General features: G+C 67.4%; 111 protein-coding genes and 2 tRNA genes (1 of these 113 running past the window's edge). 50 read left to right on the top strand and 63 right to left on the bottom strand.

Annotated features, from left to right (window positions below; all coding sequences use genetic code 11):
• Positions 1-378: 378 nt before the first annotated feature.
• Positions 379-1,392: an LLM class flavin-dependent oxidoreductase gene (locus KBY57_RS07495; protein WP_254995252.1), complete on the bottom strand. Its 1,014-nt coding sequence runs from the start codon at positions 1,390-1,392 to the stop codon at positions 379-381.
• A 457-nt stretch (positions 1,393-1,849) separates the two neighbouring features.
• Between KBY57_RS07495 and KBY57_RS07500 the strand changes: the two genes are divergently transcribed.
• Entirely contained in the window at positions 1,850-1,981 is a 132-nt protein-coding gene (locus KBY57_RS07500) for a hypothetical protein (RefSeq protein ID WP_254995253.1), read from the top strand.
• A 141-nt stretch (positions 1,982-2,122) separates the two neighbouring features.
• On the opposite strand, the gene KBY57_RS07505 is transcribed toward KBY57_RS07500, so the two are convergent.
• From KBY57_RS07505 to KBY57_RS07520, 4 genes are all read right to left on the bottom strand, one after another.
• Entirely contained in the window at positions 2,123-2,461 is a 339-nt protein-coding gene (locus KBY57_RS07505) for a transposase family protein (RefSeq protein WP_254995254.1), read from the bottom strand.
• A 217-nt stretch (positions 2,462-2,678) separates the two neighbouring features.
• On the bottom strand, positions 2,679-3,215 hold the full coding sequence (locus tag KBY57_RS07510) for a GNAT family N-acetyltransferase (RefSeq protein ID WP_254995256.1): 537 nt from the start codon (positions 3,213-3,215) through the stop codon (positions 2,679-2,681).
• Between the two features lie 298 nt (positions 3,216-3,513).
• The gene (locus tag KBY57_RS07515; RefSeq protein ID WP_254995258.1) at positions 3,514-4,467 is read right to left on the bottom strand and encodes a helix-turn-helix domain-containing protein; all 954 of its coding nucleotides are present in this window, start codon (positions 4,465-4,467) and stop codon (positions 3,514-3,516) included.
• Positions 4,440-5,165: a pseudouridine synthase gene (locus KBY57_RS07520; protein ID WP_254995259.1), complete on the bottom strand. Its 726-nt coding sequence runs from the start codon at positions 5,163-5,165 to the stop codon at positions 4,440-4,442. Before KBY57_RS07520 ends, KBY57_RS07515 begins: the two co-directional genes overlap by 28 nt.
• A gap of 72 nt (positions 5,166-5,237) precedes the next feature.
• On the opposite strand from KBY57_RS07520, the gene KBY57_RS07525 reads away from it, so the two are divergent.
• The gene (locus KBY57_RS07525) at positions 5,238-6,254 is read left to right on the top strand and encodes an RpoD/SigA family RNA polymerase sigma factor (RefSeq protein ID WP_254995261.1); all 1,017 of its coding nucleotides are present in this window, start codon (positions 5,238-5,240) and stop codon (positions 6,252-6,254) included.
• 12 nt (positions 6,255-6,266) lie between these two features.
• Here the strand turns inward: KBY57_RS07525 and KBY57_RS07530 are convergent, their stop codons facing one another.
• Both KBY57_RS07530 and KBY57_RS07535 read right to left on the bottom strand, forming a co-directional pair.
• The gene (locus KBY57_RS07530; protein ID WP_409996423.1) at positions 6,267-6,767 is read right to left on the bottom strand and encodes a hypothetical protein; all 501 of its coding nucleotides are present in this window, start codon (positions 6,765-6,767) and stop codon (positions 6,267-6,269) included.
• 74 nt (positions 6,768-6,841) lie between these two features.
• Positions 6,842-7,975 carry an ABC transporter substrate-binding protein gene (locus tag KBY57_RS07535; RefSeq protein WP_254995262.1) on the bottom strand — a complete coding sequence of 378 codons (1,134 nt, stop codon included), beginning with the start codon at positions 7,973-7,975 and terminating at the stop codon, positions 6,842-6,844.
• Between KBY57_RS07535 and KBY57_RS07540 the strand changes: the two genes are divergently transcribed.
• Positions 7,974-9,209 carry a hypothetical protein gene (locus tag KBY57_RS07540; RefSeq protein ID WP_254995264.1) on the top strand — a complete coding sequence of 412 codons (1,236 nt, stop codon included), beginning with the start codon at positions 7,974-7,976 and terminating at the stop codon, positions 9,207-9,209. The two genes, KBY57_RS07535 and KBY57_RS07540, sit on opposite strands and share 2 nt — an antisense overlap.
• 3 nt (positions 9,210-9,212) lie before the next feature.
• Here KBY57_RS07540 and KBY57_RS07545 read toward each other — a convergent pair whose 3' ends face one another.
• On the bottom strand, positions 9,213-10,934 hold the full coding sequence (locus KBY57_RS07545) for an ABC1 kinase family protein (RefSeq protein ID WP_409996424.1): 1,722 nt from the start codon (positions 10,932-10,934) through the stop codon (positions 9,213-9,215).
• Between KBY57_RS07545 and KBY57_RS07550 the strand changes: the two genes are divergently transcribed.
• From KBY57_RS07550 to KBY57_RS07560, 3 genes are read left to right on the top strand one after another with little or no spacing between them, the layout of a single operon-like run.
• Complete coding sequence (locus KBY57_RS07550) at positions 10,933-12,315, top strand: lysine decarboxylase (RefSeq protein WP_254995267.1); 1,383 nt, start codon at positions 10,933-10,935, stop codon at positions 12,313-12,315. The two genes, KBY57_RS07545 and KBY57_RS07550, sit on opposite strands and share 2 nt — an antisense overlap.
• The gene (cbiT, locus tag KBY57_RS07555; RefSeq protein WP_254995269.1) at positions 12,287-12,946 is read left to right on the top strand and encodes a precorrin-6Y C5,15-methyltransferase subunit CbiT; all 660 of its coding nucleotides are present in this window, start codon (positions 12,287-12,289) and stop codon (positions 12,944-12,946) included. Before KBY57_RS07550 ends, cbiT begins: the two co-directional genes overlap by 29 nt.
• 10 nt (positions 12,947-12,956) lie before the next feature.
• Positions 12,957-13,868: a phosphatidate cytidylyltransferase gene (locus KBY57_RS07560; protein ID WP_254995271.1), complete on the top strand. Its 912-nt coding sequence runs from the start codon at positions 12,957-12,959 to the stop codon at positions 13,866-13,868.
• 23 nt (positions 13,869-13,891) lie between these two features.
• Here the strand turns inward: KBY57_RS07560 and KBY57_RS07565 are convergent, their stop codons facing one another.
• The 5 genes from KBY57_RS07565 to rimI form a co-directional block, all read right to left on the bottom strand.
• Complete coding sequence (locus KBY57_RS07565; RefSeq protein ID WP_254995273.1) at positions 13,892-14,530, bottom strand: DUF2993 domain-containing protein; 639 nt, start codon at positions 14,528-14,530, stop codon at positions 13,892-13,894.
• A complete protein-coding gene (locus KBY57_RS07570; protein ID WP_254995395.1) occupies positions 14,527-15,399 on the bottom strand; it encodes an alpha/beta fold hydrolase in 873 nt (290 codons plus the stop codon). The genes KBY57_RS07565 and KBY57_RS07570 overlap by 4 nt, the downstream gene beginning before the upstream one ends.
• Positions 15,400-15,425: 26 nt before the next feature.
• A complete protein-coding gene (locus KBY57_RS07575; RefSeq protein ID WP_254995274.1) occupies positions 15,426-16,532 on the bottom strand; it encodes an iron-containing alcohol dehydrogenase family protein in 1,107 nt (368 codons plus the stop codon).
• A gap of 62 nt (positions 16,533-16,594) precedes the next feature.
• Entirely contained in the window at positions 16,595-19,153 is a 2,559-nt protein-coding gene (locus tag KBY57_RS07580; protein WP_254995275.1) for an ATP-dependent Clp protease ATP-binding subunit, read from the bottom strand.
• 164 nt (positions 19,154-19,317) lie between these two features.
• Entirely contained in the window at positions 19,318-19,809 is a 492-nt protein-coding gene (gene rimI / locus KBY57_RS07585) for a ribosomal protein S18-alanine N-acetyltransferase (RefSeq protein WP_254995276.1), read from the bottom strand.
• A gap of 30 nt (positions 19,810-19,839) precedes the next feature.
• Between rimI and lysA the strand changes: the two genes are divergently transcribed.
• From lysA to KBY57_RS07625, 8 genes are all read left to right on the top strand, one after another.
• Complete coding sequence (lysA, locus tag KBY57_RS07590; RefSeq protein WP_254995277.1) at positions 19,840-21,228, top strand: diaminopimelate decarboxylase; 1,389 nt, start codon at positions 19,840-19,842, stop codon at positions 21,226-21,228.
• A gap of 20 nt (positions 21,229-21,248) precedes the next feature.
• A complete protein-coding gene (gene cdaA, locus KBY57_RS07595; protein ID WP_254995278.1) occupies positions 21,249-22,079 on the top strand; it encodes a diadenylate cyclase CdaA in 831 nt (276 codons plus the stop codon).
• Positions 22,076-22,852, top strand: a complete 777-nt coding sequence (locus KBY57_RS07600) for an isoprenyl transferase (protein WP_254995279.1) — start codon at positions 22,076-22,078, stop codon at positions 22,850-22,852. Before cdaA ends, KBY57_RS07600 begins: the two co-directional genes overlap by 4 nt.
• A gap of 108 nt (positions 22,853-22,960) precedes the next feature.
• Positions 22,961-23,845 (top strand): biotin synthase BioB, encoded by an 885-nt coding sequence (gene bioB / locus KBY57_RS07605; protein ID WP_409996426.1) that lies wholly within the window; start codon positions 22,961-22,963, stop codon positions 23,843-23,845.
• Positions 23,842-24,792, top strand: coding sequence for a rhodanese-related sulfurtransferase (locus KBY57_RS07610; RefSeq protein ID WP_254995281.1), 951 nt, complete (start codon positions 23,842-23,844; stop codon positions 24,790-24,792). Before bioB ends, KBY57_RS07610 begins: the two co-directional genes overlap by 4 nt.
• Positions 24,752-25,813, top strand: a complete 1,062-nt coding sequence (locus tag KBY57_RS07615; RefSeq protein ID WP_409996427.1) for a DUF952 domain-containing protein — start codon at positions 24,752-24,754, stop codon at positions 25,811-25,813. Before KBY57_RS07610 ends, KBY57_RS07615 begins: the two co-directional genes overlap by 41 nt.
• Positions 25,810-26,355 carry a hypothetical protein gene (locus tag KBY57_RS07620; RefSeq protein WP_254995283.1) on the top strand — a complete coding sequence of 182 codons (546 nt, stop codon included), beginning with the start codon at positions 25,810-25,812 and terminating at the stop codon, positions 26,353-26,355. Before KBY57_RS07615 ends, KBY57_RS07620 begins: the two co-directional genes overlap by 4 nt.
• Complete coding sequence (locus KBY57_RS07625; protein ID WP_254995284.1) at positions 26,291-27,142, top strand: J domain-containing protein; 852 nt, start codon at positions 26,291-26,293, stop codon at positions 27,140-27,142. The genes KBY57_RS07620 and KBY57_RS07625 overlap by 65 nt, the downstream gene beginning before the upstream one ends.
• Before the next feature lies 1 nt (position 27,143).
• On the opposite strand, the gene KBY57_RS07630 is transcribed toward KBY57_RS07625, so the two are convergent.
• From KBY57_RS07630 to KBY57_RS07645, 4 genes are all read right to left on the bottom strand, one after another.
• Positions 27,144-28,184, bottom strand: coding sequence for a carbohydrate porin (locus KBY57_RS07630; RefSeq protein WP_254995285.1), 1,041 nt, complete (start codon positions 28,182-28,184; stop codon positions 27,144-27,146).
• A 220-nt stretch (positions 28,185-28,404) separates the two neighbouring features.
• Positions 28,405-29,313 carry a lipoyl synthase gene (lipA, locus tag KBY57_RS07635; RefSeq protein ID WP_254995286.1) on the bottom strand — a complete coding sequence of 303 codons (909 nt, stop codon included), beginning with the start codon at positions 29,311-29,313 and terminating at the stop codon, positions 28,405-28,407.
• A gap of 5 nt (positions 29,314-29,318) precedes the next feature.
• Positions 29,319-29,897 (bottom strand): recombination mediator RecR, encoded by a 579-nt coding sequence (gene recR / locus KBY57_RS07640; RefSeq protein ID WP_409995998.1) that lies wholly within the window; start codon positions 29,895-29,897, stop codon positions 29,319-29,321.
• 62 nt (positions 29,898-29,959) lie between these two features.
• The gene (locus KBY57_RS07645) at positions 29,960-30,682 is read right to left on the bottom strand and encodes a pentapeptide repeat-containing protein (protein WP_254995287.1); all 723 of its coding nucleotides are present in this window, start codon (positions 30,680-30,682) and stop codon (positions 29,960-29,962) included.
• A gap of 69 nt (positions 30,683-30,751) precedes the next feature.
• On the opposite strand from KBY57_RS07645, the gene psbP reads away from it, so the two are divergent.
• The 4 genes from psbP to KBY57_RS07665 are packed head-to-tail and all read left to right on the top strand — an operon-like array spanning position 30,752 to position 34,023.
• On the top strand, positions 30,752-31,339 hold the full coding sequence (gene psbP, locus KBY57_RS07650; RefSeq protein ID WP_254995288.1) for a photosystem II reaction center PsbP: 588 nt from the start codon (positions 30,752-30,754) through the stop codon (positions 31,337-31,339).
• On the top strand, positions 31,336-32,460 hold the full coding sequence (locus KBY57_RS14190; RefSeq protein ID WP_315859783.1) for an FAD-dependent oxidoreductase: 1,125 nt from the start codon (positions 31,336-31,338) through the stop codon (positions 32,458-32,460). The genes psbP and KBY57_RS14190 overlap by 4 nt, the downstream gene beginning before the upstream one ends.
• A 19-nt stretch (positions 32,461-32,479) precedes the next feature.
• The gene (locus KBY57_RS07660) at positions 32,480-33,820 is read left to right on the top strand and encodes an NHLP bacteriocin system secretion protein (RefSeq protein WP_254995289.1); all 1,341 of its coding nucleotides are present in this window, start codon (positions 32,480-32,482) and stop codon (positions 33,818-33,820) included.
• A gap of 8 nt (positions 33,821-33,828) precedes the next feature.
• A complete protein-coding gene (locus KBY57_RS07665) occupies positions 33,829-34,023 on the top strand; it encodes a hypothetical protein (RefSeq protein WP_254995290.1) in 195 nt (64 codons plus the stop codon).
• Positions 34,024-34,049: 26 nt separating this feature from the next.
• On the opposite strand, the gene KBY57_RS07670 is transcribed toward KBY57_RS07665, so the two are convergent.
• The 6 genes from KBY57_RS07670 to KBY57_RS07695 are packed head-to-tail and all read right to left on the bottom strand — an operon-like array spanning position 34,050 to position 40,964.
• Positions 34,050-35,120 (bottom strand): FUSC family protein, encoded by a 1,071-nt coding sequence (locus KBY57_RS07670; RefSeq protein ID WP_254995291.1) that lies wholly within the window; start codon positions 35,118-35,120, stop codon positions 34,050-34,052.
• Positions 35,117-36,172, bottom strand: coding sequence for a hypothetical protein (locus KBY57_RS07675; protein ID WP_254995292.1), 1,056 nt, complete (start codon positions 36,170-36,172; stop codon positions 35,117-35,119). Before KBY57_RS07675 ends, KBY57_RS07670 begins: the two co-directional genes overlap by 4 nt.
• Before the next feature lie 14 nt (positions 36,173-36,186).
• The gene (locus KBY57_RS07680) at positions 36,187-37,998 is read right to left on the bottom strand and encodes a TolC family protein (RefSeq protein WP_254995396.1); all 1,812 of its coding nucleotides are present in this window, start codon (positions 37,996-37,998) and stop codon (positions 36,187-36,189) included.
• A 17-nt stretch (positions 37,999-38,015) separates the two neighbouring features.
• Entirely contained in the window at positions 38,016-38,888 is an 873-nt protein-coding gene (locus KBY57_RS07685) for a hypothetical protein (protein WP_254995293.1), read from the bottom strand.
• 43 nt (positions 38,889-38,931) lie between these two features.
• A complete protein-coding gene (locus KBY57_RS07690; RefSeq protein WP_254995294.1) occupies positions 38,932-39,999 on the bottom strand; it encodes an FUSC family protein in 1,068 nt (355 codons plus the stop codon).
• The gene (locus tag KBY57_RS07695) at positions 39,996-40,964 is read right to left on the bottom strand and encodes an FUSC family protein (RefSeq protein WP_254995295.1); all 969 of its coding nucleotides are present in this window, start codon (positions 40,962-40,964) and stop codon (positions 39,996-39,998) included. Before KBY57_RS07695 ends, KBY57_RS07690 begins: the two co-directional genes overlap by 4 nt.
• Positions 40,965-41,029: 65 nt before the next feature.
• Here KBY57_RS07695 and KBY57_RS07700 point away from each other — a divergent pair, with 65 nt between their 5' ends.
• Entirely contained in the window at positions 41,030-41,512 is a 483-nt protein-coding gene (locus tag KBY57_RS07700) for an MgtC/SapB family protein (protein WP_254995296.1), read from the top strand.
• Here the strand turns inward: KBY57_RS07700 and KBY57_RS07705 are convergent.
• From KBY57_RS07705 to KBY57_RS07715, 3 genes are all read right to left on the bottom strand, one after another.
• The gene (locus tag KBY57_RS07705; protein ID WP_254995297.1) at positions 41,494-42,417 is read right to left on the bottom strand and encodes an LCP family protein; all 924 of its coding nucleotides are present in this window, start codon (positions 42,415-42,417) and stop codon (positions 41,494-41,496) included. The genes KBY57_RS07700 and KBY57_RS07705 overlap by 19 nt on opposite strands.
• Before the next feature lie 28 nt (positions 42,418-42,445).
• On the bottom strand, positions 42,446-44,248 hold the full coding sequence (locus KBY57_RS07710; RefSeq protein WP_254995298.1) for an ABC transporter ATP-binding protein: 1,803 nt from the start codon (positions 44,246-44,248) through the stop codon (positions 42,446-42,448).
• A gap of 132 nt (positions 44,249-44,380) precedes the next feature.
• Complete coding sequence (locus KBY57_RS07715) at positions 44,381-44,779, bottom strand: RNA recognition motif domain-containing protein (RefSeq protein ID WP_254995299.1); 399 nt, start codon at positions 44,777-44,779, stop codon at positions 44,381-44,383.
• Positions 44,780-45,034: 255 nt separating this feature from the next.
• Here KBY57_RS07715 and KBY57_RS07720 point away from each other — a divergent pair, with 255 nt between their 5' ends.
• On the top strand, positions 45,035-45,235 hold the full coding sequence (locus KBY57_RS07720; RefSeq protein ID WP_094559376.1) for a hypothetical protein: 201 nt from the start codon (positions 45,035-45,037) through the stop codon (positions 45,233-45,235).
• A gap of 296 nt (positions 45,236-45,531) precedes the next feature.
• Here KBY57_RS07720 and KBY57_RS07725 read toward each other — a convergent pair whose 3' ends face one another.
• From KBY57_RS07725 to KBY57_RS07750, 6 genes are all read right to left on the bottom strand, one after another.
• Complete coding sequence (locus tag KBY57_RS07725; protein WP_254995300.1) at positions 45,532-47,388, bottom strand: DEAD/DEAH box helicase; 1,857 nt, start codon at positions 47,386-47,388, stop codon at positions 45,532-45,534.
• Positions 47,389-47,628: 240 nt separating this feature from the next.
• A complete protein-coding gene (locus KBY57_RS07730; protein ID WP_254995301.1) occupies positions 47,629-47,994 on the bottom strand; it encodes a phosphomannose isomerase type II C-terminal cupin domain in 366 nt (121 codons plus the stop codon).
• The gene (locus KBY57_RS07735; RefSeq protein WP_254995302.1) at positions 47,991-49,592 is read right to left on the bottom strand and encodes an ATP-dependent RecD-like DNA helicase; all 1,602 of its coding nucleotides are present in this window, start codon (positions 49,590-49,592) and stop codon (positions 47,991-47,993) included. The genes KBY57_RS07730 and KBY57_RS07735 overlap by 4 nt, the downstream gene beginning before the upstream one ends.
• On the bottom strand, positions 49,589-53,338 hold the full coding sequence (locus tag KBY57_RS07740) for a UvrD-helicase domain-containing protein (protein ID WP_254995303.1): 3,750 nt from the start codon (positions 53,336-53,338) through the stop codon (positions 49,589-49,591). The genes KBY57_RS07735 and KBY57_RS07740 overlap by 4 nt, the downstream gene beginning before the upstream one ends.
• Positions 53,335-56,619 carry an exodeoxyribonuclease V subunit gamma gene (locus KBY57_RS07745; protein ID WP_254995304.1) on the bottom strand — a complete coding sequence of 1,095 codons (3,285 nt, stop codon included), beginning with the start codon at positions 56,617-56,619 and terminating at the stop codon, positions 53,335-53,337. The genes KBY57_RS07740 and KBY57_RS07745 overlap by 4 nt, the downstream gene beginning before the upstream one ends.
• A 23-nt stretch (positions 56,620-56,642) precedes the next feature.
• Positions 56,643-57,302 carry a metallophosphoesterase gene (locus KBY57_RS07750; protein WP_254995305.1) on the bottom strand — a complete coding sequence of 220 codons (660 nt, stop codon included), beginning with the start codon at positions 57,300-57,302 and terminating at the stop codon, positions 56,643-56,645.
• A 124-nt stretch (positions 57,303-57,426) separates the two neighbouring features.
• Between KBY57_RS07750 and KBY57_RS07755 the strand changes: the two genes are divergently transcribed.
• Positions 57,427-57,750, top strand: coding sequence for a hypothetical protein (locus KBY57_RS07755; RefSeq protein WP_254986992.1), 324 nt, complete (start codon positions 57,427-57,429; stop codon positions 57,748-57,750).
• Here KBY57_RS07755 and KBY57_RS07760 read toward each other — a convergent pair.
• On the bottom strand, positions 57,747-58,067 hold the full coding sequence (locus KBY57_RS07760; protein ID WP_254986993.1) for an MgPME-cyclase complex family protein: 321 nt from the start codon (positions 58,065-58,067) through the stop codon (positions 57,747-57,749). The genes KBY57_RS07755 and KBY57_RS07760 overlap by 4 nt on opposite strands.
• The gene (locus KBY57_RS07765) at positions 58,064-58,813 is read right to left on the bottom strand and encodes a pyridoxine 5'-phosphate synthase (RefSeq protein ID WP_254995306.1); all 750 of its coding nucleotides are present in this window, start codon (positions 58,811-58,813) and stop codon (positions 58,064-58,066) included. Before KBY57_RS07765 ends, KBY57_RS07760 begins: the two co-directional genes overlap by 4 nt.
• A 139-nt stretch (positions 58,814-58,952) precedes the next feature.
• On the opposite strand from KBY57_RS07765, the gene KBY57_RS07770 reads away from it, so the two are divergent.
• The 4 genes from KBY57_RS07770 (at position 58,953) to grxD (ending at position 60,846) form a co-directional block, all read left to right on the top strand.
• Positions 58,953-59,675 (top strand): lysophospholipid acyltransferase family protein, encoded by a 723-nt coding sequence (locus KBY57_RS07770; protein ID WP_254995307.1) that lies wholly within the window; start codon positions 58,953-58,955, stop codon positions 59,673-59,675.
• Positions 59,676-59,746: 71 nt separating this feature from the next.
• On the top strand, positions 59,747-60,244 hold the full coding sequence (locus tag KBY57_RS07775) for a tetratricopeptide repeat protein (protein ID WP_254995308.1): 498 nt from the start codon (positions 59,747-59,749) through the stop codon (positions 60,242-60,244).
• Positions 60,245-60,284: 40 nt separating this feature from the next.
• A complete protein-coding gene (locus KBY57_RS07780; protein ID WP_254995309.1) occupies positions 60,285-60,518 on the top strand; it encodes a BolA family protein in 234 nt (77 codons plus the stop codon).
• Positions 60,519-60,522: 4 nt separating this feature from the next.
• Positions 60,523-60,846, top strand: a complete 324-nt coding sequence (grxD, locus tag KBY57_RS07785) for a Grx4 family monothiol glutaredoxin (RefSeq protein WP_254986998.1) — start codon at positions 60,523-60,525, stop codon at positions 60,844-60,846.
• 31 nt (positions 60,847-60,877) lie between these two features.
• Here grxD and KBY57_RS07790 read toward each other — a convergent pair whose 3' ends face one another.
• Complete coding sequence (locus tag KBY57_RS07790; RefSeq protein WP_254995310.1) at positions 60,878-61,144, bottom strand: DUF6761 family protein; 267 nt, start codon at positions 61,142-61,144, stop codon at positions 60,878-60,880.
• A gap of 165 nt (positions 61,145-61,309) precedes the next feature.
• Here KBY57_RS07790 and KBY57_RS07795 point away from each other — a divergent pair, with 165 nt between their 5' ends.
• Positions 61,310-62,083 (top strand): response regulator transcription factor, encoded by a 774-nt coding sequence (locus tag KBY57_RS07795; protein WP_254995397.1) that lies wholly within the window; start codon positions 61,310-61,312, stop codon positions 62,081-62,083.
• Between the two features lie 37 nt (positions 62,084-62,120).
• Here KBY57_RS07795 and KBY57_RS07800 read toward each other — a convergent pair whose 3' ends face one another.
• From KBY57_RS07800 to KBY57_RS07825, 6 genes are all read right to left on the bottom strand, one after another.
• Entirely contained in the window at positions 62,121-62,657 is a 537-nt protein-coding gene (locus KBY57_RS07800; RefSeq protein WP_254995311.1) for a hypothetical protein, read from the bottom strand.
• Positions 62,654-62,938 (bottom strand): hypothetical protein, encoded by a 285-nt coding sequence (locus tag KBY57_RS07805; RefSeq protein WP_254987000.1) that lies wholly within the window; start codon positions 62,936-62,938, stop codon positions 62,654-62,656. The genes KBY57_RS07800 and KBY57_RS07805 overlap by 4 nt, the downstream gene beginning before the upstream one ends.
• 73 nt (positions 62,939-63,011) lie before the next feature.
• Positions 63,012-64,574: a carotenoid isomerase gene (gene crtH, locus KBY57_RS07810; RefSeq protein ID WP_254995312.1), complete on the bottom strand. Its 1,563-nt coding sequence runs from the start codon at positions 64,572-64,574 to the stop codon at positions 63,012-63,014.
• Complete coding sequence (gene trmFO / locus KBY57_RS07815) at positions 64,571-65,947, bottom strand: FADH(2)-oxidizing methylenetetrahydrofolate--tRNA-(uracil(54)-C(5))-methyltransferase TrmFO (protein ID WP_254995313.1); 1,377 nt, start codon at positions 65,945-65,947, stop codon at positions 64,571-64,573. Before trmFO ends, crtH begins: the two co-directional genes overlap by 4 nt.
• Before the next feature lie 31 nt (positions 65,948-65,978).
• Positions 65,979-66,101 carry a photosystem II protein Y gene (locus KBY57_RS07820; protein ID WP_094559359.1) on the bottom strand — a complete coding sequence of 41 codons (123 nt, stop codon included), beginning with the start codon at positions 66,099-66,101 and terminating at the stop codon, positions 65,979-65,981.
• Between the two features lie 75 nt (positions 66,102-66,176).
• Positions 66,177-66,701: a gamma carbonic anhydrase family protein gene (locus KBY57_RS07825; protein WP_254995314.1), complete on the bottom strand. Its 525-nt coding sequence runs from the start codon at positions 66,699-66,701 to the stop codon at positions 66,177-66,179.
• A 98-nt stretch (positions 66,702-66,799) separates the two neighbouring features.
• On the opposite strand from KBY57_RS07825, the gene KBY57_RS07830 reads away from it, so the two are divergent.
• Both KBY57_RS07830 and KBY57_RS07835 read left to right on the top strand, forming a co-directional pair.
• Positions 66,800-66,871 (top strand) — tRNA-Lys (locus tag KBY57_RS07830).
• A 634-nt stretch (positions 66,872-67,505) separates the two neighbouring features.
• On the top strand, positions 67,506-69,674 hold the full coding sequence (locus KBY57_RS07835; RefSeq protein ID WP_254995315.1) for a beta-glucosidase family protein: 2,169 nt from the start codon (positions 67,506-67,508) through the stop codon (positions 69,672-69,674).
• A gap of 26 nt (positions 69,675-69,700) precedes the next feature.
• Here the strand turns inward: KBY57_RS07835 and KBY57_RS07840 are convergent, their stop codons facing one another.
• The 4 genes from KBY57_RS07840 to KBY57_RS07850 form a co-directional block, all read right to left on the bottom strand.
• Positions 69,701-70,171 carry a hypothetical protein gene (locus KBY57_RS07840; RefSeq protein WP_254995316.1) on the bottom strand — a complete coding sequence of 157 codons (471 nt, stop codon included), beginning with the start codon at positions 70,169-70,171 and terminating at the stop codon, positions 69,701-69,703.
• A complete protein-coding gene (locus tag KBY57_RS14275) occupies positions 70,171-70,377 on the bottom strand; it encodes a hypothetical protein (RefSeq protein WP_315859785.1) in 207 nt (68 codons plus the stop codon). The genes KBY57_RS07840 and KBY57_RS14275 overlap by 1 nt, the downstream gene beginning before the upstream one ends.
• A gap of 17 nt (positions 70,378-70,394) precedes the next feature.
• A complete protein-coding gene (locus KBY57_RS14280) occupies positions 70,395-70,730 on the bottom strand; it encodes a hypothetical protein (RefSeq protein ID WP_315859786.1) in 336 nt (111 codons plus the stop codon).
• Between the two features lie 94 nt (positions 70,731-70,824).
• Complete coding sequence (locus KBY57_RS07850; protein ID WP_254995317.1) at positions 70,825-71,223, bottom strand: molecular chaperone DnaJ; 399 nt, start codon at positions 71,221-71,223, stop codon at positions 70,825-70,827.
• 350 nt (positions 71,224-71,573) lie between these two features.
• Here KBY57_RS07850 and KBY57_RS07855 point away from each other — a divergent pair, with 350 nt between their 5' ends.
• Complete coding sequence (locus tag KBY57_RS07855) at positions 71,574-71,780, top strand: hypothetical protein (RefSeq protein ID WP_254995318.1); 207 nt, start codon at positions 71,574-71,576, stop codon at positions 71,778-71,780.
• An 18-nt stretch (positions 71,781-71,798) separates the two neighbouring features.
• On the opposite strand, the gene KBY57_RS07860 is transcribed toward KBY57_RS07855, so the two are convergent.
• On the bottom strand, positions 71,799-72,026 hold the full coding sequence (locus KBY57_RS07860) for a hypothetical protein (RefSeq protein WP_254995319.1): 228 nt from the start codon (positions 72,024-72,026) through the stop codon (positions 71,799-71,801).
• A 250-nt stretch (positions 72,027-72,276) separates the two neighbouring features.
• On the opposite strand from KBY57_RS07860, the gene KBY57_RS07865 reads away from it, so the two are divergent.
• The gene (locus tag KBY57_RS07865; protein ID WP_254995320.1) at positions 72,277-73,011 is read left to right on the top strand and encodes a hypothetical protein; all 735 of its coding nucleotides are present in this window, start codon (positions 72,277-72,279) and stop codon (positions 73,009-73,011) included.
• 15 nt (positions 73,012-73,026) lie between these two features.
• Here KBY57_RS07865 and KBY57_RS07870 read toward each other — a convergent pair whose 3' ends face one another.
• Positions 73,027-75,195 carry a glutamine synthetase III gene (locus KBY57_RS07870; protein WP_254995398.1) on the bottom strand — a complete coding sequence of 723 codons (2,169 nt, stop codon included), beginning with the start codon at positions 75,193-75,195 and terminating at the stop codon, positions 73,027-73,029.
• Between the two features lie 189 nt (positions 75,196-75,384).
• On the opposite strand from KBY57_RS07870, the gene KBY57_RS07875 reads away from it, so the two are divergent.
• Positions 75,385-77,784 carry a glycogen/starch/alpha-glucan phosphorylase gene (locus tag KBY57_RS07875; protein ID WP_254995321.1) on the top strand — a complete coding sequence of 800 codons (2,400 nt, stop codon included), beginning with the start codon at positions 75,385-75,387 and terminating at the stop codon, positions 77,782-77,784.
• Here KBY57_RS07875 and KBY57_RS07880 read toward each other — a convergent pair.
• The 4 genes from KBY57_RS07880 to KBY57_RS07895 form a co-directional block, all read right to left on the bottom strand.
• Entirely contained in the window at positions 77,781-78,446 is a 666-nt protein-coding gene (locus KBY57_RS07880) for a hypothetical protein (protein ID WP_254995322.1), read from the bottom strand. The two genes, KBY57_RS07875 and KBY57_RS07880, sit on opposite strands and share 4 nt — an antisense overlap.
• A gap of 62 nt (positions 78,447-78,508) precedes the next feature.
• Positions 78,509-78,955 (bottom strand): universal stress protein, encoded by a 447-nt coding sequence (locus KBY57_RS07885; RefSeq protein ID WP_254995323.1) that lies wholly within the window; start codon positions 78,953-78,955, stop codon positions 78,509-78,511.
• Positions 78,955-81,018 (bottom strand): cation:proton antiporter, encoded by a 2,064-nt coding sequence (locus KBY57_RS07890; protein WP_315859787.1) that lies wholly within the window; start codon positions 81,016-81,018, stop codon positions 78,955-78,957. The genes KBY57_RS07885 and KBY57_RS07890 overlap by 1 nt, the downstream gene beginning before the upstream one ends.
• Before the next feature lie 12 nt (positions 81,019-81,030).
• Entirely contained in the window at positions 81,031-81,687 is a 657-nt protein-coding gene (locus tag KBY57_RS07895; protein ID WP_254995324.1) for a ParB-like protein, read from the bottom strand.
• 89 nt (positions 81,688-81,776) lie between these two features.
• Here KBY57_RS07895 and KBY57_RS07900 point away from each other — a divergent pair, with 89 nt between their 5' ends.
• Together KBY57_RS07900 and KBY57_RS07905 are read left to right on the top strand one after the other, a co-directional pair.
• The gene (locus KBY57_RS07900) at positions 81,777-82,874 is read left to right on the top strand and encodes a sirohydrochlorin chelatase (RefSeq protein WP_254995325.1); all 1,098 of its coding nucleotides are present in this window, start codon (positions 81,777-81,779) and stop codon (positions 82,872-82,874) included.
• 428 nt (positions 82,875-83,302) lie between these two features.
• Entirely contained in the window at positions 83,303-83,563 is a 261-nt protein-coding gene (locus tag KBY57_RS07905) for a DUF2811 domain-containing protein (protein WP_409996425.1), read from the top strand.
• A gap of 177 nt (positions 83,564-83,740) precedes the next feature.
• On the opposite strand, the gene KBY57_RS07910 is transcribed toward KBY57_RS07905, so the two are convergent.
• The 6 genes from KBY57_RS07910 to KBY57_RS07935 all read right to left on the bottom strand — a co-directional run bounded on the left by KBY57_RS07910 (position 83,741) and on the right by KBY57_RS07935 (position 88,114).
• A complete protein-coding gene (locus KBY57_RS07910) occupies positions 83,741-85,384 on the bottom strand; it encodes a GMC oxidoreductase (RefSeq protein WP_254995326.1) in 1,644 nt (547 codons plus the stop codon).
• Between the two features lie 96 nt (positions 85,385-85,480).
• A tRNA-Met gene (locus KBY57_RS07915) sits at positions 85,481-85,557 on the bottom strand.
• A gap of 57 nt (positions 85,558-85,614) precedes the next feature.
• Positions 85,615-86,586, bottom strand: coding sequence for an asparaginase (locus tag KBY57_RS07920; RefSeq protein ID WP_254995327.1), 972 nt, complete (start codon positions 86,584-86,586; stop codon positions 85,615-85,617).
• A 19-nt stretch (positions 86,587-86,605) separates the two neighbouring features.
• Positions 86,606-87,088, bottom strand: coding sequence for a CGLD27 family protein (locus tag KBY57_RS07925; protein ID WP_254995328.1), 483 nt, complete (start codon positions 87,086-87,088; stop codon positions 86,606-86,608).
• Between the two features lie 5 nt (positions 87,089-87,093).
• Complete coding sequence (gene rsfS, locus KBY57_RS07930) at positions 87,094-87,486, bottom strand: ribosome silencing factor (protein ID WP_254995329.1); 393 nt, start codon at positions 87,484-87,486, stop codon at positions 87,094-87,096.
• Positions 87,479-88,114: a DUF3318 domain-containing protein gene (locus KBY57_RS07935; protein WP_254995330.1), complete on the bottom strand. Its 636-nt coding sequence runs from the start codon at positions 88,112-88,114 to the stop codon at positions 87,479-87,481. The genes rsfS and KBY57_RS07935 overlap by 8 nt, the downstream gene beginning before the upstream one ends.
• A gap of 133 nt (positions 88,115-88,247) precedes the next feature.
• Between KBY57_RS07935 and carB the strand changes: the two genes are divergently transcribed.
• From carB to KBY57_RS07950, 3 genes are read left to right on the top strand one after another with little or no spacing between them, the layout of a single operon-like run.
• Positions 88,248-91,568: a carbamoyl-phosphate synthase large subunit gene (gene carB / locus KBY57_RS07940; RefSeq protein ID WP_254995331.1), complete on the top strand. Its 3,321-nt coding sequence runs from the start codon at positions 88,248-88,250 to the stop codon at positions 91,566-91,568.
• A 28-nt stretch (positions 91,569-91,596) separates the two neighbouring features.
• Positions 91,597-92,304 carry a DUF3386 domain-containing protein gene (locus KBY57_RS07945; RefSeq protein ID WP_254995332.1) on the top strand — a complete coding sequence of 236 codons (708 nt, stop codon included), beginning with the start codon at positions 91,597-91,599 and terminating at the stop codon, positions 92,302-92,304.
• 45 nt (positions 92,305-92,349) lie between these two features.
• The gene (locus KBY57_RS07950; RefSeq protein ID WP_254995333.1) at positions 92,350-93,672 is read left to right on the top strand and encodes an alanine/glycine:cation symporter family protein; all 1,323 of its coding nucleotides are present in this window, start codon (positions 92,350-92,352) and stop codon (positions 93,670-93,672) included.
• On the opposite strand, the gene KBY57_RS07955 is transcribed toward KBY57_RS07950, so the two are convergent.
• From KBY57_RS07955 to KBY57_RS07965, 3 genes are read right to left on the bottom strand one after another with little or no spacing between them, the layout of a single operon-like run.
• Positions 93,669-93,902: a DUF6447 family protein gene (locus KBY57_RS07955; RefSeq protein WP_254995334.1), complete on the bottom strand. Its 234-nt coding sequence runs from the start codon at positions 93,900-93,902 to the stop codon at positions 93,669-93,671. The two genes, KBY57_RS07950 and KBY57_RS07955, sit on opposite strands and share 4 nt — an antisense overlap.
• A 22-nt stretch (positions 93,903-93,924) precedes the next feature.
• A complete protein-coding gene (locus tag KBY57_RS07960; RefSeq protein ID WP_094559336.1) occupies positions 93,925-94,224 on the bottom strand; it encodes a hypothetical protein in 300 nt (99 codons plus the stop codon).
• Positions 94,224-95,963: an ABC transporter ATP-binding protein gene (locus tag KBY57_RS07965; RefSeq protein WP_254995335.1), complete on the bottom strand. Its 1,740-nt coding sequence runs from the start codon at positions 95,961-95,963 to the stop codon at positions 94,224-94,226. Before KBY57_RS07965 ends, KBY57_RS07960 begins: the two co-directional genes overlap by 1 nt.
• A gap of 35 nt (positions 95,964-95,998) precedes the next feature.
• Between KBY57_RS07965 and KBY57_RS07970 the strand changes: the two genes are divergently transcribed.
• From KBY57_RS07970 to folP, 3 genes are all read left to right on the top strand, one after another.
• On the top strand, positions 95,999-96,205 hold the full coding sequence (locus KBY57_RS07970; RefSeq protein WP_094559334.1) for an RNA-binding S4 domain-containing protein: 207 nt from the start codon (positions 95,999-96,001) through the stop codon (positions 96,203-96,205).
• A 62-nt stretch (positions 96,206-96,267) separates the two neighbouring features.
• Positions 96,268-96,996 carry a triose-phosphate isomerase gene (gene tpiA, locus KBY57_RS07975; protein WP_254995336.1) on the top strand — a complete coding sequence of 243 codons (729 nt, stop codon included), beginning with the start codon at positions 96,268-96,270 and terminating at the stop codon, positions 96,994-96,996.
• Positions 96,997-97,009: 13 nt separating this feature from the next.
• The gene (folP, locus tag KBY57_RS07980; RefSeq protein ID WP_254995337.1) at positions 97,010-97,834 is read left to right on the top strand and encodes a dihydropteroate synthase; all 825 of its coding nucleotides are present in this window, start codon (positions 97,010-97,012) and stop codon (positions 97,832-97,834) included.
• A 20-nt stretch (positions 97,835-97,854) separates the two neighbouring features.
• Here the strand turns inward: folP and KBY57_RS07985 are convergent, their stop codons facing one another.
• Entirely contained in the window at positions 97,855-101,859 is a 4,005-nt protein-coding gene (locus KBY57_RS07985) for a magnesium chelatase subunit H (protein ID WP_254995338.1), read from the bottom strand.
• Positions 101,860-101,967: 108 nt separating this feature from the next.
• On the opposite strand from KBY57_RS07985, the gene dapB reads away from it, so the two are divergent.
• The 5 genes from dapB (at position 101,968) to KBY57_RS08010 (ending at position 105,550) form a co-directional block, all read left to right on the top strand.
• Positions 101,968-102,819, top strand: a complete 852-nt coding sequence (dapB, locus tag KBY57_RS07990) for a 4-hydroxy-tetrahydrodipicolinate reductase (protein WP_254995339.1) — start codon at positions 101,968-101,970, stop codon at positions 102,817-102,819.
• A gap of 26 nt (positions 102,820-102,845) precedes the next feature.
• Entirely contained in the window at positions 102,846-103,493 is a 648-nt protein-coding gene (locus KBY57_RS07995) for a hypothetical protein (RefSeq protein WP_254995340.1), read from the top strand.
• Between the two features lie 234 nt (positions 103,494-103,727).
• Positions 103,728-103,985: a chlorophyll a/b-binding protein gene (locus KBY57_RS08000; protein ID WP_254995341.1), complete on the top strand. Its 258-nt coding sequence runs from the start codon at positions 103,728-103,730 to the stop codon at positions 103,983-103,985.
• A 79-nt stretch (positions 103,986-104,064) separates the two neighbouring features.
• The gene (locus tag KBY57_RS08005; RefSeq protein WP_254995342.1) at positions 104,065-105,291 is read left to right on the top strand and encodes an FAD-dependent monooxygenase; all 1,227 of its coding nucleotides are present in this window, start codon (positions 104,065-104,067) and stop codon (positions 105,289-105,291) included.
• 46 nt (positions 105,292-105,337) lie between these two features.
• Positions 105,338-105,550 carry a DUF2949 domain-containing protein gene (locus KBY57_RS08010; protein ID WP_254995343.1) on the top strand — a complete coding sequence of 71 codons (213 nt, stop codon included), beginning with the start codon at positions 105,338-105,340 and terminating at the stop codon, positions 105,548-105,550.
• Between the two features lie 40 nt (positions 105,551-105,590).
• On the opposite strand, the gene KBY57_RS08015 is transcribed toward KBY57_RS08010, so the two are convergent.
• Entirely contained in the window at positions 105,591-106,115 is a 525-nt protein-coding gene (locus KBY57_RS08015) for an adenine phosphoribosyltransferase (RefSeq protein WP_254995344.1), read from the bottom strand.
• Positions 106,116-106,156: 41 nt separating this feature from the next.
• Here KBY57_RS08015 and KBY57_RS08020 point away from each other — a divergent pair, with 41 nt between their 5' ends.
• From KBY57_RS08020 to KBY57_RS08040, 5 genes are all read left to right on the top strand, one after another.
• Positions 106,157-106,699 (top strand): DUF3038 domain-containing protein, encoded by a 543-nt coding sequence (locus KBY57_RS08020; protein WP_254995345.1) that lies wholly within the window; start codon positions 106,157-106,159, stop codon positions 106,697-106,699.
• A gap of 13 nt (positions 106,700-106,712) precedes the next feature.
• Entirely contained in the window at positions 106,713-107,327 is a 615-nt protein-coding gene (locus KBY57_RS08025; RefSeq protein WP_254995346.1) for a DUF4335 domain-containing protein, read from the top strand.
• A 40-nt stretch (positions 107,328-107,367) separates the two neighbouring features.
• Positions 107,368-107,616: a hypothetical protein gene (locus KBY57_RS08030; RefSeq protein ID WP_254995347.1), complete on the top strand. Its 249-nt coding sequence runs from the start codon at positions 107,368-107,370 to the stop codon at positions 107,614-107,616.
• Positions 107,613-107,978 carry a hypothetical protein gene (locus tag KBY57_RS08035; RefSeq protein WP_254995348.1) on the top strand — a complete coding sequence of 122 codons (366 nt, stop codon included), beginning with the start codon at positions 107,613-107,615 and terminating at the stop codon, positions 107,976-107,978. Before KBY57_RS08030 ends, KBY57_RS08035 begins: the two co-directional genes overlap by 4 nt.
• Positions 107,979-108,394: 416 nt before the next feature.
• Positions 108,395-108,724 (top strand): hypothetical protein, encoded by a 330-nt coding sequence (locus tag KBY57_RS08040; RefSeq protein WP_254995349.1) that lies wholly within the window; start codon positions 108,395-108,397, stop codon positions 108,722-108,724.
• An 11-nt stretch (positions 108,725-108,735) separates the two neighbouring features.
• On the opposite strand, the gene KBY57_RS08045 is transcribed toward KBY57_RS08040, so the two are convergent.
• Positions 108,736-108,855 carry a ribbon-helix-helix domain-containing protein gene (locus KBY57_RS08045; RefSeq protein ID WP_254995350.1) on the bottom strand — a complete coding sequence of 40 codons (120 nt, stop codon included), beginning with the start codon at positions 108,853-108,855 and terminating at the stop codon, positions 108,736-108,738.
• 165 nt (positions 108,856-109,020) lie between these two features.
• Between KBY57_RS08045 and KBY57_RS08050 the strand changes: the two genes are divergently transcribed.
• Positions 109,021-109,676: the 5' portion of an RAD52 family DNA repair protein gene (locus KBY57_RS08050; RefSeq protein ID WP_254995401.1), read on the top strand. 73 nt of this gene lie beyond the right edge of the window; only the first 656 of its 729 coding nucleotides appear in the window; the start codon lies at positions 109,021-109,023; its stop codon lies off the right edge, out of view.

A 109,676-nucleotide genomic window follows, 5' to 3' on the forward strand; every position in this document is an offset into this window, starting at 1 on the left:
ACTTCATAAGATCTGAACGGGAACCTGGTTGACGATCTGAAGGCTAATATTGTGATTAAGCCGCCTTTGGCGGCATTTTTATGTGAGCTACTGCCGACTGCGGACGCGAATTTTTCGAGGTGCCCTTGAGGGTATTGTAATTTACAATTCAATATACACACGTGAGAATTAATTGAGCTGGCTCTAGTGCGCATGATGTTTAACAACTAATCATTGGAGTTTTTTGGTCGCGCCCTAGAGTGCCAGCTGTAGCGTAGTAATCTAACGAATCTATCCCCCCTCGAAATGGTGTGCTAAATCTAATAGACGCGACTCCCAATGAATGCCCATCAAGGATTATTTTATCTGGAGGCTGGGAAAGTACTATTAATGTCTTCGTTAGACTGACTGTCCTAGCTTTTCTTTGGCTGCTGAGAAAGCCGAAGCGATGTGAGCGTATTCGGCTTCATTTGGCGTGATATCCAGTATAAATGTATGTATACCTGCTTTTATTAGGTCCGATATGATGGTCGCAACGCGATCATATGAACCAACAAGATAAGGACCGTCAGATTGGAAATTAGTAAAAGGGCTCATCCAGTAGCCAATTGACTTGTGTTCGGCATACTTGGAAGCCAATTGCATACGCTTTTTCCACACCGAATCTGTATTTTCCATCGAATATTCTAAGATGATCTGACTGTCAGGATCCTCGGGAAACATCTGGTAAGCGTCTTCCCAGGCTTCTGAGTCTGTAGGTCGACATAATATGCCAAAATTAATTGCTTTCGCGCTTTTTAGCCCTCTCGCCATCTCAGGGGTTAACATCTGTGTGCCAACAGAGTTGGTTTTCTTTGCAACATCACAAGCTGCGTCAGATTGACCTGAGAGGAGAAAAGATGGCATAAACTCAGTATTAATCCCAGGAAGCAGTTGTAATTCGCTCACGTTATAATAGTCCCCTGAGTAACTGACTGGAGCCGTGGATGACAGCAGTCGTTTCATGATCTCGATATATTCTTCAATCCTTCTATACCGATCGTCATGCGACATCTTGTCGTCCATGGAGTGCAAATAGTTAAGAGCTGTTCCCGTAATCATGTTTAGGTAGATTCGTCTCTTATAGATTTGCGCATATGAGGAAACCAGCTTTGCAGCACTAAAGGGGTGCATGTAAATTGGGTTAACTGCTATGAGGGGTGAAACTCTTTTTGTCCGAGCTAGCGCCTCCTGAGCCGCAACCCACGGGCTGATGAAAGTGTCATTGCCTTCAAAGAGAAGCACTCCGGTATATCCATATTTCTCAGTCCAATCGACCACGTTCTTGATATTCTTCCAGTAAAGATCCCTATCCGTAGTGCGGTGACTAAGGATAAAGATGTTTATTTCGGTGGATTTGAAGAAAATCGACATTTTAGGTTTTCCACCATCATACCCCTTAAACCCTTTGGCGGCTAGATGTTGTGTCTCACCACGCTGATCAGCAGAGCAGCTCGCTGAGCCGCTGCTGAGTGGAGCGGCCGCCGAGGCCTGAGTCCTTCCTGAGCCGGTTATAACGAGAGGTAACGCGTTAGCCAGTTGTTGAGTTCCCGGGAGTTCTTGAAGGCCATCGCAAAAGCTCTTTCCTTACAGAGGCTCTGGATAAAAAGCTTGCCTTTTCGTTGCCGCGCAGCGTTCAGGTGATGTCGCGGCCGTGGCCAACCTCGTGATCCTCTAATACGAAAAAGATCTTGCACTTGCCCTGGAACTGAGATCGGATCTGACGATGCAAGGTCTTCTGGTTGGCCTACTCCTTATGATGCCTGCGGCTACACCATCAAGAGGAAGTCGCCCCCCTGCTCCTAGATCTGCCGAAAAACGTGCGCTGGGTATGCAGCGCGTCCGGCTGGATGAATACACCCTCGAGATCCAGCTCGCCGAGCAGCTGCCGCCGCACTGCCTGCTCGTTGTTGCTGGTGGTGGCGTTGCAGGCCTGGCTGATTGCCACGCCCGCCGCGGCTGAGTTAAGCACCACCTAGGCAATGAAAGCCGAGCCGCCACCAGCGATGGGGGCGATCCAGCCACTAAGGTTCTCGCCAACTGCTTCGCGAAAGCCAGGGGCTACACACACCAGCTGATCGTGATCCGTTGCGCCACCTGCGATTTAGGCGATCGTCCAGTTACGCACAGCCGCGCATAGGGCTGCCACACCCACCTGTTGGAAGAAGTAGCGGCACGAGGAATCCGATGGCGGCCGACGCAGCTCCAGGCCGAGTGCCTCGGTCAGGATGCTGTGGTGGCGGATGGCAGAAGCCACTCCTTCTCCGAAGGAGTGACGCTCTAGATTCCGCAAGCTCTGGCGTCCACTCGGGATTCCGAGCACGGCCACCACCAGCAGATACCAGGCTTGAAACCGAACGTCGCGCCGCATCCGTGAATCCGGGATCGACCTCAGATAGCTGATCAGCTCAAGATCGGTTGCAGCGGAGGCGCTTTCCAGCACAAGGAGGGAGCAATTCCGCCGACCTCAAGCGATGCTGAGAACACCGGCGAGGCCGCCTGTTACTGACTTTGAATCAGCTCTGTCTAGAGCACGGAATAATCCTATTACCAACAGATACAGATTGCTTGGAATTTCCAGGAATCTCTAGACGCTGTGGCGCGGAGCCTGTAGTCATGTTGTGTCGCATGCCATGAACCGCAGAAATCCACCATTTGCATTAATTTGATTTTGGCGATTTGTCTGGTGTTAGCGAATGCCACCCCACGTGCTTCTTTTGAAATGGGTGAAAGATATCTCCTTCGTACTTGAAACCTAGTTTTTTCAGAACTGTCAGAGAGGCGGTATTATGGGTTTCTACGAAAGCTCCTATTGAATCAGCCTGCATGTTTTTGATTACGCAACTAGCTGCCTCTAAACACAGATTAATTCTGCGCAGTTCGGGTAAAATAAAGTAAATAATTTCCTTGTCGGGTGCGCCATTCGTATGAATTATGCCGCAAAAGCCAGCTACTTTTCCTGTTTGCTTGTAGGTCAAGGCTCTTGGGCCTAGTCCGGAGGTTTTTACTTCTCTTTCAAATCTGCTAAGGCGTTGTTTTAGTTCCTCGCATGTAGGCTCATGATTGCTTGTTTCCGGCTGCATGAATCTCCTAAAGTCTTTGTCCTGTCTGATTTTTATGAAGCTGGCTAGGTCTTCTTCGTGAAAAGGTCTGATCAGAAGTCTCTGGGTTTCTAGGTGGCTTGGAAGAATTGTCAAAATAATTTGTGTTCAGCGGCTTTGTTGCGCTCTCTGCACTTTTGGGGAGTGCTTGCTTTTTGTGGATCTCTTTTCATTATGTCCGACTTGTCCCAATTTGCTCGGCTTGTTTGCTGGTTCTTCAAAAATTGTTAGGTCTTTTCCGAGTTTAAGCTTAGGCGAGGCATTGACTTTGGGATGGTTGTGCACATTGCAAGTGTTATCTGTTGTCGGCGCGGCTGTTGTTGCCTGCGTTTCGCTTAAGGGCTTCGCGGTATTCAGTTATGTCATGTATCTTTTTAGGTGTCCGTCTCTTTTTTTAATTTCTATTTTTAGCTCTTATCGAGTTCGTTTGAATGAATTTTCCGGGATTGCCCTGCTGGGCTGGCAATGGTTCGCCGTTCCAGTTGATCCGCTCGCCGGAGCCGGGGGGCGGCGTGATTGCCAGGCTGAAACCGCCGCTCAGCGGCATGGTGATCGATCCGCTGGCATTGCGCAGGCTGGTGCGCACCCCACTGTCGCTGGTGAGGCTGAGTTGGCTTGGCTTGTTCAACTGCAGCTCAAGCAGCCCGGTGGCGGAGGCCGGTGTGGCTCGGTTGCGGCGCAGTTGTCCGATTCCCTGTCCGCGGGCCGCCAGCTCCAGCGGTCGCAGATCGGGGTAGACGTTAAGCAGGGTCTGCTCGGGCTTGGCCGGTTTGGCCTGTTGCTGGCGGGGCAGTGGCGGAATCGGCCGCAGTGCCAGCAGCCCTCGGGCCGCCAGGTGCTGCTGCTGCAGGTTCACGCCGTAAATCAACCCCATGGTGAGCACGCCGTAGAGGAGCGTGCCCTGCCAGGTGGTGAACACGTCGATGGAGCCCGGCGTGAAGCGCCGCAGCAGCGGTTGCCGCCGCTGGTCTTGGGGCAGCCGTTCGCTGTCGGGCAGCACCGTCTCCAGGCTGCCGGCGGGCAGGTCGAGGTGCCGCTCGATCAGCGGCACCATGGTGCGCAGGTAGGTGGCCTCCGGCAGCCGGTCGCGCCAGCCCCGCTCGAGGGCCTCCAGCACCGCCGTGCTGATGCGGGTGTCCAGGGCCAATTGCCGCAGGGTCAGGCCGCGCTCCTCCCGCCGCTGCCGCAGCGTCTGCCCAACCGCCAGCAGAGGATCGGCCGGTGGTTCTGCCGCAGCGTTGCTGGCCGGCAGGGGATCCCGCCGCCACCAGCGGCCGAGGCGGCCCAGCGGGCGCTTGGGTGGCAGCTGGGGGGTGCGGGTCAGGGCTGGGTTGTCAGTGCCGCCCATTCTTGGCGATCGAGGCGCCGCCAGCGACCCTCGGGCAGATCGCCGAGCTGCAGCGGCCCGATCGATCGCCGTTGCAGATCCCGCACCGGATGGCCGAGCAGCGCGGCGGTGCGCCGGATCTGGCGGTTGCGCCCCTCCCCCATGCGCAGCTCCAGTTCGGTGGTTTGGGGTGTGCGCCTGAGCACCTGCAGTCCCACCGGTTGGCTGGCCTGGCTGTCGAGGGGCACGCCGGCGGCCCAGCGTTGCAGGGTTGGGGCGTCGGGCCGGCCCTGCACCCACACCCGGTAGGTCTTGCGGTGGCCGTAGCGGGGGTGGGTGAGGCGCAGGGTGAGGTCGCCCTGGTTGCTGAGCAGCAGGGCGCCGCGGCTTTCGGCGTCGAGACGCCCCACCGGGTGCAGCCCGCAGCCCTGGCGCAGGTCAGCCGGCAGCAGGTCGAGCACCGTGGGGCGCCCCTCGGGGTCGTGGCAGCTGCAAACCACCCCCGCTGGCTTGTTGAGCAGCAGCAGCAGCGGCTCCGGCCGGGCCGCCAGGGGCTCGTCCCGCACCGTGATCCGGTCGCGCTCGGGGTCGGCCCGGTCCCCCAGCTGGGCCACGGCGCCGTTCACCTGCACCAGCCCCTGACGCAGCAGGGATTCGGCCTGCCGGCGCGAGCAGAGGCCGGCGGCGGCCATCAGTTTTTGCAGGCGTTCGTGGGCCATGGCTCCCATGCTGCCGCCCGGTAAAGGATGGTAGGTTTACGAAACAAAAGAGTTTCGTAAACTCGGCTCCCCATGCCCGCTCTGCCCGTTCTTGGCTCCAGTTCAGGGTCGGAAAGCTCCTCAGCCCAGGGCGGCGGTGACCTGGTGCGCAGCTACCTGCGTGACATCGGCCGTGTGCCGCTGCTGAGTCACGAGCAGGAGATCACGCTGGGGCGTCAGGTGCAGGAGCTGGTGGCGCTGGAGGAGTTGGAGCAGGAGCTGGAGAGCCGGCTGGGCACCAAGCCGAGCCAGGCGGAACTGGCCCAGGCGGCGGGGCTGAGTGCACCGCTGTTGAAAAAGCGGTTGCAGGCGGGTCGCCGGGCCAAGGAGCGGATGGTGGCGGCCAACCTGCGGCTGGTGGTGAGCGTGGCCAAGAAGTACACGCGGCGGAACATGGAGCTGCTGGACCTGATCCAGGAGGGCACGATCGGGCTGGTGCGGGGCGTGGAGAAGTTCGACCCGACGCGGGGCTACAAGTTTTCGACCTATGCGTATTGGTGGATCCGCCAGGGGATCACGCGGGCGATCGCCGAGAAGAGCCGCACGATCCGGCTGCCGATCCACATCACCGAAACCCTCAACAAGCTGAAGAAGGGTCAGCGGGAACTGAGCCAGCTGCTGGGCCGCACCCCCACGGTGACGGAGCTGGCGGAAGCGGTGGAGCTGCCGGAGGAGGAGGTGAAGGACCTGCTGTGCCGTGCCCGCCAGCCGGTGAGCCTGGAAACGAAGGTGGGCGACGGCGACGACACCGAGCTGCTGGATTTATTGGCGGGTGACGCGGAACTGCCGGAGGACCGTGTGGATGGGGAGTGCCTGAAGGGCGACCTGCGGGCACTGCTGGAGCAGCTGCCGGAGCTGCAGGGTCGGGTGCTGAAGATGCGCTACGGCATCCCTTGCGATCAGGTGCCGGGCCGATCCGAACCGATGAGCCTCAGTGCCATCGCCAAGCACCTGGGCATGAGCCGGGACAAAACCCGCAATCTGGAGCGCAAGGCCCTCGAAGGCGTGCGCGCCCAGTCGCGGATGCTGGAGGGCTATCTGGTTGCTTAAAGGGCCAGCGCCCTAGAAAAACTGGTCGAAATTGTCGAAGTCGACGGCGCTGAAGGTGCCGTCCTGCACCTGGCCCATCAGCCGCTCCAGCTGCACCCACAGGGCGCCGGCGGTGCCGACCGACAGCACGAAGGACACCAGAAGGGCTACCCCTGAGGAGAAGCCGAACACCTGCAGGCTGCCGCCAATGAACAGGGTGACGCCGATGACCACGCCGATGTAGGGCAGGGTGATGGCGATGTTGCCGAGGGGAAGCAGGGCCAGCCGATCCTGTTTCCAACCCTCGAGCCGGTTCTGCACCAGCTTGGCGAAGGTGAGCCCGCAGAGCACCCCCATCGCCAGGCCGATCCCCGCCACCACGTAGGGAGGCTGCAGGATCGGCGCGTACTCCAGCAGGATGTCGCTGCCGTCGAGGTCACCGAACATCCAGCTCCCTGCCAGTGCGCCGGCCTCCGCCGCATCCCCGGCCTCCGCGGCATCCATGGCCAGGGACAGATCGGGCAAGCTGGCCATCGGCAGGAGCTGGGCAAGATGGCCGAGACCCTAGGCCCTCAGGGCTCCCAGCGCTGGGAGCCCAGGAAGGTGAGCTACACAAAGGTGCTGCCGTTGTGGTCCTGGGGTCCGAGTTGCACCCGGTAGCCGCCGAGATCGACGTCCCGCATCGACTCCAGGGCCGTCACGAAGCGCTGGCGGGTGGGGCTCGCTCCGGCCCGGCGCAGCCCCTCCACCGTCATTTTGGCGGCCAGAAAACCCTCCAGGCTGGTGAAGCCGAACAGCGCTCTGCTCTGCTGGCGGCGCATCAGCTGCTGATACTCCTTCACCACCGGCACCCGCTCATTCCAGGGGAAGGGCACCACCTGGGCGATGCCGATGCCTCTGGCCTGGTTGCTGGGCAGGGCGGCCTGCAGGGCGCTGGTGCCCACAAACGACACGTTCATCAGCTGGGCCGTGCTGCCGTGCTGGCGCAACTCGCGGGTGAAGGCGGCCGAGCTGGGATAGGCGGCCATGATCATCACCCCATTGGCATTGGCAGCCTGCACGGCGCGGGCCGCTTCGACGGCCTGGCCGGAGTTGCGCTCCACGCTGGCGGTGGCCACCGGTTTGAGGCCATGGCGCTTGAGGGCTTGGTGCGCGGCCCGTTGGCCGTCCTGGCCGAAGGCATCGTTTTGGGCCACCACCGCGATCCGATGCCGGCCGCTGCGCACTAGGTAGTTGATCATGCGATCGATCTCCACCTGGTAGCTGGTGCGCAGGTTGAACACCAGCGGCCGGTGGGGCTGGCGCAACAGCTGGGCGCCGGTGAGCGGGGCGATCAGCGGGATCTTGTTGCTCTCCACCAGGGGTAGCACCTCCTTGACGGTTGGGGTCCCCACGTAGCCGAACAGGGCAAACACCCTGTCGCGTTCGATCAGTTGCCTGGTGTTGCGCAGGGTGAGGGAAGGCTCGTAGCGGTCGTCGAGGCTGATGAGCCGCAGGCGACGGCCATGCACGCCGCCGCGTCGGTTTACTTCAGTGAAGTAAGCGAGAGCCCCATCGCGGTACTCGCGCCCGAGCATGCCGGAAGGGCCGCTGAGGGCGGCCGACTGACCCAGCAGCAACTCCACGGCCGCCCGGGCCGGCACCCCCGCTGTGGCGAGCACCGGCAAGCCTGCGGCCAGGATGATCCGCAGCCCGATCCTCCCCAGCAGACCTAACTTCGGCAGACAGCGGCTGAGGGGCATGGTGCTGCGCAAGCAACGCGGATGGAACTTGTTGGCGATCGTTGCCATTGTTCTGGCCGCCATCCTCGCCATTCTCGGGATCGGGCGGATCGATGTCAGCCCGGTTCAGAACCGCGACTCCCTGCGCCTGTCGTCCTCATCCCGTGCCCTCACCACCCTGCCCCTGGGTGAGAAACAAACGCTCGGGGTTTGGAGTTCTTTGCGAGGCGATCAGCTCAGCGATGGGGAGGCGCGGGTGGATCGCTCCGAGCTGGAACAGGCCCGCTACAAGGTGGAGGTGGGGGTGTATTCCACCAGCAATTATGAGCTGGATCTGAGGGGGCCTAGCTATTCCGGAAATGGTTACGTGTGGCTGCGTTGGGAGGAGCCCATGCAGCGCTATGTGGAAAGCCATGGCGGTGATATTTCCCGCTTGTTTATCGTGTTGAATACTTTGCTTTCGGATAAGGATTCAGCGCTTGATCCCGTGAGCAAAGAACCCATAAGGCTGGCTGACGGTAGTTATTATCAGCTGTTTAATTACGTGGGGCGCTACTACGTTGATCGCGCAAATTTTCGTCGCTACCCCTTTATGACTATCAGCCTGCCGTTGGCGCTAGAGGCCAACGATGTGGACGGCGAGTTGGGATATCGCGACCTACGGCTGATCCCGGAAATACAGAACAGTGGAATGGGACTCTATTCCCATATTATTGGATGGTTGAATACCGGGTGGTCAATTGCTGAATACCGGCATCATTACGCCACGAATTTCGGCCTGGGCGGCGATGAAAATGATTACAGTCAGATTCTCTTTGAGATCTCCTACGGCACCTCCTCTTGGGCATCGTTCTGGCGCCTGCTGCTGCCTCTGACAGTGCTGATGGCGATGGTGTTGTTGGTGTTCAAGGTGCGCCCCGATGAGCAGGACGCTCGGGCCAGCATTCCCGTCACGGTGTTGTTGACGCTGGTGTTCCTGCAGCAGACCTACCGCGCCGAATTGCCAGAGCTGCCCTTCCTCACCTTTCTAGACCAGGTGTATGTGGTGGCCTATGGGGTGACCCTCGCCGCTTTTGTGTTGGTGCTTTGGATCGGGCGTCGTTACGCCGCCATGGAAGCGATGGAGGATTCTGCCGACAAAGCATCCCTGCTGCGTCATCTGCACCGCCTGGATGATGTCTGGCCCTTGCTTGTGGTGCTGGTCGGGGGAGCGGCGATCAGCATCTGCTGGATCACCATTCCTTCGGTGGTGTAAGCCTCAGGCCGCTTGGGGGGCTAGGCGGGCCAGCATGCCGCCCATCAGTTTTTGGGGCGAGAAGGTGCGTCCCATCAGGCTGAACAGGGCGCGTAGGTCGTCGGTGTGCAGGCGGTCGTTTCGCACCAGGGTGAGCAGCAGGCGTTGCCGCAGGCTGGCGCCTTCTGGGCTGAGCAGCAGCTTCATGCCGGCGCCGGCCACCGGCAACAGGTTGGGGCTGCTGGTGTCGTTTTCCACCACCGCCAGCAGGTTCTCAAGCCGTTCGAGGCGGAGCCGGCCATCCCGGTCGAACAGCACCTCCAGCAGCTTCTCGCGCATGTCACTGGTGTCGCCGGCCAGCAGGCGCCGGGCCACGTAGGGGTAGGCCACATTGATGATCTTGAAGCCTGGATCCAGGCGAAGGGCCAGACCTTCCTGGCTGACCACGGCCCGGATGATCAGGGCAAAGCGGGCTGGTACCCGGAAGGGATAGGCATACATCAACTCCGAGAAGCGGTCGGTGATCGCCTTGAAGTTGAAGGAGCCGACGTTGTCGCCCAGGGCGCCACCCAGCACTTCTTCCAGGGCCGGGATGATCGGTTCCAGGTCGGCTTTGGGGTTGAGGAAGCCGAGGCTGACGAAGTCCTGGGCCAGGGCGCGGAAATCCCGGTTGATCAGGTGCACCACCGCACCGGTGAGGGTGAGGCGATCGCTGTCGCTGATCGAATCCATCATGCCGAAATCCACGTAGGCCACGTGGCCCAGGGCACCGGTTTTGCCGGAGAGGGCAAACAGGTTGCCGGGGTGGGGATCGGCGTGGAAATAGCCAAACTCCAGCAGTTGTTGCAGCCCGGCGATCACGCCGGTGCGGATCAAGGCGGCTGGATCGAGGTTGCGGGCCTCCAGGGCCTGGCGCTCCTGCAGCTTGGTGCCGTTGATCCACTGGGTGGTGAGCACGTGCTCGCTGGAGAGCAGCCGCTCCACCCGCGGCACCATCACCTCGGGTTGGCGAGCAAACAGGTCGGCAAACCGCTCGGCGTTGTTGGCCTCGAGCCGGTAGTCGATCTCTTCAAACAGGGTGGCGCCGAATTCATCGATGATGTCGCCGAGTCCGAAGCCCAGGTTGAGGGGCAGGAAGGGAGCTGTCAGCACCCCCAGCAAGCGGATGATCACCAGATCGCGCCGCAGAATCGTGGGCAGATTCGGGCGCTGCACCTTGACGGCCACCCAGTGCCCATCGACCAGCTGGGCCTTGTACACCTGCCCCAGGCTGGCGGCGGCCACCGGGTAGTCGGGGAACTGCTCGAACAGTTCGTCGGCCGGTGCCCCCAGCTCTCGCTCGATGGTGGCCAGGGCGATGGCGTGGGGGAAGGCGGGCAGGTTGTCCTGCAGCTGGGTGAGCTGCTCGAGCCAGTCGCGCCGCACCAGGTCGGGGCGGGTGGAGAGGGCCTGGCCCACCTTGATGAAGCAGGGGCCGAGCTCGGTGAGGGTGGTGAGGATGCGCCGGCCCAGCTGCTCCTGCACCCGGGCGTTGTTGCTGCTGCCCTGCACCACCAGCACCAGGGCCAGGCTGCCCAGCTGCCAGAGCACCACCGTCAGCCGGCTCACCAACACCCAGGGGCGCAGCAGCAGCCAGCGCAGATCACGGCCCGGGTCGTAGCGCGGCCCGCTGGCGGCTTCGGCGATGGTCACAGGCAGGGCAGCCAGTTGATAGGCAGACTCTAGAAACGCGATCCGCTCCCCCATGGGCCTGCCGCTGCATCTGCCGGCCCACGGCCGCGGGAGGGGTCTGTCGCCGGCCCTGCAACGGCTGCTGCGCCAGCGCCCCGGCAGCTGGGATCTGCCGGAACTGCCGGAGCTCGGCGGGCCCCTGATCGACAGCGGCGCTGTGGCGGAGGCCCAGCGGCGTTGCGCCCGCCAGCTGGGGGCCGAGGCGGTGTGGTTTGGCGTCAATGGCGCCAGTGGCCTGCTGCAGGCAGCCCTGCTGGCCCTGGCTCCGCCCGGCAGCCGGGTGCTGCTGCCCCGCAACCTGCACCGCTCGCTGCTGCACGGCTGCGTGCTGGGCCAGCTGCGCCCCCTGCTCTACGACCTGCCCTTTGATCCGGCTACGGGCCTGTGGCTGCCCCCCAGCCCGGCCCATCTGGACGCGGTGCTGGATGCGGCCGGGGCGGGGCTGCTCACGCCGGCAGATCCAGTGGCCGCGCTGGTGCTGGTGTCGCCGAGCTACCAGGGCCAGCGGGCGGATCTGCCGGCCCTGGTGGCCTTGGCCCATCGGCGCGGCCTGCCGGTGCTGGTGGATCAGGCCCATGGCCGCGGCGAGGCGTTGGCTGCAGGGTCTGATCTGGTGGTGCTCTCCGCCCAGAAGGCTGGCGGCGGCCTGGCCCAGAGCGCGGCCCTGCTGCTCCAGGGCCAGCGGGTGGGGCAGGACGCTGTGGCCCGGGCCCTGTTGTGGCTGCAAACCTCCAGCCCCAGCGCCCTGCTGCTGGCCTCCGCCGAAGCCGCCCTCGAGGAGCTCACCAGCCCGGCCGGGCTGCGCCGCTGGCAGTGTGCGAGGTGGGTTGGTGAGCGGCTGCAGCGCCGTTGCCAGGTGCTGGGGCTGCCCCTGATCGCCAGCGACGACCCCCTGCGGCTGGTGCTCCACACCGCCGCCCTGGGCATCAACGGCCTCGAGGCCGATGCCTGGTTGCTGGAGCGGGGGGTGATCGCCGAGTTGCCCGAGCCGGGGGCGCTCACCTTCTGCCTGGGGCTGGGGCCGCCGGCGGGGGTGGTGTGGCGGCTGCCCCGTCAGCTCCAGCGGTTGCGGCGGGCCCTGGGGGACGATCCCCTGCCGCCGTTCAGTGCCCCACCGCTGCCCCTGGTGGCGGAGCCGGAGCTGCCCCTGGGGGTGGCCTGGCGTTCTGCCGCCGAGGCCGTGCCCCTGGCGGCTGCCGCCGGACGGATCGCCGCCGAACCCCTCTGCCCCTACCCCCCTGGCATTCCCCTGCTGGTGCCAGGCGAGCGGATCGATTCGGCCCGGGCGGCCTGGCTGCAGCAGCAGGCCCGGCTTTGGCCCGGCCAGATCGCTGATACCGTGAGGGTTGTGGCCGGATCGGAGGCCGATGGATTCGCACGCATCGGTGGCTCCTGATCAGCCTTCCCACCAGGCTCCCTACCAGTGGGATTTCGTCACCCCGGGGCTGCCGGACAGCGCTTTTGAGGACGCTCCGGGCTTCAGCCCCACGCCGATGGAGCTGCGGGTGATGCTGCTGGCCCATCTGCGTCCCCGGCCCGATTCCCTGGTGTGGGACGTGGGCGGTGGCACCGGGGCCCTGGCCCTGGAAATCGCCCGCTTGATGCCCAAGGGCGCCGTGCACACCCTCGAACGGGATCCGGACGCCATCGAGCTGCTGGAGCAGAACCGCCGGCGGTTCGGCATCACCAACCTGCACATCCATGCCGGCGCCGCCCCGGCCGACCTGGCCCAACTCCCCGCCCACCCCGACCGGGTGTTGCTGGAGGTGGGGCGTCCTCTCGGGGATGTGCTGCTGGCGGTGTGGGAGGCCCTGGTGCCCCAGGGGCGACTGGTGATCAGCACCGCCAGCCTGGAGGGGCTGGTGGATGCCACCGACACCCTGGGCCAGCTGGCGGCCCGGGATGTGCAGGTGGTGCAGGCCACCGTGCACCGGATGCAGCGGCGCGGTAGCCAGGCCAAGCTGGCGGCGGCGGAGCCCCTGTTTCTGATTGCCGCCGAGCGCTCTGCCCACGTCGAGCCGTCCTGAGCACCGCGTCTTGATCCTTCGCTCCCGCACCCGCACCGCCACCTCCCTGCCCCGGCTGCTCAGCGGCTGGGCGGCGGGTGCCTTCGGCTTCGTGGTGGTGATGCTGGGCGGCTGGTGGTTTACGGCGGCCGTGGGGGTGATCGTGCACCTGGGCCTGCTGGAGTTTTTCCGGATGGCCCAGTTCAAGGGGATCCGGCCCGCCACCAAAACCACCCTGGTGGCGGTGCAGTTGCTGCTGGTCAGCACCCAGCTGGCCAGTGGCAGTGGCTTGATGGGTGGTGGCTGGTTTGCCGGCGACGTGGCGGCTGCAGTGCTGCCCGCCTCCGGGGCGGTGATCTGCGGCTGGCTGCTGCTGCAGCCGGTGACCGGCACGATCGCCGACATTGCCGCCTCGATCTTTGGGCTCTTCTATCTCGGCTTTCTGCCCAGCTACTGGATTCGCCTGCGCGAGTTGGCTGGCGATGCCCTCGCTCCCCATCTGGCCGGCCAGCCCTGGCCCGCCAGTGCCGGCCTCGCCCTCACCCTGCTGGCCTGCTTCCTGATCGTCGCCACCGACATCGGCTCCTATGTGATTGGCCGCCGCCTCGGGCGCCACCCGCTGTCGCCGATCTCCCCCGGCAAGACGGTGGAGGGGGCCCTGGGCGGGGTGGCCTCTGCGGTGGCGGTGGGTGCTTTCGGCGGCACCTTGATCGGCTGGAGCTGGGGCTGGTTAATCGGTGCGGTGCTGGGGGCGGTGGTGGCCCTGTTCGCCTTGGTGGGTGACCTCACCGAGTCGATGATGAAGCGCGATGCCGGTGTGAAGGATTCCGGCGATGCGATCCCCGGCCACGGCGGCATCCTCGATCGCATCGACAGCTACCTGTTCGTGCCGGCAGTGGTGTATTCGCTGGTCACATTGGTGTTGCCGCTGTTGCAGCGCTAAGGAGCCCCGTCAGCCCGCCGCGCTCACACGCTCACCCGGGCGATGCCCAGCAGCTGCAGCATGCCCCCTTCCAGGCGGGCGTCCTCGATGGTGATGCCGGGATCCATGGGCAGCCGGCTGCTGACGTTGCCCGCCCGGGAGCGGATCTCCACGCTGCCCTCCACCGCAGCCACGCTGGTTTCCAGCTCAACCAGGTCGCGGGCTCCCAGGCCTCGGGCGGTGAACACCAGGCTGTCGCGGTGCATGCGCAGCTCCACCAGCGGGGCGATGCCGAGCAGCTCTTCGCTGAGGTTGTCCCCCAGGCTCCGCCAGATCGGAGCGCTGAGGGAGCGGGTCAGGCCGTCGGGGGTGAAGCTCACCTGCCCCTGGATCTGGAAGGCATGCTCAAGCTGCAGCGGGTGGCCCTTGAGCAGGTTGCCGATGTGCACTTGGATCGGGCCACTGCGCAGCTCCACCAGCTCGAGGTGCAGGTCGCGATACACGACCCGGCGCGCCAGCAGTTGCACCCCCGTCAGCCGGCCCCGCAGCAGCTGCAGGGCCGATCCCTCCAGTTGGATGTCGAGGCTGCCAATCGCTTGGCACTGCTGACGGATCCAGAGCTGCAGGCCGCTGGCCAGCAGCTGCATCACCGGTCCGTTGCCGCGGGCGTCGGGGCTGCTCATGGGTGGCGGGGGCTGGCCAGCCAGGTGGCGGCCACAGTGGCGGGTTGGTCGAGGTGCGGCAGGTGGCCGCAGGCGTCCAGTTCGCGCACCCGCTCCCCGAGCAGAGCCAGGGCGGCGCGTTTCTGGGGCGCCCGCAGGATGCGGTCGTTGGCGCCCCACAGCACCGCGATGGGCTGGTGGGGCAGCGGGGCGCCGCTGCCGGCAAAGCCGCCGGAGCGGGCAAAGCGCTGCAGGGCTTCGGCCCAGCCGGGGCTTTGAAGATGCAGGGAGGCGATTTCCAGCTCTGCGGCGCCCACGGAGGCTTCTGGATCAGCGAAGGCGGTGCGACACAGGCCCCGGCGCACGCCCGGTAGGGCTAGGAATCGCACCCCCAGCCCATCGAGCAGGGGCGGCAGGGGCATCGGTCGGCCGGTGAGGCCGGCGGGCGCCAGCAACAGCAGGCGCTCCACCTGATCCGGCAGGCGCCGGGCCAGCTCCACCGCCACCGAGCCCCCCATCGAGGCGCCAATCAATCCGAGGAGGGCCGGGTTGCGCTGGCCAATGGCCTGCACCAGGGCCTCCAGGTGGCGCAGCACGCCCTTGGGGCTGTAGTCGCCGCCGGCGGGCCTGGGGCTGAAGCCGAAGCCGAACAGGTCGGGGATGAACAGCTGGGCGCCGCCAGCCAGCAATGGGGCGAGCCGCCGGAATTCGAGAAAGGAGCTGTCGAAGCCATGCAGCAGCAGCACCGGTGGGCCTTCTCCCAGCACCGCCACGGGCCAGGGCTCGGAGCCGTCCCCGGCATCGAGATCGGGCAGCTGCCACCACTGCACCAGGGCCGCCAACTCCCGGCCCTGGGGATCCAGCAGGCTGCGGGCGGCCTCGCTCACCAGGTCTTGGCCAGACTCACGGACAGAATTCACGCGGGCTGGCGCTCGCTGCTGCAGGTGCTCACCAGGGCGGCCAGCAGATCGTTGGGACCCACGGCGAAGGGCAGGTGGTGCAGGTCGGAGCCGTCGCGGCAGGCGAAGGTACAGGCGTGCTGGAGCTCATGCAGGCCGGCCTTGCCTAGGCCCAGGTCTTCGAGGCTCACCGGCAGCCCCAGCTGCCGGAACAGCGGCAACAGCTGGCGGCGCGCCTGGCCGGCGAGCTGGCTGCCGCCGATCACCTCTTCGAGCCGGAGCTGCGCCAGGATCCCGAAACCCACCTTCTCGCCATGCAGGTGGCCGTGGCTGGCCTCCAGCTGGGTGAGGCCGTTGTGCACGGCGTGGGCCGCCACCGTGCGGCAGCGGGCTCCGCCGATGCCGCCGATCAGCCCGGCGCTGAGGCCGCAGGCCTCCGCCACCCGCTCCCAGGCGGAGCTGTGGGGATCCCGCAGGGCTTCCTCCGCTTCAAGCAGCAGCTGATCGCGTAGCACCCGGGCCATCTGCACGGCCTGCTGCACCAGGCCATCGCCGCTGGCGCCACTGCTCACGGAGGCTTCGTACCACTTGGCCATGGCGTCGGCGATGCCGCTGGCCAGGGTGCGGGCCGGGGCCTGGCGCACCAGGGTGTGGTCAAAGATCAGGAGGTCGGGGCAACGGGCAAGTGCCACATCCCCCTGGAAGGCCCCTTGGGGTGTGTACACGTTGGCCAGGGCCGTCCAGCCGGCGCAGGTGGCGGCACTGGTGGGCACCGTGATGCAGGGCAGAGCCTGCCGGTGGGCCAACAGCTTGCCGGCATCGAGCACCTTTCCGCCGCCGATGGCGATCACCGCATCACAGCCCTGCTCGCGGCAAACGGCGCCGATCCGGCTGAGGTCCTCCTCGCAGCAATCGTGCTGAAGCTCGGCGCTTTGGGGTTCCAGCCCTGTTTTCAACAGCTCGGTGAGGAGCTGCTGCCGCAAAGCTGCGGTGGCAGCACTGCGACCCAGCACCAGGGGCCGGCGGCAGAGGCCTTGAATGCGCTCGAGCCCCTCGGCCCAGGCCCCCGGGCCCCGCAGCACCTCGGCTGGGGCGATGGCGTGTTGGCTCAGGGGGGTACTCATCCCGGTGTGGCTGTCATCCCCAATCGATGGTAGGGGCCGGTGTCCGGCCCCCGATCCTTCCTTCAGACGCCGGCGGCGGCCAGCTCGGGCTCGGCGGGCAGGGCAGCCTGCTTGCGGATCACCACCTGCTTGTCGTCGTTGACATCGACCAACGCGGCATCGCCGTCGCTGATCCGGCCGCTGAGGAACTCCTCGGCGAGGGAGTCTTCCAGCAGGCGCATCACGGCACGGCGCAGCGGACGGGCGCCGTAGGAGGGGTTGTAGCCCTCTTCCACCAGTCGCTCCTTGAAGGCCTCGGTGACCGACAGGGCAATGCCCTTGTCGAGCATGCGGCCGAACACCTCCTTGAGCATGATCTCGGCGATCTCCTTGACCTCGTCGCGGGTGAGCTGACGGAAGACGATGATTTCGTCGAGACGGTTGAGGAATTCGGGGCGGAAGTACTGCTTCAGCTCCTCATTCACCAACGAGCGGATGCGGTTGTAGTTGGTTTCATCCGCATCGCCGCCGCCGAATTCGAAGCCGAGGCCGCCGCCGCCCTTCTCGATCACCTTCGAACCGATGTTCGAGGTCATGATGATCAAGGTGTTCTTGAAGTCGACCGTACGGCCCTTGGAGTCGGTCAGGCGACCGTCTTCGAGCAGCTGCAGCAGCAGGTTGAACACGTCGGGGTGGGCTTTCTCGATTTCGTCGAACAGCACCACGGTGTAGGGACGGCGCCGCACCGCTTCGGTGAGCTGGCCGCCCTCGTTGAAGCCCACGTAGCCCGGAGGCGAACCGATCAGCTTGCTGACCGTGTGGCGCTCCATGAACTCCGACATGTCGAGGCGGATCATGGCCTCTTCGCTGCCGAAGAAGTAGGCCGCAAGCGACTTGGTGAGCTCTGTTTTACCCACGCCGGTGGGGCCGGAGAAGATGAAGCTGGCGATCGGCCGGTTGGGGTTCTTGAGACCCACGCGGGCGCGACGAATGGCGCGGGACACGGCCTTGACCGCTTCGTCCTGACCAATCAGGCGCTGGTGGAGGGTTTCCTCCATGTTGAGCAGCTTGGCCGACTCGCTCTCGGTGAGCTTCTGCACCGGCACGCCGGTCCAGGAGGCCACGATGTGGGCGATGTCCTCTTCGGTCACCATCGGGGTGCGTTCGGCGTCTGCAGGCGCATCCGCGATCGCAACGCTGACCTCGCTGCCGGCTTCGGTATCGCCAGCCGTGGCTTCGGCCGCGGGCTCCTCGTCCTTGCGGGATTGCAGGATCGAGCGGATCTGCTCGCGCAGCTCAACTTCCTTATCGCGCAGCTCGCCGGCCTTGGTGAAGTCCTGCTCGCGCACGGCCTCCTCCTTGTCCTTTTGTACGGCCCTCAGCTGCTTGTCGACTTCCTTGGCCGCCGGCGGCAGCTTGGAGTTCATCAGCCGCACCCGGCTGCCGGCCTCGTCGACCAGGTCAATCGCCTTGTCGGGAAGGAAGCGGTCGGAGATGTAGCGGTCGCCCAGGGTGGCGGCGGCAATCAGGGCCTCGTCGGCGATCTTGAGGCGGTGGTGGGATTCATAGCGCTCCTTCAGGCCGCGCAGGATCTCGATCGTGTCGTCGACGGAGGGTTCGCCCACCATCACCGGTTGGAACCGGCGCTCCAGGGCGGCATCCCGCTCAATGTGCTTGCGGTATTCGTCCAGGGTGGTGGCGCCGATGCACTGGAGCTCACCGCGGGCCAGGGCCGGTTTGAGGATGTTGGCAGCGTCAATGGCGCCTTCGGCGGCACCGGCGCCAATCAAGGTGTGCACCTCGTCGATCACGAGGATCACGTTTCCGGCGCTGCGGATCTCCTCCATGATTTTTTTGAGGCGCTCCTCAAATTCGCCTCGATACTTCGTACCGGCCACCAGCAGGCCGATGTCGAGGGTGAGAACGCGTTTCTCCTCGAGGATGTCCGGAATGTCGCCGGAGTTGATCCGCTGGGCCAGGCCCTCGGCGATGGCCGTCTTGCCGACGCCAGGTTCGCCGATCAGCACGGGGTTGTTCTTGGTGCGGCGACCCAGGATCTGGATCACCCGTTCGATTTCGTTTTGCCGGCCGACCACCGGATCGAGCTTGCCGTCGGCGGCCTGTTGGGTGAGGTTGCTGCCGAATTCATCCAGGGTGGGAGTTTTGGTTGAGCCCTTGCCGCCGCCACCGCCAGCGGCCACCTCAGCGGTCTCGCCAAGCATGCGAATCACCTGGGTGCGCACCTTGGCCAGGTCGACGCCGAGGTTTTCCAGCACCCGGGCCGCCACGCCCTCGCCTTCACGGATCAGGCCGAGCAGCAGATGCTCCGTGCCGATGTAGTTGTGCCCAAGCTGGCGGGCTTCCTCCAGGGACAGCTCCAACACGCGCTTGGCTCGGGGCGTGAAGGGGATCTCCACCGCCACGAAACCGGAGCCCCGGCCGATGATCTTCTCCACCTCAACGCGGGCGTCCTTGAGGTTGACGCCCATCGACTTGAGCACCTTGGCGGCCACGCCCGTGCCCTCGCCGATCAAGCCCAGCAGGATCTGTTCGGTGCCAACAAAGTTGTGCCCCAGGCGACGAGCCTCTTCCTGGGCCAGCATGATCACCTTGATGGCCTTCTCGGTAAACCGCTCGAACATGGGGTGGGACCTTGTGCAAGTTGAACCAAGCTACCAGGGTTGACCGGTGAGGTGTGGTTTACGCCTGATCAAAGGCAGATCCACTGCAGCAGCAGGGGCTCGGCCGGTTTTAGGCAACATCTCAATCCAAGCAATTGCTGGTTTTCAGCAATAAGAAAAGCCGGTTATCCACACCCTGGCTTCGCATCATTGACCGGGGCTAACCGCAGCCATTGGATCAGGGCATCGTCTCCGTTGCGGTAGTAACCGCGACGCAGGCCCGCATCCTGGAAGCCCAGGCCGCGGTAGAGGGCGACGGCGGCGGCGTTGCCGGGTGCTACTTCCAAGGTGGCGTGCGCGGCCCCCTGCTGCTGAGCATGGTCCAGCAGGGCCTGTAGCACCTGGCGGCCCAGCCCCTGGCGCCGCCGCTCGGGCGCCACCGCCACCAGGGTGATGTGCAGCTCATCCACCACCAGCCAGCCACTGGCCATGGCCACCAGGGTGTTCCCGTGCCACAGCCCCACCCCGGGGCGTCGCGGTTCGGCCAGCTCGCTCTGCCATTGGCTGCGGCTCCAGAGGCCCTGCAGACTGGCCTGATCGAGGGCGAGGCAGTGCTCCAGGTGTGAGGGGGTGAGATTGCTGCGGCGCAGCGGCATGGGGGCGTTCCGTACATTCATGTTCTCTTCTCCCCCAGTGCGGCTCCAGCCATGGTGATCTCCCGTGAGCCCGTCGCGTTGGCCCAACCCTTTGAAACGGATCGGGATGCGCTCAGTCCCAACCGCAACCTCACGCCGCTCACCACAGCCCTCGACAGCGACGGTCGGCTGACAGTGGCGGGGTGTGCCCTGAGCGACCTGGCCCGCACCTACGGCACACCGCTTTATGTGCTGGATGAGGCCACCCTGCGGGGCACCTGCAGCGCCTACCGCGAGGCCCTGGCCAAGCACTACCCCGGCGAAGCCCTGGCCCTCTATGCCTCGAAGGCCAACAGCTCCCTGGCGATTACCGCCTTGGTGGCTGCCGAGGGCCTGGGGCTGGATGCGGTGTCGGCCGGTGAACTGCTCACGGCTCTCCAGGGCGGCATGCCTGCGGAGCGGATCGTGTTGCACGGCAACAACAAGAGCCGCGAAGAGCTGGCCCTGGCGGCAGAGCGGGGCGTCACCGTCGTGGCCGACAACTGGCGCGATCTGGAGTTGCTGGCCGAGCTGGCGCCTGGATTGGCGGAGCCCGTGCGGCTGATGCTGCGCTTCACGCCGGGCATCGAGTGCCACACCCATGAGTACATCCGCACCGGCCACCTCGACAGCAAGTTCGGCTTCGATCCCGACCAGCTGGAGGGCGTATTGCAGCACCTGTCGGGCTGCCCTTGGGCCCGCCTCACGGGCCTGCACGCCCACATCGGCTCCCAGATCTTTGAGCTGCAGCCCCACCACGACCTGGCCGGCGTGATGGCTGATGCCCTGGCCCTGGCCCGTTCGATGGGCCACCCGGTGGTGGATCTCAACGTGGGTGGCGGCCTGGGCATCCGCTACGTCGCCAGCGACGATCCGCCGAGCATTGATGGTTGGGTGAGCACCGTGGCCGGTGCGGTGGTGGCGGCTTGCCAGGAGCGGGGGCTGGCGTTGCCCCGGCTGCTGTGTGAGCCCGGCCGCTCCCTGGTGGCCACCGCCGGCGTCACCGTCTACGCGATCGGCAGTCGCAAGGACATCCCCGGCCTGCGCACCTACCTGTCGGTGGATGGCGGCATGAGTGACAACCCCCGGCCGATCACCTATCAATCGCGGTACACGGCGGTGCTGGCCGATCGCCCCACCGCCGAGGCCAGCGAAACCGTCACCGTGGCGGGCAAGCACTGCGAATCCGGCGATGTGCTGCTCAAGGACGTCGCCCTGCCGCCGGCCACCAGCGGCGATGTGTTGGCGGTGTTTGCCACCGGTGCCTACAACGCCTCGATGAGCTCCAACTACAACCGCATCCCACGGCCCGCCGCGGTGCTGGTGCACGACGGGGTGGCCGACCTGGTGCAGCGCCGGGAGCAGCCGGAGGACTTACTGCGCTACGACGTGCTGCCGGCTCGCCTGCGCTCGGTAGGCTGAGTCCATCGATTGGGTGAGTTGTGATCGGGCCGCAACTGGGTGAGTTGCTACGGCTGATCGATCCGCGCCTGGTCCTGGATTTGCTGTTTGCAACCGGCCTGGGCGTTTTGGTGCTCGGTCGGGTCACCGAAGCGCGCACCCTGTGGTTGCTGCGCGGCTACCTGCTGCTGGTGGCCCTGGCCTGGGTGGTGCAGCGCTACGCCAACCTGCCGCTCACCAGCAAACTGGTGGACGCCCTGGTGCTGGCCTGCAGCCTGGCCCTGGCGATCCTGTGGCAGGGGGAGCTGCGCCGGCTGATGGAGCTGCTCGGCACCGGTCGCCTCGGCGTGCTGTTCGGCAACCGCAGCCGTGATCAGCTGGGCTCCGGCTCGGTGGCGGTGCTCAGTGAGGCTGCTGGGCGCCTCTCCCAGTCCCGTCGCGGGGCGCTGATCGTGGTGGATCTGGGCAGCGACCTGCGCCCCGAGGACTTCCTCAATCCCGGCATCGGCCTCGACGCCAAGCTCACGGTGGACCTGCTGCTCAACCTGTTTGCGGCCGACACCCCTCTGCACGACGGGGCTGTGCTGGTGAAGGCCAACCGGATTGTCGCCGCCGGCGTGATCCTGCCCCTCTCGCGCCAGGGCATCAACCGTTACGGCACCAGGCATCTGGCGGCCCTGGGCCTCACCGAACGCTTCGACCAGTGCCTGGCGATTGTGGTGTCGGAGGAAACCGGCACCCTGTCGCTGGCGAGTCAGGGGCGGCTGGAGCGCCCGATCACCAGCAGCCGTTTGCACGATCTGCTCAGCCAGGCCCTGGCCTTGCCCACAGGGCGTAGCGTGGCAAAAGACACGCCGGATTCCCGCGGATGAGTCGCGCCCTGGCGACCACCACTGCGACTGCCCCCCAGGCCCTGCCGCCCCGCCTCGATCCGGAGCGCCTGCCCGGCCATGTGGCCGTGATCATGGACGGCAATGGCCGCTGGGCCAAGCAGCGCAACCTGCCGCGGGTGATGGGCCATCGCGAGGGGGTCGAGGCGCTCAAGCGCACCCTGCGGTTGTGCAGCGACTGGGGCATCGGGGCCCTCACCGCCTACGCCTTCTCCACCGAAAACTGGAGCCGTCCTGGCGAAGAGGTCAGCTTCTTGATGACCCTGTTTGAGCGGGTGCTGGCCCGCGAGCTGCACGCCCTGGAGCAGGAGCAGGTGCGGATCCGTTTTCTGGGGGATCTCGAGCCGCTGCCCGAAGGCCTGAAACGGCTGATTGCCGACGCCACCGAACGCACCGCGGCCAACACCGGCATCCACTTCAACGTGTGCACCAACTACGGCGGCCGGGCCGAGTTGGTGCGGGCCGCCCAGCGGCTGGCCGAGCGCTGCGTGGCCGGTGCGCTCGATCCCCGCGCCATCGACGAGCAGAGTTTCAGTGCCGAGCTCCATACCGCAGGCGAGCCCGATCCCGACCTGCTGATCCGCACCAGCGGTGAGCACCGCATCAGCAACTTCCTGCTCTGGCAGCTGGCTTACGCCGAAATCCACATCACCGATGTGCTCTGGCCCGATTTCGATGAGGCGGCTCTGAGGGGTGCCCTGCTCGACTACCAGGGCCGCCAGCGCCGTTTCGGCGGGGTCGAGCCCCTGGCCTGACCGGTTCTGTCTCCACGCCTCCCTGCCACCCTGTCTCCGTTGCTGCCAGTGATCACGCGTCACGATTGGTCCCGTTCTGAAATCCAGGCGCTGCTGGAGCTGCCCTTGATGGAGTTGCTCTGGCAGGCCCAGCAGGTGCACCGCGACGCCAACCCCGGCTACCACGTGCAGCTGGCCTCCCTGCTCAGCGTCAAGACCGGCGGCTGCGAAGAAGACTGCGCTTACTGCCCCCAGTCGCTGCACAACAGCAGCGACGTGACGGGCCGGCCGGAGCTCGAGGTGGAGCCGGTGCTGGCGCGGGCGCGGGCGGCCAAGCAGGCCGGTGCCCACCGCTTCTGCATGGGCTGGGCCTGGCGTGAAATCCGGGATGGGGCGCCGTTCGAAGCGATGCTGGCCATGGTGCGCGGCGTGCGGGAGCTGGGTCTGGAGGCCTGCGTCACCGCCGGCATGCTCAGCGACTCCCAGGCCGAGCGCCTGGCGGAGGCGGGGCTCACCGCCTACAACCACAACCTCGACACCAGCCCCGAGCACTACGACCGGATCATCACCACCCGCACCTACCAGGAGCGGCTCGAAACCCTGCAGCGGGTGCGCAGCGCTGGGATTTCGATGTGCTGCGGCGGCATCATCGGCATGGGCGAAAGCCCCAGCGATCGCGCCGGGCTGCTTGAGGTGCTGGCCAACCTCGATCCCCATCCCGAAAGCGTGCCAATCAATGCCCTGGTGGCGGTGGAGGGCACCCCCTTAGAAGCGCTGCCTCCGGTGGACCCGCTTGAGCTGGTGCGCATGGTGGCTGTCGCCCGCATCCTGATGCCCCAGGCGCGGGTGCGGCTCAGCGCTGGCCGCGAGCAGCTCAACCGGGAGGCCCAGATCCTGTGCCTGCTGGCCGGGGCCGATTCGATCTTCTACGGCGACACCTTGCTCACCACCGGCAATCCGGCGGTTGAGGCCGACCGGGAGCTGCTGGCGGCTGCGGGTGTGCAGGTGAGATGAGCGTGCTGGTGGCGGCGTTCTACCGCTTTGCTGCCCTGGAGGCGTTGCCGGCCCTGCGCCGCGAGCTGCTGCAGCTGGCCGACGCCGCTGGCGTGCGCGGCACGATCCTGCTGGCTGGCGAGGGGGTGAACGGCACCATCTCGGGCCCCGATGCCGGCGTGCAGGCAGTGCTGCAGCGGCTGCGGCAGGTGGCGGGGCTGGAGCAGCTGCAGGCCAAGTTCAGCCGGGCCGAGGAGCAGGCGTTTCACCGCCTCAAGGTGCGGCTCAAACGCGAGATCGTGTCCCTTGGCCAGCCCGAGGTGCAGCCCTATCTGGCCTCAGCGGTGGGCACCCACGTGCCACCCGAGCAGTGGGATGGCCTGATCGCCGACCCCGACACCCTGGTGATCGACACCCGCAACGCCTACGAGGTGGCGATCGGCACCTTTGCTGGGGCGATCGACCCGGGCACTGAGAGCTTTCGCGAGTTTCCCCAGTGGGTGGAGCGCGAGCTCAGGCCGTTGGTGGCAGAGCGCCAGCCCAAGGCGATCGCGATGTTCTGCACCGGCGGCATCCGCTGCGAGAAGGCCACGGCCTACCTGCAGCAGCAGGGTTTTGCCGGGGTTCATCATCTGCAGGGCGGCATCCTCCGCTACCTCGAGGAGATCCCCGAGCAGGGCAGCAGCTGGCGCGGTGAGTGCTTCGTGTTTGATCAGCGGGTGGCCGTGAACCACCGGCTCGAGCCCGGTGAACACAGCCTCTGCCACGCCTGCGGTCTGCCGCTCTCACCGGCCGACCGCCAGCTCCCCAGCTACGTGGCGGGCGTGAGCTGCCGCCACTGCCGCGATCGCTTCAGTGATGCCGATCGGGCGCGCTTCGCGGAGCGCCAACGCCAGATGGAGCGGGCTCGAGGGCGGGGTGAGCGCCATCTCGGTGAACGCCATCTCGGTGAGCGCAGCGGTGGCTGACGCGCGGCCGGTTCTCTACAGCTTCCGCCGCTGCCCCTATGCCATCCGGGCGCGCCTTGCCCTGGCGGCGGCGGGGTTTCGGCCGGGGGAGACGTTGGAGCTGCGGGAGGTGAGCCTCAAGGCCAAGCCGCCTGAGCTGTTGGCGGCCTCGGCCAAGGGCACGGTGCCGGTGCTGGTGGGTGCGGCTGCTGGGCCCGAGGGGGAGCCGGTGCTGGAGGAAAGCCTGGCGATCATGAACTGGGCCCTGCAGCGCTGCGATCCCCACGGCTGGCTGTCGGGTTGGAGTGGGGCGCAGGTGGCGGAGATGGAGGGTCTGATCACCGAAAATGACGGCCCCTTCAAGCATCACCTCGACCGCTTCAAATATCCCGATCGCTATCTGAGCGAGCCGTGGGAGGTGCATCGTCTCGCCGGGCTCGCGATTCTGCGCCGCTGGAACGACCGCCTGGAGGCGGGGGGCTGGCTGCTGGGTGAGCGGCCATCCCTGGCCGACTGGGCCTTGCTGCCCTTCGTGCGCCAGTTCCGCCTGGCTGATCCGCTGGGATTCGATGCAGCGCCGCAGCTGGTGGCCCTGCAGGCCTGGCTGGGCCGATGTCTTGGCGGCCCGGAGCTGGCGGTGGCGCTCGCACCGCCCTGGGCGACGCGCATGCCGTGGCGTTCCCCACGCTGGCTTTATCACCTGGCCCTGCGGCACGAATGGCTGGCGGCTCGTGCCGAGGGCATCTACCGCCGTTCCAGCCGTGGCCTGGCGCTCGAGGAGGTGGGTTTCATCCACCTCAGCGCTGCCGATCAGGTGCCGGCCACCGCCGCCCGTTTCTATGGCGATTTGCCTGCCGGCGAGGTGCTGCTGCTCAGCATCGATCCCCAGCACTTGGCCTCCGCGGGCCTGGCGGTGCGCCACGAACCGGCGGTGCTTCCTGATGGTTCTCCTGGCGGCACCCCTGGCGCGGAGTTGTTCCCGCACCTGTATGGCCCCCTGCCGCTGGAGGCGGTGCGCCTGGCGGAGCCATGGCGGCCATGACCAACCCAACGCCAGTGCCGACCCTCGCCGATCTGGAGGCCGAGGCCAGCCGTCGGGGCCTGCTGCTGCGCCTGCAGGTGCGCCGGCCGGCTGGGGTGGCCTGGACCCTGCGGGTGGGGGTGGCGCGACGCCCGCAACCGGAGGAGGCTTGCGGCGGGCTGCTGTTGCTCGGCGAGCTCAAGGGTTGGGCCCTGGCCACGGCCGATGGCCTGCGGCTCGACACCATGCGGGTGCAGGGTGAGCAGACCGCTGCGGTGGCTCCGTTGATCTGCGCTGCCACCTTCGCCTGGGCCCTGGAGGCCACCCCCTGCCGCCGCGCCACGATCCTGGCGATCCGAGACAGTGAGAAGCAACATCGCCGCTTGGTGCGCTACTTCCGCCAGCTGGGCTTCACGCCCCTGCGCGAGCTCGGTGCCGGCCCGGCCGATCTCGCTCCGCGGCTGCTCTGGGGCGGCGCCGGCCTGCTGATGCGGGCCGATGCCGGCGAGGTTCTGCGGCGGAGTGCGCGGCGGTTGGACCTCGGGGGGCTGGATGGGCTTTGATCCCCGTCGCTGGCGTCCAGCTCCCGGCAGCCCTGCCGTCACCAGCAACGTGGACGCCCTCCTGGCTGAGAACGATGCCCTGCGTCGGGAGGTGCGGGCGCTGAGGCGCCGACTGGAGCAACTGCAGCTGGAGCAACGGCAACACCCCAAGGGGGAGGACACGCGGGTTGCCTTCGGCCTGAGTCCCGATTTGGTGGAGCTCTGGGGCCAGGCCATGGCTCGCCATCCCCGCTGGCCGTCGCTGCGGATCGGACCACCGGCCGGCTTGCGCGGGGTGATCGACGAGCTGCGCAGTGGCTGGTGGAACCCCGAGCTCAGCCTGGAGCAGGAGCTCGATCGCCGCTCCCCCGGCCTGGGCTCCGAACTGGCTGAGGCGCTTCGGGGGCCCCACAGTCGGGCCCGTTGGGCTGTGCGGGCGGCCTTTGCCCTTTATGGCCAACGGGCGCCGGAGTGGTTGAGCGAGGCGCCCTTGCAGGTGGTGGAGGAGCTCCTGCGCCGCGAGGAGCGCCTCGGCCAGCGCCACCACCAGCGCCACCACCAGCGCCGCAGTGGCACCCGCACTGAGAATCACTCCCACACCAACCATCAATCCCACGCCAAACGCGAGGCATCGCCGCCGGACCCCCACGGCGACGCCCTGGGGCTGCTGGGGTTGGAGCCCGGTGCCAGTCAGCTGATGATCAAGCGCGCCTATCGCCGCTTGGCCAAGGCCCACCACCCCGATCTGGGCGGTGACGCCAAGGCGTTTCATCGGCTGGAGGCGGCCTACCGGCTGCTGATGGGCTGAGTCAGAACTGCAGCTGCAGTTGCAGGCCGGCGGCCAGGATCGGCTCGGCGTTGCTGCCGCTGGGATTGAGGATCAGCTGCAGCACCGGCTGGAGGCTGAGGTTGCTGTTCACCAGCCAGCTGTAGTTGAGCTCCAGCACGGTTTCGCTGCCCTGGCCGGGCGAGAGGGTGGGGCTGAAGCGGCTGCTGCCAACGCCGAGGGCCAGCACATCCAGCGGGCGGCCTGGTACCACCCCCTGCGTCAGCCAGCCGCCGCCCAGAAACAGGGGTACGGGATTGGTGTCCCAGTTGAAGCCGGCGTTCAACCCCAGCCACACCCGGTTGTCGAGCCCCAGCGGGAGCGGTGCCGCCAGGGTGAGGGTGGCGGCCGCGGCGCCATCCAGATTGCCCGTGCTGCGGTTGTCGAGGTAGCCGGTGGCGATCTGCAGTAGGGGCGGCGGCAGCTGGCGGCTCACCAGCTGATCGCCGCGGCGAATCGGTTGTTGAAGGGCGTCGCTCCCCGGCAGCCGCTCGAAACTCCACTGCAGCAGTTGGGTGTGCCCATTGAGCCTGGCTTGGTCGGGGTTGACCCCGAACAGCGAGGCCAGGTTGAACTCGGGGTCGAGCAGGAAGGCGCCGTATCGCCATTCGCCCCAGCGCCCTGCTGGCTCAGGTCGCCAACGCAGCTGCAGCCCCGGAGCGCTGTAGGGGTTGATCGGCAGACCGCTCACATTGAGGTTGAGCGTGTCGTTGAGCGCGGAGTGCACGTAGGCATCCAGCACTGGTGCGCTGACGAAGCCCGGATCCAGCGAAAACACACCCGCCTTAATGCCAACGCCGTTGGGGCCTGGGTGCCGCTCCACGCTGGCTTCCGTCAGCCATAGACCGGTGGGATGGGATGTGCTCTGCAGGGGGAAGGCGGCCCCGATCGTTTCGTTGTAGTTGGCGTCGCCGCTGAACAGCATCAGCTGCAGGTTGGTGCGCCAGTGGTCGGCTTCTCGCCAGTGCTGCGGCGGTGTGGCCAGGCCTGGCCCGGCCACCACCTCCAGGCTCAACTGCTGCATCCAGCTGGCGCTGCGGCGGTTCCCCCCGACGGGATTGGCCAGCGGCTGGGCCTGCAGTTGCAGCTGCAGCTGCAGCCAGTCGGGTACCCGCAGCCACTCATTCAGGCTGGGCCCCTCGGCCTGGATCAGATGGGGTTCTGGCGGAACATCGCATCGGCCTGGGAGTGCGTGCTCGGTGAGAAGCAGCAGCAGGGCGATCCACCAGCGCCGATGGTTGGCCCTACCCCATGCCCTCGGCAGCGTGATAACTGCTGCGCACCAGCGGCCCACTGCGCACCTGCTGAAACCCAAGCTGCCTGGCCATGGCGCCCAGCTGCTCGAATTCCGCCGGACTCCAGTAGCGGGCAACCGGGATGTGGGCGAGGGATGGGCGCAAGTATTGCCCCAGGGTGAGGCGCTGACAATCAACACCGCGCAGGTCACGCAGTGTCTGCACCACCTCCGCTTCCGTTTCGCCCAGCCCCAGCATCAGGCCACTCTTGGTGGGGATCTGCGGCGCCAGGTTGCGGGAGGCCGCCAGCAGCCCCAGGGAGTGGCGGTAGGTGGCACCGCGGCGCACCTCGCCCTGCAGGCGCTCCACGGTTTCCAGGTTGTGGTTGAAGCAGGCCGGTTGGGCGGCGAGCACCGCGGTGAGCCGTTGGCGTTGGGCGGCCAACCCCTCCTGTTCGTTGCGATGGCCGCCCCAGAAGTCGGGGGTGAGCACTTCGATGCCAACTCCGGGCGTGCGGCGCCGGATGGCGGCCATGGTGGTGGTGAACAGGCTGGCGCCGTGGTCGGCCCGGTCGTCGCGGGCGACGGCCGTCAGCACCACATAGGAGAGCCCCAGGGCGGCCACCGCTTCGGCCACCCGCTCCGCTTCGCCGGCATCCACGGGGTGGGGAGCCTGACCCTTCTCCACCTGGCAGAAGGCACAGCTGCGGGTGCAGATCGGGCCCCCCAGCAGGAAGGTGGCGGTGCCGGAGGCGTAGCACTCGGCCCGGTTGGGGCAGCGGCCCTCCTCGCAGATGGTGTGCAGCCGCTGCTGCTTCACCAAGCCCTGCACCGTCTCCAACGCGGAGGCGTTGCCAACGGGACGCCGCAGCCACTCAGGTAGCCGTTCAGCAGGGGGGATGGCGCTGTAGCGGGTCATGGGAGCTACTCGACCCGGCGCCGTCCCTCGAAGGCCCGGGCCAGGGTGACTTCGTCGGCGTATTCGAGCTCGCTACCCACGGGCAGGCCGTAGGCGATCCGGCTCACCGCAGTGAAGGGCTTGAGCAGGCGGGCCAGGTAGAGGCTGGTGGTGTCGCCCTCGACGCTTGGGGTGAGGGCCAGGATCACTTCGCTGATGCCCTCCGCATCCACCCGGTGCACCAGCGGTTGGATCTGGAGCAGCTCCGGCCCGATGCCATCCATCGGCGAGATCAGGCCGCCAAGCACGTGGTAGTGCCCTTTGAACTCCCGGGTGCGCTCCATGGCGAGCAGGTCGCGGGAATCGGCCACCACGCAGAGCTGGCCGTTGCCGCGCTCGCTGTTTCGGCAGATCTCGCAGACGGGTTCGGCCGATAGATGGAAGCAGCGCTGACACTGGCCCACCTGGCTGCGGGCGTCCAGCAGGGCGTCGGCGAAGCTGCGGATCTGCTCTTCGGGCTGACGCAGCAGGTGCAGGGCCAGGCGCTGGGCCGTGCGGGGACCGATGCCGGGCAGCCGCTCGAATTGGTCGATCAGCCGGGCCAACGGGCGCGTGAAGCCGCTCAGCGTTCCGCTCCAAGTAGATCGAATTGTGGCAGGCCTGCCCGTCAGGCGGGCTGGGTGCTGGCGGCCTCCAGGTGGGTGCCGCTGAGGTCAGCACCCTCCAGCTGGGCTCCTGTCAGGTGTGCCCCTTCCAAGTTGGCGTCGCGCAGATTGGCCCCCCGCAGATTGGCGTCCTGCAGATCGCAGCCGCGCAGGTTGGCGCCGCGCAGATCGGTGCCGGCCAGGTTGGCGTGGCGCAGCACGCTGTTTTCCAGATTCACCTCCTGCCAGTCGCCATGGGGGGCCTGCAGGTTGTGCAGATCGAAGCCGGCGAGCTGCTGGCCGGCGAGCGACAGGCCGGCGCTGTTGAGACTCTCGAGGGCGTGGATGCGACCCATCAACCATCGTGCTCCGGAGGCGTTGCAGGTTTGCAACAGCTCATAAGCCTCCATGTTTTCGCGCTGGCGGCGCTTGTGGCCTTCCAGTAGGTAGAGGAACGCTGCGGTCACGATGCTCAGCGACTCCACATTGCCGACGCTGATCAGGGCCTCGGCATCCCGAAACAGGCAGCCCTCGCTCCAGTTTTGGTTGCGGCAGGTGGCGTAGCTGTTCACCACCAGAAGCAGGGCCAGGGCACTGCCGGCCGACAGCGCGAGGCGAAAGGCAAAGGAGCCGTCGAGCAGCCGGAACAAACGGGAGTCGTGGCGCCGTTGCTGCCGTTGGGCCCAGTTTTGTGGCCGTGGGCCATCGGGCTGCGACCGACGGGCCGAACGTTGCTGGCGGGGCATCGCTGCGATGGGTGGATCGGGCCCATGCTGATGGCCCAGCAGAATGGCGCCACGCAAATGATCCGAGCCATGGCTGTTTCCTGCAATCTGGCTGTTCTCCGCAACCTGGCTGTTGTTCGCAACCTCTTGCCGCGCCTGGTAGCCGTGCTGTTGGCTGGGGTGCTGGTGTCCTGCAGCGCCGCCGCGGCTGGGCTCAATAGCTTCCAGAGCCCGGATGGGCGCTATGCCTTCCTCTATCCCACCGGCTGGACCCGGGTGCAGGTGAGTGGCGGCCCCCAGGTGGTGTTTCACGACCTGATCAACAGCGATGAAACCCTCAGCCTGGTGATCTCGGAGGTCAATCCCACCAATGATCTCGAGAAGCTGGGCAGCGCCGTGGCCGTGGGTGAGCAGTTGCGCCGCACGGTGATTGCCCCCGAGGGCAGCGGCCGGGCCGCCGAGTTGGTGGAAGCGTCGGAGCGGCAGGAGGGCCCCCGCACCTTCTACGACCTGGAATACGCCGTGCACCTCGACGACCGCGACCGCCACGAGCTGGCCACCGTGGTGCTCGACCGGGGCCGCCTCTACACCTTTGCCGCCAGCACCAACGAGAGCCGCTGGGGCAAGGTGCAGGAGATGTTCCACCAGGTGGTCACCTCGTTCACCCTGTTGGTGTGACGGCCGCTCCCCTCGCCGCCGATGTGGTGATCGTCGGCGGTGGGGTGGCTGGGGGCCTGCTGGCCCTGGAATTGCGGGAGCTCGGGGCATCGGTGACCGTGGTCGATGCCACCTCTTCACCCTCAGCCCAAGGTGGCCTGTGCTCGGCGTCGGCGATCAGCTATGGCGCCCTGCCCGGCTGGCCCCTGGCCCCCACACCCCTGGCGCGCTTGGCGGCGGGAGCATCCCGGCGCTGGTGCCGGCTGCAGCGGCGCCATGGTGCGTTGGGCTGGCGGCCCTGCCGCTTGCGGCTGCACGTTGGGGGCGCCGGGTTGCGGGCGCTGAGTGCCTGGTGGCCGCTGCCGTTTGCCCAGGTGGATTCGGCGGTGTTGGTCGCGCGCCTGCCGCTGGTGCTGGCTGCGGCGGGTGTGATGTGCCGAGCGGCCCGTGTGGAGCGCCTGGATCCCCAGCCAACGGCTGGCTGGGAGCTGCACCTCAGCGATGGCACCAGCCTGCAGACCTCAAAGCTGGTGTTGGCGGCGGGCGCCCACTGCCGCCAGCTCTGGTCAGCCCTGCCTTCGCGCCTGCGCAGCAGCTGGGCCGCGGTGTTGGAGCTTGCCCCCTATCCGGCGCACCTGGGCCGAGCCACTGCCTGGCTGCCGGTCAGCTTTGGGCGGGCCGGCCTGGAGCGCCGCGCCGCCGGCTTGAGCCAGCCGGAGTGGCTGGTGGATAGCGGCCTGGTGCCCTGGGTCGATGGGGCCCTGCTGGGCCAGCACACCCTGGTGCGGCCGGGCCTGGAGTTGGGAGCACCGCCATCGTCTGTGGAGGTGGAGCAGCAATTGCGCCAGGGGCTGGCGGGCCAGTCCTGGGGGGCGCCCCTCGCGTGGCTGCCGGGCCAGCTGCGCCAGGCGGCCGTGGCCTTCTGCAGCGAGGGGGTGCCGCTGGTGGGTCCGCTGGCGGCGGCGCCTGGCTTGTGGGTGTTCACCGGCTTCAGTGCGGGGTTCAGTCAAGTGCCGGTGTTGGCGCCACTGCTGGCCCAGGCCCTGGTGTCGGGGGGAGCACAGGCGGAAGCGGCGACGCGGCGCCTGCACCAACTGGGCCTGGGGCGGCCCGATCAGGTGGGGGCTGACAGGTGTCGCTGAATCCTGCAAGCTGGGCGCCATGATTCAAGCCACTCCCACCACTGCCCAGCCGTGGCCACGCCGGCAATGGCAGCAGATGCAGACGCGCTGGCAGGGGCTGAGCGATCACAACCAGGTGGGTGTGAGCCTAGCGGGGGTGGGCGGTGTGCTGGTGCTGTGGGCCCTGTTCTGGCCCGTGCCCACAGAGGTGGAAGGCATGGGCGTGATGATCTACCCCAACAACGCCGGCATCCTCAACGCCCGTGCTGGCGGCCAGGTGCGGGAGGTGTTCGTCAAGGAGGGTGAGTCGGTGGCGCGCGGCCAGGTGCTGATGCAGCTGTATCTGCCCGTGCTGGAGCGTCAGCTCGACCAGCAGCGCGGCAACCTGCGCCAACTGCAGCGGCACAACGCCATGCTCGATGAGCGGGATGCCCTGCGGCTGCTCACCGAGAAGCGGGCCCTGGACACGTCTCTGGCCAAGTTCTCCGACGATCGCCGTCGCTACGGCGCGTTGCAGTCGACGTACTCCAGCAAACTGCGCAACCTGGATTGGCTGGCCCAGCGCGAGGTTGTGGCCCCGCTCTCGACCGAGGTGGTGTCGGCGGAGCAGGGGCTCACCAGCACCAGCGTGAATCTCGATGACGTGAAGATCAACGAGAAGAACGTGGTGACCAACTACCAGCAGGTGAAGCTCAACATCGAAACCCAGGCTCTGCAGCGCCGCTATCAGATCGACGATCTCAAGCGTCAGATCCAGGTGACCGAAGCCAAGATCGGCTACGACGGCAAGGTGCATGCCGACCGGGATGGCACGGTGTTGGATCTGCAGGTGATCGCCGGCCAGACCGTCGGCACTGGCCAGCGGCTGGGCACGATCGGCCGGCCTGAGCAACCCAGCGCCAAAGACCGCCCGCTGCGGGTGGTGTCCTACTTCGCACCCGCCGATGCCCGCCGCCTGCCGTTGGGGCTGCCCGTGGAGGTGGTGCCGCAGTGGAATCAGCGCGGCCGCTTCGGCGGCATCGTGGGCAAGGTGACGCAGGTGCTCACCCTGCCCGCCACCCAGGACGACATCTCCACCACCACCGGCAACGCGCAGCTGGCCCAGGCGCTGACCAAGAACGGTCCGGTGATGCGCAGTGAAATCGAGTTGGAGCGGGATCCCTCCAGCGTGGATGGCTACCGCTGGACCCTCTCGGGGGGCAGCGGCGTGTTCCCGATCCGCGACGGCCTCACGGTGTCGACCCATGCCTACGTGGAGTGGCGCTCGCCGATCAGTTATGTGATTCCGGGCCTGCGCTCCCTCACCGGCGGCTTCCGCACCCCTTGGATCGATCTGCGTTGGAACCTGCCCTTCCTGCGCCAGCCCAACACTGTTTCGTAACCCGCCCCGTGGACGCCAAGCCCCGTTTCCAGATCCGCAACCCCCTGCTGCGTCAGGAATTTCCCTGGCTGGTCAGCGAGGTGGTGTTGCTGCTGATCCTGTTCAACGCCAACCCGCCGGAGCTGTGGTTCTGGCTGGTTGTGCTGCTGGTGGTGCTGCTGTATCGCGTCGAGCGCTGGTGGTCGTCACGGCCCAACGCCTGAGCCCTCAGCTCGCAGTGCTATTGCGCTCACAGGGCTGTTGAGCTCACGATCGCGCGCCATTGGCGTTCGGTGCTCTTCAGGGTGTGGTCGATCCGGTTGAGCACCATCCATTGCGACGCCACCCGTTGCAGTTGCTCGGGGGTGAGCCGCCTATGGGCAGCCTTGGATTCGGGCGACTGCAGGGCCTCTAGAGGCAGCGCCGGTCGGGGTTGGCTCGGCGGTGGGTGCAGCTGGGAAGAACCACTCAGTTGCTGTTGCCAGCTCAGCAATCGCTCAACCACAACCTGCACAAAGTTCAGGCCGGCGGCGTAGTCGCCCTGCAGCCCCCAGCCCTGCCAGTCGGCATTGGGCAGACGCCGCAGCTCATCGAGATCGAGGATCAGGGCTTCGCTGGCCTGGTCGAGCAGCGCCCATATTCTTGCAATCGGATGCTGGCTGGCCAGGGTGCCCAGTCCCAGCAGGGCGCCCTGGCGTTGACCTCGCAAGCTCAAGAGCGTGGTGCGCAGGTTGCGGATCTGTTGCCCCAGCTCGCGGCGGCGTTGCGCCTGGGACTGGATCGCTGCAGGCGGGCGCTGCACCACTTGCTGCAGGGTATGGCCCAGATCCACGAGGAGTTGCAGCAGGCCCTCCCGCTGTTGGATCCGGGCGCTGGAGGGCCAGAACAGGCGCAGGCTGAGCAGGGCCATCAGGATGCCGAAGGCGGTCCAGAACAGGCGCAGGGGGATCCAGCTGTCGAGCTGTTGCCCATGGGTCAGCCAGCCCATCACCACCACGAAGCAGCAGACGCTGTAGCCCACGGTGAGCCGCAGGGAGCCGGCAATCAGCCGGGCCAGCAGCAGAGCCAGCGGCAGGGCCACCATCAGCGGCAGATGGCCCCAGGCTCGGTAGCCGAAGAACGCCACGATGGCGCCAACGGTGGTGCCGATCAGCCGTTGACGGCCCAATTCAAGGGTGTTGCCGTAGGTGCCCACGGTCACGCTTAACACCGCCAGGGAGGCATAAAACCCGAAGGGAAGGCCCGTGAGGTTGGTGAAGCCATTCACCAATGTCACGGTGGCGGCGAGGCGGAGGGTGTCCCTCAGGGCCGGGCTGATCATCGTTGCGCTGCCGAGAGCTGGGCCAGTGCGGCGTTGAGCAAGGCCCGGCTGTGGAGAAGTTGTTGCAGCGCCTGGCATTGCTGGCCGATGGCCAGCAGCAGGGGCAGGGGGGCGCCCAGGCTGCTGGCTTGCTCCAGCCAGAGCTGAGCTGTTTGTGCGTCGCTCAGCTCAACGTTGTTGGGCTCCGTGTTGCTCAGATCCGCAGCCAGGCTGGTCTGCACTTGCAAGCGCTCGGCCAGATCGCCGAGCGCGCTGCGGAGCAGCGGCTGGGGGGTGTTGTCTGGCAGGGGGGTGGCCAATTGGCGCAGCAGCGGCTCCAGCAGCAACCATTGGCGCAACACTTGCCTCCACAGGCTGCCGGCCTGGGCCCAGCGGGACAGCAGGCGTTTGGTGTGGCAGGGCATGGCGATGCCTTGATCCTGGTCGCGCAGCTGTTGCAACTGCTGGATGCCCGGCAGCAGATCCTGAGATCGCAGGACCGGTGGGGGCGCACCACCGCTGCCCAACCACTGCTGCATCGCCCGGATCTGGGTCTCAAGCTGGCTGGCGATCCGGGCTTCCAGAGCGGGCAGCTGCTGTAGGGGCCGGCGTGGCCAGAGGGCCCAGGTGGCCATCTGCGCCATCAGGATCCCCAGCACCGCTGCGAAGGCCAGATTGAAGATCAGCGACCAGTTCACCTCGTTGCCCCGGTGCATTAAGTCGAGGGCCCAGCACCCCATGTAGCCCGTGCCCAGGCCCTTGAGTAGCCCCAGGATGCGCACCAGGGTGCCGGTGAGCAGCAGGGCGATCCCGAGCACCACCCAGTTGGTGGAGAGCTCATGCAACACGGTGGCCGTGACGATGCCAATCAGGACGCCGGCGACCAGCTGGCTGATGCTGCGGGCGGGGGTGAAGTCGTTTTCATTCACGAACAACACCACCATCACCAGGGCCAACGGCAGCGCCTGAATGCGCCCCGACCAGAGCACAATCCCGATTGTGAGGGTGGCGGCCAGCCAGATCCGCAAACTGTTGCGCCACAGGGGGCTCAGGACTGGCAGGGCGAAGGCCATGGTGGTGTTTCGGCTCAGGGTTGGCCTGTGGCGCTGCTGCTGAGCTGCGGCTGGGTGAGTTGCAATTGCGGCTGGATCGGCGCGTTGGGATCCCGGGGCATCGGCAGAAGCTCCTTCAACAACTTTGCGTAAGTGATGTTGACGGCCACCGTGGCGTTGAGCCGCTGCACCAAGGAGTTGATCAGACGGTCCTGGGTATTGGAAAGATTGAGTTCGCTGTCGAGGCCGGTGAGATAGCGCAGCCGCACATCGCGGAAGGCTTCCAGGGCCGCGGCCACGCCGCGGCGGGCTGAGCTGAGCTTGGCGAGGCTGGCCTCGTGGTTGAAGAAGGCCTGCTCGATCCGCAGGCGGATGTCATTGCGCGTGGCGGCGAACTGCTGGGCAGCGGCCGCCTCCCGTTTGGCGAGGGCTCGCGCCTGGCCTGCGGTGGTGCCGGCATCAAACAGCAGCCAGGTGAGGGTGAGTCCCGCCGACCAGTCCCAGCCGTTGGTGGTGCTCAAGGGCAGGGCCGTGGAGCCGCAGCAGCCCCCTCCCCCAATGTCGAAGTTGGTCAGGCTGCTTTGGGAGCTGCTGCCTCCGCCGCTGGCAAACAGGGAGAGTTTCGGCAGCAGCCCGGCAGCAGTGGCCTGGCTCTGCTGGGCCAGGGCCGTGCGGGTGGCCAGGATCGCTTCCAGTTCGGGATTGCCCCGGTAGGCCGCCAGCAGGCTGGCTTCCAGATCGAGGGGCCAGCGGGGCTGCACCACGATCGGGTCGCTCGGGGTGGGCGTCACGCTGGCGGGCAGGTTGAGCAGCACCGCCAGCTGCCGGCGCGCCACCGCCCGGTCGGCCAGGGCCTGGATCAGGGTTTCTTCGTCGGAGGCCTGGATTGCCCGGCGCCGCAGCACATCGAGCCTGGGTACCAGACCCGCCTGCTTGAGGTCGAGGCTGTCCTGCAGGATCACCAGATCGTTGCGCAGGTTGGCGTCGTAGACGCGCACCAGCTGCTCGTCCTGCTGGAGCTGGTAGTAGGCCTCACTCACCTGCAGTTGCAGGGAGCGCAGTTGGTTGGCGTAGGTGTTGCGCTGCTGCTCCAGGCTGGCGCGGGCTGCGCGCACTGTGGGTGTGCGGGCGAAGTCGAGCAGGGCGTAGTTGAGCTGCAGGCCTGCCGCAACGCCCCATTCCCCGGAGGTGGCCGCCGCGGATCCGCCGTTGGGCACATAGAAGGGTCCGGCGGTGGGTTTTCCGGCGGAGTCGAGCAGCCCTGCAGGGTCAAACAGCGGGCCAAAGCCCAAGTTGTCGTTGGGCTTGTTGGAGGTGGTGGTGCTGCGAGCGCCCTCGTAGCCGCCGTTGGCAAAGGCGCTGATGGTGGGCCAGTAGCTGCCCATGGCGGCCTGGAGGCTGGCCAGGGCGGCGGCCACCTGCTCGCGCTGGGCCTGCAGGGTGGCGCTGTTGGCAAAGGCGATGGCCAGGGCCTGCTCCAGGCTGAGGCTGGCGACGCCGCTGGCCTGAAGCTGCTGGGGGGTGGGCAGATCCAGGGGCGGACCGGCCACCGTGTCGGCGGGTTGGATCGGCCCGCTGGCAGGCTGGTTGGCCCGGATCAGGTTGGCGGGCAGCTCCGGTGTGCTGAGCACGTCGCCCACCGGGGGCTCGGGCTCGCTGGGGAGCAGCTGATCGAGCGCCCGCAGTTGCGCATCCAGCTTTTGCCAGCTGCGCTCCAGCAGCTCGGTGCTTTGGGTTGGCCGCGGTTGGCCTGGAAGCGATGCAGGCCGTGGGGCAGACAGCGCAGCCGGGGCCAGCTGGGCGGGGATCAGCCCCAGCCACAACAGGGCCAGAACGTGGTTGCGCATTGCCACGGTGATGCAGATCAGCGCCTGGGTCGGCGCAGTCTGATTCGCGCAGCAGCTCTTTGCCCCCTGGGGTGTTCAGCTTCCGGTGCGGCAGCGGGTTGACTCGGCGTGTCCGCCGCCTTCTGATTGCCCAGCACCCTGGGTTTTCCCAGCACCCCGGCAATCAGGATGGCCACATAGAGCTGGCCCACGATCGTGATCCCCACGCTGGCGGTGAGGCTGGTGAGGCTGCCGCTATTCAGCACCGGGCTGCCCATGGTGGTGAGACTGGAGAAGGCGGCACCCAGCAAGGCCGGTGCATGGCCGATGCCATCGGGGAGGGCGTGGCCATGGGCCGGCAGGTTGAAGGCCGCCGGGTCGAGCACCAGCAGCGAATTGAGCACGATGCCGCCGGTGAAGCCCACCAGCAGATACCCGGCTGCGGCCCCCATCAGCAGGTCGCCGTTGAACACCGGTTCTTCGGCCAGGGCGTTCACCAGGCCCCAGAGCACCACCAACATCAGGCTGAGCCACACCACCAGATGGAGCACGCTCAACTGCACGGCCAGGCTGGGGTTGATCTCCAGTGCGGCCTGCCAGAGCAGTTCCACGGCCAGGGCCGCGATCCAGAAGTTCACCAGGCGCTGCCGGCGCAGCAGCACCCGCTGCACCCGGCGTCCGAGGGCGCTGGGCAGCGCTTGGGTGGCCGAGGGATCCAGGCGGTTCTGGCGAAGCAGGGGAGAGTCCCTCAGCACGGCAACAGCGGAGATCACCAGATACACCACGCTCACCAGCCGTGGTGCCTGCTGGAGGCCGCGCAGGCCCACCAAGGCCATCACTTCCATCGCCAGCATTGTGCGGTAGAGGGCATGCCGTTGTTGCAGCAGGCTGCTGACAAGGCCCATCGTCATTGGGGTGATGCGGTCATCTGCGTGATGCGGTGATTGGCGTGATTCAGGCCCGGACCAGAATTGCCGCCCAGTTAGCTTCGGCCGAGCGGATGGCCTGCTCGGCCTGGCTGCAGAGCATCAGCCGGCTGGCGATCCGCTCCAGCCTCTCCAGGGAAGCTGAGTTGGCGGTGGGGTTGTTGAGCGCCTGGCCCAGCTCGTGCCAGCTGCGCGGCAGCTGAAGTTCGGTTTCGGGTGGTTTGGGCAGCCCCCGGCGCCCACGGATCTGCTGTTCCCACTGGCCCAGATGGCCAGCCATGGCTTGCAGCAACTCCGCTTCGGCCCGGTGCAGCTGCACCACCAGCTGCGGATCCTGGAGGGTGGGGGCCTCGCGCACCAGGCCACCCACCAGGGTGATCAGTCGGGAGGCAGTGGCATCAAAGTTGGCCATCAGCAGCGTCGCCGGATGGCGCTCCGGCAGCGAACCCAGCTCCTGCAGCAGTGCTGGCCGTTGTCGCCGGATAGCGACGAGCTGGTTGCGCAGGGCTCGGTAGCGGCCGATCCCCACCGGATTGGCCACCTTGCCCGCCACCTGGCCAGTGATGGCTGGATCCACCCGCGCCGCCAGGTCGCGGAAGCAGCTCTGCAGCTGCACGAGCAGATCGGCGACCTGGGTCAGGTTGCTGTCGACTCCGCGGGCCGGCCAGAACAGCCGTAGGCCCAGCAGCGTGATCAGCACTCCGAAGCTGGTCCAGAAGAAGCGGATCGGGATCCAGCTGGCCAGGCCGCCCTCGTGCACGAGCCACCCCATCACGATGATCATGCCGCCCACCTTGTAGCCCACCTGCAGCTTCAGCAGGCCGCCCAACAGGCGCAGGGCGCCGAGGGTGATGGCGATCCCCAACGGCATCGGCAGGAGGCGCAACCCCTCGTAGCCGATCAGCAGCAGCACCGAGCCGAGCACGGTGCCCAGCAGCCTCTGCCGCCCCAGGGAAAGGGCGCCGCCGTAGGTGCCGCTGGATACCGCCAACACCGACAGGGCCACGTACTGGCTGTCGGCCAACCCCGACAGGCTGGCGAAGGCGTTGCCGAGCCCGGCGGTGAAGGCGGTGCGCAGGGCGTTGCGGTTGCTCACGGCGGGGCCATCCGGTTGAGCCCGCCCAGGCAGGCATGCAGCGGACGCCCTTCCTCCGCCAGGGCCAGCAGCGGCAGCAGTGGCAGCTGAAGCTGCTGGGCCAGCTGCTGCCAGCGCTGGGGTTGCCGCCCCGGGGTAGGTGCGGGTTGCCCGTTCAGCTGCCGCTGAAGCTCCCCAACGGCATGCCTCAGCGGATCGGCCTTCAGGCTCTGCTGCTCCGGCAGCCCGGCCAGCAGTCGCTCCCAGGCAACCCAGTGAAAGTGGGCCAGCTGCCAGAGCCGCAGCCGTTGCTCCCAGCCGCTGCTTTTGAGGGCCTGATGGCGGGGGCCGCCGCGCTCCTGATCCACCAGTTGCTCCATGCGCTGCAGGGCGTTGGTGAGCGGTGCCGGATCGAGGGGCATGGGCCGAGATCGCCGTTGGCCCAGCCAGTCGCTGTAGGCCTGCAGCTGGCTCTGCAGCGACCGGCGTAGGAGGCGATCGGCGGCTGTGAGTTCGCTGCCGCTGTTCTGCGGCCAGAACAGCAGGCCCACCAGGATCGCCACGATGCAGCCCACCACCGTGTCGAGGCCGCGGTTGAACACGTAATCCCAATTGAGGGAGGCGTGGCTTGGAATCATCAGAAACATGACGGCGGTGAGCCCGGCGGTGCCCAGGACGCTCTGCCAGCCCAGCCTTTGCAGCACCGGGATCATCACCAGCAACGACACCAGCACGCCGATCCAGCCGCTCAGCACCGTGTGCACCAGAAAGGTGATCAGGCCGCCCATCACCGTGCCAAGGATGCGGCTGGTGGCGGCCTGAACGGTGTGATCGTCGTTGTCATCCAAAACGATCACCACTGCCATCAGCGGATACCAGAGAAACTGGATGCGCTCGGTCCAGGAAGCGATTGCCGCGGTGATGAACACGGCCACGAACAACTTCAGGCTGTTGCGCAGCAGCAGGTTCTGCACGGGCCGCGGCAACGCTCAGTTGCCAGGAGCTTATGGGGATCAGCCATGCTGCGCTTGGCTGTTGTGAGGGGGCGGCCATGAGCTGGCTGCCGGCGCTCACCCCCGACTTGCAGATCCTGCTGCGCCTGGGTCTGGCGGTGCTGTGCGGTTTGGCGGTGGGCATCAACCGCGCCCACCACGGCACCACCACCCATCCCAACCGCCTGCGGGTGCACGTGTTGGTGGGGCTGAGTGCTTGTCTGATGGTGCTGGCGGCCGGCCCTGATCCGGAGGCCCGCAGCCGGGTGATTCAGGGGGTGGCCACGGGTGTGGGCTTCCTTGGCGCCGGCGAGATCCTGGTGCCCCCTGGTGGCCTCAAGAAAGGCCGCCCCGAGGTGCACGGACTCACCAGTGCCGCTTCGATCTGGTTTACGGCTGCCCTCGGGGTGACTGTGGCCGCCTCCACCCCCTTGCTTGCCGGGGTGGCCCTGGCGCTGGCCTTGATCACCCTGTCCCAGAGCAGCAACGGCGCCCCTCCCCCGGCCGTTGATCCTGAGCTGGATCAGAAGAGGAAGCGGTAGCGGCCGTCTTCCCCGGAGCCATCGCTGGCCGAGCTGTCCAGCACCGGCTGGGGCCACTCGGCGTCCCAGTAGCTGATGTCGTTGCGGTAGAAGGGCCGACCGCCCAGCCTCTTGGTCTCGAGTTGGGTCGTGCCCATGGCGGTGATCAGACCGCCCAGTTCCATGGGGCCCAGATCGGTTTTGAGGTCTTTGCCGGCAGCTGCCAGGAGCACCGGTAGTCGCACCAGATGCTCAGGCCGGGTGAGCTTGCGGAACAGGGCCTGCAGGGCCAGCTGCTGGCGCTCCAGCCTGCCGATGTCGCCCATTTCATCGTGGCGGAACCGCAGGAATCCCTCCAGGTCACGGCCCTTCAAGTTCTGAAGCCCCGGCTGAAGATCGATGTACAGCCCCTGGCTGTGGTCGGTGTAGGCCATCCGTTTGGGCACATCCACCTCGATGCCGCCTAGGGCATCAGCCATCCGCCGGATCGCCGCCAGGTTCACCACCACGTGGTGGGTGATCGGCCGGCCCAGTTTGCGGGCCAGTTCCCGTTTCAGCAGGTCGGTGCCCCCCAGGCTGTAGAGGGCATTGATTTTGTGGGGGCCGTAGCCCTCGGCCTCGATGTAGGTGTCGCGGGGCACCTGGGTGATCCGGGTGATGCCGCCATCCACCCGCAGGCTGGCGATCACATCGGTGTTGCCCCCTCCCACGTCGGTGCCCAGCAGCAGGATGTCCTGGTTGGTGATGCCGCTCCAGGCGGCAAAGGGATTGGTGATGGCGTTGTTGGTGGCCGCGCCGTTCTCGTTGAGCAGCTCCCAGAGCGGCCCCGCCAGCAGCAGTCCCCCGCCCAGGCCCACGCCGATCGCCACCAGCACGGAGCCACGTCGGCTGCGCTTGCGGGGGCCTTTGGCCTGAGGGGTTCTCATCCCCCAAAACCTATTGCACGATCAGGGCTCAGAGTCGCAGGGGTTCGCCGCTGCGCAGACCGGCCTGCACCCTCCAGAGGTTGGCATAGGCCCCATCGGCAGAGATCAGCTGTTCGTGGCGGCCGCTTTCCACGATCTGGCCCTGCTCCAGCACCACGATCCGATCGGCGTGGCGCACGGTGGAGAGCCGGTGGGCGATCACCAGGGTGGTGCGCTCGGCGGTGATCAGATCGAGGGAGCGCTGGATGGCGGCTTCTGTGTCGTTGTCGACCGCCGCCGTGGCCTCATCGAGGATCAGCACCGGAGGGTTCTTGAGGATGGCGCGGGCCAGGGCGATGCGCTGGCGCTGGCCGCCGCTAAGCCGTTGGCCCCGCTCGCCCACCACCGTGTCGTAGCCCTCGGGCAGGGCCTCGATGAAGCCCGATGCCTCGGCCAGTTGGGCCGCCCGTTCGATCGCGGCCCGGGGTGCCTCGAAGCTGCCATAGGCGATGTTCTCGGCCACGGTGCCGTGAAACAGAAACACCTCCTGGCTCACCAGGCCGATGGCGCGGCGCAGGTCGTCGAGCTGCAGGCTGTGGATGGGAATGCCGTCGAGCAGGATGCGGCCCTCCTGGATGGCGTAGAGCCGCAGCAGCAGTTTCACCAGGGTGCTCTTGCCTGAGCCCGTGGCACCCACGATGCCGAGGGTGCTGCCGGCGGGGATGGTCAGGTCGAACCGGCGCAGCAGGGGTTCGCGTCCGGCGTAGCCAAAACTGACGCCCTCAAAGCGGAGCTCTCCCTTCACCTGGCCCAAAGGCAATCTCTGTTGGCCGCTGGCGATGGCGATCGGGGTGTCGAGCAGGTTGAGCACGCGGTTGGTGGAGGCCATCGCCCGCTGGTAGTCGTCGAGGGTGCGGCCCAGGGTGGTGAGGGGCCACAGCAGCCGCTGGGTGATGAACACCAGGAAGCTGTAGGTGCCCACCGCGATGGCCCCGCGCCAGGCCTGCAAGCCCCCGATCACCAGGATCGCCAGGAAGGCGAACAGGATCGCGAAGCGAATCAGGGGAATGAAGGCTGCCGAGAGCCGGATGGCCCGGGCATTGCTGCTGCGGTAGGCCTGGCTCTGCTCGCTCAGCCGTGCGGTTTCCCAGGCCTCTGCCGTGTAGCTCTTGATCGTGAGCATGCCGCCGAGGTTGTTGGCCAGGCGACTGGCCAGATCCCCCGCCCGCTCGCGCACCTCGGCGTAACGGGGGGCCAGCCGCTTCTGGAAGCGCAGCGACCCCCAGAGGATGACGGGGATCGGCAGGAACGACACCCCCGCCACCAGCGGCGAGAGCCACAGCATCGCGGCGCCCACGGCCAGCACCGTGGTGATCAGCTGCAGGATTTCGTTGGCGCCGTGGTCGAGAAAGCGCTCCAGCTGGTTGATGTCGTCGTTGAGGATCGTGAGCAGCCTGCCGCTGCTGCTGGCTTCGAAGAAGCCCATCTCCAGCTGCTGCAGATGGTCGTAGGCCTCCAGCCGCAGCTCGTGCTGCACCGTTTGGGCCAGGTTGCGCCAGAGCAGGGCGTAGAGGTATTCGAACAGGGATTCGGCGCTCCAGATCACAAACGAAAGCCCCGCCAGCACACCCAGCTGGCCTGGCACGGAGGTCACGCCCAGGGCCGCCAGCCAGGAGGTGTCCTGCTGCACCACCACATCCACCGCCAGGCCGATCAGCACCGGTGGGGCCAGGTCGAAGAGTTTGTTGAGCACCGAGCAGCTGGCGGCCAGCCACACCCGGCGTCGGTGCGGCCGGAGGGTGCGCAACAGCCGCTCCAGGGTGGTGGGGCTGGTGGCGGTCTGGGGCGACATGGCCGGCTGGGGAACAACGTGCTGACGATGTTGCCCCCCGATGCTGATCCGTGCGATCTCGGCCCAGCAAAAAACCCCTGGCCGTGGGGTGATCCACGGCCAGGGGTCCAGGTTCAGGTTTGGTTGAAAGGCTTACCAGCGGTTGCCGCCACCACCACCGTAACCACCGCCACCGCCACCGCCGTAGCCGCCGCCGCCGCCATAGCCACCGCCGCCGCCACGGTTTCCACCGCCGCCGCCGCCGCCGCCGTAGCCGCCGCGGCCGCCACCACCACCACCGCCGCCGCCTTCACGGGGGGTGGCTTTGTTGACGCGAATCATGCGGCCCATCCACTCGACGTCCTGGAGGTCGTCGATGGCTTTCTGTTCAGCTGCGTCGTCGGCCAGTTCGACAAAGGCGAAGCCGCGCTTGCGACCGGTTTCCCGGTCAAGGGGCAGGCTGCACTGGCGCACCTCTCCGTATTGGCCGAAGAGATCAAGCAGGTCCTCGCGTTCGGCTTGGAACGAGAGGTTGCCAACGTAAATGGTCATTAATGGAGCAAATCCTGGAACTGATTCGGTTGGTGCTGCGCTTCCTCGGGAATGCCAGTGGGAACTGAGCGCGCCGATGGGAGCCTGAACGCCTTGGAATCACACTCAACCCTACAGGTTTGCTGGGCCTGACCACGGCGTAAGCGCGGGAATCATGGAGAACCGTGAAGCCCTTCTGAAGAGACTCTGGAGTTCCCAAGGCGATCCCCAGTAACGTTCCATTGTCAGCAAATCCTGATCAACTGCGCCCCCGTGATGACGGCCCCTGTCCCTTGGAGCCTCGCCTGGCGCGAGGATGGAGAGCTGGCTCCCCAGGATCGTTTCGACCTGCTGCAGACCCTGGTGACCAGCGAAAGCTTGGACGTTCAGGTCTCGCTGATCGCCGCTGTCGAAAGGCTCTCGGTGCCCGGGTTAACCAGTGTGAGTGTGGGAGACGTGACCAGTCTCTGCGCCTGAGGGCGCCCACACACCACGTGGGCATCCTCCACGTCGCTGCCTTGGGCGACTCGCTCCCCAACGCAACCACAGGTGCGATCCAGCTGCGCCAGCGCGACACTTTTGCCCTGCTTTTGCAGATCAGCCTGATAGGCCGATAGGCAGAAGGCTTTCACCACTTCCGAGACGCTGATGCCCCGGCTGGATGGACCCAGCCCGGCCAGCCCCAGCCACAGCAGGCCGATGGGGATGATTCGCACGGGACTGGGCGACATGGAGCAGGGTCGGGCGGTTGGCATGCCTGGCGCCCGAGACGGTTAACCCTGCAGCCGGGAGAGCTGGAGTGGTTTGTTCATCACCCGCAGCTGCCTCAGGCCCTGGAAGACCTCATCGGGCATGCCCTTGGGCAGGTCCACGGTGCTGTGGGTGTCGAAGATCTGGATGCGGCCGATCGAGCGACCGTTCAGACCCGCCTCATTGGCAATGGCACCCACGATGTTGCCGGGCTTGATTCGGTCGCGCCAGCCCACTTCAACACGGAAGCGCTCCATGTGATCTTCGGGCGGACCCATAGGCCGCTCCCCCCGGGGACCCCGATCCCCATCGCGTCCCATCTCGCGCCCCCGACCCCGATCACGCCCGAAGTCCCGTCCTCCATCACGTCCGCCATCCCGTCCGGGACCACTCGGACGCACCTGGTGGAAATTCTCTTCGCCTTGCAGCAGCAGCGGTTTGCCCGCCAGGCTCAGCTCGAGAGCGGCCAGGGCCAGCTGCTCGGGGCTCGAGCCCTGCTCCTGGGCCACCCGTTGCAGGATTTCGCTGAGCAGGGCCCGTTCCTGATCGCTGCTGGAGGGTGTCTGCAGGCAGCTGGTCAGTTTGGTGCGCATCCGGTCCAGCCGGTTCTGGTTGATGGTGGCGTTGCTGGGCACCTCCATCTCTTCGATCGGTTTGCCCACGGCCCGCTCGAGGCTGCCCAGGAAGCGGCGCTCGCGGGGGGTGAGGAACAGGATGGCGTCGCCGCTGCGGCCCGCCCGCCCCGTGCGACCAATCCGGTGCACGTAGGCCTCGGAATCGAAGGGAATGTCGTAGTTGATCACTAGGCCGATGCGGTCCACATCGAGGCCACGGGCGGCCACGTCGGTGGCCACCAGCACATCCACCTGGCCGCTCTTGAGGCGTTCGATGGTGCGCTCCCGCTGGGCCTGGGGCACGTCGCCGTTGAGCACTGCCACGTCGTAGCCGTGTTGCTCCAGCGATTCGGCCACGGTGATCGTGATCGCCTTGGTGCGGGCAAAGATGATCACCCCTTCACTGGTCTCGGCCTCGAGCACGCGCTCCAGCGCAGCCAGTTTGTGGGGCGCATGCACCATCAGGAAGCGCTGACGGATGCGGCTGGCATCGGCGGCCTTCTGCTTAATCGTGATCTCGGCGGGCGCGTTGAGATATTTCTGCGAGATCCGCCGGATTTCGGCCGGCATGGTGGCGGAAAACAGCACCACCTGACGCTTTTCGGGTAGCTGCTCGAGCACCCATTCGACGTCGTCGATGAAGCCCATGCGCAGCATTTCATCGGCCTCGTCGAGCACCAGAGCTCGCAGATTGGAGAGGTCGAGGGTCCCCTGGCGCATGTGGTCCATCACCCGACCGGGGGTGCCCACCACGATCTGAACGCCACGCTTGAGCTGGTGAATCTGGTCGCGGAAGTCGGCGCCGCCGTAGATCGCCAGGGTGCGCACACCGCTCAGGTGGGTGGCATAGCTGTTGAAGGCGTCGGCCACCTGCAGGGCCAGCTCGCGGGTGGGGGCGAGCACCAGCACCTGGGGCTTGCGTTCGGCGGGATCGAGGGCGGCCAGCATCGGCAACGCGAAGGCGGCGGTTTTGCCGGTGCCCGTTTGGGCTTGGCCCACCAGGTCGCGACCGAGCAGCAGCTCGGGGATGGCGGCCTTCTGGATCGGTGAGGGCTCCTGATAGCCGATGGCCTCTAGGGCCTTCAGCAGCTCGGGGCCGAAGCCAAAGCGGGCAAAGCCCTCGCTGGATTTCACCTCCTCTTGGGCCGAGGCAGCAGGGGTGGGCGTCTCGATCGGGGTGTCAATCGACGCGTCAATCGACGTCTCAACAGACGCATTGATTTCGACGGAGCAGCTGAAACTGCCGTCGTTGGAAAGTTCGGTCACTGGATTCAATTCGGCCTGGTGAAGCAGAACTTGGTGAAGTCCTGGCTGGTGAGGTCCTTCAACGCAGGCCGGCAGAAACCCAATGGAGGCAAGAAAGACTGAAACGAAGGGCAGTGGCGGAGCAACAGAACGCTGCACTGCCGAACCCGGTATTCAGTTGCTCTGGCCTGCACCTAACAAAACTGCCCTGCCCTTGAAAAAGGCTGAATGAAAACTTTATCACTACGCATGGCTCGCCATTCACATCCGCCCAAAATCGTCGGCCAGCCTTTCGATGTCGGTTTCGCTAAGCCAGGCGCCGCGTTGCACCTCGACGATCTCCAGATTTTCGCTGCCGCCCCGGGCCCGGTGAAGCGCTCCCTGGGGGATGAACACGCTGATTCCTGGCACCGCCGCGATCACAGCGTCGGCCACCTGCAGCTCGCCCGTGCCCGCCACCACAACCCAGTGCTCGCAACGGTGCTGGTGGCGTTGCAGGCTCAGACGCTGGCCGCTGTGGATCAGCAGCCGTTTCACCCGATACTGCTCACCGCTGGCCAAGGTTTCGAACCAACCCCAGGGGCGCTCCACCCGGCCTTCCGGGTTGTGGGGGTTGGGGTGGATCACGCCATCAGGCTGGCGCTGTCGGACGGGGCCCGCAAGGGGGTGATCAGCTGGGCCTGCCGCCGGGCCCGGGTGATGGCGGTGTAAAGCAGGCGCCGTTGGGGGCGGCCGGTGTCGGGCATCAGCACCCACACCTCATCGGCCTCGCTGCCCTGGGCTTTGTGCACGGTGAGGGCCAGGGCCGGTTCTGCATCGGGCAACTGGGCGGGGTGAATCCAGAGCGACTGGGGGCTGCCGGGCGTGTTGAACAGCAGCCGGCGCTCCCCACGGGTGACTCCTGGGCCCTCCACCACCAGGCCCACGTCGCCGTTGGCGAGGCCCAGTTCCGTCAGGTTGTGGCGGCACAGCACCGGTGTGCCCAGCGGCCAGTGCTGGGGCGAGCGCCCGGCGGCCTCCCCCAGCAGGGCCTGGTGGATCGCCTCCACCCCCCAGCGGCCGCGGCGCAGCGGGGTGAGCACCAGGCAGGCGTCGAGGGCGGCCAACAGGCCGGCCGCCGTGGCGGGATCGTTGGGGTCGTTCTGGCGACAGAGCTGCTCGAGCTGTTGCTGGTGCCGCCGCAGCCGCTCGAGCAGCGTGGCTGGCAGCGTTCGCGGCCCCGCCTGGATCCAGGCCAGGTTGGCGTCTGGATCCAGGGGCTCGAGCAGGCCTGTTAGCAGGGGTTCGAGGGGCTGGTCGCCCTCGCGTAGGGCGGCGGCCACGGCGGCGATGGTGCCGTTGTTGCGGTAGGTGGTGCGCAGGGTGATGGCCGCAGGCCCCAGGGCCCCGCGGCGCTCGGGGGCCTGCAGGTCGAGCAGCACGCTGCCGGGGCCCACCGGCGGCAGCTGGGCGGCGTCGCCCACCAGCACCAGCCGGCAGCTGGCCGGCAGGGCGTCGAGCAGGGCCTCCATCAAGGGCAGGTCGACCATCGACACCTCATCCACCACCAGCAGGTCGAGGGCCAGGGGGTGGTGGCGATTGCGGCCAAACCGCTCGCCGCGGCTCTCCAGCAGCCGGTGCAGGGTGCTGCAGGGCAGCTGCAGCCCGGCGTTGGCCAGGGCGGCCCGCAGCCGGGCGGCGGCCTTGCCGGTGGGAGCGGCCAGGTGGATGCGGCTGCCGAGTTGCTGGGCCTGCACCGCCGCCAGCATGCGCGCCACCGTGCTGGTTTTGCCGGTGCCGGGGCCGCCCTCGAGCAGCACCAGCCCATGCCGCAGCACCGCCGCAACGGCCCGTTGTTGGTCGGCATCGAGCCCGCTGCTGTCTTCGATCTCGACGGCGGGCGCTGGTGTGGCTGAATCGAGCGGCCGTTGGGCCCGGTTGATCAGGGCCTGCAGCACGCCTTCGCGCTGGCGCTGCCAGCGCCGCCACAGCAGCCGATCGCCCTCCAGCGCCAGGGGGCCATGGGGCTCTGCGCTGAGCGGTGAGGCCTCCAGGGCCCGGCGATGCTCCGGGCTGGGCACGGCGATCTCCAGCTGGCCCTCCGCCAGGGCTGTGGCCAGGGCCTCGATCAGCTCGCCCACCAGGGGGTCGGGGCTGGTGGCGTGCAGCCGCGGCAAGGCTTCGCTCAGGGCTGCGGCCAGGGCCTGCAGCCACGCGGGTTGATCGGCAACGGGGCTGGTGCTCATGGGGTGCCCCCCAGGGCCCGGTCGAGCTGCAGCAGCCGTACCAGCGGCGGTTGCTCCACAAACATGCCGGGGATGTCGCTGCCCGTTGCGGTTGGCGGCAGTGGGCCGGGCACTCCCCGCAGGAACACATAGACGTAGCCGCCAAGGTGTTGGTCGGGGCGGTAGCCGGGCAGGCGCCAGCGCAGGTAGCGGTGCAGGGCCACCAGATACAGGTGGGCCTGCAGCGGGTAGTGGTTGGCGGCCATCAGTGCGGCCATGGCGCCGGGGCTGTAGTGCCGCGGACCGCAGTGCAGCGGTTGGCCCTGGGCGTCGCGCTCGCCCAGCCAGTTGCTCTTCCAGTCGGCCACCCACCAGCGCTCACCGTGGCGGAACACCAGGTCGATCGAGCCGGTGAGGAAGCCCTGGCTGGCCACGTCCAGCTGGGCCAGCTGCTCGGCGTAGGCCATCCCAAACCAGCCTTCGGGGTGGTCGGCGAATGGACGCGCCAGGGCCCGGGCCCGCACCAGGCTGAGCGGCAGATCGAAATTCATCTCGTTGAGGCGATCGCCTTGCGCCAGCTGGGCCAGCTGAAAGTTCCCCAGGGCACCCCCCAGGGGGGCCTGCCGCAGTTGCTCCAACCCCTGCACCGCCGCCGCGCCGTGCTGCTCGGCGATCCCGGCCCGCTGCAGTTCTCGGGCACAGAGCTCCGCCTGGGCCGCCACGGGTTGGCGGTAGTCGAGCTGCTCGAGGATGCGGTGCAGGCAATCGCCCGCTTGGGCCCCCCGGGGAAACGCCGCCAATGGGCCGTCGTCCGGCCAGGGCTGCGGCGCCTCGCCGCCGGGCTCGGCTGAGGCGTCGAGTTCGGCCACCAGGGCATCGGTTTCGCGGCCCTCCTCCAGCGCCGCGGGAGCAGCGCTGTGGCTGCCCTGGGTCCAGCTGGTGTAGCTGCTGCGGCCCCAGGTGGTGTCGAAGGGGGCGCGGGGCACGGGGCCCCGCGCCAAGGGCGCGTTGCTGCTGTCGTGGCTGGCCCGCAGCCGGATGCGTTCGCCGGGGTTGGGGGGATCCAGAAGGGTGAGGGGCAGGTGTCGGCGGCCCAGGGCCTGTTCCAACCGCTCGCGCCAGTCGGCATCGCTGCGGCCCGCATAGGGGTCGTGATCGGCGGCGGGGGGTTCGTCTTGGTCAAACAGCCAGGGGTGGAGGGGGTTGCCCTGCTGCCCCTGGGCCGGCCCCCAGGCCAGCACCAGCAGCAGCCGCGCCCGGGTGGCGGCCACGTAGGCGAGGCGTTCCCGCTCCTGCAGCTCAGCCTGCAACTGGTGCTGCCGGGCGGCAAACCCAGCCCCCCAGTGGCCATTCAGATGCAGATCGAGCAAGGGATCGCTGCCGCCGGGCTGCCAGCGCACGCCGATCCGCTGGGTCCCGCGGCCGTCTCCGGGGGCTTGCCAGAGGTAGGGGCAGATCACCACCGGGTATTCCAGGCCCTTGCTGCGGTGCACCGTCACCACCGACACCGCCGCGTCGACCACGTCGCTGTGGGGCTGGTGGGCTTCGGGCACATCCCGGTCGGGCTCGAGCCGCCGGCGCCGCAGCCAGTCGGCCGCTGCCGCCGGCCCCAGCTTGTCGGCGTGGAGACGCTCCGCCACCAACGCGGCGCACTGCTGCAGATCGGCCAGCAACCGCCCTCCGAGCGAGAGCCGGGCCAAACCCCGCTGCTCCAGCAGGCTGGCCAGCACCCCGAGCAGTCCGCGGCGGGGCAGCTGCTGGGCCAGCTGGGCCAGGCGCGCCGCCAAGGAGCTCCAGTCCTCCGGGCTGGCGCCGGCGATCTGCGCGGCGCTCCAACCCAGTAGGGGGGAGGCGGCCAGCAGCCGCAGCCGGTTGGCCCGGCCAGGCTCGGCCAGGGCATCCAGCAGCCGCTGCAGCGCCGTGGCCCCGGCGCTGTCCAGCACATCCCCCTGGCTCACCAGGCGGCTGGCGATGCCGCAGGCCTCCAGGTCGCCGCGCAGGGCTTCGGCCTGGCGGTGGGTGCTGACCAGCAGGCAGATGTCGTTGGGACCCAGGGGGCGGCTGCCATTGGGACGCTGCTCGACCAGCCCCCGGTTGAGCAGAGAGGCCGTGAAGCTGGCGATCTGGCCGTGGAGTTGCCGCTCCAGGGCGCTGCGGCTCGGCGGTTTCTGGCCGGCCTGGCGCTCCCCGCCCAGCCAGAGCAACTGCAGGGGGTGCTGGCCCGCGGGCAGCACCAGGCCGGCGTCCCCCATCCGGGGATGCACCTGCGGCACCGCCAGGCCGCTGCGGCGCAGGCCAGGGTGCATCAGGGCATTCAGCCCGCTGATCAGGGCTTCGCTGGAGCGGTAGTTGTCGGTGAGGTTGCTGATTCCGCCCGCCTGGCTTGCCGTGGCCCGGGCGCGCAGGTAAGTGGCCAGCTCGCCGCCCCGGAAGCGGTAGATCGCCTGCTTGGGATCACCCACCATCACCAGCCGGTGCCGTTCGGGCTGAAACGCCCGCGACAGGATCCGCCACTGGATCGGGTCGGTGTCCTGAAATTCATCGATCAGGGCCACCGCATAGCGTTCTCCCACCGCCTGCAGCAGTGGTGTGCTGGCCAGCTCCCCCGGGTCGAGCCCCTCCAGCAGCTGGGCAAAGCCGAGGCGTCCGCTCTGGCGGCGGCGACGGTTGAGTTCGCCCCGGCCCCAGTGGCAGGCGTGCAGCAGCAGGGCCTCCGCCGGACCATCCAGCAGCTGGGCGATCGCCTCCAGCAGGGCCCGCTCCGGCAGCGACGGCTCCGGGCTCTCGGAGCTGCCGTCCAGGCCCCGGGCCAGCTTGAGGAAGGTGCCGGGGTGGAAGTAGTCGCGCAGCAATCCCCCGGCCCCGCCCTGGCGCCCTGCCGTGGCGCCGTAGTCGCCGCCGGGGGGCTGGGCGGCAATCCAGGTCTCCACCAGAGCGCAGCGGTCCTTGGTGGGTTTGGGGCTGTAGGGGGTGGTGGTTTTGACGCCCTGCCCGCGCCACTGGGCGGCCGCCGCGCAAAACGCCGCCTCCAGGGCCCGACCGCGTTCGGCCCAGAGCTGTTGAAACCCGCTCCAGGCTTCCGCCCAGAGGGCCGTCAGCTGGGGGGCCAGGGGCGCATCGGCCTGCAGCTGGGGCGGCAGGGGGTCGAGTTGCAGGGCCGGATCGCCATCGAGCTGGCGCAGCAGTTGCTCCAGCAGCTCGGGGCCTTGGACCCGCTGCTGCAATCCCGCCAGCAGGTGGCTGTCCAGGGGCAGCACCTGCCGCTGCCAGTAGTCGTGGGCCACCTGCCGCACCAGGGTGTTCTGGTCGTCTTCGAGTTGCAGCTCCGGGGGTAGCCCGGCCTCCAGGGCCTGGCGCTGGAGGGTGCGGCGGCAGAAGCCGTGGATGGTGGTGATATCGGCGGCGTCGAGCTCCTCGAGGGCCAGCAGCAGCCGGGCCCGCAGGCTGTCGGCCCGGGGCCGCTGCCGCTCCAGCCAGGCCGCGAGGGTGGGATCGGGTGCTTCCCAGGCCGGATCCTCCAGGCCAGAGAGGGCCAGCTGCAGCCGCTGGCCGATGCGATCGCGCAACTCGGCGGCGGCGGCTTCGGTGAAGGTCACCACCAGCAGCTGGCGCAGGCCCAGCTCTGCTTCGCCCACGTAGCGCAGCACCAGCTGGGCCAGAGCAAAGGTTTTGCCGGTGCCGGCGCTGGCTTCCAGCAGCCGGATGCCCGGCTCCAGGGGAAACCCATTGGCCTCAAAGGGCTGCTCGCGCTTGGGGGTGTGCGTCATGCCAGCCGCTCCCGCAGCGGGCCCAGCAACACCGCCGCCTGCTCGGCCACCAGGCCGCTGGCCAGCAGGGCGCTGCCGCTGAGGTCGGCGCCGAAGCAGAGTGTCTGCTCGGGCTCCTGGCGTTCGCCGGGCACCAGCGCATTGCCCTCCCAGGTGTCGATTGCCCGCCCTTCCCCCTTCTCCAGCAGCATCCAGCCCGTTTCGGGGGGCACCGGCCAGCAGCTCTGGCGCCACTGCTCGCGCAGCTCCGCCAGGCGCTCCAGCTCCGCTCGGGCGGTGTCGCGATCCGGGGCCGTCAGGCGCAGGGCCACGCTGAACTCCTGGTCACTGCGGGCCACCAGAACCCCGTCAGCCGGGGCCTGGTCGGCGGCTGAGGCCAGCAGCAGGGCCAGCCACAGCTCCAGCCGCTGGCGGTAGCGGGCCCGGGCCGTGTGCAGCAGCAGCAGCGAGGAGCCCCGCCACAGCAACTCCTGCTGCCAGGTCTGCCAGGTGGCCAGCAGGCGGCGCTCAGGCCCCAGGGCCGCGAGGCTCTCCTGCAGGCTCTGCCAGCGCTGGCTGAGGCCGCGGGCTTCCAGCTCCCCGGCCGCCAGGGGCGGCAGCAGGCCCTGTCCCCGGTGGCGCTCCAACCAGCTGCCCGGCTCCTCCAGGGGCGCGCCTGCTGGTTGGTCGAGGGCCTGGCGCAGCAGTGCCGCCCGATGGCGTTCATCGAGGCTGAGGGGCTCGAGATCGTCGAGCCTGTCGGCCCATTCCCGCGGCCGCAGCCCCAGGCCCCCCAGCCAGCTGGCCTGGGGGGCCTGCAGCCAGTCGCGCAGGTCGCTGTAGGCGTCAACCTCCTGGTTGGGTGCGTCGCCCGCGACGCTGGGGGCTGTCGCGTTGGGAGCAGTGCTGGCGGCGAGGGGGCAGGGCGCCTCCAGCGCGCCGCCCCCCGGTTGATCGAGCTGTTGATCACGTCGTTGATCGAGCAGTTGGCGGGCCTCCAGCAGGCGCCGGTCGCAGCTGCCGGGCGGCCGCTCGCCGATGGGCTGGAAATTGGCCCGGTCGAGGGGATTGGCGGGGTGCTCCACCACCAGCCCCTGGCCCTGGCAGGGCAGTTGCCCCTGCAGCCATTCGAGCCACTGGCGCACGGGTGTGGCCGGCGGCAACTCCTCCCCCTTGCGCGGGTCGCGGCTGCTCCAGGTCACCAGCAGATGATCGCGGGCCGAGAGCAGGGCCTCCAGCAGCACGTAGCGGTCCTGGTCGGCCGGGTTGGGGTCGCCCAGCTGCCGCTGCTGCTCGAGCAGGTGGAAGCCGGGCCGCTGCCGTTGGCGCGGGTAGGCGCCCGCATCCAGCCCCATCAACACCACCACCCGGTGGGGAATGGCCCGCATCGGCTCCAGGGCGCTGATGGTGAGGGCGCCGCTGCGGTGGCCGAAGCGGCCTGAATCGGCCGCCAGCCGTTCATCGAGCACGGCCGCCACCACCGGTGCGGCGAGCTCCAGCGCGCAGCCGGCGGCAGCCTGCTGCCAGGCGTCGATGGCGGCCAGCACCAGGGGCAGCTCCCAGGCCTGGTTGCCGCCCTCGCCGAACAGATCCGCCAGCAGGGCCCGCAGGCAGCCGCTCCAGGCCTCGCAGCGCCTTGGCCGCCGCAGTTCCCCCAGCCAGTGGCGCAGCCGGGTGAGCAGGTGCAGCCAGCGGCCAAGCAGCTCCAGCCCCTCCCCGCAGGCCAGGGGGGCGGTGTCGGCTGGGGCCAGGCCGGGCTCCTCGGGCAACACCAGCCCCAGCAGCAACCGGTCGATGGCCCAGGCCAGGCTGCCGCTGGCCAGCCCGCCGCGCTCTTCGGCATCGAGGCCCCAGCGGAAGCCGCAGCGCTGCAGCAGTGGATGCAGGGCCGCCATCTCGGCGCCGCTGAGCTGGAAGTGCTCCTGCAGCGCCGGACTCTCCAGCAGGGTTTCCAGCGCCGAGGCGGTGAACCGCTCTCCCGCCAGCGCCAGCAGCTCCAGCAGGCTGCGGCTGAGGCTCGCCTCGCTCTGCTGGCTGCGGTCGGTGAGTCGCCACGGCAGGTCCACCCCGGTGGCCTCGCTGTCGCCAAATACAGCCGCCACCAGCGGCGCCAGGCCATCCACCTGGGGGGTCATCACCAGCACATCCCGGGGTTGGAGCGTGGCGTCGGCAGCGAGCAGTTGCAGGATCCGGTCGCGCACGATCTGCACCTGGCGCAGGGGGCCGGGACAGCGATGGAACTCCAGGGAGCGATCTCCCGTGGCCCGCTGCAGCCGGGGTTGTTCAGCCGGATCCGCCAGTTGTTGCTGCAGCTGATGCAGCAGGGGCGCCGGCCCCGGGCCGCCATGGGCCGCGGCGGGCGCGAAAAACAGGTCCTTTTCCGCCCACTGGCCCTGGTGGCTCTCGCCGCTGCCCTCAAGCAACTGCTGGAATTCGCCGCCCAGCCGGCCGAAGCGGGCTTCCAGTCCCGAGGCCTGCAGCAGCCAGTCGCCATCGAGGGGCTGGCGCAGGGCGATGGCGTCGCTGAGCACCTGACGGCGGCTGGTGCAGCGCTGCCACAGATCGCGGCAGGGGGTGAGCAGATACAGGTCCACCTGGGTGTGCAGGCCCAGGGCCTGGAGCAGCTCCACCTGGATCGGCGCCAGGCTGCTGAGCCCAAACAGGCGCAGGGGGGCGGGCAGGCTCCCCGCTGGTGGTGGTCCCTGCTGCAGTTGGGCGATGGCGTCGCGCACCCGCAGGCCAAAGGGCTTCACCTCCAGTCGCTCGCGCAACAACGTCACCAGTCGCCGTTGCCAGGCCTGCTCGGGGGGCAGGGGCGTCGGCTCTGTCCCGTGCCACCAGGCCGCCAGCAGGTCGGGCCGATAGAGGGCTGCGTCGTCGAGGGCATCGGCGATGCTGCGGCCCAGCTGCCACTGGGCCAGGTCCAGTTGCCGGCCGCTGCCCTGGCGGCGGCTCCACCAGTGGCGCAGGGCCTCGGCCTCGGGCTGCTCGAGCAACTCGGGCAGCAGCTCCAACACGGGCCACACCAGTTGGTTGGCGCGCCAGGGATCCTCGTCGCCGGGGGCATCGCCCAGCACGGCATTGACGATCTGGCGCAGCTGGCTGCCCGGAAACGGGTAGCGGATGTTGGCGGCGATCCCCCCCAGGTGCACGGCCAGCTGTTCGCCCAGCCAGCGGCTGGTGGGCCAGGTGTTGACCACCACCTGCACCGCCGCGAAGGGGTCCGGCGGGTTCAGCCGCAGCTGGGCAGCCAGCAGTTCGGCCAGGTGTTCAGCCCGGTTGCCCCGGAAAACGGTGAGCAAGGATTGGGCTCAGCGGGGGGGCATCAGGGCAGACAGCCCGCCAGCTGCTTGCTGAAGGGGGTGAGCCTGCGGTCGCGCAGGCCTGGCACGGCATGGATGGCGCCGGTTTCGGGGCAGTAGGCGGAGAGTTCGCCGCCGTAGCAGGCGCCGGTGTCGACCATCACGATCTGCCCGAGGCGCCGCACCTGGGGGCCGGGGGTGTGGCCGATCACCACCTCGCCGAAGCGGCCGTCATAGGACTGCCAGAAGGGCATGCGGATGCTCAGATCCGGCTCCCAGGTGGTGGGATCGAAGCCGGCGTGGGTGGCCACCCAGCCAGGGCCGCCGTAGCTGCAGGGGAGCTGCTCCAGGCGTTCCTGCCAGAGGCGGGTGTGGCGATCGCCGAGCTGGCGATAGGTGTCGCAGCCGGCCAGGGCCCGGTGGGCCATCCAGTTGCCCTGACGCAGGGCTTCCACCAGATCGGCCTCATGGTTGCCCTTGAGCCACACGGCCCGGCCGGAGTCCACCAGCCCCCAGGCCAGCTCCATGGTGCGGCGGATCTGGGGGCCGCGGTTGATCACATCGCCGCACAGCACCAGCCGGTCGCGGGCCGGCAGCTCGGCCACCAACCGTTCCAGGGAGTCAGCACAGCCATGGACGTCCCCGATCACCCAGTGGTGGCAGGTCCGTGAGGGGGACGTCATCGGTCCATCGCGTTATGCCCAGTCTTGCCTCCCCACCCGCTTCTTGTCAGCCCCCCCAACCGGCCACCCACCGGCCACCTACCGATCAACGCTGGTACGGTCGCTCCAGCGAGGTGTCCAGCCGATGAACCCAGCGTCCTTATCGGTGGGGCAGCGGGTGAATGCCCTGGTCAAGGCCCTGAACGGGGCCAAGCGCACCAACGAAGCCCTGGCACGGTGCAGCAACGGCGAGGAGATGCTCGATGTGTTGCTCGATGCCTCCGCCAAGCTCGGCCTGGGCCTCACCCGCCAGCAACTGGCCAACACCCCGCCAATCCGCGACTGGGTGTGGTGGAAGAACAAGGAAGCCCTGCTCACCATTGGCGACGACAAACCCCGCTACCAGCAGGACGGCGGTCGAGGGGCCACCGATGACGCGCCGCGCAAACGCTTCCTGGGGCTCTTTTAGGCCGCGCTGGCCAGGGCGTCGGGGATTGAGGCGCTGGGGGCTTCAAAGCGACCGGTGGCCACAAATTCGAGCCGCAGCTTGAGGAAGGTGATGAATTTCTCATCGGTGGACACCACCGCCGCTGCCGGCCGCGGGATGGCGCTGGCAATCGGTTCCAGTTCAGGGGCCTCCAGGAAAGCCGGCCGTTTCACCAGCCAGAAATCAATGGCCTTGCCCTGCTCGCCGTAATGGCGCACCCGCTCCCGCAGCACCTCCTCGAGCGGCTCCTCGACGGTGAGGAACGCTTCGCTGGCGGCGATGAAGTGGTGGGTGGTCATGGCTGGCGGCTGCCGAACAGGGGGTCGCGGCGCGGATTCTGAATCAACGCCTTCATCTGCCGCACCGCCGCCTCCAATCCCACCGCCAGGGCCCGGGCCACGATCGTGTGGCCGATGTTCAGCTCCTCCATCCCCTCGATCGCTGCCACCGGCTCCACGTTCTGATACGTGAGGCCGTGGCCGGCGTTGACGCGCAGACCCAGGCTGCGGGCGATGAAGCTGCCCTCGCTCAGCCGGGCCAGCTCGCGCGGCTGGGTGTCCCAACTGGCTTCGGCGTAGGTGCCGGTGTGCAGTTCCACCCAGCGGGCGCCGGTGGCGCGGCAGGCCTCGAGCTGGGCGGTGTCGGCATCCACAAACAGACTCACGCCGATGCCGGATCCCTGTAGCCGGCCTATCAGCTCGGTGAGGGCCGCCTGCTGGCCGGCCACATCCAGACCGCCCTCGGTGGTCACCTCCTGGCGCTTCTCCGGCACCAGGGTCACCATGTCGGGCTTGATCCGCAGGGCGATCGCCTCCATCTCTGCTGTGGCGGCCATCTCCAGGTTGAGGCGGCTGCGCACGGTCTGGCGCAGCAGCTCCACGTCGCGGTCCTGGATGTGGCGGCGGTCTTCGCGCAGGTGCACGGTGATGCCATCGGCGCCGCCGAGCTCGGCCAGCAGGGCATAGGTCACCGGGTCGGGCTCCACCGTGCGGCGGGCCTGGCGCACATTGGCGATGTGGTCGATGTTGACGCCGAGGCTGGCCATGGCTGAGGGATTGGGTAAGCGGGAAGACTGCGCCGAAATCCTATGGAGGGCCCACGGCCGGTGGTCCCTGGACGCCGGCCTAACTGCCCGCAGCTAAGCCGGGGTGGCAACCGCTGCCCTTAGCGTCAAAGTTCCCTCCTTGACGTGGTTGTTGGCGGCGCAATCGGCCCCTTCTGTTTCTCTCCACCAGGTGCGGGAACGGGGGCTCTGCAACGGCATCAGCCCCTGGCTGTCGCCGCTGGCCATGGTGGCCAGCCAGGACATCGCCCTGGGCCTGTTTTTTCGCGGCATTCAGGTGCTGGGCCGGGAGCATCTGCCGACCTCCGGGCCCGTGCTGCTGGCTCCCACCCATCGGGCCCGCTGGGATGCCTTCTTGCTGCCCCATGCCGCCGGCCGCCGCGTCACCGGCCGGGATTGCCGCTTCATGGTCACCGTGGATGAGATGCGCGGCCTGCAGGGCTGGTTCTTGCATCGTCTGGGCTGCTTTCCGGTGAACCAGACCCGTCCCTCTATGGCCAGCCTTCGCTACGCCGTCGACCTGCTTGCCGGCGGGCAGCAGCTGGTGGTGTTTCCCGAGGGCCGTATCCAACGGGAACCCTCGCCCCTGCGCCTGCACCAGGGCCTGGCCCGCCTGGCCCTGCTGGCGGCGGGCCAGGGGGTGGTGGTGCCGGTGGTGCCTGTGGGCATTGCCTACAGCCACAGCCTGCCCCGTTGGCGCGACCGGGCGGCGCTCTGCTTCGGCCCACCGCTCACCCTGGAGGGTCAGGGACGGGAGGCGGCGATCGCCTTCACCGATCACCTCACCGCTGCGCTGCAGCAGGCCGAAGCCCAGGCGCGGGGGCGAGTTGGTCTCGCGCCCTAGAGTTTTCTGGTCTGTGTTGACTGGTTGTGCGTAGGCCGTCCCGCCTGATCTGCGGTTCCGTTCTGGCTGTCATGGCCCTGGCCGCCCCCCTGGTGCCGGTGGGGGTGCAGGCCCAGCAGGAGCCCCAGAAGGCCCTGGAGTCATCGGGCAGTCCGTTCAATCTGGAGGCGGTGCGCACCCTGCTGGCCCGGGGTGATGCCGCTGCCGCCAGCGGCAACCTGGCCGAGGCTCGCAAGCTCTACGACCAGGCCCGCGACGCCTGCCGCCGTCTGCTGGGCTTCTACCGCGACCTGAGTGGCTCCTTCCGGGGCCTGGACGCCCGCATACCCCGGGAGATGGATCAGAAGGGCCGCGAGGCCCTGGAAACCATGGCCCAGGCCAACCTGCGCCTGGCGGCTGTGTTCCGCCGCCAGAACCAGCCCGAAGTGGCTGTGCCGCTGCTGGTGGAAGTGGTGAAGGTGATGACCCCGGCCAATCCGGAGGGCCGTAAGGCCTATCAAAGCCTGGTGGAAATCGGCTTTGCCGCCACTCCCTACACCGCCGGGGCCGCGGCGACACCGGGCAACTGAGGCCTTTAGATTTCCGGTCGTTCGCTGCAACACCGCCTCGATGGTGCATCCCGATCAGGTGAAGGCCGCCATCACCCAGGCCCTTCCCGACGCCTGCGTGGACGTGGAGGACCTGACCGGTGGTGGTGACCACCTCCAAGTGACGGTTGTGTCCTCGGCATTCAACGGCCTCACCCGGGTGAAGCAGCACCAACTCGTCTACGGCGCCCTGCGCCAGGAATTGGCCAGCGAAGCGATCCACGCCCTGGCCCTGCAAACCTCCACTCCCGCCTGAGTCCATGGACGCCACCACCCGCCAACGCATCGAGGAGCTGCTGGCCAGCAGTCCTGTTTTCGTGTTTATGAAGGGCAATAAGTTGATGCCCCAGTGCGGCTTCTCCAACAACGTCGTGCAGATCCTGCACGCGGCGGGTGTGCCGTTTGAAACCTTCGACGTGCTCTCCGACGGGGACATCCGTCAGGGCATCAAGGAGTTTTCCGAGTGGCCCACCATTCCCCAGGTGTATGTCAAAGGGGAATTCATCGGTGGCTCCGACATCCTGATCGAGATGTACAACTCGGGTGAGTTGCGCGAAAAGCTCGAGATCGCCCTCGCCAGTTGAGCGGTGTCGGAGCTCGGGTCGCTGCTGTTGGTCAGTAGCGGCCCGATTCGTAGAGGCTGCGGGGATCGCCATCCGGCCCAACGAAGCTGGATGGATCCTGGATCCAGCGGTCGATCAGTTCGTCGAGCCGTCGCTGGGTGAGGGAATCCAGTACGGCGGTGCGCCGCAGGGCGTGCAGGTAGCCATCGGCGTAGAGACGCAGTTCCGCCGGACTGTGGAAACGATGGGCCAGTTCCTGGCAGGCATCGCACAGCGACTGGAAGTGGCGGATGGCTTCGGGGTTCTGGAGCGCGGTCATGGGGTCATCAACCCTTCAGCCATTCTGGCCCTCGGGGCCAGGGGGTGCGATCGGAAGGACAACCGCATCGCCTGATACGCGGCTCGACTGGCCGGCACGGTTAGCCTTAGGGCCGTTAACAACAGACACCCCATCAGCGCAACCCCTTCGCCACCGTCATCCAGCCTGTCAACGAGCCAGCCAGCCAGCCCTCAGGTTCCCCAGTCTGGAACGCAGCCCCATCGGGTGCTGGTGGTGGATCCGCACGCCACCCTTCGCACGGTGCTCGCGCAACGGCTGCGGCAGGATGGCCTCCTGGCGGCGGCAGTGGCCACCGCCCGCGAAGCCCTGGAGGTGTGCCAGGACCAATCACCCGATCTGCTGATCAGCGCCGAACTGTTGGATGAGAGCTCGGCCCTGCGCTTGGCGGCCCAGCTGCGCTGCCCGGTGATGGTGCTCACCGCCCGCACTGGCTCCGAGCCGGTGGTGACCCTGCTCGATGCCGGCGCCGACGATGTGTTGCGCAAGCCCTTTGGCCTTGAGGAGTTGGCGGCCCGCTGCCGCACCCTGCTGCGCCGCAGCGGCACCGGTTTGCAGGAGCGGGTCTGCGTTGGGCCACTGGAGGTGCATGTGTTGTTGCGCCAGGTGACCCTGCGCGACCAGCCGGTGGAGCTGAGCCCCCGGGAATTTGCCTTGCTCTGCGCCCTGTTGATGCCGCCGGGGGTGGTGCGCAGTCGCCAGGAGCTGTTGCGGATGGCCTGGCCGCCGTTCAGCGGTGGGCCCCGTTCGGTGGACACCCAGGTGCTCACCCTGCGCCGCAAGCTTGAGCAGGCCGGCTTGGGTGAGGGCGGCGGCATCGAAACGATGCGCCAGCAGGGATACCGCTTCAGTCTTGAAACCCTGCCCGAGCCTGCTGCCGAAGAAGAGCCGGCCCGCCAGGCGCTCAACAGCATGGTCTGATCGGCTGCTCAGCGTCTCGGCTGCTCAGCGTCCCTGATCAGCGCTGGGCCAGGCCCCAGGCGAGCTCTCCCAGCACCATGGCTCCGCTGAGCCCGGCCAGCAGCTGGTAAGTCCAGGGCGGGCTGATCCGGCCGATGGCGCTGGTGTCAAGGCCCGTCTCCTGGCCGAAGCGGCCCAGAAATTCCTCGAAGGCGGCAACCCGCTGCGGTAGCAGGAAGGCCGATCCGTTTTCGCTCCGCACATAAAACACCCGGCCCCCTTGGCTGGTGGCCACAGGTGTGAGCCCGCGGATCGAGTCCCAGGGCAGGCTCCAGCCGCGCCGCAGCAGCCAGCGGCACCAGCCGGGATGGCCGACGTGAATCCCCTCGGCGTTGAGTTCCACCGCTTCACTGGTGGCGGCCAGCACGAGGGCGAGCCCGAGGGGCAGGGCCAGCCAGAGGGCCAGTTTCAGCTCCGGGGGTGCCAGCCAGGGCAGGGGCGCCACGAGGGCGAGGTAGAGCGCGATCAGGGTGAAGCGGATCAGCGGCGCCATCGGGTAGCGGTCGCTGGCGCCGGCTGGGCCGCCGCTGCTCATCGGTCTTCGGGGGAGCCGGGCAGGGGTTCGATCAACGCCGAGGGCTGATAGCGACCGCTGAACACCTCCTGCTCCCGGCCCTTCCAGAACTCACCCAGCCGCATCAGGTCTGCGTGGGCTTCCTGCAGGCTGGCCAGGTAGGCGTCGGGATCCATCGTGTCCTTGGCCTCCTTCAGCTTGGTGAGCCGCAGCAGCTGCAGCATCCAGGGCTTGCCGAGCTCACCCCGCTGCTCTAGGTAGCGGGCAAGGTCTGCCGAGCTGGGGGTGGGGGAGTTGGGCATGAAGCAGGGAAAGGACCGCTCAACAAGGTTATGAAGCGACTCGGGGGATTGTGGGGCGGTGATCCGGCATCGATCAGGCCGGCAGCGCCCAAGGATTAAGCCCCAGATCGGCGCCGATGCGGTGGGCGCAGGCGAAGCCGCTGAAGGCCACCGCATTCAGCCCCTGGCCGGGGAAGCAGGAATCACCCACGCAGTAGAGGCCCTGGAGGCCGGTGCGGTTGAAGGGCATCGGCAGCAGGCCGGGCAGGCGCAGCGCCGGAATCGGGCCGTAGCTGCCGCCCATGCGGCCGAGGAAGCGGCGGTGGGAGCGGGGGGTGCCCACCTCTTGGTGGCGGATGGCGCCCTTCAGGCCCGGCAGGATCGCCTCGAGGCGGGTGATGAGCCGCGCCGCGTCATCCTCCTTCTTGGCGCGGTATGCAGAGGGGGAGAGCCCCTGCCAGTGCTCCATGGAGCTGGGGGTGAAGCTGTGCAGGATGTGGCGGCCTGCTGGGGCCAGGGAGGGATCCAGCAGGGTCGGCATCGACACGAACACCACCCCCTGCTCGGCCTCCATCTGGGCCCAGTTTTCCAGCAGCAGGTGGTGGCAGTGGAAGCCTTCGGGCACCACGGCCGCGTCAATGCCCAGGTGCAGCGACAGAAACGAGGGCGAGGGCTTGTAGCGGCGCCGCCAGGTGGCTTCGCTCTTGGGGGTGTGGGCCGCATCCACCAGCGGCCGCGCCACGCTGCCCTCGCTGCCGCCCTCTCCAGCAAAGGTGTCCCAGCGGGTGGCGTTGCTCACCACCCGGCGGGCGCGCAAGGCCTCACCGCTGGCCAGCTTCACGCCCACGGCCGCGCCGTTCTCGATCAGCACCTCGGTGACGCGCGCGCCGTAGCGAATCGCGCCACCGTGGCTCTCCAGCCCCGCCACCAGCTTCTCGGCGATCACCCCAACGCCGCCCTTGGGGTAGTTGATGCCGCCGGCATGGCGATCGGAGAACACCATCCCCGCGTTGATCATCGGCGTGAGATCCGCCGGCATCACGCTCCAGCAGAAACATTCCATGTCGATGAACTTGAGCAGGGCCGGATCCTTGATGTGGGCGCGGGCCACATCGCCCACATTCACCGGCAGCCAGCGGGCTAGGCCCAGACAAGCGAGCGGCGCCCGGAAAAACACCTTGGCCAGGTAGGCCGGATCCTCGAGCGACAGCAGCGGCATCGCATCGAGGCAGTTGAACACCTGCCAGCAGGTGTCGTAGAAGGCGCGGATGCCCGTGGCCTCGTGGGGGAAGCGGGCGGTGAGATCGGCGAGGAAGTGCTCGTAATCGCGGTTGACGGCCACATTGAGGCCGCCGGGCAGGTGGTATTCGAGCTGGGCCGGATCGGGCGCCGTGTCGCAGTGCTGGCCCACATCGGCCAACGCCCGGGTGAGCAGGTTGGTGTGACCCTTCTCGCCGAAGCCGAAGATCATCGAGGCGCCCACATCAAAGGTGTAGCCCTCGCGCTTGAAGCTGCCCCCCGAACCCCCGGGAATCAGGTAGCGCTCCAGCACTAGCACCTTGGCGCCCTTGGCGGCCAGCTGGGAGGCGGTGACCAGGCCGCCGATGCCCGAGCCGATCACGATCACATCCCAGGTGGGGGCGGGGGTGGTGGTCACCGGAGGGCAGCGGCAGGTGCGGCTGACCCTACGAAGGGGGCCAGATCCGCCAGCGCCCGATCGCGGTAAGCGCAATAGCGCTCCCGCTTGCCCTGGATACGGGTGGGCAGGTCCGGCAGCAAGCCAAAATTGGGCGGCATTGGCTGGAAGCCGCCCCGTTTGCCTTTGCCGCCGCAGGGGGCCTCGGCGATGAAGTGGGTGAGGGCGCCGATCATCGTGGAGGGCGGCAGGCTGATGGGTTCTTGGCCCTGAGCGAGCCGGGCGGCGTTGGTGCCCGCCAGCCAGCCGCCGGCCACGGCCGCCGCATAGCCCTCGGTGCCGGTGATTTGGCCTGCTGCCAGCAGCGTTGGCCGGCTGCGGAACTGCAGGGTGGCATCGAGCAGCTGGGGCGATTCCAGGAAGGTGTTGCGGTGCATCACGCCGAAGCGCACGAATTCGGCGTTTTCCAGGCCGGGGATCAGCCGCAGCACCCGCTTCTGCTCGCCCCACTTGAGGTTGGTTTGGAAGCCCACCAGGTTCCAGAGGCGGCCGTCTTTGTCTTCCTGGCGCAGCTGCACCACCGCGTAGGCGCGCTTGGCGCGGCGCACATCGCGGTCGTTCACGTCGCCCCAGCGGGGATCCCACAGGCCGATTGGCTTGAGCGGGCCGTAGCGCATCGTGTCTTCGCCGCGGCGGGCCAGCTCCTCGATCGGCAGGCAGCCCTCGAAGAAATGGGCGCTCTCCTGCTCGAAATCCTTGAGTTCGGCCTGCTCGGCCGCCAGCAGCGCCTCGCGGAAGGCGAGAAACTGCTCTTTCGTCATCGGGCAGTTGATGTAGTCGGCGTCACCCTTGTCGTAGCGGGAGGCGCGAAAGGCCACCGAAAGGTCGATGCTCTCCCCTTCCACGATCGGACTGGCCGCATCAAAGAAGTGGCAGTCGGCACGGCCGGTGAAGGCCCGCAGCTGCTTGGCCAGGGGCTCACTGGTGAGCGGCCCGGTGGCCAGCACGGCGATCTCATCGGGCCCCGGCAGCTCGGTGTGCTCGCGTCGCTCCACCGTCACCAGAGGGTGTTGCTCGAGGGCGGTGGTGAGGGCAGCGCTGTAGCGGCCCCGGTCTACCGCCAGGGCGCCGCCAGCGGGTACGGCGTGGGAGTCGGCCGTGCGGATCACCAGGGAGCCGAGGCGCCGCAGCTCTTCCTGCAGAAGCCCTGCAGCACGGTCGCTGCTCAGGGCGCCAAAGCTGTTGCTGCACACCAGCTCGGCGAATTCAGCGCTGTGGTGGGCGGGGGAGCGCCGCACCGGACGCATCTCAACCAGCCGCACCGGGATGCCGGCGGAGGCGATCTGCCAAGCAGCTTCAGTGCCGGCGAGGCCGGCACCGACCACTAACACCATGGGCTTGCAGATCGCCTCAGGGGGAACAGGGTCAGGCGCGGGCTCGCTTGAGCATCAGCTGCAGTTGACCCACGGCGGCGCGGCCGATGTGGAACACGGCCCAGCTAGCGGCCAGAAGGATGGGAGCGGCAACCAGCACCAACCGTGCGTCCATGGAAGGCAGAGAACAAGATCACGCGATCTTAAGGAGTTCGCCCTGTCTGCGGTTCGCCAGGCCCTGGATTTGTCGTCATCCGTTTCCCCGTGCGGCCCGGGCATGGGCCTCAGCCAGCTGCTGGTAACGGCGGGCGTGCTGGCGTTGCTCCGCCTGGGCTTCGGGGCTGAGGTCCCGTTTCGGCTGGGCCGGCGCCCCCATCACCAGCGCTCCGGCGGGCACATCGCGGGTCACCACCGAGCCCGCGGCCACCAGCGCTCCTGCTCCCACGGTCACCCCGTTCAGCACGATGGCGCCGATGCCGATCAGGCAGCCGTCTTCGAGGGTGGCGCCGTGCACCACCGCCCGGTGGCCGATGGTGACATCGGCGCCGATGGTCACCGGCTGGCCTGGATCGCCGTGCAGCACTGCGCCGTCCTGCACGTTGCTGCCCTCGCCCACCACGATCGGGCAGACATCACCGCGGGCCACGGCGGTGGGCCAGAGGCTGGCGCCGGCCGCGAGCTGCACATCGCCGATCACCACGGCGGAGTCGGCCACCCAGGCCCCGGGATCGATGCGGGGCTCAGGCCAACTGGTGCACCAGGGATCGCTGCTCATCCGTCGTACCAGCACGTTCGGGCATTCTCCCGGCTGATCCCTGCCCCTTGGAGGAGGTTGCCGCTGGGTGATACGTTCCATAGGTGCCCAACGGGCGCGGGTCGCTAGCTCAGCGGTAGAGCACTCGGCTTTTAACCGATTGGTCCTGAGTTCGAATCTCAGGCGACCCATCTCATACATGGCGGTTCTGGCCGGTCTGACGGTCGCCCACACGGCGGCTGAATGGCTTCAGGCTTGGCGGTGACGCATGCCCCCATCGGTACAGCGGGCCGCTTCATGAAGTTGGATCTTCATTGGTGAAGAGCCGTTGCTGCCATGCGTCCCGGGGTTGTCAGGGGCTGCTGATGGCGCGAAGGTGTGTGCATCGGGATTCGGAGGCTCCACAGATGGAAGACACCCCCCCTGAGCAGTCATCAGGAGCGCGCTGACGATCCGGCCCCTGCTCCAACACTCTCGACGGATCTCTGACGTCCTTCGGCTTGACGCCTCCACTGCACCGCCAACGGCCAGGCCCCATGGCCCGGTCTCAGGTGCCCCGGATGCAAACGGGACGTCCCACTAGTCACCTGGCCCCAGGTGCCAGCGCCGGCAGCTCCGACCACAACTGAAGATTCTCAGATCGACTGATCTGAATTCCAAGCAAAAAACCTCGCGCAGCTGCGCCCGCACCCCCGAGGGTCGGCACCACGGCTGAGCAGACATGCGCCCGGGGCCCACGCTCCGGGCGTTGTTGTGTTGGGGACGTGCTGTGTCAGCTGGGGCCGGCCAGCGTTCCTAGCGTCAGGGCAGCCAGGGAGGGATCCTGTGCCGGCGTCGCCAGAGGGGGGAGCGGAAGCGATCGAGCGCCGGGCCTGGGATCTGTTGGCCCAGCTCAGCAGCGCCGAGAAGCTGGCTCTGCTGGAAGGGGACACCGACTTCTGGCCAGGCATGGTTGATATCGCCAGCCGCGATGCCTCCCACGTGCATCCCTGGCCGGCGGGGGCCGTCCCCCGGCTGGGGCTGACAGGGCTGCAGTTTGTTGATGGCCCCCGGGGGGTGGTGCTCAAGGGCGGAGCCACCACCTTCCCGCCTCCTATCGCCCGCGGCGCCTGCTGGGACGTCGACCTCGAGGAGCGGATCGGCGCCGCTATGGCGCGGGAGGCTCGTGCTTTTGGCGCCAACTGGCTGGCGGCGGTGTGCGTCAACCTGCTGCGCCACCCCGGCTGGGGCCGGGCCCAGGAGACCTACGGCGAAGACCCGGTGCGGCTCGGCGCCCTTGGCGCGGCGATGACCCGCGGCATCCAGCGCCATGCGGTGGCCTGCGTCAAGCATTTCGCCCTCAACTCGATCGACAGCTCCCGCTTCCTGGTGGATGTGCAGGTGAGTGAGCGGGTGCTGCATGAGCTCTACCTGCCCCATTTCCGCGACTGCGTCGAGGCCGGGGCGGGATCGGTGATGAGCGCCTACAACCAGGTGAACGGCATGTGGTGCGGTCAGCACCCGCAGCTGCTCACGGCGATCCTCAAGCGCCGCTGGGGGTTTCGCGGTTTCGTGGTGACCGACTTCATCTTCGGGGTGCGGGATGGGCTGGCGGCGCTGCTGGCGGGCCAGGACCTGGAGATGCCCTTCCGGATGATCTTTGCGGGTTGCCTCGAGGCGGCCCTGGCCGATGGCCAGCTGCCGCTCGATCGGCTCGATGACGCCGTGCTGCGTCTGCTGCGGGTGCAGCTCGCCGTGCCACCAGGTACCTACCCCGCCAGCCTGCGGGGCTGCGCGGAGCATCGAGCGCTGGCCCTGGAGGCGGCCACCAAGGCGATGGTGCTGCTCAAAAACGACCCGGCCCTGCTCCCGCTGGATCCGGGTCGGTCGCTGGCGGTGATCGGCCCGTTGGCCGCCGTGGCCAACCTGGGCGATCGCGGCTCCTCCGACACCCGGCCTGAGCCGGGGGTGGTGGTGACGCCTCTGCAGGGGCTGCAGGCCGCCGCTGCACCCGGCTCCGTGCGCCACGCCAGCGGTGAGGGCCTCCAGGAGGCCGTGGCCCTGGCCGCCGACTGTGACGCGGCGCTGCTGGTGCTCGGCCTTGACTGGCGCCTGGAGGGCGAGCACATCCACCCCGGCGACATTGCGCCGATCCTGCGCCAGATGCCCCCACCCCACCCGTTGCTGCAACGCTGGTGGCCGCCGGTGGCCCGCGCGATTGCGGCGATCACCAGCTACGGCTCGGCCCGCCAGGGGGGCGACTTCGCGGCCGGCGATCGCACCGATCTTGCGCTGCCCGCCGAGCAGGTGGCCCTGATCCAGGCCGTGGTGGCGGCGAACCCCCGCACGGTGGTGGTGCTGATGGGCGGTGGCGCGATCCTGATGGAGGCCTGGCGCCAGGCGGTGCCGGCGATCTTGCTGCTCTGGTATCCGGGCGAGCGGGGCGGGCAGGCCCTCGCTGATGTGGTGTTCGGCCGGGTGTCGCCCTCCGGCCGGCTGCCCTTTGCCATTCCCACCCATGCCGACCACTGGCCCGCTTTTGAGCCCCGTGCCCGGCAGGTGCGCTACGACCTCTGGCATGGCTACCGCCGCCTGCAACGGGACGGCCATCCCGCCGCCTTCCCCTTTGGCTTCGGCCTCTCCTACGCCACATTTCAGCTCAGGGATGCGGTGGCCAAGCTGGCGGATGGGGGCCCGCTGCAGGTTGCCGTGCTGGTGTCCAACACCGGTGCGCTGGCCAGCGAGGTGGTGGTGCAGGTGTATGTCGAGCCGCCTGGCCTGGCGCTGGAGCGCCCCAGGCGCACCCTGGTGGGCTTTGGCCGGCTGGCCCTCGAGCCCGGTGGCTCCCAGCGGCTCTGCCTCCCGATTCCGCTGCGGCGTTTGGCCTATTTCGATGAAGCCACAAGCCACTTCTGGCTCGAAGCGGGCCCCCACCGGCTGCACGTTGCGCAGCACAGCGAGGATGAGGGGCTGGTGGTGGAGTTGTTCTGCGCGGCCACTGATCTGGGCCCCTGATCAGTGGCCTTGATCAGTGGCCCAGATCAGGGGCGGGTCAGCAGCTGCTGCAGCCGCAGGCGGTTGTAGCGCTGCACCCACAGGCAGGGCAGATTGAACAGGGTGGCGAAAGCCAGGTTGATCAGCACCCCCGCCGGCGGCAGCCATAGGGGCGTGACCAGCCAGAACAACCACAACACCAGGTGCACCCACTCGGCCCGCTTGGTTTCCAGCAGCAGCCGCTCCAGGTTGCGTTGATCGCGCCCCACCAGGCTGGCTTTGGCGACACCGCTCGGCAGGGCCGTGCCGGCATCCGGCAGCCAGGGTTTCCAGCGGCGGATCGCCAGCCGGCCCTCGAAGCTGCGGGCTTGTTCGTGCCAGGGCCGTCGCCAAAACCAGTGGTCGCGTGCCAGCCATTCGGAGGGCAGCCGATTGGCGATGGCGCCTACGACCACGCTCCACAGCAGCCAGCCCAGGGCGCTGGTGATGGCCGCCATGAGGAGTGAGGTGTGCTCCATCACGGCCGCAACAGTTCCTGCGCCAGCGGCGCGATCGCCTGGGGAGAGCGCAGCAACTGGGGATGGGCCCACACCGGCAGCATCTGGATGCGCCCAACCGGCAGCACCGCCCGCCAGCCCGGCAGCACCGCCAGATCGATGGCCGAATAGAAGCTGCAGCAGTCGATCCCCGCCAGGTTGTCGAGGTTGCCGTTGAGCTGCGCCAACAGCGGGCTGCCCCACTTCAGATCGGCAATGCCCGCCAGCAGGCGTCCCGGCCAGGGTTGGGCTGTGAAGGTGCCCTGCTGCGGGCTGCCCACGCTGGTGAAGCGCCGGGTGCGCTGGTGCCCCCCAGCAGCTGGATCCAGGTGCGGGCGATCACGCCCCCGATTGAAAAGCCCAGCACATCCACGGGTTGCTCGAGCCCGAAGGCGGCTTCGATGTGGCTCCCCAGCAGTTCTGCAGCCTCCGGCACCGGGGTGAGTCCCAGCCGTAGCGGCAGATCGGGAATCAGCAGAGGGTGCCGACCATCGCCCAGGGCGCGCTTGAGTCCGTCGAACACCCGGGGGCTGTCCAGCAACCCATGCACCAGCACAAGGGGTACGGCGCTGTCGATGGCGGCTCGCCCCGGAGTTCAGCCTCACTCTGGCGGCATTGGCGGGGGTGTTGCTGGCTCAGTCGCTGCTGCGGCCCAGCAGCAGATCTCGGGCCCCATTGACCCGCTGCATCGTGTCGTGGCTGCCGCCGCGATCGGGGTGGTGTTCGGCGGCCGCACTCTTCCAGGCCCGGTTGACGTCGTCGGGCCTGATGCGGCCGGCCAGGGGGAGATGCAAGCGCTGCCGGGCCACGATCGCCTCACGGTCGGGATGCTTGCCGAGGGGGCCCCAGTCGGCCTTGCTCAGGGCCGGGCTGCGTTTACGTACACCCTTGCGCCGGCCGCTGCGGCTCTGCCCCGATCCGCCGAAGCCTTTGCGGCCGCTGCTGCCGAACCCATCTCCATCTCGTGGGTCCTGTCCCCCGGCAGGGGTGGTGGGCACCAGCCCCATCGGATTGAGTCGCAGGGTCTGGGGCATCGTCTCTGCGGCAATCTTTCCACTCTCGCAAAGCCCCCAGGGGGGCCGCAAATGGGTCTAGCCTTGAGAAAAGGAGTGAACGGCTCGCCGCGGCTGGCTTCTGTGCGCTTGGCCCACATCCAAGTGCATTCCGCCTAGTGCGCCCGTCCCAGTGCGCTCAGTCCAGTGCGCTCCGTTCATCTTGCGCAGGAGGTTGTATGGGGTCTCTGTCCAGGTTTCGATTCAGCCCGGCGTCCTTCGGGGCGGGGCGGAGCCGGGCGGCCGGGTTGGGTCCTTTCAACCAACGCGAGGGGCAGCGTTGGCCTGTTGAGAAACCCATGGAGGGGTGGTTGCAGTGGGACGGTCGCGCCTTGCCTGCCATCCCTGTGGAGATTGCCAACTTCAGTGCTGGTGGGGTGGCGGTGTGGGTCGCGCCCCAGCTCGATCTGCCCCCAGGGGGCCATGGCGTGTTGATCACCCAGGCCCACGGCCGTGGTTGCGGCTACCGGCACGTGAAGGGCTGTTGGCAGGTCAAGGGCAACGCCGGTTCGTTGGTGGGGCTGGCCTTTGAACGTTGAACGCTCAGGGTTGAGCGTTCAGCGGCGGATCAGCTGTTGGATGCGTCTTGACTGGGAGCTTGGAATGGTGGTCTTGCCGTTGCGGCTGAGGCTGGTTTCAGGCAGGCTTCGCGACGGTTTGACGTCCTTCACCCGCACGGCATACAGGTGCAAGCCAATCGCCACCCCGATCAGGACCAGCAGGCTTATGGCGGTGGGGTGGCCGCCGTCACGGCTGGGCATGGGCCGGGTTTGGGACGAGCGCACGAGCTCAGTCTCTCAGTTCCTGTCTCTCAGGTCCTCAGACGGTGGCGTTCAGGCCTCCTAGGGTTGATTTGAGGCTTTGGGGGTGAAGAGCTGGTGCGTCTGCCCTCCCTGTTGGCGCTGTTGGCCTTGGTGGGCTTTGTGATCGTCGAGCTGGTCCTGCGTCCGGTTTGAGCTGCAGCGATCAACACCACCGTGTTGGGGCAGGGCTTCTAGGGTCCTGGTCTGTCGGCACGTTGTTCCGTTCGATCCCATGCTCCACTCCCTTGCCTTTGTGCTCGCCCGGAGCCCGGAGCTGCCAGGCGATGGCGTCGACTGGCAGGCGCTGGTGGCGTCCCAGCAGCAGGGGCCCGATCGGGGCCGGGCGCTGCGGCTGTTCCGTTTGCCCGAACCATGGGACAGCAGCCTCGACGAATTGGTGAGCAGTGGTGTCGCCACCATTGCGGGAGAGAATCCGATCGGGGGGGCGGGCGACCGTCGCGGCCTGATCTGTGACGCGGTGGTGCCCCAGCTGGATGTAGCCAGCCTGTGGATCGGTGTTTATGCCTTGAGCGGCCCGGCTGCTGGATCCACGCCGCGGCAGGGGCAGGAGCCACCTCTTCAGGTGCAGACCGTGCAGCTGCTCGATCGTTTCCCGTTGGCTGAAGCAGCCAACGAAACGTGCTGGTTTTACCCCACCGAAAACGGCAGCTACCTCTGCTGGGACAACCAGATCGCCCTGACCATGGCGCCGGGTTGGCTGCCGGAGCAGGGCATTCAAGAGGCCCCGATCGCCTACGACCGCGGCGAGGTGCATGTGCTGTGGTCGCTGATGGCCGACGACGAGGCCCTGACCTGCGTGGGGCTGACCTACCAGCGCCGGCGTGTCGAGTGGCCACTGCTCAGCCGGGCTCCCGAACCCAGTGCCACCTGGACCTGGTTTGAGGTCGACACCATGGCCGACCCCAGTTACCGCGAACGCGCCAGCATTGACGTGTTCCCGCAGTGACGGTGCTGCAGTGATTCAGCGCACGAACAGCATCTCCTGGTAGGTGGGCAGGGGCCAGAGGTTGTCGTCGACCAGGGCCTCCAGACCATCCACCACCGCACGCAGCTCCGCCATCAAGGGCACCAGCGTGTCAGCGCTGTAGTGCAAATGGGCTTCGGTGCCGTGGGGGGGATGGTCGATGGCGCTCTGCAGCTGGCCGCTGATGTCCATCAACGACTGGCACAGTCCCGCCACCTCCTTGGAGGTTTCCGGGGACACCTGGATGCCCAGGGAACTCTGCAGTTGCAGAGATTCCGCGAGTTCGCCGAGGTAGCGGATCGCCGCCGGGTACACCTGGGTGCGGGCGATCTGGACGGCCAGCTTGGCTTCCACATCGATCGCCAGGATGTATTGCTCGGCATAAACCTCAAAGCGGCTCTGCAGCTCCACGGCTGAGAGAACGCCGGTGCGCTCGAACAACTCGCGGATGGCCGGGCGCTCCAACACCGGTAGGGCATCGGCGGTGGTGCGCAGGTTTTCAAGGCCCCGCTCCTCCACGGCCATGCGGTGCCATTCATCGGAATAGCCGTTGCCGCCAAACACCACGGCGCCGTGCTGTTCGATCAGGGTCTTGAGCACGGCCAGAGCCCCTTCCTCCAGGCCGTAGCCACTGCCCAGCTTGGCCTCCAGTTCGCTGGAGATCCAGGCGAGGGAATCGGCCAGGATGGTGTTGAGGGTCACAAGCGGGCCAGCCACCGACTGGTTGGAGCCGACGGCGCGGAACTCGAAGCGGTTGCCGGTGAAGGCGAAGGGCGAGGTGCGGTTGCGATCGCCGGCGTCCTTGTCGAATTCCGGCAGGGTGTCGACGCCGAAGTTCATCACGCCGCCCAGGGCTGAGCCGGAGAGCCGGCCCTCGCGGATCTGGTTGAACACATCCTCCAGCTGGCTGCCCAGATACACCGAGATGATTGCCGGGGGCGCTTCGTTGGCGCCGAGGCGGTGGTCGTTGCTGGCGGTGGCGATTACGGCCCGCAGCAGGGGGCCATACATGTGCACGCCGCGGATCACCGCTCCGCAGAACATCAGAAACTGCAGGTTTTCATGGGGCGTCTTGCCCGGATCGAGCAGGTTGCCCTGGGTGGCGTTGCCGATCGACCAGTTGACGTGCTTGCCGGAGCCGTTGATGCCGGCGAAGGGCTTCTCGTGCAGCAGGCAGGCCAGACCATGTTTCTTCGCCGTGCTGCGAAGGATGGTCATGGTGAGCTGCTGGTGGTCGGTGGCGACGTTGGCCGCTTCGAAGAACGGCGCAATCTCAAACTGGGAAGGGGCCACCTCGTTGTGGCGGGTTTTGGCCGGAATCCCCAGGCGGTACATCTGCCGCTCCACCTCCTGCATGAACACCTGCACCCGCTCCGGGATGGCGCCGAAGTAGTGGTCGTCAAATTGTTGGCCCTTGGCTGAGGGGCGCCCGAACAGGGTGCGGCCGGCCAGCAACAGGTCGGGGCGCAGGGGCACGTAGGCGTTGTCGATCAGGAAATATTCCTGCTCGGCGCCGCAGCTGGAGTTGATCGGGGCGATGGTGGTTTCGCCCAGCAGGCTGAGCAGCCTTTTGGCCTGCTTGTTGACCGCGGCGATCGAGCGCAGCAGGGGGGTTTTCTTGTCGAGGGCCTCGCCGGTCCACGACACGAAGACCGTGGGGATGCAGAGGGTGACGCCGTTGGGCGTCTCCATCAGCCAGGCGGGGCTGGTGATATCCCAGGCGGTATAGCCGCGGGCCTCGAAGGTGGAGCGGATGCCGCCGTTAGGGAACGAGGAGCCGTCGGGTTCACCCTGCACCAGCACCTTGCCGGTGAACTCGGTGATGATCGTGCCGTCGCCCTGGGGGGAGATGAAGCCGTCGTGCTTTTCGGCGGTGGAGTTGGTGAGCGGATAAAAAACGTGGGAGTAGTAGAGGGCGCCGCGGGCCGTGGCCCACTCCTTCATCGCCTGAGCCACCACGTTGGCTACCGACACGTCGAGCTTGCTGCCCTCGTTGATGGTGCGCTGCACCGACTTGAAGATCTCCTTCGGCAGCGCCGCCTTCATCTTGTCGAGGCTGAAGACGTCGCTGGCCCAGAGCTCATCGAGCGACTGAGTTGGAGCGGTGCTGGCGATGGGGCGGCTGAGAATCTTTTCGAGGGCTTGCAGACGGGGCTGGGAAGGCATGGGGAAGTTCGCCATGGAACGTCATGTGTCTCCACCCAAAGCCGTCGCCCCCCCCGGGCTTTGCCGCGGTTGATACCGCTGGCGCAATTCGTCGGGCTCGCCTGCCTCAGCCCCGTGTCCGGACTCCGTGACCGCGCCCCTGCGCAATTAAGCCGTGGCCTGCAGACTTCCGCTTTGCAGGAAGCTGGGATGGCCTCAGCCGACAGCCAGGCCCTGGTGGAAGCGATCCAGCGGCATCTCTTCTTCAGCCAGGCCAAATCCAGTTCCCTGGCCACCCGCCACGACCACTACCGCTGCCTGGCGCTGGCGGTGCGGGATCGCTTGCTCAAAAACTGGGTGGACACGGCCGACACCTACACCCGCGAGGGCGTGCGCACGGCCACCTATCTCTCAGCTGAATACCTGCTCGGGCCCCACCTGGAGAACAACCTGGTGAATCTGGGCCTGGTGGACGCCGCCCGGGAGGCGTGCCGCACCCTGGGGCTCGACCTTGAGGAGCTGATCGCTGAAGAGCCCGAACCCGGCCTGGGCAATGGCGGCCTCGGTCGGCTGGCGGCCTGTTTCCAGGAATCGATGGCGACGCTGGAATTGCCGGCGATCGGTTACGGCATCCGCTACGAATTCGGCATCTTCCGCCAGCAGATCACGCCCCACGGGCAGGTGGAGAGCACCGATCCCTGGCTGGCCTGGGGCAACCCCTGGGAGGTGATCCGGCCGGAGTGGAGCTATCCGGTGCAGATCGGCGAGCACACGGTGATCGGCGTCGCCTACGACACGCCGATCCTGGGCTACGGCGTCAACACCGCCAACACCCTGCGGCTGTGGTCGGCGGTGGCCCCCGAGGCCTTCGATTTCGCCTCCTTCAACGCCGGCGATTACACCCGGGCCGTGCTGCGCAAGATGCAGGCGGAAACCCTCTCCAAGGTGCTCTACCCCAACGACGAGCTGGAGCAGGGCAAGCGATTGCGCCTGTCGCAGCAGATCTTCTTCGTGAGCTGCTCCCTGCAGGACATGTTCCGCATCCTGCGGGGCCAGGGCCTGGCGGTGACCGACTTCCACCGCAAATTTGCGGTGCAGCTGAACGACACCCATCCGGCCATCGCCGTGGCGGAGCTGATGCGGCTGCTGATGGATGTGCACGGCGTCGACTGGGACACCGCCTGGTCGATCACCACCGCCAGCATCAGCTACACCAACCACACCCTGCTGCCCGAGGCGCTCGAAACCTGGGGGGTGGAGCTGTTTGAGCAGCTGCTGCCGCGCCAGCTGGAGATCATCTACGAGATCAACACGCGCTTCCTGCGCATGGCCCGGATTCGCTACCCCGGTGATCCCCAGATCCTGCAGCGGATTTCCCTGATTGAGGAGGGCCCCCAGCGGCGCGTGCGCATGGCCCACCTGGCGGTGGTGGGCAGCCACCACGTCAATGGGGTTGCCGAGCTGCACAGCACCCTGCTGAAGCAGAACCTGTTCTCCGATCTGGCCCGGATCTGGCCGGAGCGCTTCAGCAACGTCACCAACGGCGTGACCCCGCGGCGCTGGCTGGCGGTGGCCAATCCGCCCCTGGCGGCCCTGCTCGATGAGGTGATCGGCGACCGCTGGCGCACCCACCTGGAGGCGTTGGAGGGATTGGCGCCCCATGCCGACGATCCCGCCTTTCTGGAGCGCTGGCAGGCCGTGCGCGACCTGGGCAAGCAGCGCCTGGCCCAGCACATGCGCCAGGAGTTGGGCGTGCTGGTCGACCACACCTCACTGTTTGACGTGCAGGTGAAGCGCATCCATGAATACAAACGCCAGCACCTGGCGGCCCTGCAGATCGTGGAGCGCTACCTGCGGCTGCGGGCCGGTGAGGATCTGCCCCCCCGCACCTTCGTGTTCGGCGGTAAGGCGGCCCCGGGCTACGCCCTCGCCAAGTTGATCATCCGCCTGCTGGTGGGCATCGCCGATGTGGTCAACATCGATCCCGCCATGGAGGGCCGCCTCAAGGTGGTGTTCCTGCCCAACTTCAGCGTCAGCCTGGGCCAGCTGGTGTATCCAGCCGTGGATCTCTCCGAGCAGATCTCCACGGCGGGCAAGGAGGCCTCCGGCACCGGCAACATGAAGATGGCGCTCAATGGTGCGGTCACGATCGGCACCCTCGATGGCGCCAACATCGAGATCCGCGACTGCGTCGGGGCCGAGAACTTCTTCCTGTTCGGCCACACCGCCGAGCAGATCGAGCAGTTGGGCCGCAGCGGTTACCACCCGATGCCCTGGATTGAGCAGGATCCGATGGTGCGTCAGGCCCTGGAGCTGATCGGCTCGGGTTATTTCAGCGAGGGTGATGGCGAACTGTTCCACCCGCTCCTGGCCAGCCTCACCAGCCACGATCCCTTCCGGGTGATGGCCGATGTGGCCGACTACCGCCGAGCCCAGAACGCCGTGGATGAAGCCTGGCTCGATCGTGGTCGCTGGGCACGGATGTCCCTGCACAACACGATGCGCTGCGGCTTTTTCAGCAGCGATCGCTCGATCCGCGATTACGCCGAGCGGATCTGGAAGGTGCCACCGGTGCGGGTGCAGACCAGCGCCGGCGCCCCGGCGCCCTAGTCGCTCGGGGGTTCGGGCTTGTCGCTGTCCTGCAGCGAGGGGAAGCTGGCCCGGATCTTCTGGGCCACCTCGCGGCGCGCCGTGGTGCGGAAAGCGGCAGCGGCTGCGGCGTCAAGCACCGGATAGGAGCGCGCCCCTTCGCTGCGCAGCGGCTTCCAGCTGGTGGTTTCCTGTTGCTTGAGCGCCTGCAGCGGGGCGTCGAAATCGACGCTCAGCTCCCGGCCCTGCGCAGCAACGGTTTCGATCCAGGCCTCCCGTGCCGGCGCCAATTCCTTCGCTTTGAGGGTGTCGGGCAGCCCCAGCACGGGCTCGTAATGGTCGAGCGCGCGCAGCTCCTCCTCCAGAAGGATCACCCAGGCCGCCTCCTCGCCGGGCTGCAGCCCCAGCCGCTCGGCCTCGGACTGGAGGGCGTCGCAGTAGAAGCGCAGCCAGCGGTAGTGCGACTTCTCCTTCAGCGACTTTTTCAGTGAGCCCTTGCCGCTGGCTGCCCGTTTGGGCAGTGCCGCCTCCGCCCGGCGTAGAAACACCCGATCTTCCGGCTCCAGGTTGATGGCGCCCCAACGCTGGCGGTATTCCCAGAGCTCTTCGTACTGGCGCACCTCTTCGGCGGTCCAGCCCAGGGCCAGCAATTCCTCGCCCCTGCTCGCTTCGTCCTTGGCCACCGGCTCGCCTACTGCACTGGGGGGCAGCGTAGAGGCAGGCCCTGAGCTGTCTTCAGGCGGGCTCAGCGCACCACCAGCACCGGGCAAGCGCTGTGGGTGAGCACCCGGTGGGTTTCGCTGCCCAGCAGCATCCCCTCCAGTCCGCGGCGGCCGTGGGAGGCCATCACGATCAGATCGGCGCCATGGCGGCCGGCGGCTTCCACGATCGCTGCAGAGGGCAGGGCATGCACCACGGTGTTCTGGTCGCAGGGGACCCCCGCGGCCTGGGCCACGGCCGCGGCTTCCGCCAGGATCTGCTGGGCGTTGTCCCGCGCAGCTGTCACCAGCGCATCCACGGTGTGGGGATCCACCAGTTCACCCACGCCCACCAGGGAGATCGGGAAGTTGGTCTGCACGTGGAAGACGGTGAGTCGCGCCCCGAGGCTTTGGCTCAGCTCCACGGCCTGCTGCACGGCTTTGCCGGAGAGCTCTGAGCCGTCGGTGGGCACGAGCAGGTGGCGGTAGGGCATCAGCTGCGCAGGGGATCGCTGATCACCAGCGTGGAGCAGTTCAGGCGGCGCAGCAACCGACCCACCCGGTCGCTCGCGGCAATCGGCAGGCCCGCCACAACCCGCCGCTGGGAGCGCAGGATCACCAGGTCGTGGCTGGCGCTGGCTGCCAGCAGATCAGCCTCGATGGCCTGGCTCGGCTGCAGCACGATCTCCACCGGCACCGGCCCTTCGCCCCAGCGCTGCAGCTGGGCGAGGAGCTGATCGCGCTCGGCGGCCGGCAGGTGGGGATCGTGCAGGTGCAGCACGGTGATCGTCGCCCCAGCCTGGGCTGCGGTGCTGGCTCCGGCTTGGCATCTGCTGGAGGCGAGGCGCTCGGCCAGCTGGAACTGCTCCAGTGCCGCGGCGGTGAGGTCTTTGATGGGCACGAGCAGGCGTTGGCTGGCGCTGGGGGCCTGCTGCAGACGGGCCACCACCACCGGGCAGGACACCAGGCGGCAGGTGGCATCCACCAGATCGCCAAACAGCCAGTCACCCAAGAGCCGGCGGCCCAGGCGGTCGGGAGCTGCCAGCCCCATCACCACCAGATCTGCGTCCTGCTCGAGGGCCGCCCGGGCGATGCCCAGGGCGCCATCACTGTCTACCCGCAGCAGCGGCTGGACCACTGGTTGTGCCTGGGCCTGTTGCAGCCAGGCGCGGCCGGCTGCGGCCCGCTCGGGGGCCACCACCTTGAGGGGCAGCAACCGGCCTGCGGGTGCGCCGCCTGCAGGTGCGGTGTCGATCCCCGCCAGCAGGCGGGCCAGCTCGAGCAGACGTCGCTCCTGCTCCGGGTTGGCGATCGGCACCAGCACCGCCAAACCCTTCCGCCGCAAGGCCAGCTGGCCGTCGTTGGCGGGCGTTAAAGCGGCGGCGGCCGATGCCCCCAACCGGGGCATCGCCTGGGCGGTGAGCCAGGGCCCCAGGCTGGCCGTCACCACCATCAGGGCCAGCACGCTGTTGAGCATCTGCTCATCCAGCAACCCGCCGCGGAACCCCACGAAGGTGGCGGCCAGGGTGGCAGCCACCTGGGGCAACGACAGCGACCACAGCGTCAGCATCTGGGCGCCGTTGTAGCGGTAGAGGCGTCCGGCCCACCAGGCGGCGAGCCCCTTGCTGCCGATCAGGATGGCGATCAGCAGCAGGGCAAACAGCGATCCCGCCATGGTGCGGGCAAACACCGGCAGATTCAGCATCAGACCCAGGTCGATGAAGAAGACCGGGATGAACAGAGTGGCTCCCACCACGATCACTTGCTCCTTTACCCGCCCTTCCGGCAACACCGCATTCACAGCCAGGCCTGCCAGGAAGGCACCCACGATCTTTTCCACGCCGGCCAGTTCGGCGGCAAGGGCCGCCAGAAACACCGCCAGCAGCACCGCCACAAACAACGGGCTGTCGTTGTTGACGTTGCGCTGCACCAGGGCCTTGCCCACGCGGGTGATCACCAGCACCACCAGGGCGGCGTACACCACCACCCGCAGCAGCAGGGCCACTACCCCCATTGCGGTCAGATCCCCTCGGGCCAGGCCCATGCACAGGGCCAGCACCACCAGGGCTGCGATGTCGGTCAGGATCGTGCCGCCGATGGCGACGGTGACCGCTTCCTCCCGCATGGCCCCGTAGCTGCGCACGATCGGGTAGCCCAGGGGGGTGTGGGAGGAGAGGATCGAGCCGATCAGCACGGCACTCAGCAGGGAGTAGCCAAAGCCCAGCCCCAGCAGCAAGCCGCCGGCCATCGGCAGGGCAAAGGTGAGCAGCCCAAAGCGAAGGGAGCGCAGGCGGATCCGGGCGAATTCAGCCAGCTCGATCTCCAGCCCAGCGATAAACAGCAGGTAGATCACGCCCACATCGGAGAGCAGCTTCACCGTGGGCTCCTCCTGGTTCAGCCAGCCGAGGCCGAAGGGGCCAATGAGCACACCCGCCATCAGCAGACCCACCAGATCCGGTAGGTGGAGCCGACGCACCAGTGGTGGCACCAACACGCTCACCCCCAGCAGCAGGGCAAACACCGCCAGGGGGTTCTCGGTGAGCCAGCTTGCGATCACGCGGCGCGGGGATTAAGGCGTTCCTTTCCAGCCCGCCAGGTGGGAGGCGGCACTGGAGCGGGCCAGGGCCCGGGCGCGGGGCAGGGCGGGCTCGAGCTGCTCTGAGCTGAAGGGCGGCAGGGGGCGGCTGCGCAACCAGGCCCCCCAGCGGAATTCGTGGAAGGGAATCAGCGGGGCGGGCGCCAGCACCCCTTCCTGCTTGAGCTTCCACACCAGGCTGCGGTAGGGGTCGTCCTGCAGACCGGTGAGCATCTCGGGTAGGGCTGAGGGGGCGAGGGGGCCGAGCCCGCGGCCGTCATAGAGGTAGAGCCAGCCACGCTGGTGCAGGGCATCGAGCACGTTGTGGTGGTCGTCGGTGTCGAGCTCCAGCACCAGATAGCCGAAGGCGGTGGCCTCCGGCTCCATCTCGATCAGGGCCCGCAGGCGGTGGTGGCGGTCGACCATCCAGACGTCGCCGCGCCGGTTCCGCACCAGGGGCACCGGCTTGCTGCCCAGATAGGAGCGCCGTTCCCGGGCATTTTCAGCGCTGAAATCCCTCAGCCGGCTGTGCACTTCCGCCAGTCCCACACAGAGCTGGGTCGGTCGCAGCTGGGCGATCGGCACCTCCACCAGTGCCGATCCCGGCTTGGGAGCCGGCAACGGCTTGTAGGGGGGGAGGCGCAGTGCCATGGCGGCGTGGGCGGCCTGAGTTTCCCCATCCTGCCCGGTGCCGCCCGTGATGGGCTGCCGGAATAGGGTCGCAACTGGTGTGAACGGCCATGGCTTCCCTTCCCAGCCCCGACCTCAGGGATGGTCCCCATGGACCGATTGGGGTGTTGGTGTGCGGCCATGGCAGCCGCAACCGGCTGGCGGTGGCCGAATTCGCCCAGCTGGCCCAGGGCCTACAGGCGCTTCTGCCAGCAGTGCCCGTGGAATACGGCTACCTGGAATTTGCCCGGCCGATCCTGCGCGATGGCCTGGAGGCGCTGCGGGCCCGAGGCGTGACCCATGTGCTGGCTGTGCCGGCGATGCTGTTTGCCGCCGGTCATGCCAAGAACGACATCCCGTCGGTGCTCAACACCTACGCAGCCGAGACGGGCCTGCGCATCGACTACGGCCGGGAGCTCGGGGTCGATCTGAAGATGATTCAGGCGGCTGGAGCCCGGATCCGCGAAGCCCTCGAGCAGGCCGGCGACGCTGTGCCACTGCACGACACCCTGCTTGTGGTGGTGGGACGGGGTTCGTCCGATCCTGATGCCAACTCCAACGTCGCCAAGGTGACGCGGATGCTGGTGGAGGGCTTCGGCTTCGGTTGGGGCGAAACCGTCTACTCCGGCGTCACGTTCCCGCTGGTGGAGCCGGGGCTGCGCCATGTGGTGCGGCTTGGCTACCGGCGGGTTGTCGTGTTCCCCTATTTCCTCTTTTCAGGGGTGTTGGTGAGCCGGATTCAGCAGCACACCGACCGGGTGGCCCAGGACCATCCCGACGTGGAGTTTGTGAAGGCGTCGTACCTGGCCGATCACCCCCTGGTGCTGGACACCTTTGTGGAACGGGTGGCCGAGGTGGTGCGGGGGGACACCAACATGAACTGTTCGCTGTGTAAGTACCGCGCCCAGGTGCTCGGCTTTGAAACCGAAGTGGGGGCACCGCAGCACAGCCACCACCACCACGTGGAGGGGCTCACCGACGGCTGCGACCTCTGCGAGCGGGAATGCACCGGTGCCTGCCAGCCCGATGGGGTGCCCATTCCCCTCGGTGGCCATGCCCACGATCACGGGTCTGGGCACAGCCACGATCACGCGCATCACCATCCGCCCTACCCCCACGCCGACCATCCCCTCGGCCCCCGCACCCTCCGCTCCGGTGGTGCCACCTGAGGGGTGAGGGAACGGTGATCAAAGGCACCAATTCGGAAGATTTCCGTGGTGTTTCGAGTAGCTCATTGGTCTCGGCGCGGCCAGGGTCTCGCGAGACTCGTGTGCATCAGCCTTGCTGATCTATCGCCTCTTTCCCCATTTGGCCTCTGTTTTCCCCCGTTTTCCTGGGGTTTTTCCCCAGAAATGGGGTCTTTGAGCCCGTTGGGGCCGTGCCCCTGGGGAATATCCGCTTTTGTTCAAGCAAGCCTTGACAGTTCCAGCCCGAAGTGGCCTACTCCGCCATGCGGTGCTGGTTGGGTGCTCCAGGCGTCCGCCAGCACAGGCAATCTCAGGCTGGATTGGCGCGGGGGTGAGCCAGCTGCAGCGCTTTGACGCACCCGCCGTTGGTATGGCGTACTGGGGCCGTCCCCAGCCATTGGTCGTTTTCCATGAGCACCGAGCGCAGTCACTTGGAACGCTGCATGGAGCCGGAAGCGTGCTGCATCGAGCCGGAGCCGTGCTGCATCAGCCTCGAAGCCGAGGTGCCCGAGGTGCTGTTCGAGGGCATGCGGGAGTTCCTCAACGACCATCCCAACTGGGATCAATACCGTCTGATTTCCTCCGCCCTGGCCAGCTTCCTGTTCCAGAACGGTTGCAGCGACCAGGGGGTCACCCAGCACTACCTCAACGGCCTGTTCCTGCGCCGCTGAAGGTTTGCGCGGAATTGGCGCAAAAAAAAGCGGAGGGGCCAACCTCCGCCTGAATTTCCCTTGCCCGACCCTGTGACAGGTCGCGGGCTCATTGTGCGCAGCTTGCCCAGCGTCGATTGTGGCGATCGACACAGGATCGTGAGACGACAACTTTTCTGGCCGAGGGGGCCCGGAGGTCTAGTCGCCCCGGCGCAAGCGACTGGCGGCAGCCTCACAGGCCCGCCAGGTGATGGCCATCTCGGTGAGGGTGGGGCTCTGCCAGCCAGCACGGGGCCAGCAGGCGCCATCCACCACCAGCACGTTGGGAGCCCCCCAGCACTGGTTGAGGGAGTTCACCACGCCGTCCTCGGCGCAGGCGGCCATGCGGGCGCCGCCCAGTTCGTGGATGTAGTAGCCGGGGGGTGGCGCCTCGGGGCTGACCGCCAGGCTGCTGCGGATCCAGGGCTCCAGCAGGGGCAGCACGAACAGGTCTTCGATCGGTCGGATCTGCCCTCCACCGGCGGCCACCACGGCCGCCATGCGTTCGTGCATGTGGGCCACCAGGCGACGCTCGTTCTCACCCCAGCGGCAGGCGATGTGGGCGGTCGGTAGCCCCCAGGCATCGCGCTGTTCGGTGTTCAGGCTGACCCGGTTGTCGGCGTTGGGCAGCACGTCTCCGTGGCCGATCAGGAAGCCCACCGCCTCGCCGCGGTGGCGTTGCAGCAGGGCGGGCGGATCAAAGCGTTGCAGCGCCGTCCAGAGGCCGTAACCGCCATGGAACCCGACCTCGCTACCGGGCTCCAGGTTGACGGTGTTGGGAATGAAGCAGCTGCCTGCCCCTGAGAGCTCCGGCGCTTCGCCGGGGGCGGCCACATCCGGGATCGAGAAGAAGCGGCTGCTGGAGATGTGGTCCATCAGGTAGCGGCCGAGGCTCCCCGAGGGGTCGATCAATCCGCCGCGCTGCTGGGTCTCGCTGGAGTGCAGCAGGATCCGCAGCGTTTCGATCGTCGAGGCGCAGAGCACCACCAGTGGCGCGTCGATCCGCTCCTGGGATCCGGTGCGGCCATCCACCAGCACCACCCCCATGGCCTGGTTGCCATCGAGCAGCAGATGGCTCACCACGGCGTTGCTGCGCACTTGGGTGCGGCCGGTGGCTCGGGCCCGCGCCAGGGTGCGGCCCTGGCTGGAGGAGCGGGGCCAGCCCGGGCCCCGGTGCAGGTTGAAGCCCCGAGAGGCGATCAGGGGCAGACCGAGATCGCGGCCGATGCACTCCTGCAGATGCTGCTCCCCCGGGGTGAAGGGCAAGGGCGGCAGAAAGTGGCCATCGGGCAACTGCGGCAGGCCGTCGCAGGCGCCATGCACCTCCAGCAGTTGCTCGAGCCGGGTGTAGTAAGGGGCGAGGTCGGCGCTGCCGATGGGCCAGCCGGGCCCTTGGCCATCGCGCTCTGCTGCCCGAAATTCGTAGTCGGAGAGGCGCAGGGTGATGCCGCCCCAAGTGAGGCTTTTGCCCCCCACCTGTCGCCCGCGACTCCACAGAAACGGGGCATCGTCGGGGGTGGAGTAGGGGTTGCGCTGCTCATCGACGAACAGGCTGGGGTTGTGTTTCCAGAACCCCGGGTGGTGGCGCTGCAGGCGCTGCTTGCCGCTGGCGATGTGGGCGACGCGCCGCGCCGTGTTGAGCGGTTCACTGCCGAAGGCCTGGCGGGAGGACAGGTCTGGGCCCGCCTCCAGCACCAGCACCTGCAACCCCGCTTCCGCCAGCACCATCGCCGCCACGCCGCCGGTGGCACCGGAGCCCACCACGATGGCGTCCGGTTGGCGCGTTGGGGTGGGGGCCTTCATCGGGCGGAGCGGCACAGAGGGTGGATCGGGACCTGGGCCATCCCAGGACCAACCAAAACAAAACCCCGACAGGGGGCTGCCGGGGTTTTGAGGATGTGGTGGCGGGGGCGAGATTTGAACTCGCGACCTTCGGGTTATGAGCCCGACGAGCTACCAGACTGCTCTACCCCGCGTCGACTTCCCAACCATACCAGTCGGGGTGGTCCCTCCAGCTGGTTCCGTCAAGCGGGTCAGTCGAAGCGCAGCTCCCCGAGCACCTCGAGGCGCAGATGGGGAGCTGGCTGCAAGAACTGGCTGCGCAGCTCCTCCAGGGTCATCGGCGTCAGCCAGTCGAGTTGCTCCAGGAGGTGCAGGGCCACCGCATGTTTGGCCCGGGCGGAGCCGTCCTCCACCTTGATCGCGACCCCCATGCCCTCGCCGACGCGGCTGAGGCACTGGATGCCCTCGGCACCGCCCTTGCTCACCACCTGGCCGTGGCCGCGGCGCATCAGTTCGGTGTCGAAGCGGCCCTCGCCCGCCACCAGCTCCGGGTGGGCCAGCATCGCCCGGCTGAGCCGCTCCAGGTCGGCCTGGCTGCCGGCCCCCAGGTGGGCATAGAGCAGGGCCATCTGGGCGAGCTGCAGCTGCAGGGTGGGGGCGCCGCAGTCGTCGCGGGCGGTGAGCAGCTCGGCGGCGGGCTGGGCGAGCAGATCACCGACGCGCTTGAGCACCTCCTGCTGCAGGGGGTGCTCCTTCTGCAGGTAGCTCTCGGTGCTCCAGCCCAGCCGGCGGCAGGTGGCCAGAAAGGCGGCGTGCTTGCCGGAGCAGTTGTGCTCCAGGGGGCTGCTGCCGCAGTCGGGCACGGGGCACTGCAGTTGCTCGGCTTCGATCTCCGAACCCCAGAGCAGCTTGAAGGCTTCGCGGGCGTGCATGGCCGTGCCGGCATGGCTGGCGCAGGCGATGGCCAGGCCCCGTTCACCGCAGTTGCACTGCTCCGCCGCGCCGCTGCTCACAAACACGGTGGCCTGGAAGGGCTTGAGCGCGGAGCGCACGAAGCTCAGCTGCTGGGGATCACCGGCCCGCATCAACACCCGGCCCCGGCCGTCGCACACCACGGCATGAACCCGGTGTCGGGATTCGACGATGCCGTTGCGCAGCAGGCGCACCTCCAGGGGAGGGACGCCCCCGCGGGCAGTGCCACCAAAACTGGAGGACAGGGTCACAGAAGCCCGGGAACCGATCTCACAGAGCCTGACAGAGGCTGGCCCCCGCCAAGGCCAGGATCACCGCCAGCGCCGCACCCTGCTGCAAGCGCCGCAGCACGGGCTGCACCTGGTGCTGGGCGACGAGCAGGTCCTGTTGGCGCCAGGCCAGGGGCTTCTCCCACACCTGGCCGTCGTACCAGCCCGATTCTTCGTACTCCACCCGCTCGGAGACCAGGCGCCTGTGGACGTAGGTCCAGCCCAGCCACTGGCGAACCAGCAGCAGGATTGGCAGGGCCACGGCCGCCACCATGCCCGCTAGCACCAACTGGGCCGGGTGGTGGCGCAGCACCCAGCTGCCACTGGCTACAAGCACCGTGACGGGCAGCAGCAGCAGCCAGCTGGTGGCCAGGGGCTTTAGCAGTCCGGCGAGGCTCTGGGAGGGCCACACGAAAAACCAGGACGCCAGCAACTGCTCGTATTCCTGCAGGGGCCGTTGCTCGGGCGGCACCGGGCAAGGCATGGCGCTCAGGGCGAAACGGCTTGAGTGGACGATACGAAGCGCACCTGTTCACCGTGGCCCCAGAAGGATTCAAGGTCGTAATAGGTGCGTTCGCTGGGGGTGAGCACGTGCACGATCACCTCGCCGTAATCGAGCAGCATCCAGCGCCCCTCCTTCTGGCCCTCCCGGCGCAGGGGCAGCCGGCCTGTGGTCTCTTCGATCTGATCCTCCGCCGAGCGGGCGATGGCGCGCACCTGCACATCGGAGAGGCCGCTGCAGATCACAAACCAGTCGGCCAGGGAGCTGACCTCATCCACCCGGATCAAGCGGATGTCGACGGCCTTGCGGTCGTCGCAGGCTTCAGCGGCCAGCTGGGCCAACTGCTTGCTGTCCAGGTCGGTTGCTTGAGGCTCAGCCATAGACGTTCTCGCTGGTCACCGATTGGCGGGAGCCATGCTGCTGGGCCATTTCGGCGCGGGCTTTGCCTGCACTCTTGCGCAGGGCCTCGAGCCGGTCTTCGTAGAAGGTGCGCTTTTTCTTCTTGCGGGTCTGCTCTACCAGCTCCTTGAGGGCGCCCCCCAGGCTCTTGTAGGCATTGGGCAGGCTGTAGCCGAAGCGGGTGGCCAGGTCGATCGCCCGCTCATCGGCGGCGATGGCGTCCTGCAGGCGCTTCTCGGAGTTGTTCTTGAGGTAGAGCCGGTACCCGGCAAAGCCGGAGAGCCCCAGGGCCATCACCAGCAACAGGCCGTCCTGCACCCATAGCTCGCCAATGGCCCCACCCAGGCCGATGGCCAGGGCGGCCATCTCCCAACCGTCACGGGGCACGGTGTCGTTCTGGATGCGGCCCACCTCATGCCAGAAGAGCAGGTTGCGGTGGTCGATCGCCAGGGCATCCCACTTCTCCAGATCCACCTGGACCTCCACCTCGTCGCGACCGATTTCCTCGATGGTGATCAGGGGCGGCTCCACCGAAGCGGCCGCTTCCACAAACACCCAGCTCTGCAGTTCGGGAGGCAGCAGCCCTTTCAGGCGCTGGAGTTCGCTCATCGGGCGTGTAACCACGTTAAGGATCAGGTTAGCGATTCTCCACCCAGCGGCTGGGGGTGTCGGCTGAACCGGCCTGGCGAGGTGGGCCTGGGGGGCCCGTGAGAGGCTGGATGGGTTTGGCTTGCATACCCCCATGCCCCGCCGCACGGACCTCAGGCGCATCCTGCTGCTGGGCTCGGGTCCGATCGTGATCGGCCAGGCCTGCGAATTCGATTACTCCGGCACCCAGGCCTGCAAGGCCCTGCGCGCCGAAGGCTTTGAGGTGGTGTTGGTGAATTCCAACCCGGCCTCGATCATGACCGATCCGGATATGGCGGATCGCACCTACATCGAGCCGCTCACCCCCGAGGTGGTGGCCCGGGTGATCGAGATCGAGAAGCCCGATGCGCTGCTGCCCACCATGGGCGGTCAGACCGCCCTCAATCTGGCCGTCGCCCTCGCCCAGAACGGCACCCTGGCCAAGCACGGCGTTGAGCTGATCGGCGCCAACCTTGAGGCCATCCAGAAGGCGGAAGATCGGCTTCTCTTTAAGGAGGCGATGGAGCGCATCGGCGTGGCGGTGTGCCCCTCGGGCATCGCCAACACGCTGGATGAGGCTGAGCGGGTGGGTGAGGCCATCGGCAGCTATCCGCGCATCATTCGTCCTGCCTTCACCCTGGGCGGCAGCGGCGGCGGCATCGCCTACAACCCTGAGGAGTTTCGGGCGTTTTGCAAGAGCGGCCTGGAGGCCAGCCCCGTCTCCCAGATCCTGATCGAGCAGTCGCTGCTCGGCTGGAAGGAGTTCGAGCTGGAGGTGATGCGCGACACCGCCGACAACGTGGTGATCGTCTGCAGCATCGAAAACCTCGACCCGATGGGGGTGCACACCGGTGATTCGATCACCGTCGCTCCGGCCCAGACCCTCACCGACCGCGAATACCAGCGGCTGCGTGACCAGTCGATCGCGATCATCCGCGAGATCGGCGTCGACACCGGCGGCAGCAACATTCAGTTCGCCATCAACCCCGTCAACGGCGACGTGGTGGTGATTGAGATGAATCCGCGGGTGAGCCGCTCCTCGGCGCTCGCCTCCAAGGCCACGGGTTTCCCGATTGCCAAGATCGCTGCCCGCCTGGCGGTGGGGTACACCCTCGACGAAATCGTCAACGACATCACCGGTGCCACGCCGGCCTGCTTCGAGCCCACGATCGATTACGTCGTCACGAAGATTCCCCGCTTCGCCTTCGAGAAGTTCCGCGGCAGCCCGGCGGTGCTCACCACCTCGATGAAGTCGGTGGGGGAGGCGATGGCGATCGGCCGTTGCTTTGAGGAGTCGTTTCAGAAGGCGCTGCGCTCCCTGGAAACGGGCCATGCCGGCTGGGGTTGCGACCGCCCCGATCCCAGCTGGGAGCCCACTGAGCTGGAGCGAGCCCTGCGCACCGCCACCCCCGAGCGGATCTTCGCTGTGCGCGCGGCGATGCTCGCCGGCCGCAGCGACGATGAGATCCACCAGCTCAGCGCCATTGATCCCTGGTTTCTCGCCAAGCTGCGCCGCATCCTCGAGGCCGAGCAACGGCTGCTGCTGGGCCGCCAGCTGACAGAGCTCGAGGCTCCGGGCCTGCTCGAGCTCAAGCAGCTGGGCTTTTCGGATCGTCAGCTCGCCTGGGCCACCGGCAGCCAGGAGCTGGAGGTGCGCCGCCACCGCCAGGCCCTGGGGGTGAACGCCGTGTTCAAAACCGTCGACACCTGTGCGGCGGAGTTTGCCTCCAGCACGCCGTATCACTACTCCACCTACGAGCGGCCGCTGGAGCGCCTCAATGCGGCCGGAGGGCTGGAGATCGTGCCACCCGAAAACGAGGTGCAGCCCGAGAGCCGCCGCAAGGTGATGATCCTGGGTGGCGGTCCCAACCGCATCGGTCAGGGCATCGAATTCGACTACTGCTGCTGCCACGCCTCCTTTGCCCTTCAGGCCGAGGGCTTCGCCACCGTGATGGTGAACAGCAACCCGGAAACGGTCTCGACCGACTACGACACCAGCGATCGGCTCTACTTCGAGCCGCTCACCCTTGAAGACGTGCTCAACGTGATCGAGGTGGAGCGCCCCGAGGGCGTGATCGTGCAGTTCGGTGGTCAGACACCGCTGAAGCTGGCGATCCCGCTGCTGCGCTGGCTGGCTTCACCCGAGGGGCTGGCCACTGGCACCCGCATCTGGGGCACCTCCCCCGAATCGATCGACGCCGCTGAAGACCGGGAGCAATTTGAGGCGATCCTGCGCCGCCTGGAGATCCGCCAACCCCGCAACGGCCTGGCCCGCAGCGAGGCCGAGGCCCGCGCCGTGGCAGAGCGGGTGGGCTACCCCGTGGTGGTGCGCCCCAGCTATGTGCTCGGCGGCCGCGCCATGGAGGTGGTGTACGGCGAAGACGAGCTCAACCGCTACATGGTGGAAGCGGTGCAGGTGGAGCCCAACCACCCGGTGCTGATCGACCAATACCTCAACAACGCCATCGAGGTGGATGTCGATGCCCTCTGCGACGGCGACGGCGTCGTGGTGATCGGCGGCGTGATGGAGCACATCGAGCCGGCGGGCATCCACTCGGGCGACTCGGCCTGCTGGCTGCCGTCGGTGAGCCTCAGCCAGGCGGCCCTGGCCACGATCCGCGAGTGGAGCCGGGCCCTGGCCGTGGCCCTTGGGGTGCGCGGCCTGATCAACCTGCAGTTCGCCGTGCAGAACGACCCCGAGCTGGGCGAGCGGGTGTTCATCATCGAGGCCAACCCCCGCGCCTCCCGCACGGTGCCGTTTGTGGCCAAGGCCACCGGCGTGCCCCTGGCCAAGGTGGCCAGCCAGCTGATGGCCGGCCGCACCCTGGCGGAGCTGGGGCTCACAGCCGAGCCCATCCCCCCCCTGCAAACCGTCAAGGAGGCGGTGCTGCCGTTCAAGCGCTTCCCGGGCTCCGACACCCTGCTGGGTCCCGAGATGCGCAGTACCGGTGAGGTGATGGGCATCGCCAGCAGCGCCGGCATGGCCTACGCCAAGGCGGAGCTGGCCGCCAATGAGGCCCTACCCACCGGTGGCACGGTGTTCCTGTCCACCCACGACCGCGACAAGGCCGCCCTGGTGCCCGTGGCCCAGCGGCTGGTGGGGCTGGGCTTTGCCCTGATCGCCACGAGCGGCACGGCCGAGGCCCTACGGGCTGCCGGGCTGGCGGTGGAATCGATCCTCAAGGTGCACGAGGGCCGGCCCAACATTGAAGATGCGATCCGCTCGGCCCGGATCCAATTGATCATCAACACGCCGATCGGCCGCCAGGCGGTGCACGACGACCAATACCTGCGCCGGGCTGCCCTCGACTACGCCGTGCCCACGGTCACCACTCTTGCGGGGGCCCGCGCGGCACTCGAGGCGATTACGGCCCTGCAGCAGCAGACGCTCGAGGTGAATGCCCTGCAGGACATTCATCACGCCGGCACTCGTTAGGGTTGTGGGCCTTGCATCGCTTCATTCCGTGACAGCAACCCCCGAGGCTCCCACCAGCCCCGCTCTGATTGCTCCCGGCAGCGACTGCACCGCTGCCTTCCGTGCCGCCTACGAGAACCGCTACACCTGGGAGCCGGGCTTTGGTGGTTACAAGGGCCGTGCCGTGTGGGAGCAGCCCGGCGCTGCCGGTGCCCCCGACCAGCGGGCTGAGGGCACCTTCGTGGTGGGTGCCGACCTCAAGGCCACGGTGGAGGGCATCGCCGATGAGGCGATCCACAAAGCCGTGGCCTCCCAGCTGTGGGAGGTCGCCATCCACAGGGTGCGCCGCAGCTTCGAGCAAACCCACGGCGCCAACACCTTCACCGCCGGCGACACCGATGCGGTGGGCACCGAGGTGATCGTGGGCGGCAAGAACACCGGCGACCGCTACCGGATCAAAGACGACGTGGTGACGATGGTGCACCGCCACATCCACGGCACCGTGGTGACGATCTTTACCGAGAGCACCACCGACACCGGCAGCGGCTACCTGAGCCGTAGCTACACCAGCCAGTACAGCGACCCCGCCAGCGGCGAAGCCAAGGGCGGCACCAGCCGCTTCACCGACACCTTCGTGCCGCTGGCCGATGTTGGCCCCTGGGTGCTGAGTGAGCGGGTGGTGGAGACGGATGCCTTCGGCGACACCCCCGCCGGCCGTCAGGTCTTCCGTTTCGAAGCGCTCGAACCACTGGCCTGATCAGCTCTGGGCTGGCACGATCGCTGCAAATCTGCGGCCAATCCCTTGCCGTTCCTGGACGCGCTCAACTCCCTGGTGTGGGGCCCGCTCACCCTCTGGTTGCTGGGTCTCACCGGTTTGTATCTGATGGTGGGGCTGCGGTTCATGCCCCTGCGACGGCTCGGCTACGGCTTCCGCCAGGCAATTGATTCGATCCGCAACAGTCAGGGCGAGGGTGACGTCAGTGCGTTCGCCAGCCTCAGCACGGCTCTGGCCGCCACGATCGGCACCGGCAACGTCGCCGGTGTGGCCGGAGCCATCAGCCTCGGTGGCCCCGGTGCCGTTTTCTGGATGTGGCTGATCGCCCTGGTGGGCATGGCCACCAAGTACGCCGAATCACTGCTCGCCGTTCATCACCGCGAGGTCGATGACCTCGGTGAGCACGTGGGCGGGCCGATGTATTTCATCCGTAATGGTCTCGGCCCCCGCTGGGCCTGGATGGCGAGCCTGTTTGCCGTCTTTGGCACCCTGGCGGGCTTTGGCATCGGCAATGGCGTGCAGGCTCATGAGATGGCCCTGGCGCTCAACAAGTCGATGGGCGTCCCCGAACTGGCGACTGGCCTGGTGATGGCGGTGATCGCTTTTGCGGTGTTGATCGGTGGCATCGAGCGGATCGGCAAGGTCACAGAGGTGGTGGTGCCGCTGATGGCGACTGTTTACGTAGGAGGTGCTTTGGTGATCCTGCTGGCCCACATCGGCGAGATCCCAGCGGCCTTCGGTCTGATCTTCAATGACGCTTTCAGCGGCAAGGCGGCGGCTGGCGGTGCGCTCGGCACCGTGATCCGGGCCGGCATCTCCCGCGGCATCTTCTCCAACGAATCCGGCATGGGGACGGCCCCGATCGCCCAGGCTGCCGCCAAGCCAGGTGATCCGGTGCTGCAGGGCAGCGTGGCCATGATCGGCACCTTCATCGACACCATCGTGATCTGCACGATGACGGCCCTGGTGATTGTGATCAGCGGCCTTTACGGCAGTGGTGAGAGTGGCGTCGCGCTCACCATGAGTGCCTTCGACAAGGGACTGCCTGGCTCGGCCTGGTTGGTGACCTTCGGCACGGTGTTTTTCACCGGCACCACGATTCTTGGCTGGGGTTACTACAGCGAGCGCTGCCTGGAGTTTCTGGTCGGTACCCGGGCAATCAAGCCGTTCCGACTGGTGTGGGTGGCCGTGGTTGTGATCGGTGCCGTGGCCACCGGTGGTGTGATCTGGACCATCGCCGACATTCTCAACGGCTTGATGGTGATCCCCAACCTGATTGGTGTGTTGCTGCTCTCCGGCACCGTCTTCCGGCTCACCCGTCAGTACGACTTCGGAGCCAGCAGGGGCTAAGGGAGGGGGGTGATCGATTGGAGCTTGTCGTTGAGCTGGCTGGCCATCGCCTGCCGGCCGACGGCCAGCACCTTGAGGGTGTCTTCGTGCATGCGCAGCTGGGCATCGGCCACCTGCATGCCCCGCACCAGTTCCTTCATGTCATCGGGAAGGCTGTTGAGGTCGTAGCGCTTGCCTTCGAAGGTGAGCACGGGCGGCTGGTTGCTGGCGGCTTGGCTGGCGCTATCCACGGAAAACAGATGACTGGACTCCTCAGGATACGGGGGGGACTCCAGCCGGTCGCTTGAAGAAAAACATCAGCAGGGGCCCCACCTGGGCTGCCTCCACCATCTCCCAATTCTCCTTGCCGAGGGCATTGAGGAAAAATTGCAGCTGCTCCGCCGGGTGGCGTGGCTTGGTGGCGGCAGCGTCGTACTGCTGGGGGAATTCCTGCTTCAGAAACTCCGGGCTGAGGGCGCCGCCTAGCCGCTCACTATCGGCCTCGGGGGAGGGCGGCCCTGGTGGATTGCCGCTCTCCACGTTGATGTGGATCACCCGGTATTCCCACGTCATCACGTCTGTAGATGAATGAACTGGCGCTCGCAGAGCTCGCGGTAGCGGCCTCCCTGTGCCATGAGCGCATTGTGGCTGCCCTGCTCCACGATGCGCCCGCCATCGAGCACCAGGATCCGGTCGGCACCCTGAACGGTGGCGAGGCGGTGGGCGATCACCAGCACGGTGCGCCCCGCCATCGCCTGCTCCAGCCCCCGCTGCACCGCCTCTTCGGCCTCGGCATCCAGGGCGCTGGTGGCTTCATCAAGCAACAGCACGGCGGGGTTGCCTAGCACAGCGCGCGCGATGGCCAGGCGTTGCAGCTGGCCGCCGGAGAAGTTGCTGCCCCGCTCTTCGATGCGGCTGGCGTAGCCCTGGGGCAGGGCCTCAATGAAGCCGGCGGCGTTGGCCAGCTCGGCGGCCTGCCGGATCGCCGCCTCGCTGGCGGGCCGCCCGAAGGCGATCGCCTCGGCCACGGTGCCCGAAAACACGCTGCTCTGCTGGGGCACCAGGGCCACCGCCCGGCGCAGGTCCCGGGCCCGCAGGTCGGCGAGGTTGTGGCCATCGAGCAACACCCGGCCCTGCTGGGCGGTGTTGAAGCGCAGCAGCAGCGAAAACAGGGTGCTCTTGCCGGCCCCCGAGGGGCCGACCAACGCCACCACCTGCCCCGGTTCAACGGCCAGGTTGAGGTCGTGCAGCACAGGCTGGCCTGGGCTGTAGCCGAAGCGCACCTGCTCGAGCACCAGCGCGCCACGCACGGGGCCGAGAGGTTGGGCCGTTGGTCGGTCGGGTGCCTCCACCGGTTCCGCCTCAATGGCCCTCAGCTGACGCAGCGAGGCCTGGCCCTGCTGGAATTCGTTGAAGTTGGTGGTGAGGTGGGAGATCGGATCGATCAGCATCAGCAGCGCCGCCACATAGCTGCTGAACCCCTGGCTGCTGAGGCCACCGGCCTGGATGCGGGCGGCACCGATCAGCAGCACTGTGAGAATGCCGGCGGCCTCCAGGAAGCCCACCACCGGATGCTGCAGGGCCAGCAGCTTCAGGGTGCGGTAGCGGGCCCGGCGGTGCAGGTCGATCTCGGCGTCAAAGCGTTGCTGCAACCAGGGTTCCGCGGCGAAAGCCCGCACCAGCGGTAGCCCGCCGATCGCCTCACCCAGCAGGCCGGCCAGCTCGCTCACCTGCTTCTGGCTGCGCTCGGCCGCCGCCATCACCTTGGCGCCGAAGCTGCTCACGAGCAGCACCACCAGGGGGGCCAGCAGCAGGGTGGCCAGGGCCAGGGGCCAGTCGAGCCACACCATGTAACCCAACACCACCACCAGTTGCAGGGCGCTGGGGGTGGTGTCTTGGATGGTCTTGTAGATCACCTCGCCAACGCGGTCGGCGTCTTCGGTGAGGCGGTAGGTGAGGTCGCCGGCCGAGAGCTTCTCCAGGGCGCCAAACTCAAGGCGCTGCAGCCGGGCAAACAGGCCCCGGCGCAGCTCCTGGCTCACCCGTAGGGCCGGGCCGGCCAAGAGGGTGTCCTGGCCAAACTGGGCCGCTTTCTGCACCAGAAACAAGCCCAGGGCCGCCGCGATCGTGCGCAACACCACCGGGAAGTTGCCGGCGCCAATGGCGGGAATCAGCTGCCCGGCCAGCCAGGCCAGCAGTGGCCAGCAGCTCACGTAGATCAGGATGCACAGCCCACCGGCCAGCAGGCGCCTGCGGTAGGGCTTCAGCAGCGGCCAGAGGTGACGGAACCCGGCCGGCGATGGTGCAAGCATGCGGTCACGCTATCGCCACCGTTGCGTCCCCACCTTTGAAACTCGACCAATTCCTCAAATATCAAGGCTTGGTGGGCACGGGCGGCGAAGCCAAGCTGCGCATCCAGCGGGGGGATGTGCGCGTCAATGGCGCCATCGAAACCCGCCGGGGCCGCCAGCTGGCCCTGGGGGATGCGGTGGCCCTCGATGGCCGCGAAGTGCTGTTCACGCCGCCCCGCGAGGTGCCCCGAGCCCGGCCCTGATCCAGGGTTCAGGGCGTGACCGGCGGCCCATTAGGTTTTCCTGACGTCGTTGGGGTGGGCCAGTGCGCAAGGCCGTGATCGCGGGCAACTGGAAAATGCACATGACCTGCGCCGAGACGCGGGTGTTTGCGGCCACGTTTCGACCGCTGATCGCTGATCTTCCTGGCGACCGTGAGGTGGTGATCGCACCGCCCTTCACCTCCATTCCCACCCTCTGCCGCCACCTCGCGGGGGCCGGGGTGCAGATTGCTGGTCAGAACGTGCACTGGGAGGACCAGGGCGCCTTCACCGGCATGATCTCGGCGCCGATGCTGGTGGAGCACGGCGTCAGCCACGCGATCGTGGGCCACAGCGAGCCGCGCAAGTACTACAGCGAGAGCGATGAGCAGATCAATCTGCGGGCCCGCAACGCCCAGATCCATGGCCTGATCCCGATCCTGTGCGTGGGCGAGAGCCTCGACCAGCGCGAGTCCAACGAAACCGAGCGGGTGATTCACCGCCAGATCGAGCAGGGGCTGGAGGATGTGGACCCCACCCGGCTGATCGTGGCCTACGAGCCGATCTGGGCGATCGGCACCGGCAAAACCTGCGCCGCCGAGGAGGCCAACCGCATCTGCGGGCTGATCCGCGGCTGGGTGGGCAATGCCAGTGTCACGGTGCAGTACGGCGGCTCGGTGAATCCGGCCACCATCGACGACCTGATGGCCCAGAGCGAGATCGACGGCGTGCTGGTGGGTGGTGCTTCCCTCGATGCGGTGAGCTTCGCCCGCATCGCCAACTACGGCCGCTGAGGGGAGTCGCCTGATGGGCGAGTCCCAGTTCCCCTGGGGAGGTCGCACTGCCGTGATGGGGGTGCTCAACCTCACCCCCGATTCCTTCAGTGACGGTGGGCGGTTTGATCGGCCTCAGGTGGCAGTGAGGCAGGCCGGCCTGATGCTGGCCCAGGGGGCTGATCTGCTCGATCTGGGTGCCCAGAGCACCCGCCCCGGTGCCGAGGAGGTGGGGCCGCAGCGGGAGATGGAGCGACTGCTACCGGCCCTGGCCGCGATTCGCGCCGCCCATCCCAACGCCCTGCTCTCGATCGACACCTTTCACGCCCCCGTGGCTGAGGCCGCCCTGGCGGCTGGAGCCCACTGGATTAACGATGTGAGCGGCGGTCGCCGCGATCCCGCCTTGCTGCGCTTGGCGGCGGCGGCGGGTTGCCCCCTGGTGCTGATGCACAGCCGAGGCGATAGCCGCACCATGGATCAGCTGGCGCACTACGACGATGTGGTGGCGGAGGTGCGCGCTGGTCTGCTTGAGGCCACCGAAACCGCCCTGGCGGCGGGCGTGTGCTCCACCCAGGTGATCTGGGATCCTGGGTTGGGCTTCGCCAAGGACACCGGCCACAACCTGGCGCTGCTGCGGGGCCTGGCGCTGTTGGCGGCCGAGGGCTTTCCGCTGCTGGTGGGCCCCTCCCGCAAGCGCTTCATCGGCGCGGTGCTGAGCGAACCCCGCCCTCGGGCCAGGCTCTGGGGCACGGCGGCCGCGTGCGGGTTCGCCATCGCCCAGGGGGCGCGGATCCTGCGGGTGCACGACGTGGGGCCGATCGTTCAGACCGCCCGCATGGCTGATGCCCTGCGGGCTTGATCTGCGGTTCAACCCTCAGTTCATGCCTCTGTCACACCTTCGATTCGGTCTTCGATCTCCTGGTAGATCTCCTGCAGCTGGGCGATGTTTTCGTCACTTGTTTCCCAGTAGCCACGGCCGTTCACTTCCAGCAGGGTGCCCACGATGCGGCGGAAGCTGTGGGGGTTGAGCTCCATCAGCCTCTTGCGCATCTCCGGGTCGTTGATGAAGGTGTCGTTGGCCTCCTCATACACGAAGTTGTCCACGGCGCCGCTGGTGGCGCTCCAGCCCAGGGTGAAGTTGAGCCGCTTGGCCACTTCGCGCACACCCTCATAGCCGCTGTTCAGCATGCCCTCATACCACTTGGGGTTGAGCAGCTTGGTGCGCGAATCGAGGCGGATGGTTTCGCTCAGCGAGCGCACTTGGGCGTTGGCGGTGGTGGTGTCGGCGATGTAACTCGATGGCGCCTTGCCGTCGTCGCGCAGGCCCTGGATCAGCTTGGTGGGATCGGAATCGAAGTAGTGGCTCACATCGGTGAGTGAGATCTCGGCTGAATCCAGGTTCTGGAAGGTCACGTCGGCAGTTTTCATCGCCGATTCGAACACGTCTCGGTTCTGGTTCATCTCGCCGGGATTGTCGGCGTTGAAGGCAAATGTTTTGCGGGAGAGGTACATCTCCTGCAGCTCGTTCTCCTCCTCCCAGGTGCTGTTCTCCACCGCCAGGTTGACGTTGGAGGAATAACTGCCGCTGGCATTGGAGAACACCCGGGTGGCCGCATCCCGCAGGGAGACGCCCTGGGCTTCGGCCTGCTCCTGGGCGTGACGGCGCACGAAGTTCATCTCCAGGGGCTCATCGGCCTCGGCCGCCATCTTCACGCCCTGGTCGATCAGGCCCATCTGGTTGATGAACAGGTCGCGGAACACGCCGCTGCAGTTCACCACCACGTCGATGCGGGGGCGGCCCAGCTCTTCGAGGGGGATCAGTTCGAGCTTGTTGACCCGGCCGAGCGAATCGGGCACGGGCCGCACGCCGATGAACCAGAGGATCTGGGCCAGCGATTCGCCGTAGGTCTTGATGTTGTCGGTGCCCCAGAGCACGCAGGCGATCGTTTCGGGCCAGGCGCCCTGCTCCGCCTTCTGGCGCTCGATCAGCCGGTCCACCACCACCTTGGCCGCTGCAATCGCGGCGCGGGTGGGAATTGACTGGGGATCAAGGGCGTGGATGTTCTTGCCGCTGGGCAACACGCCGGGGTTGCGGATCGGGTCGCCACCGGGGCCAGGCAGCACGTATTCGCCATCGAGGGCCTTGAGCAGGCTCTCCATCTCCATGTCGGCGCAGATCTGCTCGAGGCAGAAGCGCAGATAACCAAACAGCTTGTCGAGCTCGGCTTGATCCACTTCGCCAAAGCCGGCGCTGCGGCAGGCGCTCAGCCAGGGGCTGGGCAGCTTGAAGCCAAACTGCTCGAGCAGCTTGAACAGCCAGCCGAAGTTTTCACGCAGGGTCACCCGGCCATCGGCGCCGGTGACCGCCTTCACCATCGCGCCCACCGCTGCGCGACACACCTCGGTGATGGTGCAGTTGAGCTCCACATCGGCGAGCACGCCCTCGTCGTTGCCCTTGTAGACGTCGGCAATCGTGCGGCCCCGGCTCTCCGCCAGCAGGCCCGGCAGGGAACGCAGGCCATCTTCCTCGCGCTCGAGGGCAGCGATGTTCACCAGGGTGGCGATCGCCTCTTCGGCGGTGGGGGGCTTGCCGATCGTGTGCAGGCCGCAGGGCAGCAGCCGGCTCTCGATCTCCATCAGTTGGCGGTACACCGCCCCCACCACGCCATCGCGGCCGTCGAGGTCGAGCTCGGAGCCATCCACCTCGGGCAGCGCCACGTCTTTGTCGAGGTTGCACTGGCGCGCCGTTTCCACGATGGCGTTGACGATCTGGACGCCACGGCTGCCCTCGCGCAGCTGCTGGTAGGAGCCCACCAGCTCACCCAGCTCCTTGAGGCCCTTGTAGAGGCCGGCGTTTTCAGCCGGTGGAGTGAGGTAGCTGATCGTGGAGGCGTAGCCGCGCCGTTTGGCGATCGTGGCCTCCGAAGGGTTGTTGGCGGCGTAGTAGTAGAGGTTGGGAAGCGCGCCGATCAGCGAATCGGGGTAGCAGGTTTCGCTCATGCCCATCTGTTTACCGGGCATGAACTCCAGCGAGCCGTGGGTGCCGAAGTGCAGCACCGCGTCGGCCTGCCACACCTTCTCCAGGTAGGTGTAGTAGGCGGCAAAGCCATGGTGGGGGCTGGCGCTGCGCGAATAGAGCAGCCGCATCGGGTCGCCCTCGTAGCCAAAGGTGGGCTGCACGCCAACAAACACGTTGCCGAAGTGGCGGCCGTAGATCAGCAGGTTGGTGCCGTCGCTGTTGAGGTTGCCGGGGGGCTTGCCCCAGTTTTCTTCGAGCCGCTCGGAGTAGGGGGTGAGCCGCTCGTATTCCTCCACGCTCATGCGGTGGGCGATCGAGAGCTCGGGTGCCCCCTGTAGCGCTTCGGGGTCGTTGATCACGGCCTCCATCAGCGCCTTGGAGTCGCGCGGCAGATCCTGCACGTCGTAGCCCTTGGCCTTCATCTCCTCGAGCACCCGGTGGATCGAGCCGAACACATCGAGGTAGGCGGCGGTGCCCACGTTGCCCTTGTCGGGCGGGAAGCTGAACACGGTGATCGCCAGCTTCTTCTCAGCCCGGGGCTTCACCCGCAGCGAGGCCCAGCGAATCGCCCGCTCAGCGATGGCATCCACCCGGTCCTGCAGGGTGTGGGCCTTGCCGGTGGCGTCGTCGCGGCCACTCAGCACGATCGGCTCAATGGCGCCATCGAGCTCGGGGATGGCAATCTGCAGCGCCACCTGCACCGGGTGCAGGCCTAGGTCGCTCTCCTCCCACTCCTGGGTGGTCTGGAACACAAGCGGCAGGGCCACCATGTAGGGGCGGTTGAGCTTTTTGAGCACCTCAATGGCCTTGGGGTGGTCCTGGCGGGCCGGGCCGCCCACCAGGGCAAAGCCGGTGAGCGACACGACCCCATCCACCAGGGGAACGTCCGGGTTGAGCGGGTCGTAAAAGAAGGCGTTCACCGGCTTGGTGAAGTCGAGCCCGCCGCAGAACACCGGAATCACGGTGGCGCCGCGGTATTCCAGCTCCTGAATGATCGCCACGTAGTGGGCCTCGTCGCCCGTCACGATGTGGCTGCGCTGCAGCACCAGGCCGATCACCGGGCCTTTGCGGGCCGCCTCCGATAGCTCGCTGCGGCTGGCGGTCCAGTTGAGGTATTCCTTGACGTCTTCGAACATCCCCGGCGCCAGGGGGTGCCAGATGCCCAGGTCGGGGAACACTTCCGGTTCGGCCACCACCACGGCGGGCCGGTCGCTGTCGCCCTTGGGGAACACGTATTTATCGGCCAGCATCAACAGGAAATTCCTGAGGTTGTCTGGCGTGCCGCCCAGCCAATACTGGAAGCTCAACATGAAGGAGCGGGCGTCCTGCGCCTTCTCCACCGGCAGGTATTTGAGAACCGTCGGCAGGGTGTTGAGCAGCTTCAACATCGCGTCCTGGAAGCCGGCGCCGCCGGCCTCCTTGCGCTTTTTCATGAAGCTGGCAATGGCGCTCTTGCTCTGGCCCAGCTGGGCCATCGAGAAGGTGCCGAGCTTGTTGAGGCGCATCACCTCCGGCATGGAGGGGAACACCACCGCCGCCTTGAGCCGGTCGCGGTGGGGGGCCACTGCCTCCACCACCTTCTGAGCCAGGTCCTCAATGAAGATCAGCGAGGCGATGAACACATCGGCTGAGGCCACATCGGCCTGGAAGTCGGCGTAGTTCTGGGGGTCGCGCAGCTCCTCGATCAGGTAGCCGCTCAGCTCGATGGCCAGGGGGCCGTTCTGGGCGTTGAGCGAGGTGGCGGCCTGGGTGAGGGCGTTTTGATATTGGGGCTCGAGCACCACATACACGGCTTTCATCACGGCCCGGCCATTCACGTCGCCCGGTGTGACGCGGCGGTTGGTGGAGCGGACCTGCGTGAACATGCGCGCGGTGGGAGTGAGCACTGGCAAGGAATCTACGGAGGGCGACGCCCGGATGCGAGCGCTGCACGCTGTTGAGCCATAGGCTCGCGACCACTGCTCTTCGTTGCCATGTCCAGCTCTGCCACCACGCCCCCGGCGCCGATCCCCGTGGTGGTGGCCGGTGCTCTGGGCCGCATGGGCGCCGAAGTGGTGAAGGCGGTGCTGGCGGCAGCGGATTGCGAGCTGGTGGGGGCGATCGACACCACCCCGGGCAAGGAGGGGGCCGATGTGGGCCTCGAACTCGGCCTGGGCGAGCTGGAGGTGGCCATCACCACCGATTTCGAAGGAGCCCTCTGCCAGGCCAGCCAGGCTGCCCGCCAGGGTGGCGCGGCGGTGCTGGTGGATTTCACCCACCCTTCGGTGGTCTATGAGCACACCCGCGCCGCGATTGCCTACGGAGTGCATCCCGTGATCGGCACCACCGGCCTGAGCCCGCAGCAGCTGTCCGATCTGGCCGCCTTTGCCGACAAAGCCTCGGTGGGCGGGGCTGTGATCCCCAACTTCTCGGTGGGCATGGTGCTGCTGCAGCAGGCCGCCGCCGCCGCCGCCCGCTTCTACGACTTCGCTGAGCTCACCGAGCTGCACCACAACCGCAAGGCCGATGCCCCCAGCGGCACCTGCATCAAGACCGCCGAGCTGATCGAGGAGCTGGGTAAATCCTTCAACCCCCAGCAGGTGGAGGAGCACGAAACCCTGGCCAGCTGCCGCGGCGGCCAGCGCGAGAGCGGCCTGCGGCTCCACTCCATCCGCCTGCCCGGTCTGGTGGCCCACCAGGAGGTCATGTTCGGAGCTCCCGGGGAGACCTACACCCTGCGCCACGACACGATTGATCGTTCCGCCTACATGCCTGGCGTGCTGCTCACGGTGCGCAAGGTGCGCCAGCTGGGCGGCCTGGTGTATGGCCTCGAGAGGTTGCTCTGAGCCCGGCCGGGCCTGACACTGACGCCATGCTGATTCCGCTCCGACCGGGGGAACTGCCCCGCCTGATCCCGGCGGTCGCCACCGGCCCCCAGTTCAACGCCTGCACCGGCAACCCGCGCAAGGTGCTGCAGCGGGTGCTGATTTCGGTGATCGGCGCCGTGATCACGCTGCTGATCAGCCAGACGCTGCTGTTCACCAGCCAGTTCGGTCCGGTGTTTCTGGTGGTGGGCGTGGTGTTTGCCCTCTACCTGCTCTGGGGCCCGATCCTGGAGGCGGGCCAGAAGAACGCCACCCTGCGCCGCTATCCGGCTGCCGCCCTGTTTGAGGGTGAGGTCTCCGACCTGTACACCCGCGAGATCGTTGAGGAGCGACGCGAGCAGGCCAACAACAACGGCCGCCTCGAGCTGGTGGAAAACCGGCGCACCTGGCTCACCCTTGAGCTGGCGGATGAGGAGGGCTATCTCGGCAAGGTGCGCTTCCCGTTCGAGAAGAAGCACCAGCAGATCCGGGCCGGCATGGTGGTGCGGGTGCTGGTGCTCAGCGAGCGCAAGGACTTCTCACGGGTGGGGGCGATCAGCGACGCCTGGCTGCCCCAACTGAAGCTGTGGGTGGGCGAGTACCCGTTCCTGCTGAGGCCGGCCTTTGAAGAGCTCTGCCTGAAGCGGTTCCGCTAACGCCAATGCTGGGCTGGCGCCGCCTGGCGTTGCGTTGGACGTGTTGGCAGGCAGCGTGTTGGCTGCTTTTGGAAGCCGGACGTTGTTCAACAGCCTGTTGAACAAACCGAAATCGCCCATGGGACAGGCTTCTCGCGGCGGGCACCCCGGCTCGCCCGCCACCACGAGCGCGGGATCCGTTACAGGCTGCAATATTGCGTTACAATTCGCTCACCGCCACGCCAGAGGTTCCTCGTGACCCAATCCACCCCCTCCATCGAAGCCGCCACCATCCGCGGCGCCACCGTCACCACCGAAGACGGCGGCCGCCTCAACGCCTTTGCTACCGAGCCCCGCATGGAAGTGGTGTCCACCGAGAGCGGCTGGGGCTTCCACGAGCGCGCCGAAATGCTCAACGGCCGCATGGCCATGCTCGGCTTCATCGCCCTGCTCGCCACCGAATTCGCCCTGGGCGGTGAGTCCTTCACCCGCGGTCTGCTCGGCATCGGCTGAGGCTCCTGCTGAGCCATCGCCGCAGCACACTTGCTGCGGCTTTTTTGTGCCCCTGCCCCGGGCTGCGTTGCCTCCCGCCATGGTTCCTTCCAATTCGGTGTTGCGGGCCCAGGTGAACGGGGCGGGACCCACCGGAGCCCTGGCGGCCCTCGCCCTGGCGGACGCCGGCTGGCAGGTGGTGCTCAGCGATCCCCTGCCTGCCGCCAGCCTGCTGGAGCGCAACCGGGCTTACGCCTTCACCCACTCCAGCCAGCGCCTGCTTGCCCAGCTGGGGCTATGGGAGGGGCTTGCGGCGGCCATGGTGCCGTTCCGCTCCCTGGAGCTGCTGGATCTGGCCATCAACCAGCAGGTTCCCTTTGGCCTGGCGGATCTGGGCCCGCGCCTGGCGGCCGCCCCTGGAGCGGCGGTGGGTTGGGTGGCCCAGCACCGTCCCCTGCTCGGCGTGCTGCTGGAGCGCCTGGCCGCCCACCCAGCCATCAGCCTGAAACTGGGGGCGGGGGCAACAGCGGATCCTGCGCACCCGCCTGATCGGAGCGCGGCTGATCGGAGCGCGGCTGATCGGAGCGCGGCAGATCTGAGCGTGGCTGACCTGATCGTGGCCGCCGATGGGCCCCATTCCCCCAGCCGCGACGCCCTCGGCATCGGGGTGCTCCAGTGGCCCTACCGCCAGAGCTGCCTCACGGCCCTGGTGCAGCTGCGCGGCAGCGCCGACGACCAGGCCTGGGAGCTGCTGCGTCCGGAGGGTCCGTTTGCGGTGTTGCCGCTGGGGGCGGGGCAGTTTCAGCTGGTGTGGAGTGCGCCGGCGCCGCGTTGCCGTCAGCTCGAGAGCCTGGGTGATGCCGCCTTTCTCGATGCCCTCGCCGGGGCCCTGCCGGATCAGCTCCAACCCGATGCTCTGCTCGACGACCCTCGTGCGTTCCCGGTGTCGCTGTTGCTGGCCCGCCGGCTACACCGCGGCCGCACGGTGCTGGTGGGGGAGAGCGGTCACCGGTGCCATCCGGTGGGCGGCCAGGGGCTGAATCTGTGCTGGCGCGACGTGGCCCAGCTGCATCGTTTGGCCCGGCGGGTGCGTGCCGGCCGGCTGGCGGTGGAGCGGCTGCCAGCGGCCTACGGGCGCCGCCGCTGGCCGGATCTGTTGCTCACCCTGGTGGCTACCGACCTGCTGGTGCGTGTCTTCTCCAACCGCGCGCCACTGCTCCTGCTCCTGCGCCGGTTTGCCCTGCTCCTGCTGGCCCGCCTGGCGCCCCTGCGGCAGCTGAGCCTGGCAGCCATGACCCACGGCCCTTGCCAGCTGCTGCGGCGCTGATCAGCATGGAGGCGCTCCCAGCCTCCGATCCCCTGCTGAGCTGCCCATGGTGATCAGCACCACCGCCCAGCCGCCGCCGTCGCCAGCCCTGGTGCGGCTGCTGCGCCATCAGTTCGGCCTGAGTGACAGCGCCCTGGCCCTGGGCCTGCGCCAGGCCCAACAGGAGCAGGCACCCCTGCCGGTGGTGCTCTGGCGCTTTGGCCTGATCAGCCTCGAGCAGTTCGATGCCCTGCTGGCCTGGCAGGACGCCAACCCCTAGGGCGCGACCGCCTCAGCTTTCCAGCTCAGCTCAGTTCAGCTCACCTGTAGATGATTAGCGACTCCACCGGCTGATCGTCGGGCAGCTTGCGCCGTCCCTCCAGGGCCGCCAACTCGGCCACAAAGCCAAAACCGCACAGCTGGCCGCCCGCAGCGGCCACCAGTTCGGCGCAGGCCGCCGCGGTGCCGCCTGTGGCCAGCAGGTCGTCGATGATCAGCACCTTGGAGCCATCGGCGAGGGCATCGCTGTGGATCTCCAGGCGGTCGCTGCCGTATTCCAGGGCGTAGTCGACGCCGGTCACGGTGCCGGGTAGCTTGCCCGGCTTGCGCACCGGCACAAAGCCCAGCCGCACGGCCGTGGCCAGGGCGGTGCCCACGATGAAGCCGCGCGATTCGATGCCCACGATCAAGTCGGGCTGCAGCCGCTCGCACACGGCGGTGAGCTGGCGGATCACCTCCTGCCAGCCGTCCGGGTCGCGCATCAGCGGTGTGAGGTCGCGAAACAGGATGCCGGGCTTGGGAAAATCAGGTACATCCCGCACGAGTTCCCGCAGGTCTGGAGCCATGGACGTGACGGGTGGGTGCACTTGCTGGCATCATCGCAGCCATGCCCCAGGACCCAACCGCGCCGGAACCCAGCGCCCAGCTTCCCCGCCGGGGCCTGGAACGCCTCGATCTGCTCTTGCTCAGCGTGGAGGCCCTCGACCTCAATGGCGGGGAGGCGATGGTGTGGATGAGTGAGCAGATGGGTTTCACCAGCCTCTTCCCCAACCGGGTGGAGCTGTGGAAGCGTCGCTGCACCAATCCCCTGCGCCGCACCACCCTCCGCGGTGCGCTGGAGCCAGCGGAAACCGATGCCCTGATCCGCATCCTCTGCGCCCTCGCCGATCGCCTCTACCCCTTGCTGCGCGGCCTGCTCTCCACGGCCGAGCCGCCCGAGGTGCTGAGCCAGCGCTGGGCCCTGTTTCGCGGTCGCCTGGCCGAACTGATTCGCGAGCGGATGAACCCCCGCCGCAGCGGCGTGCAACTGTTGCTGGATCCGGAAGCCGGCGCCCGCCAGGCCCGGCTGCTGGTGCAGGCCCTGTCGCTGGGGTCCGGTGTGGGCGGCTTTGAGCGCTTGCGGGCCAGCCTCCTCGATGCCCAGTCATGAAGCAGGTCAACCCATGAAGCAAATCCTGCAGTTCGACCAACTCAGCTGCCGTCTCAAGGTGGAGGGCCTGCCGGATGTGTCGGTGGGCCAGAGCGGTGCTGCTCTCGGCATCATCACGGGCTGGTCCTTGCAGTGGGCGGGGCGCCCCGAGCTGGAAGGCCGCAAAGAGCACCTGTTGGCGCTGATGCAGGTGGTGTTGCCCTATGCCCGCTACCTGATCAGCGGCGTGCCGCGGCGCTTCGGTGCCGAGCCCCAGCCTGTGGAGATCGGCCCTGCTCCGGAGGGGGGCCACAGCCTGCTGTTGCGCAGCAGCCAGCCCGATACACCGCCCCTCCAGCTCGCCCTCGATGACGCTGAGCTGGCCGATCTGGTGCGGGTGCTCGATCAGCTGCGGCTCGACTCGCGCCTGCAGCTGCCCCTGGAGTTGCCCGCTCCGGTGCCCCTGCGGGCCCGCGAACTGCTGGAGCGGCGCCCCCTCGCCCAGCGCCTGGCGGCGCCGCTGGGCGGTCTGTTGGCCCTGGCCCTCGCCTCGGGCCTGGGTTTGCTGATCCCCGAGCCCAAGCCCGCCGCCGCACCGGGCCGGCCGGAGTCCAGCCAGCCGGCCCGGGGTGCCACCCCCTCCCCTTGACGTTGCCGGTCGGCTGGCCACACTGAGTGACAATGAGCCCATGGCGGCGATGACCTGGTCGGAACTGCGGATCCGGGTGGCGCGGCTTGGAGCGTCCCTGGATGTGGTGGTGCGCAGCGATCCGGAGGTCTGTGGACTCAGCGGCGATGATTTCCGCCTGTCGCTGCACCACGGCGGTCAGGGGGATTGCACCGTGGCTGATCTCTCATTGATCGATTGCCCCAACGAGCTGGTGTTGATGGAATTTGAGCGCTGGATGCGCGGTGCCGGCTACGCCCTCGAGGTATGACGTCTCCCCGCCGCCGTGCCCTGCAGCTTCCGGCCACCGGCACTTCGACGCGGCGGGTGTTTCGCCGCCGCCGCCGGCCAGTGCGCTGGCGACAGGTCGGCATTGCCCTGCTGTTGGGGGCAGCCGGGGTGGGCTTGCTGATCGTCCTCTTGCAGTTGCCCGAGCGCTTCGACACGTTCCTGGTGCTCAGCACCGCCTTGGCCAACCTGATCGGAGGGGTGCAGCAGGCACTCTGGGGTTTGCTGCAGTTGCTGGCCGTGGTGCTGCTGGTGCTGGTCGCCATCGCGGCCCTGGGCCTGGTGGCGGCGGGACTGATCCGTCTGGTGCGGGCCTTTTTGCCCCAGCCCTCGCCCCGCCGTTGATCCGGGGGCCCAGTCCTCGAGGCGCGCAACAAGGCCTTCTTCGCCCCCAACCATTGATGTCAGCTGTGCAGCCGCTGGAACCACAGCCCCGCCAGTTGGTAAGAGCTCCACAGGAAGGCCAGCAGGAACAGCCAGTTCAACCAGGCTGGACGCTGGGGAGACTCGGGGGCCATGGGCGGCAGACGGTGGGGCAATGGTGTTCCAGATTCGCACCGGGATCCCATAAAAAAGCAGGGATTCCTCCCTGCCTGATCACCACTCCCTTCATGGCGCTCAATGGCACCGTAGGGAGGAGCTCCGTTGTGGCCTCGAATCCACCCCTTTTTCACTGGATCACGCACTGTGAAGGCCTGGGCGGTGCAGGCTTGATCCCCCGTAACCTTTGGCCTCCTGACTGATGCGATCGGGGCCTGGCCATGGGGAACCCAATCAGTCGAGAGCTCTTTCTGGAACGGGCGCGTTCTCGGTTTGGCGATCAATACGACTACTCGGCCATTGTTTACAAGAGCTACAAGACGCCGATCAAGATTCGCTGCACCAGCCATCCGGTAAAGGAGATCTCCATCACCCCTGAGAAGCATCTCCATACCACGGGTGGTTGTAAATACTGCCTGCATGAGAAGCGCATTCTCAACTTGGAGCGCGAGTTGAACCGGGCCAGCGCCGATCGCTCAGCTGAGTTGCCTGGGCTTACGGTTGCTGAACGGGCTCAGGCGATCTCCTCCTCCCCAGCAGCTGGCTGTTGAGGCGTTGCGGCTCAGAAGCTCGATGGTTTCAGCGCGTTTTCCAGCAAAAAAGCAGCAAGGTTGCTGATCGAGCGACCCTCCCAGCCACTTTTTTGCACCAACTGCTCGTAGGTGGCGTGGGGCAAGGTCACCGATAACCGTTTGGGTGCTCTAAAATGCGCTGTGGTTCATCTCAGTGGTGCCGTAGTGCATGACCATTTGTGATGACGCTTGCCCAGCTTGGCTTGATAGAGGCCAATAGGGTTGATGCAGATTGAGGCGTTTGTGCATCAAATGCTGGATCCGCATAAACGAGGCTGGAGCAAAGCCCTCAACAGCGGTCCAAAGTTCAGACCCGCAGCCAGGCCGGCCGGTCCCTCTCTTACATGGAGGGATGGCAGGCCATTGCGGAAGCCAACCGCATCTTTGGCTTTGACGGCTGGCAGCGCGAAACCATCGCCGTGACGTGCGTCGCTGAGCGCGAACGGACCCTGGGCAGCAGCAACCGCGCCGGCTGGGGCGTCACCTACACCGCCCGCGTCCGCATCCGCGTGGGAGAGGTGATCCGCGAGGGCAGCGGCGCCGGCCACGGCATCGACGCCGACCTGGGTCAGGCCCATGAATCGGCGATCAAGGAGGCCGAGACCGATGCCATGAAGCGCGCCCTGATGACCTTTGGTAATCCCTTTGGGTTGGCGCTCTACGACAAACAGCAGCGGGAGGTCACCAGCTCTGCAGCGTCCATGCGGCAGGCGCAACCACTCCGGCAGCAGCAGGAGAGCGCAGGCCCTGAACCGGGTGTGGAGATGGGCCTTGAGCCCCTGGATCCCGCCACCATCCAGACCATCCTCTCCACCGTGCGCGGCCTCCCGAAGCCTGCTCTCGAGGGATTCACCAAGGCCTTCCGCAAGCGCTTTCAGGTGCCTGCGGATGCGCCCTCAATCGCTGATCGGATCTGCCAACGCCTGCACCG

It is taken from the genome of Cyanobium sp. Aljojuca 7D2 (genome assembly GCF_024346415.1).
Classification (GTDB): domain Bacteria; phylum Cyanobacteriota; class Cyanobacteriia; order PCC-6307; family Cyanobiaceae; genus Cyanobium_A.

Coding starts and splice junctions, on each gene's coding strand:
- KBY57_RS07965 (WP_254995335.1), bottom strand. CDS start 95,963: ATGCTTGCACCATCGCCGGCCGGGTTCCGTCACCTCTGGCCGCTGCTG.
- lipA (WP_254995286.1), bottom strand. CDS start 29,313: ATGACCCGCTACAGCGCCATCCCCCCTGCTGAACGGCTACCTGAGTGG.
- KBY57_RS07610 (WP_254995281.1), top strand. CDS start 23,842: ATGAGCGTGCTGGTGGCGGCGTTCTACCGCTTTGCTGCCCTGGAGGCG.
- KBY57_RS07910 (WP_254995326.1), bottom strand. CDS start 85,384: ATGAAGGCCCCCACCCCAACGCGCCAACCGGACGCCATCGTGGTGGGC.
- KBY57_RS07530 (WP_409996423.1), bottom strand. CDS start 6,767: ATGGCCAGCTTGCCCGATCTGTCCCTGGCCATGGATGCCGCGGAGGCC.
- KBY57_RS07740 (WP_254995303.1), bottom strand. CDS start 53,338: ATGACGCACACCCCCAAGCGCGAGCAGCCCTTTGAGGCCAATGGGTTT.
- KBY57_RS08005 (WP_254995342.1), top strand. CDS start 104,065: ATGGTTCCTTCCAATTCGGTGTTGCGGGCCCAGGTGAACGGGGCGGGA.
- lysA (WP_254995277.1), top strand. CDS start 19,840: ATGGTGATCTCCCGTGAGCCCGTCGCGTTGGCCCAACCCTTTGAAACG.
- KBY57_RS07865 (WP_254995320.1), top strand. CDS start 72,277: ATGCTCCACTCCCTTGCCTTTGTGCTCGCCCGGAGCCCGGAGCTGCCA.
- KBY57_RS08010 (WP_254995343.1), top strand. CDS start 105,338: ATGGTGATCAGCACCACCGCCCAGCCGCCGCCGTCGCCAGCCCTGGTG.
- KBY57_RS07905 (WP_409996425.1), top strand. CDS start 83,303: ATGAGCACCGAGCGCAGTCACTTGGAACGCTGCATGGAGCCGGAAGCG.
- KBY57_RS07600 (WP_254995279.1), top strand. CDS start 22,076: ATGAGTCGCGCCCTGGCGACCACCACTGCGACTGCCCCCCAGGCCCTG.
- KBY57_RS07515 (WP_254995258.1), bottom strand. CDS start 4,467: ATGGGCGGCACTGACAACCCAGCCCTGACCCGCACCCCCCAGCTGCCA.
- rimI (WP_254995276.1), bottom strand. CDS start 19,809: ATGAATGTACGGAACGCCCCCATGCCGCTGCGCCGCAGCAATCTCACC.
- KBY57_RS07985 (WP_254995338.1), bottom strand. CDS start 101,859: ATGTTCACGCAGGTCCGCTCCACCAACCGCCGCGTCACACCGGGCGAC.
- KBY57_RS07895 (WP_254995324.1), bottom strand. CDS start 81,687: ATGGCACTGCGCCTCCCCCCCTACAAGCCGTTGCCGGCTCCCAAGCCG.
- KBY57_RS07885 (WP_254995323.1), bottom strand. CDS start 78,955: ATGCCCTACCGCCACCTGCTCGTGCCCACCGACGGCTCAGAGCTCTCC.
- KBY57_RS07850 (WP_254995317.1), bottom strand. CDS start 71,223: ATGCCCCAGACCCTGCGACTCAATCCGATGGGGCTGGTGCCCACCACC.
- folP (WP_254995337.1), top strand. CDS start 97,010: ATGGGCGAGTCCCAGTTCCCCTGGGGAGGTCGCACTGCCGTGATGGGG.
- KBY57_RS07765 (WP_254995306.1), bottom strand. CDS start 58,813: ATGGCCAGCCTCGGCGTCAACATCGACCACATCGCCAATGTGCGCCAG.
- cbiT (WP_254995269.1), top strand. CDS start 12,287: ATGGATTCGCACGCATCGGTGGCTCCTGATCAGCCTTCCCACCAGGCT.
- KBY57_RS07925 (WP_254995328.1), bottom strand. CDS start 87,088: ATGCCTTGCCCGGTGCCGCCCGAGCAACGGCCCCTGCAGGAATACGAG.
- KBY57_RS07900 (WP_254995325.1), top strand. CDS start 81,777: ATGGCTTCCCTTCCCAGCCCCGACCTCAGGGATGGTCCCCATGGACCG.
- carB (WP_254995331.1), top strand. CDS start 88,248: ATGCCCCGCCGCACGGACCTCAGGCGCATCCTGCTGCTGGGCTCGGGT.
- KBY57_RS07875 (WP_254995321.1), top strand. CDS start 75,385: ATGGCCTCAGCCGACAGCCAGGCCCTGGTGGAAGCGATCCAGCGGCAT.
- KBY57_RS07755 (WP_254986992.1), top strand. CDS start 57,427: ATGAACCCAGCGTCCTTATCGGTGGGGCAGCGGGTGAATGCCCTGGTC.
- KBY57_RS08030 (WP_254995347.1), top strand. CDS start 107,368: ATGGCGGCGATGACCTGGTCGGAACTGCGGATCCGGGTGGCGCGGCTT.
- KBY57_RS08040 (WP_254995349.1), top strand. CDS start 108,395: ATGGGGAACCCAATCAGTCGAGAGCTCTTTCTGGAACGGGCGCGTTCT.
- KBY57_RS07775 (WP_254995308.1), top strand. CDS start 59,747: ATGGCCCTGGCCGCCCCCCTGGTGCCGGTGGGGGTGCAGGCCCAGCAG.
- KBY57_RS07500 (WP_254995253.1), top strand. CDS start 1,850: ATGCAGCGCGTCCGGCTGGATGAATACACCCTCGAGATCCAGCTCGCC.
- KBY57_RS07790 (WP_254995310.1), bottom strand. CDS start 61,144: ATGACCGCGCTCCAGAACCCCGAAGCCATCCGCCACTTCCAGTCGCTG.
- KBY57_RS08025 (WP_254995346.1), top strand. CDS start 106,713: ATGAAGCAAATCCTGCAGTTCGACCAACTCAGCTGCCGTCTCAAGGTG.
- KBY57_RS07525 (WP_254995261.1), top strand. CDS start 5,238: ATGCCCGCTCTGCCCGTTCTTGGCTCCAGTTCAGGGTCGGAAAGCTCC.
- KBY57_RS07580 (WP_254995275.1), bottom strand. CDS start 19,153: ATGTTCGAGCGGTTTACCGAGAAGGCCATCAAGGTGATCATGCTGGCC.
- KBY57_RS07495 (WP_254995252.1), bottom strand. CDS start 1,392: ATGTCGATTTTCTTCAAATCCACCGAAATAAACATCTTTATCCTTAGT.
- KBY57_RS07575 (WP_254995274.1), bottom strand. CDS start 16,532: ATGAGTACCCCCCTGAGCCAACACGCCATCGCCCCAGCCGAGGTGCTG.
- KBY57_RS07645 (WP_254995287.1), bottom strand. CDS start 30,682: ATGCCCCGCCAGCAACGTTCGGCCCGTCGGTCGCAGCCCGATGGCCCA.
- KBY57_RS07735 (WP_254995302.1), bottom strand. CDS start 49,592: ATGAGCACCAGCCCCGTTGCCGATCAACCCGCGTGGCTGCAGGCCCTG.
- KBY57_RS08020 (WP_254995345.1), top strand. CDS start 106,157: ATGCCCCAGGACCCAACCGCGCCGGAACCCAGCGCCCAGCTTCCCCGC.
- KBY57_RS07520 (WP_254995259.1), bottom strand. CDS start 5,165: ATGGCCCACGAACGCCTGCAAAAACTGATGGCCGCCGCCGGCCTCTGC.
- KBY57_RS07630 (WP_254995285.1), bottom strand. CDS start 28,184: ATGCAGCAGTTGAGCCTGGAGGTGGTGGCCGGGCCAGGCCTGGCCACA.
- KBY57_RS07720 (WP_094559376.1), top strand. CDS start 45,035: ATGACGGCCCCTGTCCCTTGGAGCCTCGCCTGGCGCGAGGATGGAGAG.
- KBY57_RS07675 (WP_254995292.1), bottom strand. CDS start 36,172: ATGGCCTTCGCCCTGCCAGTCCTGAGCCCCCTGTGGCGCAACAGTTTG.
- KBY57_RS07960 (WP_094559336.1), bottom strand. CDS start 94,224: ATGACGTGGGAATACCGGGTGATCCACATCAACGTGGAGAGCGGCAAT.
- KBY57_RS07685 (WP_254995293.1), bottom strand. CDS start 38,888: ATGACGATGGGCCTTGTCAGCAGCCTGCTGCAACAACGGCATGCCCTC.
- KBY57_RS07870 (WP_254995398.1), bottom strand. CDS start 75,195: ATGCCTTCCCAGCCCCGTCTGCAAGCCCTCGAAAAGATTCTCAGCCGC.
- KBY57_RS07995 (WP_254995340.1), top strand. CDS start 102,846: ATGCTGATTCCGCTCCGACCGGGGGAACTGCCCCGCCTGATCCCGGCG.
- KBY57_RS07800 (WP_254995311.1), bottom strand. CDS start 62,657: ATGAGCAGCGGCGGCCCAGCCGGCGCCAGCGACCGCTACCCGATGGCG.
- KBY57_RS07840 (WP_254995316.1), bottom strand. CDS start 70,171: ATGGAGCACACCTCACTCCTCATGGCGGCCATCACCAGCGCCCTGGGC.
- KBY57_RS07715 (WP_254995299.1), bottom strand. CDS start 44,779: ATGACCATTTACGTTGGCAACCTCTCGTTCCAAGCCGAACGCGAGGAC.
- KBY57_RS08035 (WP_254995348.1), top strand. CDS start 107,613: ATGACGTCTCCCCGCCGCCGTGCCCTGCAGCTTCCGGCCACCGGCACT.
- KBY57_RS07565 (WP_254995273.1), bottom strand. CDS start 14,530: ATGAGCAGCCCCGACGCCCGCGGCAACGGACCGGTGATGCAGCTGCTG.
- KBY57_RS07935 (WP_254995330.1), bottom strand. CDS start 88,114: ATGAGCGAACTCCAGCGCCTGAAAGGGCTGCTGCCTCCCGAACTGCAG.
- KBY57_RS07680 (WP_254995396.1), bottom strand. CDS start 37,998: ATGCGCAACCACGTTCTGGCCCTGTTGTGGCTGGGGCTGATCCCCGCC.
- KBY57_RS07540 (WP_254995264.1), top strand. CDS start 7,974: ATGGTGCTGCGCAAGCAACGCGGATGGAACTTGTTGGCGATCGTTGCC.
- KBY57_RS07545 (WP_409996424.1), bottom strand. CDS start 10,934: ATGGGGGAGCGGATCGCGTTTCTAGAGTCTGCCTATCAACTGGCTGCC.
- bioB (WP_409996426.1), top strand. CDS start 22,961: ATGGAGTTGCTCTGGCAGGCCCAGCAGGTGCACCGCGACGCCAACCCC.
- KBY57_RS07710 (WP_254995298.1), bottom strand. CDS start 44,248: ATGTCGCCCCAGACCGCCACCAGCCCCACCACCCTGGAGCGGCTGTTG.
- dapB (WP_254995339.1), top strand. CDS start 101,968: ATGTCCAGCTCTGCCACCACGCCCCCGGCGCCGATCCCCGTGGTGGTG.
- KBY57_RS07805 (WP_254987000.1), bottom strand. CDS start 62,938: ATGCCCAACTCCCCCACCCCCAGCTCGGCAGACCTTGCCCGCTACCTA.
- KBY57_RS07820 (WP_094559359.1), bottom strand. CDS start 66,101: ATGGACGCACGGTTGGTGCTGGTTGCCGCTCCCATCCTTCTGGCCGCT.
- KBY57_RS07750 (WP_254995305.1), bottom strand. CDS start 57,302: ATGACGTCCCCCTCACGGACCTGCCACCACTGGGTGATCGGGGACGTC.
- KBY57_RS07620 (WP_254995283.1), top strand. CDS start 25,810: ATGACCAACCCAACGCCAGTGCCGACCCTCGCCGATCTGGAGGCCGAG.
- KBY57_RS07700 (WP_254995296.1), top strand. CDS start 41,030: ATGAGCTGGCTGCCGGCGCTCACCCCCGACTTGCAGATCCTGCTGCGC.
- rsfS (WP_254995329.1), bottom strand. CDS start 87,486: ATGGCTGAGCCTCAAGCAACCGACCTGGACAGCAAGCAGTTGGCCCAG.
- KBY57_RS07705 (WP_254995297.1), bottom strand. CDS start 42,417: ATGAGAACCCCTCAGGCCAAAGGCCCCCGCAAGCGCAGCCGACGTGGC.
- KBY57_RS07535 (WP_254995262.1), bottom strand. CDS start 7,975: ATGCCCCTCAGCCGCTGTCTGCCGAAGTTAGGTCTGCTGGGGAGGATC.
- psbP (WP_254995288.1), top strand. CDS start 30,752: ATGGCTGTTTCCTGCAATCTGGCTGTTCTCCGCAACCTGGCTGTTGTT.
- KBY57_RS08015 (WP_254995344.1), bottom strand. CDS start 106,115: ATGGCTCCAGACCTGCGGGAACTCGTGCGGGATGTACCTGATTTTCCC.
- KBY57_RS07550 (WP_254995267.1), top strand. CDS start 10,933: ATGGGCCTGCCGCTGCATCTGCCGGCCCACGGCCGCGGGAGGGGTCTG.
- KBY57_RS07625 (WP_254995284.1), top strand. CDS start 26,291: ATGCCGGCGAGGTTCTGCGGCGGAGTGCGCGGCGGTTGGACCTCGGGG.
- KBY57_RS07660 (WP_254995289.1), top strand. CDS start 32,480: ATGATTCAAGCCACTCCCACCACTGCCCAGCCGTGGCCACGCCGGCAA.
- KBY57_RS07760 (WP_254986993.1), bottom strand. CDS start 58,067: ATGACCACCCACCACTTCATCGCCGCCAGCGAAGCGTTCCTCACCGTC.
- grxD (WP_254986998.1), top strand. CDS start 60,523: ATGGACGCCACCACCCGCCAACGCATCGAGGAGCTGCTGGCCAGCAGT.
- KBY57_RS07780 (WP_254995309.1), top strand. CDS start 60,285: ATGGTGCATCCCGATCAGGTGAAGGCCGCCATCACCCAGGCCCTTCCC.
- KBY57_RS07825 (WP_254995314.1), bottom strand. CDS start 66,701: ATGAGCAGCGATCCCTGGTGCACCAGTTGGCCTGAGCCCCGCATCGAT.
- KBY57_RS07670 (WP_254995291.1), bottom strand. CDS start 35,120: ATGATCAGCCCGGCCCTGAGGGACACCCTCCGCCTCGCCGCCACCGTG.
- trmFO (WP_254995313.1), bottom strand. CDS start 65,947: ATGGTGTTAGTGGTCGGTGCCGGCCTCGCCGGCACTGAAGCTGCTTGG.